Raw genomic sequence first — 115,343 nt, forward strand, 5'->3', positions numbered from 1 at the left:
AAGATGATCAAAGAAATATTTTGTTGAAAGATGGGCTTTATAGAGATGATATTTTTAAAAGTTATCTCAGAACGGTAAAAAATCCAAAAGTTTTCATTAGTTTAATATCATTTGTAAGAAATATTATAGATTACACCGATTCCAATCATTGTGAAGATTATAATATATTGACTTCGTGCCTGCACGTGAAGGAAAATTTTAATACAGTTTCAGTTGGTCGTATATTTGAAGTCTACAAGAATAGATTTAGTAAATTAAATGAAACGGATATCGAAATAGATCTAACCATGAGTATTCATGAATTCATTTTTAAAACCGCCGACGAAATACTATCAGAACAAAATATTGATGGAATAATTTTGGAGAATAAAATTATCTTAGCAATTGCTTCTAGACTCAAAGCCGAACAATATATGATTACTAAATTACCTAATTTGGATTTAAATAGTTTAGAATATAATCAAACAAGAGAGTTAACAAAAGAATATAAAAAAGAGCATCCAAATAGCACGAATCATGAGATAATTGGCAGAGTAAATTTAATGACACCAGAAAATATCCATGTCAATTCGTTTATGTATGAACCTCTTCTAGATATGTCTGTGCTTCATTTGATTGATACTTACAAAAAAGCATTGAGTTTAAATTAATTCTTCGAAATTTGAACAAATAAAAAAAAATAATTATTTTAGCAATGTACATTATTCGTATTGGTATTGGAGGATTAAGGTTTATCTAAAACTTTAATATTTAATACGATGAAAAATTGTACAACATGTTGTGCCCTTAGGCCAATTTTTGTGAGAGCTTATACTAGAATACGGTACGGCCGTCTAGAGAACGTAAGTCAGCATTGTAGGTCCTATCCGGGGCAGCTTACATTATTTTAAAAGCAAGGTTTTACCTTGCTTTTATCATTTCCATTTTTTAGTGTCATAGATAACCGAGACTGCAGCGTGAACTGTGTGAGAATCAACCGCTGTATGGAAGACCTGGCCAATCATTACGCTACTGTTATCATCCCTGCACGCGCTGGAAAGCTCAGGGACAAGAGTGCCGTAGAAAACCATGTAAAGATCATTTATACGCAGGTATTTGCCAAATTTCAAAAATCGGTAGAATGTATCAATAAAAATACAGGTGAATTTATCGCTAATCGGGCCTTGGGAAATTTGAACCGTTTGTGTTTAAAGCTACGATTGAGGATTATGGCATAGACTAACTTTCAAAAGATAGACTGGAAATGCTATTTCGCTATTTGATTGCTCAAATCAGTTGCTTAAAATATATAGGTTCATCAAATGGTTCTATTGTTCTAAAAGAAATCCAATGCCGTCATCGGCATACACCTCAGCATAACTTGATAATCTTGTTTTCTCTTTGATGGAATCTACTGGATAAAAAGTCTGTAACCTTAAGCATGGTGTATCAACACCATTAACCTTAATGCTACTTCCCTTAAACCATAGTGAGTAAAATGTTTTATTTAAAGTAAATGCTATTTCTCTCTGATTGAAATGCTGCGGATAGACATATGCTCCATACATTAGAATAATATTTTTCATAATTACAGGCATACATCTATAGTCAAAGTTTTCGATGTGATAAGACTTTTCTTGTTGATGTTCCTTGATAGAAGCGGCGTAATGTCTGAATAATATATGGATATAGAAATAACTATCAATTAAAATTGTATTACCGAAGAGCTCAAAGAAGAGAGAGTCACTGCCAAGCTCTTGAAAGAACTCCTTTACTCTTAAATAAATGAATTTACTGTGTAATATTATGTTCTTTATAATAAACTCCTTGTGAAAATGTCCAATCTGAGCATTTGCACAGTATTTTTTTACATTCTTAATTTGATGCTTTACTTCTTGCCTTAGATAAATGATAGTTTTATCACTGTTTTGCGATTCTATAAAACTTAACCATGAAATACTCTCCTTTTGCAGGAATAATCGATTCGCTGCACATTCTTCAACAGACACGGGCACACCGAGCCGATATATTTTATTATAACAATTGATATCTTTATAATGTGTAAGATAAATATAGACAAAGTTGCTGTTAGCGCATCCATCAACATCCATGACTGGATATGGATTCCTCTCCCTATAAGAACTTACCCTTAAATTGTCACAGGCAAAAAACTCCTCGGCTAAAGACGTTTCTCGATTACTTACAATTTTATGAACTAATTCCTCCTGTATTTTTACAAATTCTTTTGTGCCGAAAACTAAGTTAGAGAGGTAATCCTTTGAATACATATTTGACGATTTTCGTTCCCAAGTTAAAGGATTTTTTAAGGTTTAGAAAAAGAAATTTTACTTTTTTAACTCGGTGTAGTAAAAGTGTAATAACATAAGTTACTGGTAAAACCCTTTCTTTCCAGCAATTCCAAAATTATGCATTCAAATTCCTTATCTTTGCAAAATGTTTTACAGGAGAAAAGTTATATTGGCGATTATGCAATCATTCGGTGGGCGATTAGAGAAAATCAAGCTTCAAAAGCTACTTTTTTTGTTTACCGAAAAGCAAGCTAAACCTGACTACCATTTTATTCCTTACAAGTATGGGTGTTACTCATTCTCGGCAGGTGCTGATATTAAAACTATGGTCACAAAGCAACAATTGCAGGAGACCGAATTTTCCTACGTAAAACAAGATAAATCCGATTATATCAAAACTCTTAAAGAGGGTGACAGAAAGATATTGCTTTACATCAATAATATATATGGGCATATGGATAATAATGCTTTGATGAAGCATACCTATACTAATTACCCATATTATGCTATAAATAGTATTGTCGCTGAGACACTTTTGACAAATGATCAACTTGCCAAAGTCCAAGATTCTAGACCTGCAGCAGGGGATACTGTCCTCTTTACCATAGGCTACGAAGGTATCTCACTCGAAGAATATTTAAATCGTTTGGTTAAGAACGATGTGCATGTATTGGTCGATGTGCGTCGAAATCCGCTAAGTATGAAATTTGGATTTAGCAAGAAACAATTGACCACTTACTGTAACAGCTTAGGAATCGAATACATACATGTTCCAGAAGTAGGAATCCAGTCCGATTTACGACAAGAGCTACATACGCAAGCCGACTATGACAAACTTTTTGTACACTATAAACAAAAAGAGTTGACGGAGAATTTGGAAAGTCAACAAAAAATATTAAGTTTATTAATTGAAAATAAACGTATTGCTTTAACCTGTTTTGAAAAGGACATTTGCCAATGTCATCGTAAACATCTAGCCGAAGCGATATGTGCATTACCAGAATTCAATTATAAACTGAAGCATATCTAAACATGGCCAAGAAAAAGGTCCTTATTACAGTGAAAACCTATCCAACAATTTCAGGAAAATATGACGAACTTGTCTGTACTGCTGGCTTCCTTGAAGATGGTACTTGGATTAGAATTTATCCCGTGCCTTTTCGGAAAAAAGCATACGACCAGCAATACAAGAAATACGACTGGGTAGAGATAGATTTAGACAAAAATACGTCGGATTTTCGACCAGAAAGCTATCGTCCACACTCACACGATACTGAATTCGACATTTTAGGTCATATTAATACGGTAAATAGTTGGGAAGAGCGTAAAAAGTACGCATTAGGCAATGTTTATTACAACTTGACCGAATTGATTGCCGATGCCCATAATAAAGATATTTGCACATCTCTAGCTGTATTCAAAGCTTCAAGCATTCTAGATTTTACTGTCGAAGAAGTTGAAAGAGAATGGGATACTAAAAAGATTGCAGCTCTTGAGAAAGAGCGTAAGCAAATGAACTTGTTCAAACAACCCGAAGATCCTTTTGAGGTGGTAAATAAGCTTCCATATAAGTTTTCTTACGTGTTAGAGGATAATCAAGGTACACGCAGTAAGATGATGATTGAAGATTGGGAAATTGGGCAACTTTATTGGAATTGTCTTAGGCGACACGAAGGGAATGAAGCAAAGGCGGTTGAAGATGTAAGGAAGAAATATTTCGAAGATTTTGCTATGACAAAAGATTTGTATTTGTTTTTAGGTACTACACAGTTATTTCATTACAAATCCAAAAATCCCTTTATGATTATCGGTACGTTTCATCCTAAGTTTCAAAGTCAGTTAAGTTTGTTTTGATGAATATTCTATTAAACCTATTTTATGAAAATTAACCAAATTACATATCAAGAAATTGAACTTCTTGGCGATTTAGCTCTATCAAAGTTGTTATTATCTCTATTGAACAATGAGGCAAGAAAGTATAAATTTACGGGTATAACTGATGTTATTGTCCCCTTAAAGATAAATGTCGCTGATGGAGGAGATGATGGCAGGGTGAAATGTGCTAATACAGGAGAGTCTCAATATATATGTAATAACTTTTCTATATTTCAAAATAAGGCAACTGATTTATCGCCTTCTAGCATATATTCAGAATTTTTTCGGATAGACTCCCCCCCTCAAGGGGAAGTGGTGGCATCGGAAGGTGTGCTAGGTAAACCGGCCATTCCGCGCCAACTCGAGTTAAAGGACAAAATTAAAGAGGTTTTGGACGAAGGTGGACAATATATTTTTTTTATAGGACATGGTTACAACAGTAGTTTAAAGCAACGGAGGTTACAGGAAGCTCATCGAGCACTGAATGATTATAATGACCTTCATAGTACGAGATACACTCCTGATCAAGTTCGCATATTAGAAGCAAATGATATAGCAAATTGGACAAATGATTTTATTCAAAGTGTTATTTTTGTTCAAAGCGAAAATGGGATAGAGAGAATACAGGGATTAAAAACCTTATCTGAGCTAAAGGATTATTCAGAAATTTATGAGATAAAATTCCATAGCAATTCAGAGTTAGATCAGCATATTAAGCAGATACAAATTACAATTTCCCAAGATAGAGGGGTATTAAGGATAATCGGGCATTCTGGGCTTGGTAAGACACGTCTTGTTTATGAAGCGATTAAAGCATCAGGAGCGCTAAGTGAAGCCGTTTATTTTGATATAGTAAATCAAGCAGATTCTATTGTAAATTTTGTACGTACCTATGGAAAAAGTATGGCAGGTATTTTGGTAGTGGATAACTGTGATTATTATCATCACAAATTGCTTAAAGACGAAATAAAGAGGCAAGGAAGTTTACTTAAACTTATCACCGTCGATTATAATGTTTCAGAGGAGTCTGATAAAAGTAAGACGATGGTCGAAGAGTATGTTTTCTTAAGTAATAGAAATAGCCACGATGTCGTTAAAAAAATCCTAAATGATCAATTTAAGGAGTCATTAACAAGAGAGCAAATTGACCAAATTGCTGTATACTCAGAGGGGTATCCAGGCATGGCGGTTTTGTTCGCAAAGAACTTATTGTACAACGAAGTAAATTTCTCCGAACTATTAGGGGAAGAACTTATAAAAAAATTAGCTTTTGGTAGGCAAGTCGGTAGCGATGATAGATTTCAAATACTGAAAGCCTGTTCTATATTTTCCTCCTTTGGGAGACCGAATAGTCAGATAGCAGGCATTTTGAATACTGATGAGAAGACATTTTATAAAGAACAGATGGAGTTCATTATAAATAAAATATGTGACCGATCGTGTAGCAAGAATCAATTTTTAGAAGCAACAGAATATTTTGAGAATAATCGTGTATTAGAGAGACGTGGAGCTTATCTTTCTGCAAAACCTACGCCCTTGGCAGTTAAACTAGCAATGAGTTGGTGGAAATACGCCGATCCAGAAGAATTAAAGGAGCTGTTCCCAGAATTGGAAAGACTTCAGTTAGCGGTACCATTGGTAGATCGTTTATCAGAGCTTGACCAGCTGCGTGAGGCAAAAATTGTAGTTAATGACTTATGGGGACCAAACAGCCCTTTTGGAAAGGCGGAAGTACTTAATACAGGTTTGGGTTCACGACTCTTCCGCTCTGTTGTACCAGTGAATCCCGAAAGTACCCTTACAGCATTAGAAATAGAATTTGGAACCTTAGAGATTAACGAGTTAAAAGAAACGGTCGGTCCTGGTAGAAGGAATCTGATTTGGGCATTGGAAGCCTTGGTATTTAGAGAAGAACTTTTTCAAAGATCCGTTGCATTGATGTTTCGCTTTGCAGCTGCCGAAAATGAAAATATTAGTAATAATGCGACTGGGCAGCTTCTTCATCTTTTTCACATTGTATTGCCAGGAACCCAAGCTGATCTAAAAGAACGGATCAAGGCTATTGATCTACACTTGGAAGATTCTGATCCACGCATAAGACATTTAGCTGTCTTAGCGATGATACAAGGATTAAAAGGAGACTCGTTCAGAAGAGATATTGGTCCGGAAAAACAGGGGAGTAGTGTTCCTCTGAAAGATTTTGATCCAAGTTGGCCTCAAATTGCAGAATATTGGGCGAATCTTTTAGAACGTTTAGTTTATGTCGCTAACGTTAACGAAGAAGAAAGAGAGGTTATTAAAGGGGCAATTGCAACTGCTACGAGGAGTCTCATCAGGGAAAACTTAGCCTATTTATTAAAAAATGCAATAGAGAAGATTGTAATATTCGATGACTCATATTGGGAAGAAGCAATTAATCAACTTAGTTCTGCATTAAAATACGAGGTGATAAATAACGAAGAGGCCGATCTTGTTGAAAGAATTCAAATTTTACTAGAACCCAAGTCATTGCGAAATAAAGTTAGCTATTATGTAAGTGTGCCTCCATGGGATTTAGATTTTGACTATAAACTTGACGGAAGATATATTGACAGGGTTGGTGACAATGCGAAACAGTTTGCAGAGAAAATTGTAAATGAAAAAGAAGATATTCTAAGTATACTTCCTTACTTATTATCAGGAGAACAGCGTAAAGGATTTGTTTTTGGATATAGATTAGGAGAATTATTAAATGATGCTGAGTTAGCTTACGAAATGCTTAAAGTAATAAAGGAACTTCCTTTAGATGATCAAAACGCTGTTGTTCTAGCAGGTTATGTCTCCAGTTTGGAACAGTCGAAACGGAAAGCTATTACTGATTCTATAATCCAGGATAATGAGTTATCAAGGTATTCCGTATATATAACCAGTGTACAAGTCCCTGATATATCGGAAATAAATAAGTTATTCCAACTTTTAGATAGAGGAGCTATTGAACCATCCCAGTTTTATCAACTTTTAAATGGGAGAGGATTTGACGGATTAGAATTTAATGAAGTATTAGACGTGCTCAGTACGTTGTCAAGTTATCCTAATGCTGAGGCAGTTTCATTTGATATAGGCGCACAATATGTAAGAAGGAGAGAGGAGTCATGGCTAATTTTGAAACCTTTTCTTATGACCTTGATCCTAAACAATAATTTTCTCAAAGCTAGACCAAGTCATAATTTCCATTATTCGTGGAAGTCAGTTATCGATAGGTTATTTAAAGAAAATCAAGAAACTGAATTAATTGAAGTGCTATTGCGACAAATTGTCGAGGTGGCTAAAGATTACGGTATTTATTCGTTGGATCACTATTTGAAAGATATAATAAATCATGTTATTCTTACAGATTTTGACTTATTCTTATCGGTCATTGGAACAGCATTACTAGATGATGAAATATATATATCCTTGAAATACTTGTTGGGATCAAAAAATGGTGAGTATGGGGAGGTTGGAGTATTAGACCATGCTAATGTTGACAAATTGATTGGATGGGCTAGAGACAATTCGCCTAAAGCGGCAAAAAGATTAGCATATATGATGCCTGTAACTGTTTTTGGAGACGCTACTAAATGGCACCATTTAGCGTTAAAGATGATTGATGAGTTTGGCGAATTAGATGGTTTCATGAATGAACTGGCGGCCAATATTGGTAGCTATGGTTCTGTAGGTTCACAAGTTCCGTATCTAGAAAAACAGAAGGAACTTATTTCTAAGCTACTTAATCACTCTTCCTCTAAAGTTGTAGTTTGGGCTAAGTCTATGGTTCAGTACCTAAATACTGAAATAGAAAGAAGCAGATTAGATGATCAGAATGAAATTGTTTGGTACTAAAATCTTGGGAATTGCTATTGTAACAGTATGATTGTAAACCAACGTCTTTGGCAACACTGTTTAATTTTATACACTATTTTTCACCCATTCACTTTGATAAAGCAAATCTCTTATATCCACGTCTAGAAATCTAGCGATATCATTTAGAGTATTTAGGGTTGGCTGTTGTTTATTATTTACCCACCTAGATACTGTTTCCTTTTTTACCTTTAGATGTTCAACAAGATCGTTGTTTTTAACTCCTTTTTCCTCTAAAACTTCGGATATACGATTGATTTTATATATAGACATAAATTATTTTAATTTTATTGTTGATTTTTAAAGTCAACTTTCATATATTTGTATATGATTTAGTATTGCTATATCATACAGTTTGAGCAGTAATTGGACATTGTCTGATTAAATAACGAGTCTCTGACTTCTCAATTGGCACCTGGGATGGGACGGTAAGGTTATGCTCATTTCCTACAGATATTATTATATTTGTAAATAATAATAGCGTAGGGGTGGGCCTTACTGTGCAATCATTTTCAGGTGCCGCCTAAGAGTTTTCTTAGGTCTGACCTAGGGCTTTGCCTTAGTGAGAAGAATGATTAAACGTAAGGTTTCACCCTTCGTTATTATAGAGCTCGTTCACATAAAACCAAAACAATTATGAGAACGAAAAGAACAAACACCATCCATTACCCGCAATCGATCCAATTTGGATTGACTAGGTATTCCCGCAAATCACTTTTAAAGAACATATTCCGCGCGCCCGAATAGGTTGCGCTCCATCAAACACAGGCTGTAAAGAGCAATAAAAAGGGTAGGTGTTGACTTTCCTTAAAACGAAAAGACAGCTGAACCCAGTTCAGTCTAATTTCCCACTATTTACGCCTGTCACCGACCTATACAATAATATAATTGCATTAAAAGGGAATATTGGCCAATGATACAGCTTGATTTAATATTTGCACGTTAAAATTAAGCAATTTTTCATTGAGTCCAAACTTTTTATCCGTAGTTTTTATTGCAATACAATATTGTGTTAGGTCGGTATTTACTTCTTTCCGGCAGGGAGCGCCATAATTAACCCTATTTATGCTTTGAAAATGTATCAAGGCGCTTTTCGGACTTTTAATATTATTTGTCCATTTGGCATAGGTCACATTTGATCTGTGCAATGACAAGCCTTTTTAACGCGAAAAAATCGTGAAAGGGAAAGCTATGTCTTTATCTGAGCGAGCATCCAAAGGTTTGTCGTACTCGATGAAACTAAATTATGAACCAACAATCAAACAATCTGCTACCCTTTGAGCTAGCATGTTATGAAATATATGACAATGGATACGATCCATTAAATACCATTTGGGAGTTCTGGTCCCAACATACAATAACTGACTGTCTGGAAAGCCTGTGCGCACTCTTTGAAAACTATAGAAAGGGCATCGTTCAGGAAGATGCTGGCGACATAAAGCAGATGAGCACCTTTTTGATGGAAGTGTGCCGTGTGCTGATTGCATATTTCCTCGTGCACTTTCGTAAGATCGGTATCGATGCGTTGCCACTTGACTTTGCTGAACCTGTCGAAGTCATTACGGCCGATCTGGAAGCAAAGCAAAGGATCCACAATTTCTTTAACCGTATTACAGAATAATACCAAATCCATAAGCAGATGATAAAAAGATCAAAATCATTCACTGCCTTATTGGATAAGGTAGTACTTATAATGCTATTCGCATTGTTTTTCAATCTTGTTAATTGTTCTTTAAAGGTATTGAAGAACATAAGAGCTTTTATTGTATTAGCTCTTATGTTTCATATGTTTAGTTTATCGGCTCAGACGCCCCGCAAGGACAGCGGGGCCAATGGGCTTCTTGCGGTGTCCGGAACAGTCGTATCGGCAAGTGACGGTAAGCCAATAGCGGGTGTATCGGTCAGCATAGCCGATGAAAAGGGTAGAGCATCCACCAAAGGTGATGGCTCCTTTACCATCGAAGTGAAAGCTAAAAATGGCAAAATCTTATTCTCCCATCTGGGATATAACACACAGTCATTGAATTATACTGCCGGGGTATCAATCAATGTGCAATTGATACCCATGGATAATAGACTGGATGAAACGGTCGTAATCGGTTATGGTACCACTACCCGAAGGTTCTCCACGGGTTCTGTCACCAAAGTCACTAGCAAGGATATTCAGAATAAACCAATCTCTAACCCAATGTTGGCACTTCAAGGGCTTGTACCAGGTTTGGAAGTGACGCCTAGCAGTGGCATCAGCGGAGCCGGGGTAGACCTCAAGGTGCGCGGAATAAGCTCGCTTACGCAGGGTAGTGAACCGCTGGTACTGCTCAATGGCAATCCTATTGCGACTAATGGGCAGAATATCGCCGAACTTTCCAATGCGACAAAGACGGGCTTGAGCCTGTTTAATGCCATCAATCCGGCTGATATTGAAAGTATCGAGGTACTCAAAGATGCCGATGCCACAGCTATCTATGGTAGCCGTGGTGCCAATGGGGTCATCCTCATTACGACAAAGAAAGCTTTTGCGGAAAAGGGACAACTCAATTTTTCGTCCAATATCGGGGTGTCCCGTGCAGGAAATGTCATTCCACTGCTGGATACCAAAGGTTATCTGGCCATGCGCCGTGAAGCTTTTGCCAACAGTGGGCTGGCGCTGACGGAAGCAAATGCGCCTGATCTGCTACTGGCAGATACCACGCGGTACACGGATTTTTCAAAATACCTTGTCGGTACCAATAACTTGACACAGGATTATAACCTCGGTTATGTGACAGGTGGTGACCGCACATCTTTTCGCTTGAATGGAAATATGCGACGCGAAGCATTTCAGTTTGACCGTTCAAAGTCTTCGGATCGGTATAACATCGGATTCAACGTCAACCACCGATCTGCAGACCGTCGGTTTACGCTAGACATGGCCGGTAATTTTACACAAAACGGCTCCGACCTGACAGTGTATGATCCGGCCTCGTACCTTTACTTGATGCCTCACTTGCAACTCCGCAATGATGATGGATCGTTGAACTGGAAGATTGGCCCGTACTCATTTTCTAGCCTCGGTTTTACAAATCCGCTCGCCCAGCTGGAGAATAGCTTCTCCGGGAAGTTCAAAAATCTATTTGCCAATATCGGCCTGCAATATCAGCTTTATCCGGATTTAAATCTTAAGATTACGGGCGGCTATTCTTTTGGCAATAACAATGAAAAGGCTCGCTATCCCTCGACAGGGATAGATCCATCAACATCAAACTTGCCCTTTGCAAATTTTTCAAACGGGAGCAGATATAGCTGGATCGTAGAGCCGCAACTGGCCTATAATAAGCAGATTGGATTGCATAACCTCAGCTTTTTGTGGGGTAGTTCGATACAGCAGGACGGAAATGAAAACACCTTGCTTGCAGGAACGAATTATAGCGATGACAACCTATTGGGAACCATTGCCGCTGCCGGAAAAGTAGTGCCCAGCTATACGCAATCGCGGTACAAATATGCTGCCCTGTTTGCAAGGCTGGGATACCGGTACAATGCGCGCTATCTGATCAATATCGCAGCACGTAGGGACGGTTCCTCACGCTTTGGCCCCGGTAAACAATTCGCCAATTTTTATTCAATCGGAGCGGGCTGGATATTCTCCGAGGAAAAGTGGATGAAGGGGAACAGTGCCTGGCTATCCTACGGGAAACTGCGCGGCAGCTATGGCATCACCGGAAATGATCAGATCGGCAACTATAAATTTTTAGATACCTGGGCATCGAATGCGCTGCTCTATAACGGGGTGGTGGGAATGGATCCCAGCATGTTGTATAATCCTGATTATGCTTGGGAAGCCAATAGAAAGCTGGAACTGGCAATGGATATGGGCTTTTGGAAAGACCGCATACTCCTTTCATTCGCTTACTACCGCAATCTGAGTGACAACCAGTTGATTGCTTACTCGCTGCCTTTCCAAGCGGGATTTAGCAGCGTAAACCAAAACTTAGATGCCGAAATTGAAAATAAAGGACTAGAAATTACCTTGGATGCGAACCTGATACAGGGCAGGCATTTCGGCTGGTCCACCAAATTCAATATATCGCGCTCTAGAAACAAATTGCTCAGCTTTCCGGGGCTTGAAAACTCGTCTTACGCCAATAAATATGTGATCGGCCATTCCCTACGTACGCAAAAGTTTTACCGCTATACGGGCATCAATGCACAGACTGGCCTTTATGAAATTGAGGACAACAATGGGGATGGCAAATACACGATTCAGGATAGAACGGTGCTCGTCGATTATTCACCGGACTTTTTTGGCGGCTGGAACAATACCTTTTCCTATAAAAGGTTGCGTATGGGTTTTCTGGTAGACTTTAAAAAGCAGCGGGGAAATAATGCGCAAGCAGCAAATCCGAATGCGCCGGGACTTGGACTGGTCAATCATGCAACACTGGTGATGGATCGCTGGCGGCAAGAGGGCGATATGGCCGATTACCAGCGCTTTATCGTATCACGGACGGATAAGGGCTACAGCGCTTTTCAGAATTTTCTCAATTCGAATGGAAAAGTAACGGATGCCTCGTTCATTAAATTGCGCAATATATACCTCAGCTATAATCCCGATGTGGCTGCCCTGAAGTCAATAACGGCTTTGGAACTGTTCTGTCAGATTCAGAATCTATGGACCTACAGCCGGTATAAAGGCGGTGATCCGGAGATTCAGAATTACTTGACTACACCACCCATGCGCATCATGATGTTTGGCCTGAAAATCAGTTTATAAAATGAAATTAAATTTTAAAACGATGAGAAATAGCATACTACATATTTGTATCTCTAGCATTATAGCAGCTAACCTCCTGCTGTTGTCTGCATGCAACAAGCTGGTGCAGGTGGATACACCGGATCATCTGGTCGATTCGGAGGTACTCTTCCAGTCGAAAAAGGGTTATGAATCGGCGATGGCAGGTATCTTTATTCTGATGCGGGCACTCAACCTTTCAATGACCAATGGCGGGCTCTCTGTGTATATGGGGATGGCTTCCGATGAGCTGTCGCCGACACTCTTGGGTGGTAACTACGATGAATTCTCCCAAAACCAATTGTTAAGTTCCAATTCGGTGGTGAATAATTTTTGGGTATATGCCTATCGGAGCATATACCGCGCTAATCTGGTGATCGAAAATGCCGAGCGCAATCAGCTGCTTTCACCTACTGATCGGGATATTTTTTTGGGTCAGGCGCTCTTTGTGCGCGCATTTTTACATTTTTATCTGACTCAATTGTTTGGCGATGTTCCCTATATCTCTTCATCCGATTATAAGGTCAATGCTACTAAAGGAAGAGATAATAAGGACTTCGTTATGAAATCGCTGTTAGGTGATTTAGAAAGGTCCGTAAAATTGCTACCTAAAGAGGCCAGTACAGACCGAACAGCTCCGAATTATTATGCCGCACTTGCCTTGATGGCGAGGGTGAACCTTTACCTGGGAAATCATGAGCAAGCCATTGCAAATACGGATGAAATATTGAAGAATACCAGTTACATGTTAGAAGCGGATCTCAATCAGGTGTTTAAAATAAAATCCAGGGAGATCTTGTGGCAACTGGGCAACACAGTGAGCAATACGGCAGAGGGCGTAAGTTTTATTCCGTTCAACACCAGCACGAAACCCACGTATGTACTACGAGAAGATCTACTGCAAAGCTATATAGCTACTGACTTACGAAAACAGTCGTGGATCAATTCCAATACGATTTCAGGAACGACTTATCACTATCCGGTGAAATACAAGAGCCGGCTGATGACTCCTATTGAAGAATACAATGTGGTCTTTCGATTGGCCGAAATTTATCTGATCCGTGCCGAATCATTATATGGAATGAAGCAATATGAGGAGGCGACAGCGGCTTTAAATGTGGTCCGAAAGCGGGCTGGTTTATCGGAATATCAATTTGCAAACGCTTCTTTGCTTTGGGACGCAATCAAAGGGGAGCGCCAAAATGAGTTTTTTGCCGAATGGGGACACCGCTGGTTTGACCTGATTCGCTGGAATACCATTGACGCAGTACTCGGTAAAGCAAAACCGACATGGCAGCCTTATGCCATATATTTACCGATCCCCAGCAAAGAAATATTATTGAACACTTATCTAACACAAAATCCCGGCTATAATGAATAAACAGATTATTCTTCTCATGGCAATGGTCATCTTCATGAAGATGGCCGTTGCACAGACGCTACAAGTAGGCGATAAGCTGCCTGCATTGAAATTTAAAGAAGTATTGGCTCCAGATCAGGAAGTCGGCTTGGAGCCGCATAACTATAAGCTAACTATTCTTGATTTTTGGGGGCATGGCTGCTCTTCATGCATTGAATCTTTTCCTAAAGTTGAAAAGCTACAGGCAATGTTTGGCGATTCCATACAGATTATCATGGTCAATAAGGAGAGCAAAGATTCTACTGAAAGCCTCTTTGCCAAGCGCACTTGGATTAAAAAACCTCAGGTAAAAATGATCTCGGGCGACACCTTATTACACAAGATGTTTGATGTACGGGCATTTCCACGTATTGTATGGTTAGATGAAGAGCTCAATGTAAAGTATATAGCGCATGCGATCTCAATGAACGCTGCAAATATCCGTAAATTCCTGAGAGGCGAGCATTTGAATTCAAAACCCGTTATACAAACCGACGTTAGGACCTCCTTGTTTGATAAGACGTACGAATCTGACTTGCAGTCTTTCAGTTATCTAGCGTTAACTATTAACGGGCTTCGGTTTAGCGGCGGGGACTGGGGGACTGCCCGAAGTATCACAGCGCGGAATGTAACGGTACTTTATTTGATACAGTCCGCTTTTGGTGGCTCTGGCTCTGTGAACTGGCGGCTGCCCTGGAAGACTACCCTGAATGTGCGAAATCCCGATCTTTACCGTCGTCCCGAGCATCTCGAGAACCCCGAAGAATGGTATTACAAACATACGTATGTATATCATCTGCTGGTTCCCAAAGGAAGGGAGCGGGACAAATATGAATTTATGAAAAAAGACCTCGCCAACTACTTCTCCTTAAAATTCTCTTGGGATACCATTTCAATGGAAACCTTGGTGCTTAAACGCACTGGGAATAAAGATAAACTGAAATCGAAAGGCGGAAAGGGCTTTAGCACCTTTAGGCGCAGAAATGAATCTGCCAAAGGGAGCTTGTTTGCCGACGAAAAGAGAATCTTGAGAAATCAGCCCTTTGTCGCTTTTTTGAATACCGTAGGTGGAATGATAGAGGGTACCTTACAGAAACCTTTTGTAAATGACACGCGTTACGACGGAAATGTTGATATGGAGTTTGACGGCATGACGCTGGATTTCTTTACGCTAGAGGGGTTGAACGAAGAGCTGGAACGCTACGGGTTAAAAGTAGTGCCGGAGATACGTCCGATAGAAACATTGGTCATTAGTGATCAGTATTAAGTAGATGAAAAGGAAAGCCCAGCGTAATAATATTTACGGCTGGGCTTTTACTGGGTGATGAGATGATCTTTATATTAACGGCATGTATTATTGTGCAGTTTTTCTGATACTATGCTCTTCATCCGGATTTGTTGGAAGCGGCGTATTCGGACTTTGTGGTGCTTCAAATCCAACGAGACACAATTCAGCTGTTTGATCCTCGCAGTCAGTGATTTGATTTGATCCTCCGGGCATTGATTCTGACTTCGTTTGTGGTGAAGTGTTCACTTGATTTCCGATGGTATTGTTGACCAAATCGGCCTCATACCAATACAAGGCTGGTTCTGCTTTTTCAACTGGTGTTACAGCTTTACTGTTTTCGGTACCTTCGGATGTGAGCGACCAAGCTGACAATCCGATTATCATAGCCATACCTAGTACAGCTACGATATTTTTTTTGATGTTGTGAATTAGGTTCATAACCTTAATTTTTAAAATTGATTCATTTATTATTTTTTTGCTATCCGTTCTGACCGATTTTCTGTGCGTTGCCGTCGGTAGGGGGATCTAGCTTCATACCTGTCTTTTGGCAGACTCGCCCTTCCTTCTGACAACCTGGCATCAGAATTCCGCTGTTGTGTTTTGTGTTATTATTTAGCTAATGCTTATGCCGTATTACAGTAATTTTTAAATCTGTTTCTAAGGGCCGCTACTATTTCAATCAGCTGTTTTATTATTTTGCTTCGGCGTTTTATTATTTACTACCGGGCTTTTATTATTTCTTCGTTTTTATCCCGCTAACTTTTTCGTCGTTAACTTATACCAAAGTTCGCGAGTAAAACGCAGTCGGACTTGACCGAATCTGGAGTCGGGTATATACAGGTTTGAAATAATGATAGGGTGAGCAATAAAAAATCCCCTAGATAAGGGGATGATAGGGCTAAGCTTTCAGAGGAATTGTGGTTGCTTCCCGGATAATCTCATCGATGAATAAAAGACATTCCCTTTCGCTTCCAAAAGTTGGAGAAATTTTACGATCTACACGATAAAGAACATGATCACGTATCTTGGCTTCGTCAAAAGAGGAACAGATAATTACATACTTATTTGTCAGGTCAATCTTAGAAAGAAGATGATTCACTTCAAAATAATCACCTCCACTGGTCAAGATCAGTATCTCGGCTTTAGCCGCGGACAATTCCAACGTTTCTTCACGAATTTCTATTAAACGTGGGTGTTTGGGGAGGGTGGCCACAATATTCACTTTTGATAGATTAAAGATCTGCCATATCATATAGCTATAGCTCTTTTTAATTGGTAATGGCTGCCGTGGTGAATCTACCTTTTTCGCATTAGACAAAAGGTAATAAAGCATATGCAGTGGATGATAAATGTCATCGATAGCATTTGCTGCCTTGAGTAGATCTTCATCAAGCTGATAATTTTCAGGAAAATAGGATGCCGCTGTTTTGATAAAAATATTCAAGGGACCATATTTCCGAGCGTTATATTTAACACAGACTTTTCTCGAAATAATCGTTTTCTCGTCAAGTGGTTCCGTTTCAAAAAATTTTCTGAGAGCTTTAGCAAATCCCAGGGCTCTTTGAATTGATTCTTTCATGATTGTAGGTTACAATTGCTAATTTAATAATAAAGATTTATAAATAATTATTGGTTATTACGCTTAAAAAATTCCGTTGTGGTCATGCCCGTTTTCCTTTTAAAAAAGCGGACAAAACTGCTGGGGGCGGAGTAGCCCAGTTCATAGGCGACCGCATCGGTGTTCATACCATCAGCAATATACCGCTTGGCGAGATCCAGCATAAGATTTATTTTCAGCTCCTGGGGACTAAGGCCATAATAGCTGTGGATAAGAAGATGCAGGTAGTCCTTACTGATATTGAGCTGCACGGCAATGTCACTTAGTTTGAAACCCTGCCCATACTCAGCTACAGCTTGGTTAATGGATGCGTAGGCTTCTTTGGATTTTAAATGCGATTCAGAAATTTTGTCGTATTCCTCAAAGATCTTTTCCTTCGAAAGCTTGATCAGTTTCTTTATACCCCAAAGGATATTGACCTCACTGTCGAGGTCGCCTCTTTTAAGATTGCTTAAAATGGTTTTGATCAGTAAGCACGTGCGATTGCCAACTTTAAAGTCTATACTGCTGCTACTTTGATCGGATCCATTCCGAAAGTCGGCAATCAAGTCATATAAATAAGGAAATGGCTTCTCATTACCATCACGGAATATTGATCCGCGAAAATAAAAGTTAAATACAAAATGCAGTCCGGATGGCACCCACAGCTCATAGTCTCCTTCGGGCAGATAAAAAAAACGTCCCCGTTGTGGAGCAATGGCTTGACCGACATGCGTTTTCTTATCCGAAAGGACAATACCTTGTTCGCCCTCTGGGAGATAGAGCATATGAATATCGTTTCCTTTAATCTCGATAGGGATTCGCTCCGTAGCCTTAAGGTCAAAATCCAGACAGTTGATAAAACCCACAAGACCGTCAAACTGCTGGTGAAGTATATAGCCGACGTTACTGCGATAGGCTATTGGAGGTACAGCCGCAAGCTTTAAATGTGGAATAAAATCCGGGGGCATGTCATCGACTTTTTGGAAACGCTGGCTTAGTCTAAAATGTGTATTCTTTTTCATAATAAGGTGATTAAGGTAAATATTGGCGATTTTGGAAGGTAAAGGAAGAAGCAGGGTTATCGGAACTGCTTCATACCTTGAGCTACCTGTAACTATGTATCGTAACTGATCTTAATCATAAGCGGTATCCGTAAAGTTTTTCCATTAGCGCTATCGTTCAGGTCCTGCCAGTCTTCAAGACCAAATACTTGGGTTTCCTTGCGATCAGGAATATCTTCTCCTGGATCTTCCTTCGTAAAATTGACGATGTAGCCCGCTTGATAGGTGTTGGCTATTGCGATTGCAATTTTCAGCTTGAAATCTGGATCCATCGTCTCAATCTGCTGTTGTTGGCTCATGGTCAAGGCAAACCATTGATTCATCCAGGCATCAAAATCTGTTCTGATCATATTGATCACAGCGGATTGTTCTAGAGCTGTTAACGTCATGAATGCCGCCTGCGCGTTATCGACGCCAATTTGGGTAAAAGGTTGTTTAATCATAATTATTTTTCGTTTTGATAGTTCAAAATTGACTAATTAATTATGTTTAAACAGTACTATTCCAGCTCAAAAGGGCTAAGGAAGGGTATTTATGCGTTTAAAACGCATTTTTTGGGCTAAGGTAAAAAAATAGATGCGTTAGCATCGCTTTATCGATTGTCATTAAAAAATAACATCAGCTTAATAATTAAGAAAATTGTAAAAATAATATAGAAATTGAGGAGGATAATTACAAATTAATTAGATTTAACTTGCTTAACCGATTAGAATTTGACGAAAAGTAACATTTATGAAGTTATTGAAAGAGAAAATTGCGCTGTTCATTGCGCATCTAAGCCTTAATTGGCTCATCTATGTTTTTATAATCATTTTTCCTTTTTTGTACAATAGGATTTCGATCAAGGAATACTTTTGGATAAATGGGTCCATCTTTGATGAGAAATTTGGAATACGCTATTTCCTCACAGTCGCCTTGATGGTCTTTTTGGCAATACTTTTTTACAAGATCGAAAAAAATGGCCGTTACCGTGATCGAAACGCGCAATATACATGGAAACGTAGCTGGTGGAAAATTCTTTATTTCTTTGGTCCTTTATCTTTTGGTCTAACCATTTTTATTGCCTTCACGATAGGCCTTTATTTTGAATTTGATCACAAGAAGGTATTTTCCCTACATCTATCAAGGCATTATATGTTATTTATCTTTATGTCTATCGTATATGCCTTTTGGTTTGAACGGCTTGCGGACAAGCGTAGGAGAAAGGCAGATAGTGCCAAGGCACTTGTGTTACATGCTGATCAAGCAGACCCACAATTACACTGGATGCAGGGGATCAATACTGTCATCGATTTCTATGCACGTGACACCAAAGATTTTGTAAAAGCAGAGCTGGCCAATATATTCATGCGGCTCGAACAAAATATGCAGCAGCCTTCGGCCGACAGTGAGCGATTTGTGATTGTCGATACAGCTAATGCACCACTAGAATTGGCTTATTTCTTATTCTATCATAAGCGGTCGATTACGGCAGCCGCACAACGCAATGAACGTGGGCACTTTAAGCTACACGCCATCGTATTTATCCGCTCTCATGCCAAAGGTGAGGCTTTTGTCATATTGACTGATGGATCGGAGGTGCGGGCCAATGGCATTATTGAATACCTCAAAAAACATAATTTGCGGCATTATTTCCCCAAGATCAGTAAGACTATTTCGGTCAATCTACTACACGTTAACCTTTCTTACCCAAAAAATGGACAATTGGTGGAGCTGCAAGCACAGACAAAACTGGCCATGTATGCAAATATAAAAGATAACGAAATTGTAAAAATCGGGAGCATAGGCCCTCGGATGAAAGATTATGTAGGCGATTTTTGGAAAAATAAGGAACGTTTGCCACACGAGGTTTGGGATACTTATGTGGTAATAGACTGACAGATGTCCCGATTATAAACCAGACTTACTGAAATGGGTGACGCTAAATATAGCACGCCCATTTGGGATTTCGGCGGTATGTCGCCTCCTAAAGACCAATGTATGTTTTTTTCTAATGGCCATCCTTCATGCCAAGGGTCTAGCTACCGCTTTGCCTGTACGACAGTTAATTTTCCAAATACCCGATTTGTTTATTCTTTTAAGCAGCGTTCAACGGCGCTGTTTGACACTGATCTATATTATCAAAAGCTTGACCGTGTCCTTGAGCTCTTGCAGGATCAGCATTATTCCGAACTCAACAAGATCATGGGTACGATGACAATCACCGAAGTCGCATCTTATCTCAGCAAAAGTGTGCGTACCATCGAACGGCGTATCGCGAAAGGATTTCTCAAAGCTGCCTACAAGGAGGGCAATGCGGATCTGTTTCTAAAAAAAGACGTGGTACAGCTCTACATCAGTGAATATAAACGGTGGCCTAGGCAGATGCCTTAGCTTCGGATGATAACCTGACCTGCTTCGGAATGCCTGCGGGACTGACCGATGATAAGGGCCATGCTGACCAATAGTTGACCAAGCTTTCCCTGCTCAGATACTGGTCAAGGTCTGGTCGGAGTCTGTCTATGATCTATTGCTCATCCGAAGCAGGTAGGAACCTGATCCGGAACAAGGCCCGAGCCTTCACTTATCGGCTTATTGTTTTCACCCGTTCTCCGACAGCCCTCCGACAAAAATCAGGATGCCTCCGACAAGTCTCCGCCGACCTGCTTTCGGCTCTTGACAAAGGGGGATGGGATATAGTATGTTTGTCGAAGTAAAGCAATAAATACCGGTATAAATGAATGCTTTATGATAGTTTAACTTACTTAAAAACAAAACAAAATGGCAACAATCAAAAATGGTGTAATCGGCAAAGCAAGTGGTAAAGTGGGCGCGGTGATAGCCTCGTCATGGAAATCCATCAATTACCTTAAAGGTCTGCCTAAAAAGCGCACGAAAGGGATGTCCGAAGAGCAGCTGATCCAACAGGAGCGTTTCCTGACAATCTCCAAATTCCTGATGCCGATCACCCCAATCCTAAAGGTCGGCTTTGGGCTCTCCAAAACGGAAACGATGGCTCCGACCAATGTAGCGATGCGGCTCAATATCGCACAGGCAATAACCGGTGTTTATCCAAACTTCGCATTGGATTATAGTAAAATCGACATCAGTACAGGCTCATACCTGAACGGTGGGGCCATGGCTGCAACCGTAGCGGGAGGAATACTTTCCGTCGACTGGGATACGACGCTCAACAGCCTTTACAAGACCAAGGCCGATGATCAGGTCATCATCCTGATCTACCAGCCTGAAAAGGATGAGTTTATGACAGCGCCAACACCGCCGACGCGTGCTGATGGTACCATCGACATCGAGATTCCGTCACACCTGCTAGGAGGCAAAGGGCATGTCTGGATCTTCTTCACGGACCGCAAAGCGACCAAAGTGTCCAAGAGTAGTTATCTGGGCGAACTAGACCTGGCCTAACCACTAAGGGATTAATTGAACAGGAGGGGTTAGGCACTCCTCCTGATTTTGAATACATAACGATAAAAGATATGCGCGTGATTTCTGAGTTTAAAAAGCAGGAGAAAGATCCGACACGTCGGCAGGCTGTACAGGAACGTTTTAGGTTGGCGCGCAGATTTTTAAATCCGCTTTACCCGCTGATCCTGAAAGGTTACGGCAATAGTAAGTGTTCGGTGCAGGCGGCTTTTGGTCGAGCCATGTCGCATACCCTGACCAATGTGATCAAAGGTGAATTCCCGGACTTTAGGATAGAGCCCTCGCTTGCTAAGATCAGCAATGGCATGTTGTCTCCGCTGGCGGTGAATAACTGCACGCGGACAGTCAATAAAATCCAGTTGACCTGGGATGCCTCCGAATCAAATATCAAGGAATATAGCCAATGGGACGATCAAGTCATCCTCTGTGCTTATGATATCATCAGTGCGCATGCAGCCATCAATGAACAGCCGGTTCTCCGGCAGGATACCCAAATGGCAATCGATCTGCCATCCATCCTGCATGCAAAGCCAGTGCACCTCTACCTGTTCTTGCATGACCGTGAAGAAAAGCTGTATTCCAGGAGTCAATACCTCGGTCTTTTATAAAATAAAAAGATAGTATGAAATCAGTTGTAAACGTAAAACGTATCAAACAGGGAGTACATAGCACGGTGTCTGAAATCTTTGTCAACAACACATTCGTCTGCTATAGTCTCGAAAATATTCCGCGGCCAGTAAAAATAAGAGGCGAGACGGCTATCCCAGCAGGACGTTATTCCTTAGGTTTTAACCGTGAGGGCGGGATGAATGGCCGCTATTACGACGACTACCCAAAGCTACATCGTGGCATGCTTGAAATAATTGATATTCCAAACTTTAGCTACGTCTACTTCCACAAGGGGAATAGCTATAAACAGACCGCTGGCTGTATACTTGTAGGATCCCAGTATGTATTGGAGGATGGCGATTATCGTCTGTTGGCTTCAGGTGTAGCCTACAAAAAATTGTATTCCATCGTTGTTGCGCTCATGCTGCAGGGATTAGTGGATGTGGAGGTTCAGTGATGATGGCTCTTGTTGGAAATTAGGACAAAAAATAAAAATGAAAGAACAATGAAAAAAATCTTTAACAAAATAGGACAGGTGCTGCAGCTGGTGCTGGCGGCGCCTGTTAAACTGCCGGGTAAAGTCGGGAATGTATTAAAATACGTGGCCTTGGGCCTTGGGATTGTGGAGACAGTATTGGATCGGGAGGAGCCACCGCCAGAGGCTGACGACGTAACAGAGAAAGGCTCGAAGGAAGCGCTGGAAAGGAGTGGGGCCGATGAAGCTGAATGATATCCGTATCTCGGCTATAGGTGGTACGGTATGCTCGATATGGGCCAGTATCTCGCTGGGCGATGTACTGCAGACGATCCTTACGGCTGCTTTGGGTACACTGGTCAGTTTTGTAACCAGTCGTTTACTGGGACGCTATAGTAAGCGAAGACGTCCATAATGGAAGACAAGGCGCACCCAAACGGTGCGCCTTGCTCATTTAGATGAGGTCGGAGATGGATATATATAGGGATATCACGAATCGTGATTAAGAATTGAAACCTTAATGAAGGAAGGTGTAGTAAAGACATTTGCCCGAAGAACTGAGTTGGTTAACCTTTTGGCTGATGATTATTTGGATAAGAAAGAATAAAGTTAACACAATAGATATTTAGCTAATGAATGAACTTATATACTTATTTTAAAACGGCCTCCGTTTTGATTAAAAATTGATCAACGGCCTTCCTAATATCGATTCCAGATCTTTCCGCCAAGACAATCAGCCACCAAATGTTTTCACCAAGTTTATGTTCCAATTCTGCTTCAGAACCGGCTTTCGGCCAACGTTGTTGTTGCGACATAACGTTTCTGCCCACTAAACCAGCATCCGTTAAATAAGCCAGCGCATCCTCTTCCACAGTCCATTCACTTCCATGGTGGAGCAATTCCAGTTCGCGATATTTTTCTCTAATTTCCATACTGCGGCGAATGATTTCATCAAAATTTTCTATACTCATATCTTTACTATTGTTTAGTCCACATTGGATTTGTTTCTAATATAGCCATAATCCATAGATAATGCTAACCGTTAGTTTTGAAACTAATTCAAAAAGTACCGATGATATTATCGTGCGTGTTGCTGGGGTTTCGCTTGATTTTGTACAGAAAGTACGGGCTGATCTAGCCAGAGACAAAAAGTAAGTATTCCCAATATAGACGAAGACCCGATTCGTAGGCAATTGTATCTTTTGGACCTGCAGGAAGAACGCCTGAAACTAGGATAGGGGATCGACCAAACGACTTGGAGCCAATCCAAACTGCTTTTTGAAAGCAAATGAAAAATGGGAAAGATTTTCAAATCCTACCTCATAACAGACTTCCAAGGGCTTTTTTTTCTTTTCTGTAAGCTGATAATAGGCAAGTTCCAAACGTTTATGGGTCAACCAGCGTTGTGGAGTCATGGTGAAAGCCTTTTTGAAGTCCCGCTTAAAGGTTGTCAGACTTCTGCCGGTGAGGTAACCAAATTTTTCCAGTGGAAGATTGAACATAAAATTCTTTTCCATATAATCGACAAGGTTGATTTTTCCGGGCTCTTCAAAATTAGCAAGCACATGATCGATCTCTTGGTTCAGCGTTCGGAGAATACTGATGGCTTCGGTAATTTTAATGGAGGCAATATCTGCAGGAATGTCTTTCATGTCGAAATAGGGGATAAGTGATGCCAGGCAACTTTCCAGGAGCGGGTGATTATTGAAACAAAAAATCTTCGGTGAATTTTTGGGTTGGGGATTTATATTCTTGCCTGCATAGAAATTCTTTAAAGTTTCTAATGATAGATGCATGACAACAGTTTTATGAGGCTCACCGTCTTTAGGATAATTAATAATAGTCGCCAACTGATTTCTGGGAATTAGAAAAATATCCCCTTTTCCAAATATATAGGTAGCATCAGCCTGTACAATCTTGGTTTCTCCGGAAAGAAACCAGACCAGCATATGCTGGTCAAACATAATATCTGATTTGAAAAACTTGTCTTCGTAGCTTGAAAGCTTTATATCTTCGGTAATGTATCGGGCTTGGTATTCCATGATTTTTGCTTTTTTATGAAGGAAATTAATAACTTAAAGATAAGAAATAATAGCATTTACTTTGTTTAAAAGTTCATTGCGAAATTGGGGCAAAATGCAGATCCTGCCCCAGTAGTAAGCCGATTTACGGATTGAAGCGAATACCCGTCATCTCTTCTGTCAGTTTCCATAGTTTCTTCGCATTGGTTTCATCAAGTGAATAAGGGTGTACGCCTTTTTGGTCGGTCATATCTGATGATAGTACTGCAATGTCCCCATCCTCACAATAGACTCCTCCAATATGCTCCAATAAAGGGCTTGTAGCACACCATACTGTTGTAGCTGCTCCCTGTGGGATCGTTTTTAATGATGCCGCTACCTCAGGCAACATGTTGCCATTTACATCCACAAAACCCATTTTTTGAAATAGTTCCAGTGGAGCTTCTCTGCCCAATTCAGTCCCACCAATAGAACCTGGATGAACGGCATAGCTTCTGATATGGGAAGATTGTCCCCGCACATCCAGTTCCATTGAAAAAAGATTGACAGCGGTCTTGGATTGTCCGTACCCCTGTAACGTTTCATATGCGCTGTGAAGGAAATGAGGATCATCAAAATTAAAAGGCGCAAAATGATGACCGTGGGAGGAAACATTAATCACGCGTGCTCCATTGGCTTTTTTTAGTGACGGCCATAGTCTGGCGCTGAGCTGGAATAAGGCTAAATAGTTGGTCGCCAGCTGGGATTCTATACCCCGTGCATCTCTGCGAAGTGGTACCCACATAATACCTGCATTGTTGATCAGTAAATGTAAGGGTCTTCCTGACGCGATAAAGTTTTCCGCGAAAGCATCAATAGATGTGGGAGACATTAAATCCATTGCGACAATTTCGACATTTCTAATTCCTTCCAGATTCTTCTTTGCCTTTTCAATATCGCGCGCAGGTATGATTACTGTAGCTCCAGCTGCGGCGAGAACTTTGGTGGTTTCCAACCCAATTCCTGTGTTACCGCCAGTGACAATAGCGATTTTTCCGGTAAGATCGATGTTTTGAATGACATCATTGGCTGTTGATTTTGCATTGAAGCCCGAACCGATAGGCTGTTGTTGAACTCCCTGATAATTATTCTTTTCCATTTTGAATACTTTTAATTGTTATTACTGAGACAAAATTAGGACGGATTAACATGCGCTGTTTTGTTCAAAAGTCCTAATTAGCTTTGTTCAAAAGGGCAGGTGATTTTATAACAATACCAGTAGTTCGTTTTTCTTTGTTTTGGTTAGGATAATCCTCATTCTGGCAACGTAAGGTGTAGCTATTTGGGAGCAACTATGGTGTACCACACTTAATAGGAATTATTCTTGCTGGTAGACCAGGTCTTTGCTGATGCAATGTTCTTCCCAGGGCATTTCTATAAGCCGGCTATGCGCGTTTTGTGGAATGATACTTTTTGATGTCGGCAGGTAAAAATGGGTTTTATTTCCACTTCTTAACGTATCGCGTAAATCGGGGATCTTTTTGAGGGTGCGTTGCAAGGCCGCAAAAAATGCTTTTGAGGATTTGTCAGCTTGCTTCATGATCTGCCGCAGGTGGATGATTTCTCTCGTACGATCAGTTTCATAACCACCACTTCCTACGATTGTATATTCGGCTACAGGCGAATCGTAGAAGAGACCGGAACTTCTGATAGCCTCCTGATCTGAAAAGGGATAGGTGGACAGAAAAAATCCATAATAATCCGATGATGAAAAGCTTTCCAAAAACGCCGACTGATTTTCCTTGCTATATTTCACATAATTACGCTTGCCTGAACCGCGGTTTATCGTTTCAATATAGGCGTGCGCACGATGTTTTTCCATCGTTTCGCCGCAATACTGAAAAAATAGCTCTGCAGGTATGGCAATCCAAAAGTATTGACCCATTTTTTTCTTGTATTTAATTTAACTAATATAGGATATTTACTCTTCCGTATCATTATTGTAACCAATGGCCAAAGGCTTTTGACCATCCACAACATAAGCTTCGTAACAGGTAACGCCTAATTTTTTAATGCCCTGAATGTAGGCAGGCAAGTAAATATACTAAAAGAATCAGACCAAGTATGTTAAGGTTATATAACTTATTTTTTACTATCTTAATGGCACTAAAAATGATGAAAACAGATTTAAAATAATGCTTGAACAGTTCAAAAAACACCTGGATAAATTTATAAAGGTTTCCGATGATGAATTTGCCGACATTACTGGATATTTTGAGCCCCAGACGCTTAAAAAGAAAGAAAACTTATTGACCGAAGGGCAGATCTGCAAAGCAAGTTATTTTGTACTGGATGGAATTATAAGAAAATTTTTCATCAACGAAAAGGGTGTTCAGCAGACTACTGAATTCGCGATTGAAAACTGGTGGATGACGGAGACGTTCTCTTATATAAATCAGACACCCACAGAGTTTTATATTCAGGCTGTACAGCCAACGGAAATTCTGGTCATTCGCCAGAATGCCTTCAATGATCTAATGGAAAATCACCCGGTCATGGAAAAGTATTTTCGCATGGTGTACCAGAAAGCCTATGCTGCTGCACAGATGCGTGTCAAGATGCTTTACGAACATTCCAGGGAAGAGCTATATCGTCAATTTCTCAAGAATCAACCTGCATTTCTCCAACGTGTACCGCAATATCTCATTGCTTCCTATCTAGGCTTTACACCCGAGTATCTCAGCGAAATCCGCAAAAAAAATTTTTCTTAAACCCGTTTAAATTTTCCCGGCTCTCTATTATCCAATTTTGTAGTATCAAATTAAAAAATAAGAAAAATGGAAAAACGAATCAACATCAGCACAACAGAACCACAGGCATTCAAATCGGCTACCAAATTTTTCACCGAGGAGGAGCAGATCAATTTCAAACATTTTGTACTATTACCCATACTTATGAAATCAGTTCTTGGCTTCCTTAAATTGAGCAGGTGTAACACCTACCAATTTTTTAAACAAACGGGTAAAATATGAAGGGCTTTCAAATCCCAGATCATAGGCTATGCCAGAAATGTTGCTGTCCGATCCCAGCAATAGATTTTTCGCCTCTTTAATCAGGTAAATATGGACATGTTCCAGAGCGGTTTTCCCGGTTTCCTGTTTAAGAAGATCGCTCAGATACCTGCTTGATAGAAAAAGTTCTCCCGCAAGATAATTTACGGTGGGCAAACCTTCTTTAAGGTGCAGCTTCTTATCAAAATAGTTCTTTAATACTGTCTGAAACCTTTTTAGCGTGGTTCCCGAAACGTTATTACTTCGATCCACAAACTGTCTTTTATAAAAGCGGTCGGAATATTTTAGGATGGAATCAATATGTGACAGGATAATTTCACGGCTGAATTCATCTGAGTTTTCGTCATATTCCTTGCGTATTTTTTCATAGAGCTCCCACATGATAACCTCCTCAGCAGGAGATAGGTGCAAGGCTTCATTTATTTCATACTCAAAATAGCCATAGTTTTTGATCTGGTCATGCAGAATATGGCCGGCCAGATAATCCTCATGAAAAAATATAACAAAACCCTTTTCTGCAAACTGTACATTACTGACCTCAATAATTTGCCTTGGCTTCATAAAAACGGTAGATCCATTACTGTGGTCATATTTCGTTTTCCCATATAGCACATAGCCCGATTTGATCTTTTTCAAAGCAACCATATAAAAGTCTCCGGTGAACCTGTCTTCTCCGACCGAATACGTCATAAGTTCTTTACAGGTCATCAGGCTCAATAGTGGATGCTTCGGAGTTTCAAAGCCACTTTTTTCATGAAGTTCGGTTATGCTTTTATAATGATTGATCTTTTCCAATGTCTCTAATTTTAGGAATTTGCTTGTTGAAATGTTTCAAAATTACATTTTCGTAAATCTGTGCTATTCTTCCGCTGATATGGAGTAGAGCAGAGGCCAGTTCTGGATATAACTTTGTCTTATCAAAATAACAAATAATAATTTAAACAATAACAAAATGGCAAAGACAATTTTTATTACAGGAGCAACTTCAGGATTTGGAAAACTTTGGACAGAAGCACTATTGCAACGTGGGGACAACGTCGTGGCAACTTCGAGAAAAGCGAATGCTTTTACAGCATTATCAGAAAAGTATGGCGATCAGTTATTACCGTTACAGTTGGATATTACCGATAGAGAAGCAGTATTTGCTACCGTAAACAAAGCCAAGGAACATTTCGGTCAGCTTGATGTGGTGATCAACAATGCGGGGTACGGCGTTTTTGGTGCAGTGGAAGAAATCGGTGAAAAAGTAGCCCGGGATGTTTTCGATGCAAATCTGTTCGGAACACTATGGGTGACACAGGCAGCATTGCCAATCCTAAGAGCACAGGGACATGGTCATATCATCCAGCTTTCAAGTGTACTGGGCGTATGGAGCCTTCCGACTTTAGGCATTTACAACGCAACAAAATTTGCGGTGGAAGGCCTCAGTGAGGCGCTGGCCAGCGAGGTAAAAGATTTTGGCATCCATGTAACGCTTATCGAACCAAATGGCTATAAAACAGAATTTGGTGGAAGTTCGGCAGTTTTTGGCGATTCGCTCGATGTTTATAATCCGCTAAAGGAAAGCCTGAGCAAAATAGAGGGGCTTGGCCCAGACGATTACGGCACTCCGGAAGCGACTGTTCCAGCAATCTTAACACTGATCGACAGTGAAAATCCGCCGTTAAGATTATTCCTGGGCAAATTGGGATATGTCAAAACAGAAAGGGTGTATGGTGAAAAACTTCAACAGTGGAAGGAATGGAAAGATGTTTCAGAAGCAGCGCACGGGTAATTCCGTGCTTCTTTTCACATAGTTAAACATAGTTATGAAAGCCCAAAAAATAGAATATTTACACATCAGCACCCTGCTCGCCTTTATCCTCATTCCTCTTGGAGGACTTACCACCGATATTTATATTCCCTCGCTGCCGGCGATGGCAGGTGATCTGGGCGTTTCCATGCAGCAGGTGCAGCTTTCTTTATTGCTTTTCATGGTAAGCTCCGGACTCAGCCAGCTTTTTATCGGGAGTATATTGGATAGCTTTGGGAGATACAGGATCAACTTGTTTGCCCTTATTATATTTTCAATCGCCAGTTTTATTATTGCACTGGTTCCCCATATCGGTCTTATCTATGGAATGCGGATAATACAGGGAATAACAGTATCGCTGATTATCGTTGGAAAGAGGGCATTCTTTGTGGATATGTACAGTGGTGAAAAGCTGAAGCACTACACAAGCCTATTTTCAATTGTATGGGCAACGGCTCCTATTGTCGCACCATTTATTGGCGGATATCTACAGGTAACATTTGGCTGGCAGTCGAATTTTTATCTATTGGGCTTTTTGACAGCAGCTGTTCTGTTTTTCGAGTGGAGATATACCGGTGAATCGCTCCGGAAATTCCAGTCCTTTAACCGAAAGCAGATCCTAAATGTCTATTCAGGTATGCTTAAGACAGCGGATTTTAGTGTAGGGCTGCTTATTATCGGACTGAGCTATTCACTACTCGTTGTTTACGGTATCAGCAGTCCGTTTATTATTGAAAAAGTTTATGGTTATTCACCTGTTGTGACAGGCTACAGTTCGCTGGGTTCAGGAATTGCACTGATGCTGGGCGGAATCACCTCAAAGGTGTTGATAAACAAAAATCTCTTCTTAAAAATCAATACAGCCGTGATCCTACAATTGATTTTCGCAGGTCTGATGACCATTATATCATTTGGGGCGAATGGATTTTATGTACTGCTTATTTTTACGCTGCTTATTCATTTCCTTTCCGGCTTTATTTTTAATAATGTCTATGCATACTGTCTACAGCGTTTTAGCAAGAATGCAGGAGTAGCAAGCGGGCTGACCGGCGGCGGTATTTACGTCATTAGCTCCATTGCCGGTTACGGCCTGATCAATTTATTTGAGATAAAAAATGTTCAGAGCATTGCAATGGTCAATCTACTGATCGTGGTTTTGACTTTCCTTGGGATTGTTATTTTTAAAAGATCAGTCGTTAGACGGGGATGAAATTGAAAGATTCAAGTAAACAATAATAAATAATAAGAATATGAAAACTATTACAGTTCCAAACAAAGAACAATTGAGCGAAGAAGCTCAGGTCATTTTATCATCTGTAGAGAAAAAAATGGGCAAGACCCCGAACCTTTATGCTACTATCGGATATTCTTCATCAGCTTTAAAAGCGATGCTGGAAACAGAAGCAACCTTAGCGCATCATTCTTCTTACACCGCAAAGGAAAGGGAAGCGATCAACTTGGTGGTGTCCCAGGTAAATGATTGTGATTATTGTCTTGCTGCACATACCATGCTGGCTAAATTAAATGGTTTTAGTGAGGAGGACACTTTAGCAATCAGAAAGGGAAGTGTTGAGGATGTTAAATTGGATGCCATTATAAAACTGGCCCAATCGATCGCAAACAATAAAGGCAATGCCGGAAATGCTGCACTGGAAGACTTCTATAAAGCTGGTTTGGATGAGAAGGCGCTCGTAGAACTTACAGCCTTGGTTGCCCTTAGAAGTTTTACGAATTATGTTTTTGCAAATACCCAGATCCCGATTGATTTTCCGGCAGCAAAAAGTTTATCATAAGTGTTTTAATTGAAGTGTTGGTGAGGGCTTCTTTTAGAAATTGAAGGAGCTCTCTTTTTAACTAAGGTGTACAGCTAAAGCTATATCGTAATTATGTGCTATTCTTCAGCTGAAATGAGTTAGTGTATAAGTATGGATAAGGATAATTTTGGATTAACAAAAAAAGAAAAAACAATGAGCAAAATAATTTTTATAACAGGAGCTTCCAAAGGATTTGGAAAATTATGGGCTGAGGCCTTACTTAAAAGAGGCGAAAAAGTTGCAGCTTCAGCTAGAAATATCGAAGCGTTGCAGGATTTAAAAGAGAAGTACAGTGACAGCATTCTTCCTGTGAAACTGGATGTCAACAATCGTACAGAAGTTTTTGAAGTGGTGGAGAAGGTAGAAAAACACTTTGGAAGAATCGATGTTTTGATTAATAATGCTGGTTTTGGTTTATTCGGAACGACGGAAGAAACAACAGAACAGCAGGCGAGAGACCAAATGGAAACCAACTTTTTTGGTTCACTTTGGGTAGCACAAGCAATTTTACCGGTGATGAGAAAACAAAGAAGTGGGCATATCATTCAGATTTCCAGCTTTTTGGGACTAACGACGCTACCGCTTTTAGGATTGTACAATGCTTCAAAGTTTGCAGTCGAAGGACTAATTGAAACGATTGGTTCAGAAACAGCACATTTGGGAATCAAAACCACACTAATTGAACCTAATGGATTTGCAACGGATTGGGCAGGAGCTTCAGCGGTTCAGACTTCTTCGGATATTACCGATTACAATCCGGTACGAGAGGCATTTGCGGAAACAGGGGATAATCCTGATACTTGGGGAAAACCTGAATCGACAGTAGTGCCAGTTTTGAATCTTATTGACAATCAAAATCCTCCACAAAGATTATTGTTCGGTATAATTGCTTATCACGTAGTCAATGAGGTTTACACCAAAAGATTGAACGATATCCAAAATTGGAAAGAGGTCAGCATTGCCGCACATGGGCATTAGATTTATTAGGAATGATCCGCGCAAAGAAATTGTTTTCTACAGTTGTACTGGTTTGCTTTTTTAGCTTAACTTCAGAGAATCAGTTGTAATAGAAAGAGATTGTCGAACATTCGATAAAAAAAATAAAATGAAACATTATAAAACCCTTACAGAATTGCACACCGGAAATGGCTGGGACGCTCCGGAGCACCCGCTCTTTAGTATGATCGGCTGTCAGGCGGCCTGTCCGCTGGGAAATAGGGAATTTACCACAGATTGCTACATCATCGCTTTCAAAAAAATAACATCAGGGATGTTTATGTACGGACGTACAAAATACGACCACGATAATGGCTGTCTATTTTTTGCCAAACCACGGCAGATCATTGAAATGAAAGACCTTGAATTTGAAGAAAAAGGCTATATGTTGATGATTCACGAAGATTACCTGAACGGTCACGAGCTCTTTAAAAGTATTAACAATTATGGCTTCTTTGACTACGATGTAACGGAAGCGCTGCAACTTTCTCCAAAAGAAGAGCAGATTATTCTGGAGCTTCACGCGAAAATTCAGGGCGAATATTTTAATAATCCCGATGAATACAGCCGTGAGATTATCTTGAGTCATATATCATCGATTTTGAAATATGCACAGCGCTTTTACAAAAGACAGTTTATCGACAGAGAGCAGGTTATTGGAAAAACAGCATCTAGATTCAATGATATCCTTAAAAAATATATTGATGAAGGAGGTCTGAAAAAAAGCGGGTTGCCAAGCGTTACCGATATTGCCGACCAGCTGTATATTTCGCCACGTTATTTAAGTGACGTACTGAAACAGGAAACAGGGAAAACTGCTTTGGAACTCATTCATATATTTTTGATTTCAGAGGCTAAAAATCTATTGAGGTTGGGAGAGAAGGGAGTTGCGGAAATAGCCTATCACTTAGGATTCGAGAATGCTTCTTATTTTACAAAATTATTTAAGAAACAGACAGGTCTGAGACCTTTGGAATTCAGAAAATCACAACTGAACTAATTACTGCAATTCTGCTTGTTAAAGTCACAAGGAAACTTCATTAGTTTCCTTGTGACTTTTTTTAATGATCCGATCCCCGGATTATTAATAATATTATGACTTTTTCGTTGGCGGCGAACAAGCAACTTTTGCTTAGAGAAGCGCTAAGCTTTCCTGGATTATCCTCCGTTATTGGAGGATTTTACATTTCCGTACATCTGTGCTATTCTTTCCGTAAAATGGACTATTTATCCGCTGCAGTGCAATATAACTTTGCTATATCAAAAACAAAGCAAGTTATGAAGATAATAATTGGATTGATAACATTTATGGCAGCCGTTTCATCGGTAAAAGCACAGCTCATTCCCGTAGCAAGGAGTGCCAACACAATCTGGGCAGACGCTTGATGGAATGATGACAATGGATATCTATGGATTCCGACAGGCCAGCTGAACCGTTTGGCGGCGTTTGAGAACGGAAAAAGTAAAGTGACATTTCCGGTTGTGATATATAAACTGAAAATCAATGCGAAACCGCTAAGAAATTGAACTCATTTCAAGATTTAAATTAAAGTAATTCAAATAAATAACATTTAAAAAATATCAATATTATGAAAGCAATTGTATTAAAAGAAGCAGGAAATGTAGACAATTTAGCATACGTAGAATTGGCAAAACCAACCATTAACGAAGGCGAAGTATTAATTCAAGTAAAAGCCATCAGCATCAATCCGGTAGATGTAAAAAGCCGTGCCGGAAAAGGAGTTTACGGAAGAATTAAAACAGAAAATCCATTGATTTTGGGTTGGGATATTTCCGGAATAGTAGAAGAAACTAAAAGTTCAGCTTTTAAAGTTGGCGATGAAGTTTTCGGAATGGTCAATTTTCCAGGCCACGGAAAAGCGTATGCAGAATATGTCGCAGCTCCAGCCAATCAATTAGCCCTAAAGCCCAAAAATATCTCTTTTGAAGACGCCGCGGCTTCCACTTTGGTTGCGCTAACTGCGTATCAGGCTTTGGTTCACCATGCGAATATTCAGCAAGGGCAAAATGTTTTGGTCCACGCAGCTTCTGGTGGAGTAGGACATATCGCTATACAGATTGCCAAATATTTAGGGGCGAAAGTGACGGGAACTTCTTCCCCAAAAAATAAAGATTTTGTCTTGAGTTTAGGTGCAGATTCCCATATCGATTATCACGTCTTCGACTGGAAATCAGCAGGCAGAACTTTTGATTTTGTATTGGATACAATTGGCGGGGACAATATCGACCATTCGCTCGAAGTGACCAAAGAAGGCGGTTCCATCATCAGTATTCCGACAGGTCTGAATGAAGATGTAACTTCAAAAGCAGAATCCAAAGGTGTGAAAGGTTATTTTATTCTTGTACAGTCCAGCGGAGAGGATATGAAACAGATCGCTTCTTTATTGGAAAGTGGAGCCGTAAAACCTCATGTTTCCAAATCTTTTCCCTTTGAGCAAATGAGAGCAGCGCATCTGGAACAGGAAACGGGGAGAACGGTTGGTAAAATCGTGATTACTCTATAAATTGTTTCAGCATTAGAATTAGGCCTTTACTTTATTGTACCTGGGATCCTTTTTATATGCTCTTCGCGGTTGCAGCGCCACGCATGGCCTTCTATCTGCAGGTAAAATGCAAATGTTGGAAGGCTTAGCGTTGCTTCCTATCTGGGCTTTACACCCGAGTATCTCAGCGAAATCCGCAAAAAGAATTTTTCTTAAACCCGTTTAAGTTTTTCCGGCGCTCCATTCTCCAATTTTGTAGTATCAAAATAAAAAATAAGAAAAATGGAAAAACGAATCAACATCAGCACAACAGAACCACAGGCATTCAAGGCAATGTTAGGATTAGAGGGTTATCTGTCAAAAATTGAGATCTCGCAAACGCTTAAAGAACTCGCCAAAATCCGTGCATCACAGATCAACAACTGTGCTTACTGTATTAGCATGCACACCAAGGATGCCATCAAAAACGGTGAAAGACCAGAGCGTATCTTTTTGTTGAGTGCCTGGAGAGAGGCTATCAAATTTTTCACCGAAGAGGAGCAGACCATACTGGCAATGACGGAGGAAGTAACCCTTATACACCAAAACGGATTAAGTGAAGAAACCTACAGCAAGGCGTCCGAGATTTTCTCCGAAAACCAGATCGCTCAGATCATCATGCTCATCGTCACCATCAATGGCTGGAACCGTATTGCCTTGAGTACTCATCTGGAAATAGAAGATTAATACGTACGTTTATAGGGAGCTGTGGAAATGAACCAGAAGTATTTCATTAGCTCCCTTATTCTGATAAATTCTATAGCAAAGGCGATGTAACGCGGCCAGCAAAAACGAGCAGTGGCCATCAGATTATAATCAACAGAGTTGACCTTCACAACAAAGGAAATTTGAACTCCACAACAAAACGACATAACAGCAATTCGACGAACTTTGTAAAAAAAATAAAGGTTATGTGGACAAAAAATAACATCCCTGATTTAACAGGAAAAATAGCAATCGTTACCGGATCAAACACCGGTATAGGGTTTGAAACAGCAAAAGCGCTGTATGAAGCAGGTGCACATGTGACCCTTGCCGCAAGGGATATCCAGAAAGCAAAGAATGCCATTCAAAAAATCCAATCCGATACGGCTGGCAAAGGGACATTGGACTATGGAATGCTGGACCTCGCAAACATCGGCCTGATTCGGGAATTTGCAGATCACTTTATGCAAAAGCATACAAAACTGGATATGCTCATCAACAATGCCGGAGTGATGGTTCCTCCAGCTGCTAAAACGGATGACGGCTTTGAAATGCAGTTCGGCGTAAACTTTATGGGGCATTTTGCGCTGACAGGATATTTGCTGTCGCTCGTTAAGCAGACCGCCAATGCCCGAGTAGTGACACTTTCCAGTGGGGCGGCTACTTTGGTGGACAGCATTGACTTTGACAACCTCAGACTGGAAAAGAACTATGATGAATGGCGTGAATATGCCGTAAGCAAGCTGGCAGATATCTTGTTTAGCTACGAGCTGGACCGGAGATTCAAAAATGCCCGTATATCGGCCATTTCTGTGGCGGCGCATCCCGGCGTCACGCGAACCGATCTGCAGCGGAATATCCCGGGTGAAAATCTGGAAGGTATGTTTGCTGCATTTGATCAGGTGATGGAGCCCTGGCAGGGTGCCCTGCCAAGCCTATTTGCAGCAACAGATCCATCCGTTGAGGGTGGTAAATTCTACGGCCCGGACGGTCCGAAAGAATATGCGGGATATCCGGCCTTGTCCGGCCATCATACAGCAGCCATGAACGATGAAGCGCTTGCCAAAAGGCTCTGGGAATATGCCGAAAACGCCATACAATTGACTTACAAATTCTAATAATTGATCTGAAATGAACAATCAAACAGTTTTAGTAACCGGCGGTACCGGATTTTTGGGGGTAAATATTATTCTTGAATTACTCAAAAAAGGATTTACCGTAAGAACAACACTGCGCACGCTCTCCCGTAAAAACGAAATTTTGGATGCCCTTACAGCAGGTGGCATCAGCACTTTTGATCAGCTGTCTTTTTATGAGGCCGATCTGCTCTCCGATAATGGTTGGGATGAAGCAGCACAAGGTTGTGATTATGTCCTTCATGTTGCTTCCCCATTTGTGGCTGAGCAGCCCAAAGACGAAAATGAGCTGATTATCCCCGCAAAAGAAGGTACGTTGAGAGCGTTGAAAGCTGCGAAAAAGGCTGGGGTTAAGCGCGTGGTGCTCACATCCTCTTTTGCTGCAATCGGTTATAGCATCGATCCCAGAAATCATGTTTTTACAGAACTTGACTGGACCGATGAAAACGCACCGGTACAGGCTTATATAAAATCAAAAACAATTGCAGAAAAAGCCGCATGGCAATTTATGGAGGATGAAGCCCCTGCTATGGAGTTAACGGTCATCAATCCCGTCGGAATTTTTGGTCCTATACTTGGCGGTATTTCCTCGGCCTCCCTGGATACTGTCGTCAAGGGAATTGTGGAGGGACACATTAAGGAAAATGCACCATTTACATTTGGTGCGGTGGATGTGCGCGATGTTGCTGATATCCATATCAAAGCCATGTTACATCCCGAAGCTGCCGGACAGCGATTTCTAGCAACATCGGAAGGGGCGATGTCTTTTTATGATGTGGCGGAACTGATCAAAAAAGAACGGCCCAAATTGGCCGGAAAAATTGCTACTATGCAGCCCACTCCAGTCGAAGAGTATACGCAGATGTCCCATAAAAAAGCCGCTGAAACACTGGGCTGGAAGCCCCGCACCAGAGAGGAAGCGATACTTGCAAGTGTGGACAGTTACAATTTCAGTAATACGCAAAATTAATCTGTAGGGATCAGTATATTTGGTAAACCATGAAAGTTAACAACATCCAATCCTGTCACCTTGGCCCGGAGATCTCTCCCGAGAACTATATACCGGAAAACTATTTTCTATACTTATTGAAGGGCGATATGAAGGCTTATGACGGCGAGAAAAACTACACAATGAAACCGGGCGACTATTGTATCGCCCGGAAAAATCATTTGGTACGTTATACGAAATACAAGGACAATGATGCGTTTGAAAAAATCATCATCACCCTGGATGAAGCATTCCTGAAGCGCTTCCTTGAACGGCATGTTTATGACGTCCGGCCATCAACCATCAGTGACTCCTTTATTTTTATACCGGAAAACAAGCTCATCCAGAATTTTATAATATCACTGGAACCTTACTATACCGGTGATCTTGAGATCAGTGCGGATTTTGTTGACGTAAAGAGAGAGGAGTTATTGATTATTCTATTGAAATCGAATCCTGACCTGATTAACATATTGTTCAACTTCTCGTTACCTGATCGGATTAATTTAAAGGAATACATGAACAAAAATTTCAGGTTTAACATCAGCCTGGAAAAATTTGCATTTTTTACGGGGAGGAGCCTATCGACCTTCAAGCGGGATTTTCAACGCATATTCGGAACGACCCCGGGTATCTGGCTCAAGAAGAAAAGATTGCAGGAAGCTTATTTTCAAATCGCCGAGCAATCCAAGAAACCAAGTGATGTCTATCTCGAAGTAGGTTTTGAAGACCTGTCGCATTTTTCCTACGCGTTCAAGAAAGAATTTGGAAAGACGCCAAATGAGATAGCAAAGCCAATTTCAAATCGCATTTAATAACAATTAGCAAAAGTTCAACTAAAAATCCAGTTGACTGTGAGGTTAAACCAAAAAACCTCCCAAGGCCATTTCATCTATAATGCCGTTCTTGAAGCTGAAATAAACTTAAGGAAACCATCAGATTACATAAGGACATTAACTGACACTCTGAGCGCAAAAAACATATAGTGACTGCGCGTTTTGCAGCGGACTTTACCGACCATCCCCCCAACGATCAATATTCCCTTTTTAACGATACTTTATGCCCGTCCGATGGATAGTGAATTCAGCGGACGGTAAATAGGCATAGATTTACATCAGTAAATACAAATCAATCATTCAAAAATTTAGTATTATGGAAATTATTCAAACCTCAGAAAACGCATTGTCACATTCAGCAGTTACAGCAATCATCAATGCCCCAATTGAAAAGGTAAATATCGCAGACTGGTTATTGAACCTGCCTGATGCGGAATACCAAAGGTGTTCAACACAGCATATCGGTGCAGCAATCTCCACAACATTTGACGGAGAACCGGTTTCGCTTAATGTCGAAACAATAGGAGACGCATTAATGGTACAGCACTACGTAGCTGTTGTCCATGAACCTGCTTACTGTCGGATGCTTTCGATTTCAGATTCAATCACTAAAGGAGGCCATACAAAAGTACAGGTACTTTGGGAACTTAAGGCTACCAGAATTGACGATAACTCCTGTCTTTACACCAATGAGATCCACGCGACTGCTACTCCAGAGATGCTGGCTTATATTAAAGAAAATGGAATAAATCTTTCCGATGCAGCAGCAGCAAGACAGGCCGCTTCGGATGCGCACAATCATGAGGAGACACCCAACTTTGCTAAAAGTATAGAAAATAAAGCCCTTACAGGAAAATACAACCAACCTTTTTAAAAATTTCTTTAAAATGGAAAATACATTATTTGACAAATTGATCGGTACCTGGACATTGGTGGAGCTGGTAGAAGTAACACTTGAAAGTGGGGACATTTCCTACCCCATGGGTGAAACACCAAAAGGTCTGATTATATATAATTCTGATGGCTATATGTCCGCGCAGATCATGAATGCTGACCGGAAGAACTTTAGCGAGGAGCATTGGACCGGAGCTACAGCAGAAGAATACATACAGGAAGGCTCTACCTATTTAGCATATTCAGGGCCTTTTGCTGCTAATCATAACGAACAGACATTAAGCCATACAATGTATATTTCTCTTTTTCCGAATTGGACAGGTCAAACACAAAATAGGAATATACATTTTGAAAATGAATATCTGATCTTAGAAAGCGGCAAACCCTTCCTGTCTGAGGGAAAAGTAGTTATCCATAAACTGAAATGGAAAAGAGCAGAAAATTTAAATCTAAAAATTGATTAAAATGAAAGCGGTTGTAATGTCAAGCTATGGTGGTCCTGAGGTACTACAGCTTAAAGAATTTGAAACTCCAAAAGCTACAGGTGATGAAGTTTTGATCGAAGTAAAAGCAGCAGGACTTAATAGATCGGATATATTTCAGCGACAGGGCAATTATCCCGCTCCCGCAGGTGTCCCGGCAGATATATTGGGTCTTGAGATAAGTGGGGTTGTCGTGGAGTGTGGGCCAGAGGTGTTGAACTTTAAGGTGGGAGATAAAGTGTGTGCATTGCTTGCAGGCGGGGGATACGCCGAATTTGTTTGTGTACGTGAAGGGCAATGCCTTGAAATACCTGCTGATCTCAGTTATGCCGAGGCTGCAAGTCTACCCGAGACCGTGTTTACCGTATGGTCAAATGTCTTTCAGAGAGGAGCTTTAAAACCTCATGAAACCCTTCTGATACACGGCGGAAACAGTGGTATTGGTATTACTGGGATTCAATTGGCACATGCGCTCGGGTCACGCGTCATTGTCACCGTCGGATCTGATGAGAAAGGTCAGAACTGTATCGATTTGGGAGCAGATTTTTATATTAATTATAAAAAGCAGGATTTTGAAAGAGAACTCCAGCAGGAGGGCGTTGACGTTATCCTGGATATGATCGGAGGTGATTATTTGCAAAAAAATGTCAATATATTAAAACCCGAGGGGAGACTTGTTCATATCAACGCCGTTTCGGGCAGCCATGTCGATCTGGATCTCTGGAAGATGATGGTAATGCGTCTCACTATAACAGGCAGTACGTTAAGAAACAGAGCATATGAGTTCAAAAAATACTTGACAGCTGAAGTTAAGAAGAATGTTTGGCCATTGCTAGAATCAAAGAAGTTCAGACCCATCATTTACCAGACATTTCCCTTTAAAGAAGCTGCACAAGCGCATAAATTACTTGAAAATGGCGCACATACCGGTAAGATTGTTTTTGTCAGATAAACATTAGAAAAATATAATTATCAAACACTTAATTTATAAATACCATGAAAGCGAATATTGGAATTACCGAAACAGATACAAATGCTGTTGCTGAACAATTGGCAAAATTATTGGCCGATGAAAATATACTTTATATCAAAACTCGAAATGCCCATTGGAATGTGACCGGAGAAAACTTCCATGCAAACCATATTTTCTTTGAAGAACAGTACAAGCAGTTGGACGGGATAATCGATAGCGTTGCAGAACGCATTCGAAAAATTGGACATTATGCTCCGGCAACGATGAAGATCTATTTGGAACTAACACACCTTACGGAATACAGTGAAAGGACAAATGATGGCCTTGGGTATATGAAAGACCTACTGGCAGATCACGAAAGTATTATCGAATTTTTACGTGGAAATATTACACCTTTTGCCGAGGAATTTAAAGATTATGGAACCAGCGACTTCATTACGGGACTGATGGAAAGCCATGAGGAGATGGCATGGATGATCCGTTCATATTTTAGATAGGAGCTATTGGATAGCGATAAAAAAAGAAAGTAATAAGTATATTTGTCATATTAACATATATACTTATTACTATGAAAGCTCTGATTGTTGACGATAATGATATTGCAAGAACGACCTTGGCCCATTTGGCAAAGCAGGTTCCTGACCTTACCATCGTGCAGGAATTTTCAAACGCTATGGAGGCCTACCATTTTATTCAGAAGAACGAGGTTGACCTGCTCTTTCTGGATATTGAAATGCCCGAAATGACAGGTATTGAACTTACCAAAAGTTTATCGGGAAAAGATACAATCATCATTTTCACTTCCTCCAAAAGGGAATATGCGATCGAGGCTTTTGAGCTTAATATCGCGGATTATATTTTAAAGCCCATTTCTCCTGTCCGGTTTTTACAGTCAGTGGAGAAAGCCCAGTCAATCCTTGATAGCAGAAAAGAGAATGTGCATGTCACCAATGATGAATTTTTGTTTGTCAGAGACGCTAACGTGACAAGGCGCCTGAAGCTTGAAGATATCTTTTACGCTGAGGCGATGGGAGATTATGTGAAATTTTATACGAGAGAAAAGATGTTTGCCATTCATGGCAAGATGAAAACCGCAGAGGAGCGTTTACCAAAAAACGACTTTATCAGAGTACATCGGTCCTACATAATATCCGTCAGTAAAATAGATACATTACAGGATGGTGGTATTATTATAAATGGCCAGTTTATTCCTGTAGCAGATGCCTATCGAAAGGCTCTTAATACAAGAATGAATGTATTTTAGTCGTAAACTGCTGTTATTTTCGTCCTGATCCACGAAGCCGCCAAAACCTTCTTAGCTTTTATATATGACAAAAAACTCTGTAATGAACAGTAAACGGTTTAGCTATTTTATAATTCTGACATTTATTGCGGGAACAGTACTTCTGATCGCCGTTCAGGTTAATTCGGCCAGCAATACAAAGGCGCTGATACAGAATAATAACACACTTTTGGCTGAGCTCCGTGCGAGTAATCATCTGAGGGAGATCGATCGCGATATCCTTGGCGTGGAAAGTAGGATCAGGGCATCGATAGCAACAAATGATACGACCCATCTGGAAGGTATCGACAAAAAGATAAATGAGATCGAGAACTTTCTTGATTCTTTGTCCAAAGATAATGCAGACCCTGTGGAAGAAAAGCTGATACAGCGACTCGGGGTACTGGCTATGGACAAAAAAATAGTCCGGGATCAGCTTCTGGCACGTTATAGTTCCTTAGGAAACATGGATGACCAGACCTCTATTGCCAATCCAAGAGCCCGAATTATTTCTAATGAAATTACAGCAATCACGGCTAAGATCTATAAAAGCAGGCAGTTGCACATGAGTGACCTCAGTAGACAGAGTGAAGCAATGGGCAGAAAAGCAAGGATCTATGATATCTCTTTGTTAATTTTATTGATTTTGAGTGGATCCGTGGTGGGCTTTCATATCCTCCGCCAATTCCGCCGACAACGGGTGCTGATCGAGGAATTGGATGCTGCAGAAAAGAAAGCTTCTATTGCAGCTCAGACCAAGGAAAATTTTCTTGCTAATATGAGTCATGAGATAAGGACTCCGCTCAGTGGAATCCTTGGTTTTACCAATCTACTCCAAAAAAGAGCACTGGATGAGACTTCTTCCGAATTTGTGTCATCCATTCAGCGATCCGGCGAGAATTTGATGACGATCATAAATGACATACTTGATCTTTCTAAAATAGAGGCCGGAATGATGCGCATCACTGTTGGGACATTTAGTATCAGTGGGTTGTTAAATTCTGTAGAAACCTTCTTCACTGAAAGGGCAAAAGAAAAAGGACTATTGATTTCAAGTAAGATCGACAAGTCGATTCCGGATACGCTAATGGGGGATGCGACGAGGTTAACACAGATTTTGGTAAACTTGATCGGTAATGCCATTAAATTTACCAAACAGGGCAGTATCAATATCGAAATTTATAACAAAAGCATAAGTGAGGGTAAAGTTGTTGTTGGATTTATTATTGCCGATACTGGAATTGGAATTGACAAGGAAAAATTAGGCGATGTGTTTGAACGTTTTAATCAGGGAGAGGATTCTATTACGCGTAATTACGGAGGAACAGGACTTGGATTGTCTATTGTAAAAAATCTGATTCTACTGCAACATGGTGATATCGAGGTTCAGAGTGAGCAGGGAAGAGGGACGACTTTTAATTTTTTTATTCCTTATGGGATAGCACAGGAACAATTGTTAGCCGCTTCGGTGGTCGATACCGATTATTTCAAGGATTATTCAAATTTACCACTTCATATTTTAGTCGTTGATGATAATACGATGAACCAAAGTCTGATGAAGCATATGCTGGGGCAATGGAATGTTGATTTCGGAATTGTTTCCAATGGACTGGAAGCCATTGAATATCTGAAAACCAAACATTGCGACTTGGTATTGATGGATTTGCAGATGCCCCAAATGGACGGATATGCAGCGACACAACATATCCGGGAAGTATTAAAATTGGATATTCCGATCATCGCCATGACTGCGCATGCCCTGGCAGGTGAACGGGAAAAATGCCTCAGTAGGGGAATGGATGAATATATTTCTAAACCTATTAACGAAGAGGAGCTGTTCAAACTTATTTCACATTTTGGGCTAGGGATTGATGGCAAACAGCAGATCGAAGATAAAAATAGTGAAGATTTCAATTATTTAAATCTGGCTTACATGCACACAGTGAGCCGTGGAGACATAAGTTTCGAAAGAAAGGTGACCAGCCAGTTTATTGACAAAATTCCGGGCCAGCTTCAGGAGCTAAAGGCTGCTTACGCAAATCAAGATTTCTCCAGATTTAAATTAAGAGCACATGATTTTAAAACCAGCGTCGCCATTATGGGATTGCTTCCTATTCTTGATGATAAATTGGGAACACTTGAACTTACAACCGAACAGAACACATTATCGGAAGGTGTTTTAACGGAAGTCGAGCAGATCCTTACCATAGCCGTCGAGGAAGCTCAACGTTTATTAGCAAGTTATACGGACTAAGTTATACATTAACAATAAGTAATTGAAAAGATCATCAAGTCATGCTTGATGATCTTTTTTGTTGTTTCATAGTATGATGAAAATATGTTGAATTCAGTATTTTTCTGATAATCGGATTTTAACGATTCATTTTGCCCATTCGTCGAATGATTATTGAAATTGGCTAATTGTTCGTGTAGTTTTATGGTAGCAAAAAGAAAATACATATTCACATTTAAACCAAATAGCTATGAGCATTTTAAAACTAAAAGACGGAACAGAAATTTTTTACAAAGACCAAGGACAGGGTCCAGTATTGATGTTTCACCACGGCTGGCCATTATCTTCCGATGACTGGGATGCACAGGTGATTTTCTTCCTACAGAGAGGTTATCGCGTAGTCACTCATGATCGGAGAGGCCATGGCAGATCGAGTCAGGATATTTATGGACACACCATTGAGCAGTACGCTGCTGACGCTGCCGAGCTTGTTGAATTTCTCGACCTAAAGGATGTCATTCATATCGGTCACTCAACAGGCGGGGGTGAGGTAATTCGTTATGTGAACAAATATTCGAAAGGAAGAGCTAAAAAAGCTGTACTTATCAGTGCTGTTCCTCCGATCATGGTACAAAACGAAAGTAACCCAGATGGTGTGCCGATTGCGGTATTCGATAATATCAGGGATCAGACTTTGAACAATAGACAACAATTTTATATCGATCTAACACTTCCTTTTTACGGTTACAACAGAGCGGGAGCCGATATTAAAGAAGGAATTCGGAGAAACTGGTGGAGACAGGGTATGATGGGGGGAATTGTTGCCCATTATGAGGGTATCAAAGCTTTTTCTGAAACAGATTTCAACGAAGATTTGAAAGCAGTTGATATTCCTGTCCTGGTGCTGCACGGTGAGGATGATCAGATTGTTCCTTATGAAAATGCCGGCGTTAAATCAGCTAAACTCTTAAAGAACGGAACCTTGATTACTTACCCGGGGTTTCCCCACGGCATGCCTACGACTGAGGCTCCTACGATTAATAAAGATATCCTAGCTTTTATTGAATCCTAAAACAGTCGTACAAAAAGTATAAAAAAGTGAGCTCCATGGCTCACTTTTTTTGTTAACGTGTAATTAAGCATGCCCCACTCAATTTTATAAGCCTTTCAACTTAGCACATTTAGATTGTGCGTAGTACATGCCAGCTTATCGCTGAATACTTACATTCTAAAAAAGGTAAGTCTAGAAGCGACTCCCGATAAACGAATAATTTGACTGATCATTTGAAGGACGAATGTCTCGCTATAGCACTGTTTCAACGATCATATCTGCCTGTTCACCGAAAGTCAGCAACAACAGCGTCCTTTCTTCGGTAAATTTACGTTAGTAAAAAACAGGAATATCAATCGTTAAAAAAACAATATTATGAAAACGACATCTTTAAGCTTCAAGTACGAATTAGAAAAAAAAGAACCCCGTACAAACGATGGTGGGACCACCAGAGGGGCTTCTGTAACTGACTTCCCAGCATCGATCGGAATCGCAGGTGTGTCGATGCGATTACAGCCGGGCAGTATGAGAGAGCTTCATTGGCATGCAAATGCTGCTGAATGGGCTTATGTAATTTCAGGAACTGTTCGTACGACTATCATTCATCCGGACGGTCATAGTTATACTGACAATTTTGAGCCGGGTGATGTATGGTACTTTCCTAAAGGTTATGGACATTCGATACAGGCAACAGGAAATGAAGAGTGTCATTTCATCCTGATATTTGACAACGGTAATTTTTCCGAAGACCACACATTTAGCGTAACTGACTTCGTTGCCAGTATGCCTCCAGAAATTGTAGCACAGAATTTAGGGTTGACTTTGGAAGAAGTTGCTGCACTACCGAAAAGAGAAGCCTATTTCGCAGCTGGTATTGTCCCGGATGAATTGTCGTTTAATGCTAATGCTAGACCAGAAGAATCTGACATAGAACTTACTAATCTACATCGTTATCCGCTTCACGCACAACAGCCTAGAATCATTCCCGGGGGCGGTCTCCAGCGATTGGTTACGAGTAAGGAGTTTCCGATCAGTACGACCATGGCTGGTTCTATCCTTGAATTGCAGCCTGGGGCACTTCGGGAAATGCACTGGCATCCGAATGCCGACGAGTGGCAGTATTATATTTCGGGCCAGGCGGAGATGTCTGTTTTTCTTGCTGAGGGTACTGTAGTCACCGAACAGTTCAATGCAGGTGACGTAGGCTATGTACCCATGGGAGCCGGGCACTACATTAAAAATACAGGCGATACCCTGTGCCGTGTTCTTATCGGATTTAACAGCGGGAAATACGAGTCTATTGATCTGAGCGAATGGCTTTCAGGCAACCCTAAAGATGTCGTGGTGACAAATTTCGGGCTGACGGATGGTGAAATTGAAAAATTTCCAACAAAAAAGATTTTTATTCAACCTAAAATATAAAACTTATGTTGCCAGAAAAGAAAGCTTTTCTGTCCGCTGACAAAATAGGGGTACAAGAAAAATTAGCGATACTACTTGCTTTCATAGCTGGGTATATCGATGCAGTTGGGCTGATCAAATGGAAAACCTATGTTTCTTTTATGAGCGGGAATACCACGCAGCTTGGAACAGCGATAGACACAGGAACAGTAGAAGTCATCAGCTCATCGCTATGCGTAATTGGGAGCTTTGTAAGTGGTATCTACCTGGGCACATGTCTCTCGCAGTGTCAGAGACAGCGAAAATTTTCATCCAAATTCTTTATTGTGGCGGGCATTTTAATCACTTACAGTATCGTTGGTAGCTATTATCAGATACCGAACTATAGCTCGCTGGTCATTATCGGCTTTTCAATGGGGATGATGAACACGATCGTTACTTCGGTAGGAAAGCAAAATGTAAATACCGATTTTGTGACGGGGACGTTAAACAGTCTGGCAAAGAACTCGGCGATGTATACTATGAGCAATAGCAAAGAGGATAGGACTACCTATAGATCGAATACCATCCGTTTGTTGATTCTTTGGATAGGTTTTATCTTGGGTGCTTTTATCGCGCCGATGCTTCTTGATATGCTTACAAAGTGGACACTGCTTCTACCAGCGTTTTTTCTACTGGCATCTGCATTCTTATTCCCTATATCAATTATTAAAGATTAAAATTATGTTAGAAAAAAATACTGTTGCGCCTGATTTTACATTATTTGCAACACCAGACCAGAAAGTTACATTATCCGAATTTAAGGGTCGTAACGTGATCTTAGCATTCTATCCTGCCGACTGGAGTCCGGTCTGCAGTGATCAGATGGCACTGTACAATGAAATGCTCAAGTACTTTAAAAAGTATGACGCAGAACTGTTCGGAATTTCTGTGGACAGCAAATGGTGCCATCTGGCTTTTTCGCAGTCCCGTAACCTACACTTTCCGCTCCTTGCAGACTTTGAACCAAAGGGGGGAGTAGCAAAGAAATACGATGTCTATAATGAGAATGAAGGTCAGTGCAACCGCGCTCTTTTTGTAATCGATAAAGAAGGTATCATCCAATGGAGCTACAAATCACCGACGGCGGTAAATCCCGGTGCAGATGGAATATTGGACACTCTTGAAAATCTTAAAATAAAATAATTATGTCATTAAAAATACCTGTCAGTACTACTGACCACGCCCAAGGCAATCTAAATGCCGATTTAGTTATCGTAGAATATGGTGACTACCAATGTCCCTACTGTGGAGCCGCTTATCCGGTGCTAAAGAAGCTCTTGAAAAAATTTAGCGGAGAGGTGAAATTTGTATTTAGAAACTTCCCGCTTTCAGAAATGCATGAATATGCGCTTCCAGCCGCGATCGCTGCAGAAGCTGCTTCTTTGCAGGATAAGTTCTGGGAAATGCATGACGCTATTTACGAAAATCAGCAATACCTGGACGACCTGTATCTTTTTAAAATGGCAGAAGAAATAGGATTAGATATGGAAAAGTTTAAGTCCGATATACAAAAAGAGGAGCTGGCGAATAAAATAGATGCCGATTTTCAGGGCGGAGTTATCAGCGGAGTCAATGGGACACCATCCTTTTATGTTAATGGCAAGAAGTTTGACGCTGGGGCTGAAGACCTTTTCAAGCTTTTCATTAAATAAAAAAGGAGATTTATTGGAGCGGTACTACCATCAGCGACTTTTTAGCTGATGGTAGTACATAGAATACGATTCTAAACCTTATCCTCCACAATCATTTTTCGATGTTCTCTACCCCAAATAATCATTTCCGAAATAATATTCCCGAAAGTCCTGCAATATTCAGTGGGCTCATATTCAATTAAAACAGGAATATCGGGATAAACAGTTCGTTTAACCAACTTATTTAACTCCATATCTTTCAGTTCTTTTGAAAGCATTCTTGTCGTAATCCCGGGGATACTTCTTTCAATTTCGCGAAAACGCCGGTTGCCGTTGCAAAGCGAATTAATGACAGGAATTCGCCACTTTCCTCCAATGAAATAAAGAGTGTCCTGCAACGCTCTAAGTTCTTCTGTCTGATCTCTTTCCATGATTACAAAGTTAAATGATATAATTGATGATACTGATATACTCAGTTATACTGATAACAAAAGTATACCATTTCCCCTATAACTTTGTAAAAAAATCAAAGAAATGAATAAGTTCAATAACAAATTAGCCATCGTAACAGGTGGAAACAGCGGAATAGGATATGCAACCGCAAAAGAATTAATCGCAGAAGGAGCAGAAGTAATTATCACCGGAAGACGAAAAGAAGCCATTGAAAAGGCTGCTGCAGCGTTAGGGGCTATTTCTTTTGTGGCAGATCAAGGGAAATTGGAAGATATTGAAAATTTCAAAACCCAAGTTGAAAAGCAATTCGGAAAAGTTGACATCCTGTTTATTAATGCAGGCATCACTGGAAGTTTAGGTCCGATCGAAAATATGAGTGCCGAAAATTTTGACGATGTAATGGGTATTAATTTCAGAGGAGCTTATTTTACCTTGAGCAAATTTATTCCCCTGTTGAACGATGGTGCTTCAGTGGTATTTCTTTCATCCAACGTCGCGACCACATCTAAACCAAATAGCTCGATTTACCAGGCAAGCAAAGCAGCATTGAATTCCATTGCGAAGACCGCTGCTGCAGAACTGGCACCAAGAAAAATCAGAGTAAATTTAGTGAGCCCGGGGCCTACAAAAACGGAGATTATGACCAAAGCAGGACTGGATGAAAAAACATTGGAAGGTCTTGATGAATGGTTAATCAGCGGAATCCCTTTACAAAAAATGGGTACTGCGGAAGATGTAGCCAAAGCTGTTATTTACCTGTCAGATAACAATGTGGCAAGTTTCATGACCGGAACAGAAATCCTTATGGACGGTGGAATGGTTTTATAATTGGGGCTTCATTTTTTGGAATGTGGGTGCTGGAAGCTTGAAAAAATTCCAGCACTTTCTAATGATATACACCAACTACTTAACGTATCGATCTTTAGGAAATACAGCTCAGCAAAGGGCATCTGGAACATGAGGAAAAACTTACTTAAGTTCTGGAAGTTTAACCTCTCTATCATAAAGAACATTAACTACATTTTTTATGAAATCTTCCTTTTTGATCCGTTCACCGTTGGTATTATAAGCAATTGAAATATCGGCTTCTTTATTATAAATTAGAACCGCATGGGATCCCAGGGTATCCCCACCATGTCCATAAAATATGGTCCCTTCAAAATCCCAGACTGCGATTCCTCTTCCCCAATCTTCTTTTCCTATTAGAGGTTCCATTAACTGAAGCGTTTCCTTTTTAATAATATTGTTGTGGAACAAATTGTTCACGAAGACATTTAAATCATACGAGGTTGCGGCAATGTCGCCGACGCCTATAACATTAAGAAAGTCGAGATCTTTATCTAATAGATGCCAAGAATTATCATTATAGCGATAAGGTGGATAAACGTTTTTTTGATTGGGCCTGAAAGAATCTAAATTTTTTAATCCGAGCGGTTTTATAATTTCATTTCTAACAATTTTTTGATAGGACTTTCGGTATTTTTCTTCAAGGATTTTTGCAAGTAGATAATATGCGGAATTTGAATAAGCGACCTTTTCATCCGGTTCAAAATTTTTCCCCTGTTGGATGATCAGGTCCATGATTTGTTTATCAGTTGTCTTCTCAGTTACCCATACTTCGCCATCTTTAACAACATAACTGCCTAGTCCGCTGGTATGGCCAAGAAGATGTTTTATGGTTATTTTATCCGAATTGGGAATTTGAGGATAGAACTCAGCAAGTTTATCGGTCAAATGTAATTTGTTATCCTCGATTAACTTAAAAATTAGAACTGCTGTAATCATTTTGGTAACAGAGCCAACCTGATACTTTGTACTTTGATTGTAGATCAATCCAGGTATATTTTTTTGACCAAAATGTTTGGTATAGACTTCTTTCCCATTCTTAAATATAGATAGACTGCCGATCCCTAGATTTTTATTTTCAATTGAATTAAAATAAGTATCAAGTTTTTCGGAATTAATATTTTGTGCAAATAGAAAGGTTGGAAGGATAGCAATTAATAGAGCGGCTAGTTTATTTTTCATTTTAAATCTGTTTTTTCTAATATTCGTATGACAATCAGCTATTGACATATATTGCAATATCGTGTTATTTACTTTAGGAATGATAAGTTTTGGCAAATTGTTTATTAATTACGAAAAATGCTTTGTCATACCTTTATAATATTCACAGAGTGTGCATCACTCGGCCTAAATTAACGTATTGAGGCATTGGTGGGCTATTAAAAACCAGGAGCAAAAAATCACTCCCGGGCCACTAATCGAAATTCTAAAAAACGAAAGTTTTAATACTTCAATTTGTGCAACAGCACTTAAAACTATCTCATTATTTAGCAAACAACCTTTTGACCGACAACTACCTAAAGACCCGGGACATTGGAAAGTAGCAGATTTAAGAATAGACTTAAACCCGACAGCAGAGCGAGATGCCTACTTTGTGGTTTTCTAGTTCCTTCACATATTGTCACTTTTATAATGCTTTTTTCTGTATTGTATATGGTTTTCGGGAAACCGAAAAGTTAATTACATCGGATCTACAAAGTTAGAAATTAGTTTATAAGGCCGCTGGTTTAAATATCATTGGTGATACCAACTTAAAAAGTGATCCTCATAATGACTAATTTTGGAACTAAAATTCCAGTAATTGAAATATATTTTAAAACAAATGAAAACACTAGAAAATAAGACCGCATTTGTAACAGGCGGTACAAGAGGAATGGGAGAAGCAATTGTAAGACGTTTTGCTTCTGAAGGAGCCAATGTCGTATTCACCTACGCCAACTCAGCAGAAAAAGCAGAAAAGATTGTAGCGGAAATAGAAGCGCAGGGGGTAAAAGCGCTTGCCATCCATGCTGATGCCTCAGAGGCAGGACGTTTAGAAAGTGCACTGGGGCAGGCTAATGCCAAGTTCGGAAAGATTGATATCCTTGTAAATAATGCCGCTGTTGCCATTCCAGGAACAATTGACCAAGCTTCCCTTCAGGCTGAAGGCTACAATAAGATGATAGACGTGAATATCCGCGCTGTAGCTGAGGCGGTTAGAACAGTTATTAAATTCATGCCCGATGGCGGAAGAATCATCAACATAGGCTCCGTTGGTGGAAATAGAATTGGAGGCCCCGGCATGGCTGATTACGTTGCGACCAAAGCCGCGGTTTCGGCATACAGCAGAGGGCTTGCATGGGATCTTGGCCCAAGAAATATTACGGTGAATGCAATTCTGCCCGGCGCAACTGATACAGATATGATGCCCAAAGAAGAGGAGATCCGTCAGGCTTATACAAATGCTATTCCGCTTAAGCGTCTTGGAAAGGTTGAGGAAATTGCTGCACTTGCAAACTTCCTTGCCGGACCTGAATCTTCCTATATTACCGGTAGCAGTATCGTAATTGACGGCGGTATCAGCGCATAAAGTATAGCTATGAAAAATTTAAATCATGAAGATCTCATTGCAATTGTCGAGATCAAAAAAGTAATGGCCCGCTACACCAGGTTTGTCGATACAAAGCAGTGGAATTCCTTTAAAGAATTATTTGACGAAAATGCCCATATGCTCTTCGAAGGAGAAAAAGGCGAGCGGCTTTTTGAGTTTAACAGTCCCCAAGAAATGGTGAATGTAACCGCACCTGTGCTGGAAGGTGCCCGCTCTGCCCATCACGTGCATAGCCCAGAAATTGAACTGTTGCCCGAACATCGTGCCACAGCGATATGGGCAATGGAAGATCTGATCAACTTTGCGCAGAGGGAAGAGATTCCCTACAAAAAGCTGCATGGTTTTGGTCATTACCATCTGGAACTACTTAAAACAGAAAAAGGATGGAAGATCACCAGACTACAGCTTAAAAGAACCATATTGGATATTTTAGTTTAAACTACTATCAATTAATAAGGGGAACCGGGTTTCGGAAATGGAACCCGGTTTTTTATCATTTTAAAATGGAAAGTGTTTGCTCGATCATTTTGCGGCAGGCCTCTTCATCCATACCCGCTTTGGTGGATACGACCATTCCTGACATGGTATTGACCAGGTAATCGGTAATAGTCTCCATATCGATATCACTGTGCGAAGGAGAGGAGTTCTTTAGCATTTCCAGGAAATGAAAGATTGCATACCTGCTGTCATTGTAGCTTTGTTGGATGATCTGGAGTGCCTGCTCATCGTGCGGACCGAACTCAATGATGGAGTTCACAAGGAAACATCCATTGGGCATTCCGGGTTGGTAGCATCCTTTGACAGCGAGATCGAAGATCTTGCTGATACCCTCTCTGGGGTTTTTGGCACTGCGCTTGATCTGTTCAAGGGCGTCAGTGGTTAATTTTGAGTACCGATGGAGAGCCCTTATTAGAAGACCGCGTTTGTCACCAAATGTTGCATATAGGCTTGAGCGGCTGATCTTAAGATGGTTGACGAGTTCTTCAGGTGAGGTTGCGTGATAACCCAGCTGCTGAAAAAGAACAATCGATCTGTCCAGTATATCTTCTTCAATAAAATTTTTTTTTCGGCCCATCGTAATAAAAACTGTAATGCATACCACTTGATAGACAAATTTAAGGTTTTATTATTAACCGTTAGCCTAGCGGTATCACAGGTGGAACCACCTGTGATTTGAATTTAAGGGCAGAAAATCAGTGAGTTGACTGCCTGATCATTGAAAATATTTTAATAATTTTAATAAAAAAATATGAAAGATATTAATGTCATTCCTTTGACCGCAGAAAATACGCGGGCCCTGCAGGACACAATATATGTAATCGGAGGGAAGTGGAAGTTGCCTATTCTGTTTTCAATCTGCAGTGGCAATAAGCATTTTAAGGATATCCAACGCAGTATTCCGGGGATTACCACAAGAATGCTATCTAGGAGTTTAAAAGAGCTTCTGGATAATAAGATTATTACAAGAACAGCGTATTCTGACAGTCCTGTCATCATCGAATACGAATTTACCGAATATTCCAAAGAATACGCTATACTGATAAACCAGATGATCGAGTGGGGAAAAAGGCACCGTAAATTAATTATTGAAAGTGTATAGCGATCTCAACAAGTTTGTCTTCTGGCTTTTAAACAAAAAAATCTTATCAGAATTGATAAGATTTTTTGTTACCGGAACATCAAGCAGTATATCTGCCAAAAGTTATCATGCTGCAAACCTACTGCAAACTAACAACAATCTTACCGGTTGTATGGTTTGTCTCCATTTCCTGATGGGCTAGCGCCATTTCTTCAAGTTTAAATGTTTTTGAAACGTGCGGTCGAAGGATACCCTTGGACATTAAATGGGCCAAAGCTTTTATGTCCGTTCCACTTGATATTACTGCGTTGTAGAAAATGTTTACATTTTTTTCTTTTGCCAAAACTTCCCATTTTGTTCCCTCGATGTGGTTCCATAAACTCAGTAGGTTACCGCCCTGTTTTAGCACCTTGATGGTCTGCTCGATATGCTCATCACGCAAGGCCTCAATTACATAATCCACAGGCTGAAGGATATCCAGAAAATTTGTTGTCTGATAATCTATAAATTCATCCGCACCAAGTTCCATAAGAAGCTCTTTTTTTGAACCTGAGGCTATCGCAATAACATATGCTCCGAAGCTCTTTGCAATCTGTATGGCCAGATGCCCGACTCCGCCACCTGCTGCTGTAATCAGAACACGGTCTCCGGATTTAATTTTGACTTTATTTAGAGGTTGCCAAGTCGTTAAAGCTGCAAGAGGTGCGGCCGCAGCTTGCTGATAAGAGATACTCTCTGGTTTCAGCGCAATATCCTTGACACGGGCAACTACATATTCTGCATACCCTTTGGCATGTCCCGGGCTGCTGGAAGTCGGGAAATTGAGCAGACCAAAAACTGCGTTTCCTACTGCAAAGTCTGAGACACCTTCACCCAGCTCCACAATATCACCTGCGATATCCCAGCCCAGTATTTTTGGTGATTCACCGTTAAATATATAATCTAATGCTACATTTTCCCTAGCATAAATATCTGTTGGGTTAATCCCTATGGAATTTACTTTTACTAATACTTCATCTTTTCCAGGACTTGGAATGGGTAGATCTTTTAATTCCAATTGCGAAATATCGCCCTGTTTTTTTAAAATAATTGCTTTCATTTTTCTGTATTAAAAACTAATACAAAATTAGGAAGATTGCACTGTCAATTTATTGGCAATATCATCAATGATACTAAGCGCCGGGCGTTGTTTGTCAGTAAAACTTTTTAAAGAGGTCAAACCATGATGGAGCACCGAAAGCTCTTATCAATCAAAAATTCTTGATCAAGTAAGGCCAATTTAAATAGCTGTATGAGCCCAGCATGCTGTACAATAAAAAGATACAGGTCAGTAAATGCCTGCATCTTTTTATTTAGGAAGCAATTATAATATAATGGACACGTTAAGAACCGAATTTAATTTTCCAAAGTACTTAACGCCCAGTCCTCAAAATGAATCTTGCCTGCATTATATTTTTCAGCAGGGACGAGCAGTGATCTAGGAACAACAAGATGCATATATTTGCTGTCCTCGTCAGAAACAACCCTTATGGGCTTCCCGGATATCGCAATATATTTTGCCACAAAATCATCCATATTTGCCCTTGTAGGCCCAGCAATCTCTACCGTACCATTTTTAGGCTCTTCGAGTGCAAACTGTACAATGTAATCTGTGACATCTTCCAGGGCAATGGGCTGGTAGTCGATCTTCGAAACGAATACCTCGTCAGCCTGTCCCTGAACGGCAATGATGGCATCAGTATGCTCATAAAACTGTGTTGAACGAATGATTGTATAAGGTATTCCCGAGTTTTTGATGTTGTCTTCCTGATGTTTCTTTGCGCGAAGATATCCTATCTCCAGCGCATCGTCTGTTCCGACAATGGAAAGTACGAGGTGATGCCTGATGTTTGCAGCCAGCTCCGCTTTTACCAGATTCTTTCCTGCGGTCTGAAAAAAGCGGATTGCATTTTCTTCTTCAGGAGAGGAGGAATTGGATAGATCGATTACTATTTCCGTATTTTCCAATGCTTGCGAAAGACCTTCTCCGGTCATGAGATCTACTCCATGTGAAGGTGAACCAATGATTACCTGATGACCAAGGTTTGCCAGTTTTTTTGTGACCAGCCTTCCAGTAAGACCTGTACCACCGATTACTAAAATTTTCATATGTGAACTATTTAATTTTGTGAAATTGATTAAAATAAGCTGCGCACCTGTACGCCGAATGGATTTCCAAACCAGCACCGCCAATATCCGTCCCGTCCTTTCTTTACGTAATCGCTTGAAGTTCCGGCAATATTTACTTTTTCGCCGTTATTTCCTGTCCCAGTGATTCTCCAATGCAGGACCAATGAGGCCAGATTATCGGTCGAATAAATATTCCTGGCAACAATTTCTATCGGCAATCCAAAACCGAAGGACTGCTGCAGCTCATGGGCGATCGCTATTTTTCCGCGTTTGGGCTCACCGCTGGTACTGATAACGACTGCATCATCCTCATAGAAGCCGAGCATGGTTTCAATATCCCTGGAATTAAAATGATCCAAAAGAGAATCGACAATTCCTTCAGGGGTGGTTGATAATTTATAAGTCGGACTTTCTGCCAAATTATGACCTTCCATAACACCTAAGAATTAATATTATGCGATATACTATACCGTACAGTGTATCTATAGTGCAAAATTGATCAAAAAATGAATGCAGGAAAACTGACAAACAAAGGTAAAAGGTGGACAAAAAAAGAAGCAGGGTCTAAGTTCAATAGGATAGGATCGTCTAATCCAGGTCTGGATTGGAACGTAGTGTCTTTCTGTAATCACCCGGTGATCGGCCAGCTTTTTTTGTGAAAAGCCTGATAAAATACTTGGTATCTTTATAACCTAGCTGGACCGAAATTTCCTTAATACTCAATCGCGAATAATAGAGCAGGCGCTGTGCTTCGCTTAGTATTTCCTTCTGGATCAGTGCCGATGCAGATAAGCCCGTCACTTTTTTAACAACATCGTTTAGGTGGGCCACGGAGATATTTAACCTTTGGGCATATGCTGAGGGGCGTTTAAGACTGCGGTAATCACTCCTTACAAGATTTCTGAATTCGTTGGTTATACTTATAACCCGGGGGCTATGACTTATGGAACCAGCTGCTAATTTGCGCTGGTGACAAATTACTGCCTGGGCTATAAAAGCTGACAGCAAGGGCTGTTGCACTTCCTTACTTGCGGTATTGTTTATACGGTCCAAATTTTTCAGGGAGTCTAGGATTGCCGTAAACCATTGTTGCTCGGGCGCTGAGAGTGACAATATAATGGTTTCATTTAAAGATGCATCAAGTATGTCCTTGGCTGACCTGGTCATATGATGACCTTCAAAAGAAATGTAATAGCCAGATGCCCCTAAAGCCGTGGTGATCTGATGTACCTGGTGCGGTGGGCAGACAAAAAGTGTTCCTGCAGGCATGGTCAGCTGTTCAAAATCAAATAGGACTTCCAGCTGTCCCGCATCAACAAGCATGCAGGTATAATGGTCATGCCGATGCGGATTCAGCGCTTTTAGGATGCCCGGCGTTGAACCGTCCCATATTCCAACGGCAATGCTGCTGCTGGAATCCATGCTGTTCACTAAAATGGGATCTCTTTTTGGCATGTGGCGCAATTTTAAATTCAAATTTAGTTCATATACTTTAAGAATTCCTATCGATCGCATTTTATTACCCTGATTTTCTAATTATTTATATATAGACCATAAGATCTATAAACGAATTTCGGAAGGCCTTTGGTCACGGATGGTATTTTCGACCGGATTTCCGAGTATTCACACTGCCGCACAGGTGCTATCATCGCCACCGATATCAAGGGATACAGCAATGCTTCCAAGATCTTTCTTACCGGTTAAAGCATATTTAATGATATCAATACTTTCATTTTTAACTTTTTGAATGACTTGATGATCATGGGGATCAATTCCCGTGACGCTCGTGACGATGGTGTCAATCTTAAAATTCGTTTTTCGAGGTTTATTCACAACATGGGCTGTCTGCAACCTCATCAGTTCTATAGCAGGCTGAAGATCCGGTAGGCGGTGGTGAAAGAATGTTTGAGCGGATTGGTTTGTGCCGGTTCGTGTACTGGAGGTCCATATGACGTTCACTATTCTGGGGCTTAGGGATTTTCTTAGCAGTTCAGTTAATTTGTTGACAATGCCTTTGGTCCCGGCATCGTTAACCTCAAAAATTCCTTTTCCGGAATCAGGATGAGCTGATAGACCATACGTTGACATAAAGAACGTATCAATGGTGTTGTTGATCAGAACATCCAAAGAATTGATCAGTATGCCGATTTCTTGCCCCGCTGCGTCTATCGAGGATTCGCTGCTGATGTCTACATAAAAAATATCTACGGTGCCAATACCTTCAGCAGCGAGTTCTTTGACGACTTGTTCACCGATTGCAAGGTCAGAACATCCAATATAGACAAAATAATTCTCATCAGCTAGCTTTCTTGCCATTTCAAGGGAGATTATCTTATTTGCTCCGGTTATTAATGCTGTTCTCATATAAATAATGCTTGTTTATGATATCTTTTTAAAATGTGATTAACGCTATGACTTAAAATTTACACAGTATCATCATTATGTATCATGCAAATAAAGATAAATCAGGTTCGATCAGTACGGGAAATTAAGATGAAGCGGGCAAATTGCCGATTGAAGCAGGCGGGCAAAGCTATTATTTATTCCTACGAAAAGAGGAGAATTAGTACCTTTGACCAGATACTAAATGAATCTTTATTGAACAGATTTTATGACAGCGATCGGGTACTATCTGGGATTTTAATTCATGCATTTCTAAGTTTTCTTTGATGTTTTTTTGCTTTCTTCTATTTAAAAATAACGTATGTCAAAACAGTATCGAATATTGGGTGTGATAATTTCATTGGCAATAGGACTTGCCATATTGCCGATAAAATTGACCTCAGAAGATCTGCACTCAGGTAATTTGTTTTTAGCCGCTCGTACAATCAGATATACGTTTACTGCAGGGATACTGGCTTTTCTCCTTCACCTTTATCTTAACCGCAACATATTTGCGGCGAGATGGATTGTGGTAGAATATATTTTAAGAATTATAGTTATCGCTTTGATTATCTGTTTGACTTCTATCGTAGTCGATGTAATTTTCAACAAATTTGTTAAAGAATCTTCTTTTACTATTGCAAAAGAGGATCTAAATTGGTACCTGGTCATTCTACGGTGCTTATTGGTCAGCACTGTGCAGTTCTTTGTAGTTTTTTATCTGCAATTGGTAGAAGAAAGCCAAAGGCGTCGTCTGGAAATAGAGAAGCTCAATCGATCGCAGCTGGAAGCTAACTTATCCAATCTGAAAGAGCAAATGAATCCACATTTCTTGTTTAACACGTTGAACACCTTAAGTGCAATAACAAACGATGTAAAAGTGAAGGATTATGTCTCTGAAATTGCAAACGTTTACCGGTATATGCTCATTCATAATAAATTGAACCTTGTTCCTCTGGAAAGTGAATTGAGTTTTATAAATTCCTACTTATATATTATAAAAACTAGATTTGGCAATTCTTTAAATATAAACATTCGGATAGACGAATGTATCTTGCCGACGAAGATCCCGCCACTGAGCCTGCAGTTGCTGCTTGAAAATGCAATTAAACATAATGTAGCTTCCCTTGATAGTCCATTAGCTATAGATGTATATAATGATTCCGAAAATATTATTGTCAGCAATAGCCTGCTGCCAAAGAAAACTAACTACCATTCGACTGGCGTTGGTTTAAATAATTTATTAAACCGTTATCAGCTTTTATTTAAACAAGATATCATTATAGAGCAGAATACGGCTGTGTTCAGCGTAAAGTTACCCATTATAAAATCATGAAAATTCTGATCATAGAAGATGAAATAAATTCTGCCAAAGAGCTCGAAAGGATTTTGGTAAAGCTTGATATACAAAACGAAGTTACAGCTATTCTTGACTCTGTGAAAGCGAGTATTGAGTATTTGCAACAACATGATTCTCCTGATCTGATATTTTCAGATATTCAATTGGCGGATGGGATGTGTTTTGAGATCTATAGCGAAGTCACTGTAAATAGCCCGATCATTTTTTGTACGGCCTATGACGAATATATGCTTGATGCCTTTGAAACGAATGCCGTTAGTTATTTATTGAAACCAATCACTGAGGTGATGGTTGAGAAGGCCCTTGGAAAGCTCAAGCGTTTAAAATCTGCTTTTGAGCCGGCCATTTTAAAAAGATCTATTGACCGCTTGAGTGAAAAATTTAAGGCTTCTTACAAAAAGTCAATACTCGTGGAGCAGCGTGAGAAGATAATACCAATTTCAGTACATGATATTGCCTGCTTATTTTTGGAGAATACAGTGATCAGGATTATAACGCTAACGAGCCAGCAATACTTCATGGCTTCGACATTGGATGAGCTCGAGAGAATGCTCGATCCTGAATCTTTTTACCGGGCGAATCGACAGTATATTATTAATCGCCTTTCTATTGCAAATATAGAACGATTTTTTTCCCGAAAGCTTATTTGTAGACTTACAGTAGAAACACCAGAGACTATTGTTGTCAGCAAAGCGAATTCTTCAGATTTCTTGAGATGGTTGGAAGGGGGGACGACAAAAACCAGATAACACCAAAAAGTGAAACCATCTGGTGTTATTCTTTGGCAATGCAGGGTATTTTACTTCGCAAACAGTGCTTTTTTCAAAACAGTTGCTGCATCCAGCACGGATTCCTGTACAGCGTGGATGTGCGCCAGCGGATTCAGCATCCCGTAATCGTGGATAAAGCCTTTATACTCAGTAATAGTGGTTGGCACACCGGCGTCATCCAATTTTCTTCCATATGCGACACCTTCATCATGCAAAATATCATTCTCGGCCACCTGAACAAGTGCGGGAGGCAAACCTTTCAGTTCTTCCAGAGAAGCTTTCAGTGGTGAGGCGTATTTGTTGTCCCGCTCTTTCAAGTCAGGCAGATAATTGTCCCACATCCATTTCATCAATGGGGTTGTCAAAAATCTTTCCTGCGCAAATTTTGTATAAGAAGCTCTGCTGAAGTCTGAGTCTGTTACGGGCCATAGGAGCACCTGTTGTTTTAGTTTGGGACCATTGTTGTCTTTGGCCATTAAGGAAACCACTGCGGCCATGTTTCCACCGACACTGTTTCCGGCAACAGCAAGCTTACTTGCGTCAACTCCGATTTCTTTTCCATGTTCGGCGACCCATTTTGTCGCGGCATAAGCCTGATTGATGGCTACCGGAAATCTGGCTTCCGGAGATGGGGTGTAATCCGGGAAAACGGCTACCGCACCGCTGTTGACAACCAGGTCACGAACCAGTCTTCTATGGGTAGGGTAGTCTCCCAATACCCATCCACCGCCGTGGAAGAACATAAATACGGGTAGTCCGGCCTGTGCACCTTTGGGTTTTACGATGTGGATTTTTATGGTCTGTCCGTCCGCTATGATTGTTTTTTCGGACTCCTGGATATCGGAATAATCGAAGCTTACCGATTTTTGAGCTCCAACCAGAACCAGCCTGGCATCTTTCGGTGAGAGGGTTTCCAGCGGTTTTCCGCCGCCGCCGTTCAAAGCTTTTAAGAATGCTCTTGTTTCCCGGCCAATGTTGGGGTCCTGAGATGCTGGGTTTGATTGTGCCATGATATTGGAATTTAAGATGGCGAGTGCCGCCAATGTTAAAACTTTTGAATAGATTGTTTTCATTGTGATTATTTTTTAAGGTTGATGTTTAAAATGATTTTGAAGCTGAATGCTGCGCTTACTGGACAGGTTTTTTCTGCTTCTCTGGCAATTTTTTCAAATTCTTCGGCCGAGATGCCGTCCACTTCTGCATCGAGTAACAGTTCGGACTGTGTGATCTTTCCATTATCTAAGGTAATGATGGATTTTGTCTCCAGTCTTTCAGGAGTATAACCAGCCTGTGTGAGATCCAGGCTCAGCTTCATTGTAAAGCATCCTGCGTGGGCCGCAGCAAGCAGTTCTTCGGGATTTGTGCCTAGGCCTTCAGCGAAACGGCTGTTGAATGAATACTGGGTCTGGTTCAGAACGGAACTTTGTGTTGTCAGATGTCCGTTTCCTTCTTTGATGGTGCCGTTCCAAACGGCCGTTGCATTACGTTTCATACGCTTTATTTTTGATTGTTAATTTCTTATAGGACAAAGATATGTCATATAGGCAATCAAAATAAAGAGTAAAAAGTCGATATAAATTGTACTTTTTTCCTTTTGTGGTCTAATTTTTAATTTCTTTCCGAAAAGCCGCAGGAGTTTTTCCTGATTTCTGCGTAAAAATCCGGTTGAAGTAAGCCGGGTCTTCATAACCCAATTGATAAGCGATTTCCTTTATAGTGAGCTCGCTGTAAAGGAGCAGGCGTTTGGCCTCAAGGACGATCCTGTTTTTGATCATCTCGTTCGGATTTTCAAGATTCAGTTTATGGAATTTGTTGGAAAGCGTTTTCGGCGCCAGATTCAGCAGGTCTGCATAATCGGCCACACTGTGTTTTTCCTTGTAGTGGATATTTACCAACCGGCTGAAGTTCCTGAAAAAATCCTGATCCGTGCCGACGAGGTCAAGCTTTTCGTTTTGGAGGTTCTGCTTTTTCCACTGCCTCGTCGCACGGATGATAATCTGTTTGAGGTATGTTCTGATCATTTCTTCTGAAGAGCGATCCTGAACATGAAGCTCATCGCTGATCTGAGCGAATAGTTGGGAAATTGTTTGCAGTTCATCGCCCTGCAGATCCACTGTCGGGTTTTCAAAAATATTATTGAACAACAGCCCGTCACAAGCGACCTCCTCATCGTGGATCTGAATACAGTAGAAATCCCTGTTGTAATGGATTAAAAAGGCTTTATTTTCATTGGCCGACTGAACGTCAAGATATTGATTGGTATTAATGAAAAGCAATGTGGGATTTTGGGTTTCATAAGCAGTGAAGTCCACGGTCAGTGCATAACCCGCTGGAACGAGCAATACTTTGATATAATGCCGAAAAGTTTCGCCGTTAACAAGATCCAGGGAAGAGGAATCAAAAGAAATCAGGCCTAATTTCTTATATTTCGATTCGAAAATGGAGGTAGCACTGTTCATAAGGACGTTTGTTTATGTTCAAATGTATCTCTTTTGCCTATAAAACTAAAATAAACGATATAATTTGCAGCAGATTTCAGAAAAAATAATAAAGATATCACTCGTTCTTCCCATCAATTAGCTTTCATATATTGAAGAATGAATTTATTGCCTAACGCTACAGTCTTAAAGTTTGATTTTTGTAAAATAGCCATATCTATGCTTGATCCATTGTGTCTGTCATCATCTTATTTACGATTAGCCATTGGCCATTGATATGATGAAATGAAAGGAATTCATGGTAGTAATAATGGTACATTTTAACTTTCACTTCTGCTACAGCAATTGAGTTTATGACAGAAATTTTGATAATTTCGCCATGGAAAGGCTGACTAGAGTCCTTTGGGCTTTGGCGATGCGCCACCACGTCAAGATATTCTGCTAGTCTTTTGAAATAAGGCTGTCCCTTTACATCACCTAGAAGTAAAGCATCGGAGTAAAATGCCTGTTCCAAGCGTTGCACATCCCCTAAATATATTCCCTGGAAATAGTAATCCTCCAGGGTCGTTTTGATTGCTAAGCTGTTCATATTTGTATTATTCATCGCGGTGTTAATTTGTGCTTTGCTATCCGGGCGTAAACCGAAAAGCAAAGCTGTTAGTATAATTATTTTCATTATTTTAAATTGTGGCCGGCGCCCATACCGCCGTCGACATTAATGATCGCACCATTAATAAAGTTGCTTTTTGCAACTGTGTAAATCATTTCTGCGACATCATCTACTTCACCGATCCGGTTGACCAAATGTATACCGGCCATGCTATCACCATTTTCGCCGTGCATCGGAGTTCGGATCACGCCCGGAGCAATTGTATTGACCCGAATATTTCGGCAACCGAATTCAGCCGCTAATTGTATAGTGAGCGCATGGATGGCGCCTTTGCTTGCCACAGGTGCTGTGGCGGGAGCACCTCCCAAAGCATGGTTCACCAGTGGCGTCCCGATATTGATGACCACGCCGTGTCCCTGTTTTAACATTTCCGGCATTACAGCTTGTGTGGTAAAAAATGTTCCTTTCAAGTTGGTGTTTAAAAAAGTGTCAAGGTAATTCTCATCCACCTCTAGAAATGGTCTATTCCCAAAAATGCCGGCATTGTTAATCAATACATCCACTTTGCCAAATTGTTTTAGAGCCAGACCAACGAGCTGTTCTCCAGTTTCTTTATGACTGATATCGCCGGCAACCCGGGCCAGCCGTGGACCACCACCTAGCCTGTAAAACGTTTGTTCGAGCTTTTCGGGGGTTGCCGAATTGATGACAACATTGTCTCCTCGGTCAAGAAAATATTTGGCCGCTGCCTCGCCAATACCCGACGAAGCTCCTGTTATGATAATTGTTTGTGTGTTCATCGTTCTATTTTTTATCGGCAGTAATGCCGTTTTCACGTAATATTGATACTTGCTCACCGGCGTAGCCCCAGTCGTCCAATTCAACTTCCTGGATAACCACATGTGTTAAGTGGGGATCCTTGTTCAAGATCGTTGTGAACAGGTCGGTAATTCCTTTTATAAGCTGTTGCTTTTGTTCGCGGGTAATATGTTCTTTGGTTAATTCTATTTTTATAAATGGCATATCTTTGCTTATTATGCAACAGCGATACTTTCGCTCGCTATGGCGGTTAATGAAATAGTAAGTTCAAATTCGTTGTAGATCAACGTGTCCCCAAGGTTCTGAAAAAAGTTGCCCGAACGGAATTTCATGTCATATTTAGTCCGGTCTATTACAACGCTTGTTTTCGCCGCCAAAGTTTGGTCATTAACAATAACATCAATGTTAAATGTTACTTTCTGTGTAATTCCCTTAATTGTCAGATCAGCGGTGCAGCTATTATGATTTGAAGATGATATAATCAGGCTGGCTTCTGGATATTTTTCGGAATTAAAAAAGTCTTCAGAAGCCAGATGTCCGGCAAATTGTGCATTCGTGACAGGATCTGTTATATCCATTATCTTAATGGATCTGGTGTCTACTATAAATTCCCCAGCTGTAATTTCCCCGTCATTTAATGTGAGCTGACCGCTTTTTAAATTTATTGTACCATTGTGGCTGCCAGTTACTTTTTTGCCTACCCAGTTGATCCGGCTTTCTGTCGTTGAAATGATGATTTTTTGTGTTTTCATTACCTTGTATTTAATTTGTTGAAAAAATTATACTACAAAGTAACGCTACTGTGTTGAACTGATAACGTGACCTATGTCACATTCTGATTCTCTACTGTAAAGTAGGATGATTTGATGAAAGCAACTTGTGCGAGGGGAATCTGCTCTAGTGGGAATTGCTCTCCCTGCTGTTTATTTTTTGAATAAGTCAGCATGTTCCGTCGTTTCTCTTATTAGTGATTGCATCAGTTCAGATGCATTTCGGTGTTTCAGTATCGGTGCGATCTGACCGCTCCATAGGAAGAGAAATTCTGGCCACTGCTGTTCCAGTGCAGCTTTTCGGAGTGAAGACATGATCGATGTCTGTAGTGGAAAGGGGAGGGCTGCTATTTCGCCGTCCGGCAATTGTTTGGTTATAAGAGAACGAATCCCTCGTCCAAGTCTACCGGTATAGGCCCTGCTGAGGGTGGTGTATTTTGCATGGTCAGAAAAAAGCATATCACGATGTAGTGGAATAGCACCCGATTCCTCACAGGCCAGAAAGGCCGTTCCGATTTGGACAGCATCCGCGCCTAAGATCAGAGCTGCGGTTATTCCTTTTGCATTTGCTATTCCACCGGCAGCTATAACCGGGGTTTTCACTTTTTCGCGGATCAGTTGTAAAAGTGTGAATGTACCCATTAGGGACGATTCGGCTTTTTCAAGAAAGGAGGGACGGTGCCCCCCTGCTTCAAATCCAGATGCGATGATGGCGTCTACACCTGAATTCTCCAGAACAATTGCCTCATCCAACGTTGTCGCCGTCCCTATAGTTATGATCCCTTTGCTTTGGCATTCTTCCATTACGGATACGGGCAAAGTGCCAAATATAAAACTGAAAACCTTTGGACGGATATCCAATATCACATCGAGCTGATTTGCAAAACGAGATTGAAATGCCGCCGGTTTCGTAGGGAAATCAATGTTCAACGCATTAAAATAAGGTTCGAAGATTGCCTTGGCTCGCTCATATTGCTGATCAGAAATACCATCGTCGGCCATATCCGTATCAGACACCCACAGATTCAGGTTATAGGGACCAGCCGTTGCGGATTTTATCTTATCGTTGACATCGACAATTTCCTGGGGGCTGAGGGTATAAGCGCCAAATCCGCCCAGTCCGCCCGCATTGGACACGGCGGCCGCCAATTCGACCGAAGAGAGATTACCTCCAAAAGGTCCCTGCAAAATGGGGTAGTCGATACCCAATAACTGACTGATTTTTGTGTTGTTCCACATGTTAAACTGCATTAATTATTTCCAAAATAAGCTATTAACCAAGTCAATCCAAGGTGATCTAGATCACATTTTTTGGGCATTATAGAGACGGCTCAGGGTTTCTCTGGACACACCTAGATAAGCCGCTATCAAGTGTTTCGGGACTAAGTTATACAATTGGGGATACATTTGCAGTAACTCTTCATATCGGGTCTTGGCATTATTATTCATGAAGGATAGCAGACGTTTTTGGGAAGCCACGTAGCCACCATTTGTGCGCCAGCGAAAAAAATGTTCCAGTTGATGAATTTCACCACATAGTTTTTCCCGGTCTTCATTCGATAGGCACAATAGTTCGACATCCGTTATGCAGTCCAGGTTTACAGTCGCTTTGGACTGCGTATATAAGGCATTATAATCAGACGCCCACCAGGTAGGCATAGCAAATTGTAGGATGTGCATTTTTATATCTTCATTGATATAGAATGTCTTTAAGCAGCCCGTAATTACAAAATATTCATAATTTACCTGATCACCCTCCTGAATAATTACCTGTCCTTTTTTGAATGACAGCGGTTTAAAATGCTCAAATACATAATCATATTCAGGATCTGTGAGCATAGCATGTTTGGCGATGTGTGCCCGTAGCATTTCTTTGGCATCCATAATTGACTTAACTTAACATATTATATCGTTTTTTTGACATGAAATTAGACGATATAGATTTTTATAAATCCAAATTACTGAAAAAAACTCACTCCATTCACACGAAAGTTTTTTATGTTTTTGTTTGATCGTGCATGACCGCAGATTGCAATACTCCACAAAAGCAGATACAATGTATTCGCGTTGCTCATCTGTTCATTTGGCACGTCTGCGTAGGCCAAGGTATTTAAGCGTGTAAATAAAAGCGACCGTTTCAGTTGGAAGAAGAATTAAACATCTGCCTGAATGCTAAAGGTGAAACATTGGTTTTTTTCTTAAACAGTTTGTTGAACGATTGTGGATGTTCAAAACCGAGGTTATAGGCAATTTCTGCCACGGATAGGCTTGTTGTCGTGAGTTTTTCCTTGGCCTGTTCAATTAACTTATCGTGAATGTGCTGCTGTGTGTTTTTACCGGTAACTGAACGTAGTAAATCGCTTAAATAACGGGCCGAAACATGGAGGCCCTCTGCTAAATACTCTACGGTCGGAAGCCCCTGTTTTAGGGTTTCTTCGCTGTCGAAATAATTATCCAGCAATTTTTCTAATTGGGTCAGCAGCGCATGGTTAACCGCTTTTCGTGTGATAAATTGACGCTCATAGAAACGGTTGCTGTATTGCAAGAGCATTTCAATTTGCGACAAAATAATTCCTTGGGTATGCTTGTCGATATGCTGATATTCCTGTTCGATTTTAAGAAAAATTTCTATAATGTCTTTTTCTTCCCGTTCGGAAAGATGTAATGCTTCATTAAGCGCATACGAAAAGAAATTGTAGTTTTTTATTTTGGTAGCTAGGGGGTGGGTATACAAAAAATCAGGGTGAAATAGGAGCATGTAACCTTTTCCACATTCGACATTCATCTTTCTGATTTCGGCAATCGTTAACGATTGGATCTGCTTGGGCGCAATAAAATTCATTGTTCCTTTGTCGAAATCGTAATATTGTTGGCCGTACTTTAATTTTGCGGTTACATCTTTTTTTAAGGAAATGCTATAGAAATTTATGTAGAACTGCTCCCAGATGTCGCTTTCATCAGGTTTAATTCCAGCTACATCGATGACACTGATGAGTGGATGTAAAGGAGCCGGCAAGGACAATTGCCGATGAAATTCGGATATGGAATTGATACTATGCATCGTTTTTGTTATACAAATTTACAAAAAACAACTGCCTGTAGAGGCAGTTGCTGATTTAAAAAATTAGGCCTCAAATTGTGTTGCGATTTCTTGCCTGAATGCTTCTTTTCCGATTTGTAGTCGTCTTTCATAGAGCGCATGTGCATCTTCGCCAGCCAGATAACGTATTTGGTCTTTATTGTCCGTGGCGGCTTCATACACCACTTGGGCAATTTGCTCGGCCGTGGATGCATTTTGCATCATCAAACCCATTTGTTCGAACAGTTTGTCTTCAATGTCCTGATAGTCGGAAGTTCGGTTCATATCCAAAGAACGGCCAGCAAAATCTGTTGCTATTCCGCCCGGAGCAACTGTTTTGATTGCTATTCCAAACTTTTTCAATTCAAAGGACATGCTTTCGCTCCAGCCCTCCAAAGCGAATTTTGTCGCATGATACATGGAATGTAGCGGGAATCCCATAAATCCACCAATTGATGTGGTCGAAATAAATAAACCACTTTTCTGTGCTTTAAAATGGGGAATAAAGGCTTGTGTAACGCGCAATACCCCCAACAGATTCGTGTTGATCTGGCGAAGTATTTTTTCGTCACTCAATGTTTCAAACGCTCCCATTAACCCATAACCTGCATTATTGAAAACGACATCAATTTTGCTTAAAGAGATTGCTTTTGCTACAGTTTCTTTGATCTGGGCAGGATCGGTAACATCCAATTTTAATAGTGTAATGTTTTCGATCTCGGTAAGTTCGGTTTCATTTTCGGGATTTCGCATGGTTGCGATCACATTCCAACCCGCCTGTTGAAATAGTTTGGCAGTTGCTTTTCCCAGACCGGAAGAAGCTCCTGTAATGAAAATTGTCTTTTGCATCGTGTTATTGTTTGATTCCATACCACAAATGTCTAAAGAAGGCGTAGGGTATCTGTTTCCAAATTGAGCTTGATTGTAGCCAAAATGACGAAATCAAAATGTGTGAAAAAAATCATCGCCAATGGAGCGGAAAATTCATCGACTTTGGCACGATTATTTGTTGATATTCGTTATAAAAATAATGCAATGTTAAGCTGATTATTGCTCGGTTTTATATTTTTTGGCGTATTCGTATTGGCGTAATTGCTGTATGTTGAAAATTTTAGAAGATCTATATTTATGCAAGGGACAATTGACGGGATAAGCGGGGAACCACATCGTTCACAGGTGTTCCGTTTAACTTACAAAGGACAGGATTATCAGCTGGTGTTGCTGAAAAAGTCTTTATCAAAGCTCGATACGGAACTGCCAATTTTGCTCGACGGAATTGAGCAAAAATTAGTAAAAAGAGGTGACTGCTGGTTTTTTGAAAACAGGCATTCGGATCAGCACTTTGCGACAGAGATTTGGCGCAATTTATCGCTTCGATATCGCCTTTGAGGCCAAAATGACGATTGTACAGCTGCCCAAGGTTGCCTAAGGCTTCGCATATGGCAATCATTCAATCCGGCTAGTTGTATGGCAACTATCAAGACCGACACCTTTTGGATATTTTGCACTACATTGATGCGTCTCATGCACAAATTCGGGTGAGATGGCTAGATTTTCACTTCCGCCGCTGTTTTTGGTCCCAACCGATACCAAGCTTTTAAATCCGCCCGACGAGTTGATAAAATTAGCTCTGTATCTTCTCCCAAATGCAGCCATTGCGTTTTCATTATAAATCATGGTTTATAAATTCTTATTTTTAAGGTTTAGCTATTCTGTTTATCATGCCCCTGAATATGAATGCTGCATTCCGAAAGCGGAAGAAAGAATCGCATGTAAAGTAAGGGGGCGATCTTGACAGGTCTAAAATCGAGATATCGCTAGCGAATAGTAATTGTTACCTGCCAAATATTAAACAATACGAGGATACGATTGGCAAAAACTGTAATTTCCCTGAAGAAATAACGTTCAAGAGAACGCCATGACTTAATTTAAAACAATAAAGATGAGAAAACATTCGTATATAACACTTCTTTTTATCGCCGCGGTCGGTAGCCTCCGTGCGCAAACGGTGACAACAAAATTGGTTCCGATACATTTAGCTGCAAGTTTTGACCGTGTAAAAGAAGCTATTCCAGATATTTCCGACCAGTTGCTGGATAGTAAAATGCTGATCAGACCCTTAGCGAGTACAGATACTACGGCGAGTTTTGAAATTGAAGAACAGGGGATAAGCATTGAAACTCTTGTTGATAATGAAAAAGAATATAACAAATTGGTCTCAGCAGCAGCAAATGACGTTTCCAAACCAAGTATTCATATATTGTATCATTATACTTTAAAGGATAAAAAATCAAGAGTGAAGCCACCAAGAAAAATCTTTTTCTTTCCTGAGTATGGGGTAATCTGGACGTTGACCGTACGAAAAATAGCAGAAAAGGAAACGAAGATTGTACTTGAGTATAAATCGCTGGCGTCCGCATTTGCGGAAAAAATTGAAAGCGAATTTAAAGGCGATCATTATTACAACAACAAAATGGTGAAAATTGCGGTCAATGACAAGCGAATGCGTACCCTAATCGAGCAGATTTTGATTAATCAAATGCATGTCGACAGGGATTATCCCGCACCGACATATCCAGCGCGCAATTAGTTATCTGTTTGGTTTGAATTTCGGAAAGTAAACAGAGATTTTAGAGATTTTTTTCCTGCGCTCAGGGCCGCCCTGAAGCTCATATAGTGAGAGTCGGGCAAGCGAGCAGATGTTCGTCTATGTAGCATGGGACCATTTAAATAAAACATGATGAAAATATTTTGGAAGATCGTTCAATGTTTGGTGCTTGTCGGCTTCATGATTGTCTTTGTTTTTGTAATGAATAGCTACCGCTATTTGATCTATGCGCTAATGGGCGCTTTTGCGCTCTATTTTCCGTTGAGAAAAATAATTATTGGCAAATTAAGCAATCTGGATGGCAGCAGGAAAGCCCAATATGAAGTCAACGGTAGACCCGTTAATATGCAAATGAGTAAGCTTAGTGCCTTTGTCGTTTTGTTGGTCCTTATTTATGTTATTATCGTTACCGTCTTTTCCATGAGTCCGTATTTGGAGCGGAAAGAGTTTAGCGTGACGCATTCAAGCTGGGTAGCGGTAACACCGTCCATCCTGAAATTTGTGTGTGAATTTCAGGGCGGGCGGACCAAATACGCATATCTCGATCTGGAATACCAGTTTACCGCCGATGGACAGTCCTATGGAAAAAAGATTGTTAAGGCCGAAAAGCTGTATTCATTTTTCCCAATTTGGGGAAAGCGGGGCCCTGAACAAATGCAGATTGAACTGTTAAATAGGGTAACCCAAAAAAATATAGCGAAAGAGCCCGTCTTGTATTATAACCCAAATGATCCGACGCAGCACAAGTTTTTTTTGGCGAACGATCGCTTTTATCCGCAGGGAGTAATGCTATATAATTTATTGTTTGTGTTTTCCATTGTATTTTTAATCATTGTACTTACAGCTGTTTTGTTTAATATAAAACTATAGTATAAAAATCAAATCATCTAGCCATGAAAAAAAACTTGTTATTACTTGCAATTTTTCCGCTTATAATATGCAACGGGCAAAGTAAGTCCCCAGTAAATGGATTTGTAAACAGCGTAGACCTGAAGGGAAAGGTTTGGCATGTCGGCAAAAGCCATGGGATAGATGAGCCTGGCGGAATAATATTTTCCACTGACATCTATTTATATTTTCTGGATAAAGACCGTATTCAAATGACCTATTCCCAATATACGCCAAGCGTTGGTTTTCATAGCATAACGACAAATGGAATTTATTTTATTGAACGGAAAAACGAAGTTTCTATCATCATTTTAGAATCAAAAGAGGCATTGGACCGGAGTAAAGTTACAATAGGCGAGCACGAAGTGCAGCTTTTTTTATACGCAATGAATCGGCTCCGAAATCCCGATGAACCAGCAGTCGACATAATGACATTGCCAGAAATAAAAACGTATCGTTTTACCGTCACCAATTATTTGCCAAATGGAGATTTTAGGACTGAGCTTAACCTATTCGACGAAAGGCAGGTGACTTATCCTTTCGGAATTTACACTTTTGATGGCAATAAAACTGTAAAACAACCATAATAAGCTATTCCGTTATTTATCGTTCAAATTATCCATCCCTAATTAAAATCCTCCGATTCGCTCATCTACAAGCTTTATTCGCTCAGTTTTAGCTGAATATATCCTAAAAAAAGAGTAGATTTAATAGAATTAATTTAATGGGCCAATTATGATTCGAGCAATAATAATTGATGACGAAGTGAAAGGAAGCACGTTACTTCATCATAAGCTGAAAGATTTTGCCGAAGACCTGACCGTTACGCATATTTTTAACGATCCAGTCCTTGCGTTGCGGGAGCTTGTGGCGCTCCAACCTGATGTGGTTTTTTTGGATGTCGAAATGCCCGTAATGGATGGATTTCAGTTGTTGGAGAATATCGGACAATTTGAATTTGAGATTATTTTTGTCACAGCCTATCAGGTATATACGTTAGAGGCACTACGTGCTAATGCGTTGGATTTTTTATTAAAACCCGTTGACCCCGAGGAGTTAAGCTGCGCCGTCCGCAAACTCAAATATAAGATCCTAAATAAAAGAAAGCTCGCTTCAAGTTTGACCCATCGCGGTACCGATCACATGAAAATTTCACTGCCAACCATTGAAGGTATCTATTTTGTCAAAAAAAGCGATATCATCAAGGTCGAAGCCATGAGCAATTACTCTGTATTCTACCAAGTGAACGGAACCAAAATAATTGTCTCTAAAACGCTCAAAGAGTATGAACCATTGCTGGAAATGGACAGCTTTATACGAGTAAACCGAAGTGTTATAGTCAACCTGGACTATGTATTGCGTTACAAAAAAGGGGATGGTGGAACATTGGAGCTCGAAGATGGTTCTGAAATTGAGGTCTCCTCTTCTAAAAAAAGCCTGGTCATCGAAAGGTTGATAGGTCATTAAATTGATATTATGAGATTGAGGTTCTTTATATTTTGCTGGTCAATTGCCTTAATGCTGCTATCTACTTCCAGGGCGCAACATAGAACCTATAATCTCATTCATTTTTCAGCTGAATCGGGCCTCCCGAGCAACGAGGTACGTGGACTGGCAACTGACGCACAGGGGATCGTGTGGATATCGACCAATAAAGGGCTGGCTTTTTACGATGGCAAACAGATACATCATATCCCATTTAATCAATTAGGTTTGGGCTTTACCAATGACCTGGGGAAGATTGCTATCGACGCTCATGGACGTATATGGATGGCAACTGATAATCAGGGGCTATTGTGCTACGATAAACGTAAGCCCCTGGACAAATCAATTACATACTATCCGGTGCGGCTGGATCAATCCATTCTTAAAAATGAATTGTATGAGGTCTTTGCCAGTAAATCGGGCTTGATTTATTTTGGAGGGCAAGAGATGGACCTACAGGTTTTGGATCCCAATACCCAAAAGATAAAACGGGTTGTATTTCCCTTAAGTAAAAAAGATGGTGCTCTGAACATCTACTGCATTAGAGAAGATAGTCGTGGCATACTTTGGATCGGAACGCGCTACGAGGGGTTCTTTAGTTATGATCCCCGCAGTGGCAGTATAAAAAACTTCAATCTGAATCAGCCAGATGAAAATGCGGTCTCCAGCTTTGTCTTTCGAAAAAACGAAATCTATAGTATGTACTATGATCATGATCTGGTCAAGTATATGCCTAAGAACGGCTCGTTAAAGGCTAACTTGCTTGGCGAACAAAAATGCAAAGAATTTTATGATAATGCCTATCCAGCAATGATTTTTGACCCCAACCGGGATGAGATCATTGCCGGGCATGTGTCCAAAGGGATCACGGTGTATAAACCTGAGACGGGACAGCAGCAGCAGATAAAATGGAGCGAATTATGTCCCAAATGCGAATTGCCCATCAAAGTAAATGTCATGCTCAAGACGAACAATGGATACTGGTTGGGTACTACGAATGGTCTTTTTTGGTATGAAGAGTCGATGAACAAGGTCAATCAGCTGGTTCCAGCTGATAAGGAACCCATTATCGATGTTTTTAAAATAGGAAACAACCTTTGGTATAGGACGGCATATAATTTTGGTCTATTGAGTACCGATCTCAAGAAAAAGCTATCCACTTTCTCTTTAAACGGTATAAAAATGAGTCAAATCAATGTAATTGATGGGGTTATCTATTTTTCGAGCTTCTATAATGGATTATTTTATTTTGACACCGCACAAAAACAGGCGATTCGCCCACTAAAAATCATAGGTAATAAATTCGGTTTTGATTTTGGCGACTGCAATACTGTGTTAAAAGATACCATTGATAGCAAGCTGTTTTTATGGATCGGTACTTGGAATAATGGATTATATAGATATGATCTGTCCAATAAAACGATAGTACGTTACGACAAGAGCAAAGGTTTGCCGAGCAATAAAATTGTAAATATGGGGCGGGATAACGACCAATCCATTTGGCTGGGGATGGATGGACATGGACTCATCCAATTACTGGATAAGAAAAAATTTCGCTGGCGCCAGTTTGTCCAATTGAAAGAACATGGAGGCTTGCCTTCTAATAAGGTGATTGCTTTTTCACCGGGCCATCGGGATACGCTATGGTGCAGTACCGGCGCCAGTGGACTGAGTGCAATCACAAAAAAAAATAATACCGTATTTATTCAATATTATCCGGATAAAAATGACTTTCCACACAATTTTGTCAATGACATTAAACGGGATCAATTAGGACGACTGTGGTTACGTAGCAACGATGGATTGATGGTTTTTGATCCCAGTACAAAGTCTTTTGTTCAGTTGGCTCATGGAAAGGGGATAATCCCTCCATTACCAGTCAAGACTTACGCCGTCTCGCTGGTCGATAATGATTTGATCTTCTGTACCTCAAATGGCCTTTTGCGGACGGGTTTAAAAAACCTGAATTTTAAATCCGCAGTTTTGGAAAAACCGCTGTTCAGTAAATTTCACATTGCAAACAAGGATTATAGCCATTTGTTATTTCATGGTCCAACAGTAGAGCTTCGACCCGAGGAAAATAGTTTTGCTATAGATATTTCCCATCCTGACGCCGCCTTACGGGAATATATTTTTGCCTACCGTCTGAAAGATGTAGATCCGGACTGGGTGGTTGGCAAAGAAGATCCGCAAGCTGTATACAACAATTTGCCCGGCGGAAATTATATCTTCGAAGCTAAACTGGGAGATAAATATGGACAATGGTCCCCCGAAATCGCAAGGCTCAATATTCAGCTGCAGTCGAAATGGTTTGAGACAGTATGGTTTAAGACCTTGGTACTTTTGACAGGTATTGGTATCGTCATTGGTGTATTTTTGTTTCGACTGCGCCAACAGAAAAAGATCAATGAGATCCAATTGGCTTATACCGACCGATTACAAGATGAATTGGCTGCCAACGAAAGAAAAATCAAGGAACAGGCAAAGATCCTGGAAATTGAAAAGGAGGAGAAGCTGGAAGCTGATTTTAGAAAGAAATTAATCGAAAGTGAGCTGAAAGCGATCCGTTCACAGATGAACCCCCATTTTATTTTCAACGTATTTAATTCTATCGAAGCCTATGTCATTGAAAACGATTCAAAAAGTGCCAGCCACCTGATTCATAAATTTGCGACCCTGAGCAGGATTGTGTTGGAAAATTCCAGATCTTCTTTGGTGAAGATCAGCTCTGAGCTTCATCTGATCAAATTGTATCTGGAACTGGAGCAAGACCGTTTTGCGTATAGCTTTTCATTTGAGATACATGTCGATCCGCATTTGGATATTCATGACAAGAAAATACCCTCTATGCTGATTCAACCCCTGATAGAAAATGCCGTCCACCATGGTATCCGACACTTGGTGGACCGTCGGGGTAAAATCCGGATAAACTTGATGCAAACTCCAACATCTATACAGATCGAAGTTTTGGATAATGGTGTTGGCTTTGACCAGGCACAACAGACAAAACACCAAAACTTCAAAACCACTTCTTTTGGTTTAAAAGGGGTACACGACCGGCTGAGTCTACTTAATGATAAATCGTCAGATCGCACAGCGCTATTGACCGTAACTTCTTTACCCCAGGAGCATGAATTTAGTACCATGATCAGTATTTCCCTACCTGTCATTCGCTTGAACCAGGAAGATTGATATGCTACATAGCAATTCTGCGTAATTTTTGATGAATAATTTCTCAGCTTTTGCTCAAAAAGAAACCCTCTTCACTCATTTTAAAACGCTGTTCACTCATTCTCTAAAAATCTTGTGAATTAAATTATTCTATTTGTTTGGGTATTACAGTGGGATTAGCCCCAAGTCTACACCAATTAAGAACTATAATTTAATCAGATATGAAAACGCTATCAGTTCATCGTTTTTTTCTAGTCAATTTGATATTCGCCTTTTTGTTTGCCTGCACCAAAGAGGGCGATGTTGGTCCACAAGGCCTGGAAGGCTTAAGTGGCACAAAGATTTATACGGGTAATGCCGTTCCTGATGTAAAGCTCGGAATAGCCGGTGACTTTTATTTCCAACTGACGAATAGTGATTTTTACGGTCCGAAAACAACAACAGGATGGGGGGATCCTGTCAACCTTCGTGGCGCCACAGGTGCTGTTGGTGCTACAGGTGCTACTGGATCAACAGGTGCTCCCGGAACCCCGGGTTCTAAAATACTAAATGGCAGCACCGCCCCGGCCAGTACGCTTGGGCAGATCGGTGATTATTACCTCAATCGGAGCACGACCGATTTATATGGTCCCAAAACTGCGTCAGGTTGGGGGATAGCCCTTAATCTTAAGGGGGCCAATGGCACCAAAATCTATAATGGATCCATAGCCCCAGCGGCGAGTTTGGGCCTCAATGGCGATTATTATTTCCGCACCACCACAGGGCAGCTATACGGCCCCAAAACGGATGCTGGATGGGGTATGCCAATTAGTCTGATCGGCGCCAAAGGTGCAGATGGTACTGATGGAACAAATGGAGCTACAATCCTTGCGGGTACATCTGTCCCAGATGCGGGAATCGGCAAGCTGGGCGATTTTTACTTTCGCAACAATACAGGTGATTTCTACGGTCCAAAAACGGCTAATGGCTGGGGCAATGCCACCAGTCTCAAAGGGACAAATGGCCTAAATGGCGCGCCAGGATCGCAGATCTTGAGTGGTATTGCTGTGCCAGCAATGTCATTGGGCCGAATCGGCGATTTTTACTTCCGCACCAGTACCAGTGATTTCTATGGACCAAAGACAGCGACAACCTGGGGTATGCCTGTTAATTTAAAGGGTGCCACGGGTGCTGCGGGATCGAATGGAACAAATGGTTCGCCAGGATCCAAAATTCATAATGGTTATGGCAGCCCACAGGATACGCTCGGAAGGGCAGGTGATTATTACATCAGTATTGCTACTGGAAACTTGTATGGTCCCAAAACCACCAGCGGCTGGGGCGGTCCCATCCTAAATTTAAGAGGTCCGGCAGGGGCACAGACGGATGTCATCTACAGTGAATGGCGAAAGCTCAATAATGTGTACCAATCACCAAGTTCAGGAAATATCAGCGGCGACCTTTTTGTCGCAGAATTTAAGGACAATCCCAAGCTCCTTGACGAAGCTGCGATACTGGTCTATGTACGGGAGGATGCCGGCGAGAAAGGATCATTTATCAGCCAGCTCAATTGCACGGGCCGTCTTTACAATTGGGTTGATTACGGTTTTTCTCTGGATCAAGTCAACGCATTGATCAGAATCTTTATGACAAATACGGCATTCGATATCAGCGAAAAGGAGGTGGAGAGCAATCTACAATTCCGTTTTGTGATCATTCCGGGTAACAAAAATGCGTACGGACTGGCCAAAGCATTGCCCAAGGATTATAATCAACTCAAAGTCATGTATAAGATCGCTGATTAGCATGAAAACTATTGTCCATTTCGCAGTCGTTGTGTGTTGCTTGGGGATTCTCGGGAGCTTAAAGAGCCAGGAGCTAAGCACCATCGCCAAACAGAAACCTTTTCGGTTTGATGGAAATCTGGAATTTCGAAGCATGTTTTACCATGCATCAGGTATTGCCAACCGTATGGAGCCGCTGAACTATCTGATCAGTGGCAGTCCGACGATTTCGTTATATGGATGGAGTATTCCATTTAGCTTCACCTTGAGCAAAAAGCAGAGTTCCTTCCAACAGCCTTTTAACCAATTCGGTCTCAGTCCGACCTATAAATGGGTGACGCTACATGCCGGCTACCGCAACGTCACTTTTTCGCCCTACACCTTAGCCGGACATACCATTTTGGGGGGCGGTGTGGAACTGAACCCGGGCAAATTGCGTTTTGGCTTGATGTACGGGCGCTTAAACCGGGCTACGGTCATTGATACAGCATCCATGTCTCTGGTACCTTATTCCTTCACCCGTAAAGGATTGGCCGTAAAGCTAGGCTATGGTACCAGTGCAAATTTCTTTGACCTAAACCTGCTCCACGCCAAAGATGATAGCAGTTCGGTAGCGGATCTGATTCCCAATGCTGTTCGGAAAGTGACACCAGCAGCCAATACTGTCCTGGGCTATGGAACACGCTTTACACTTTTTAAACAGCTTTATATTGAAAGTGACGGTGCGGTAAGTTTGCTCACCCGTGACATCAACTCGACCCTGTCCTTAGACTCCATAAGCGATAAGACACTCCGAAAGCTCGGTAGACTATTGGACATCAATGGGACTTCTGAATGGTTTTTGGCATTTAACGCAGGTATTGGCTATCAGGCCAAAAACTATGGGCTGAAAGTAAACTATCGTCGTGTGGAGCCCGGATTTACCTCGATGGGCGCCTATTACTTTACCAACGATGTTGAAAATCTGACTATCATGCCCAACTATAGTCACCCTTCGGGCAGATTTCGCTTGAATGGAAGCCTAGGAATAGAGCAGGACAATGTACGCTTGCAAAAAGAAGCAACCTCCAAACGTGTCATCGGTACAGCGATGGTAACAGCCGAACTGACAAAACAGCTCGGCATTGATCTTAACTTTAGTAATTTTTCCAATAATCAGAAACCCAATACGTTGCGCTTTGCGGATTCTCTTAAAATTGTGCAGACCACCAGAACCCTGGGGATCATGCCTCGATTCACCATCTCGAGCCCGAAAAGGGTGCAGATGATCTTGCTGTCGATTAATTTCAATAGCATGAATGACTACAACAGCTATTTTGACGCAAATAATTCTCCCAGTAGGGATATCAACTCGGGTCAATACCTGCTCAACTATACTTTGTCCTTGCCACTGGAGAAATTAAGTTTCAATGCCAGCCTGAGCTATACTAATCTAAAATCGACGGGCAATAAAAATAGTTATAGGGGAGTATCGGGCGGAGCTACCTACTTGATGGCCAACAATAAACTCAGCGCAGGCACTAACCTAAGTTACCTCAAGGGAAACAGCAATGGCGCAAAAAGCGATATCTTCAACGGCTCGCTCAATTTATCTTATGCCATTAACAAACTGCAAAGTATCCGGGCAATGGTCTACTTTACCAATAACAATCCCGGTTCGGCCGTGACGGGCGTAAACCCTTCATTCTCGGAGACCCGGGGCGAAATTGCTTACCAATTGAATTTTGGATTATGAAATCGATCGCATCTATCAGACGAAATGTGTTGATCCTATTGGGATGTTTGCTGCTATGTGGTATGGCCCAGGCGCAGATACAGATCACATCGCACGTGTTGCCTCCTTATCTGAACCGTATTGCAGACTATTCCTCGCGGCCCGAACTGATGGTGGTGACCGTGACCAATACGTCTACAGTGGAGCTGTCCATACAGCTCACCGCAAGGGTAACTGGAGATAATGGGATTTCGGCCTGGGTAAAACCGGGCTATCGTAGCCCACGCCCAATTATTATCGGCGCGGGACAGACCGTCAATCTAAATGGAAATGACATTGCTGCCCTATTTGATATTAACAAAATTGACTATACGGGTATCAGCCGTGCAGATATGAATCGCGGGGTCGGCCTGTTAGAAGGTAACTATACGCTCTGTATCCGTGCTTTACAGTATAATACACTGGAACCGATCAGCCCAGAGCAACCATTGGGTTGTACGAGCTTCCGAATTTCGGATCTGGAGCCACCACGTATTATTAGCCCGTTTAACGAACAACGGGTCGACGTCAAAGGGGTACAGGCGCTTCCTATTACCTGGACTACGCCGCCGGGATCTTCGCCGTTTATCCAATACAAGCTACGCATTGTCGAGGTTATCGTCCCACGTAACGCAAATGATGCCTTTTTGTCCAGCAGACCTTTATTTGAGGAAACATTAACGTCAAATATGCTGTTGTATGGTCCTGCGCACCCTGCTCTTATCCCAGGAAGGCAATATGTCATGGGCGTGCAGGCCAGTGATCCAACGGGAAAATCAACGTTTCGAAACCGGGGCTGGTCTGAAGTGACCTCCTTTATGTATACGGGAAATATGATTGCCGCGCCCCAGATCGTGAGTCCGGAAAATCAAAGTGTTTTTAAGGGCGAAGGACAGTTTAAAGTGGTCTGGAACCCCATCGTCAACGCTGCGCCAACAACATCGTATACCGTTAATTTTTATACCACCGCCCCAAATAAATACACTAAGCAAAACGATGCCGCACGGCCGATGTATACGACCAAGATCGTCGGAAAAAATGAGCTACTCTACGATTTTGTGAAGATGCCAGTCCTTAAAAAAGGAGAACGCTATCAGGTACAAGTCATTGCCAGTGATCCCACAGGGCAACAAATATTTGAAAACCAAGGCAAGAGTATCCCCGTAGATTTTGTCTTTGATGCCAAAATACACCGCGATACAACCATGATCAAAGGAAGATTGGCCTACCAATTTAAGGATGATCCTAAAGGACATGTTTTCCCGGTTGCCAATCAAAAAGTTTATCTCTCAAAAGTATATGCCCGGGTTGCTCAAGATAGCAGTGGTGTGGTGCAAAAAACAGAACTTACAGGTAATATTGCCAACTTCTTCAATCAGGAAGATGTTTTCGGAGGACAGTATGTGACGACTGATAAAGATGGAAATTTTGAAATACCTTGTTTCTTTTCGTCCCAAGATAGCAGTGGTCTGATACCTGAGGACAAATGGTCTGCCAATATAGGGAATCAGACTGCTGTGATGCCTGCCAGTATACGTTACTATCTGGAAAACATGAAAGGCAAAGTAGGCCTGTATTATAAAGTCGCGGTGCTCAATCCGCATTTTAAAGCGAGCAATGAATTGTTTTCTTTCAAATCGGGTGGCGAACAAAATGTCAACCAGATCACATTAGATGCCAATGCATATAGCCTAAAAGTCAATGTGCGAGAGATCTTCAATAACCTCAAGGGTGATTATGTTGAAAATGCCAAGATCAAAATCTATCGGCAAAAGGCGAATAAAGAAAATCCAAGCTATGGAATTCCTCGCTATGAAGGTGATCTCTTGAGCGACAAGGACTACGAGGAGGCAATCCAGGGGGATAAGATCTTGATTGCCGAACGTACAACTCCACAATTGAGCGATAAGAAAAACGGCAATGACGCATATGTGACCATCAATTCGCTGTTCAGAAATTTGCCTTCAGACAGTTATAATTATAAGATTGTCTTACTGGATGGAAGCACTGTATTGCGGGAAGTCTCTTACGGTACGATTGCAGAAGGACTTCATGTCAGCCAAAATCAGCTCAATAACAATCTTAAGCTGAATAATATAGATATGGTCAGTTATAGCAATGGAAAGTCTTTTACAAATGCTTTAAATTCAGATGAAGTAGCGACAGCAAAGGTAAAAACTGCGGCCGGAAACAGCCTCAAAGGATCCAGCAAACAAGGCAGTGCGATGGCCACCATGCCCGGAAATATCGCGGCGGCTAAGCCGGGAATTAATCTTGGAAGCAATACAGCCAAAGGCGGTTCACTTTATGGAAATGGAATCACAAAAAATATCCTCAGCAAGGACAAATGGGCAGATTATCGGTACAACGACCGTTCGGACGAGGCTTTGCTGACACTGGAAAAGGAATTAGCTGTGGCCCCGCGCACCAAATTGACCGGCAATTTAAAATATGCATATAAGAATCGCTCAGGCTTACCAAAACAGCCTTATGCAAATATGCCGTTAAAACTGGTGGTCACCTATGATTTTGTAGAATCGAAATCTACTGTTAACAATTCAACGACCACCGCTGGCGTACAAGGGCTATTATCTCCAATAGGAAACTATTACAGCAGTGTGAATACACAGTTGGCCAGCTTTGGGTATGGAAATTTTGCCAAAACCGAAGTCGTCGATAAGGGAACATCCATTTATGGTGGCGGCAATAGTGTACAGGACAACTATAAAGTATTACAAACGGTCATGACGGATCAAGATGGAAACTTTGAGTTTGATTTTCCAAATGCGGATATGGCCGGACAATTTGTTGAGGGCACGCTCACAAGGGGCAATGGAGACCTGTTAAGTAGCCGGGAGGGCAAATTTAGACGAGTCTTCCGGTTAGTGCCTGATGTCGCTTACTATTGCGCGCCAGATGAAGCCATTGTGATACAGCCTTGGGAAAGCAAAGATATAGGATCCTATACTTCTTTTGTAAAAACCCAAAATATTCGAGTGTTGGTTGAACGTGTCGATCGGGCAGAGCAACCGCAAACTGCAACTGCTTTTGCCCAGGTGCCAGTCAATCTTTATTTTGACCTGAGCAATAAAGACCATCGTTATATGCCAAGTATTCCGGGGCTGGACAGAAACACCAAAAAGAATATCAATACTGCGACACCCAATTCGGGCTACAATAACTCTGCGGCGCCACTGGCTTCGGCAGCCTCGGTGATAGCTATCAATCAGCTCGCCACGAGCTACACGGCTAATATCGGCGCCAACTATTCAGGGCAGTCGCTCAATAATGGTGTTGTGGCTGCCTCAAGCAACCCATCCCTAGATAATCGCTATCAGCATGTACTGATGCGCGAGGGTGATCTCAGTAACAATGATGGTTACATTGAGTTTAAAGATGTGCTTCGCCCGGCTACCAGGGATGCCGCTGGCACATTGAGCTACATTTTGGAAGCAGATGATCGGGGCCGCGAAAATAATGCCGCCTTTTATAAGGACTATTTCCTGGGTAAAACACATGTATGGACCAACCGTAGGGTAGCCGCTGATGGACCTCAGGGTATTGAAGGTTTTATACCCGGGTCTGAGATTTTGTTTAACAAGGATTTTAACCCGGATGATGTGGTTAACTATAAATTCAGGCTGGTTCCTAAGTCAACATTGATCCGGGGCCGGGTAACCGACGACTTTACCACCTTGGGGGTTAAGGGTGTACAGGTCAAAGCAAGCGTGATTTTAAATGGAAAATCGTATAATAACCAGCGTTATAATTTCCTTTTTGAGGAAGTGACCAGCACCGACGATAATGGTTACTATTCATTCCCCACATTAGAAAAACGGATCGAATCTTTCAACCCGGAAACCATCAATTCAGGAACGGTCTCAACTCAGACAGCCAATCTGGTCAAAATACTGTATGCGCCGGGATACGAAAAACAGCAGGTGGACATCGGCGCTCTTGAGCCAGGATTGTCGGGGCGCCAGATTGTGCGCAACTTTGCCATTAAACCGCTGGGAAGAGGCTCTTATGGTTATGTCATGGATGCCGAGAATAACGCTCCTGTTACCGCAAGGGTCAAGCTGAAAATGAATGGAAGATGGGTGGATACGGAAGGTGCCGCAAGCAGGAAATCCGTTGGGGCAACGTTGAATCAGGCCTCAAGTCAATTTGCCCTGAACAATTTTCAAACCTTGGTCAATCAGGCTGTACGCGATAAAAAAGAAATATCGTTTGGGACCAGCGGCAGCAAGATCCAATCATCCCAAAATGGAAAAGGCGAAGTCACCACCACGCTATTTATCACAAGTAAGGCAGATCTGAATGCCGGAATTGTGGCTGCGGCCACACAGTCCAAATCAAAATTTGGAAACCGGGTCAATTTTATTTACTCGGGAACAGCAAAGGGCGGCAATACACTGATCGCTCCGGATGTCAGCAAAGAAATTCAGTCTCTTGGTTCTGTTGGGCCACAATTGGTTATGCCATATCAGCGTTTTGAAATAGATCTTCCAACGCGACCTGACTCCATCATGATCTTGCCTTATGATCCTGCTTATATGCCGAGAACTGTGGCTGTATTCGCTCAGGAACCTCATACGGATCTAGGGGATTTCAAGCTGACCCGCAGAAAACACCGCATCAACATTGTCGTCAAGACCAGCGATGGTGCGCGGGTGACTAATGCCAAGGTGTTTATTGAAGGTGCCGGTGATGATTTCAAACGAACGAATATCCAGGGCGAGGCGCGGTTTGAATTTGTCAATAATTCGAAGACTAATTTCAACGTATTTGTAACCAATGACATTGCAAAATATAGCCCTAAGGGCAAGGACAATAATCCAGATGAACTTGGTGGAATCGGTCCACAGGGGACCATTGCTTTTATGCCTACCAGTCTCAACAATGTCAATAGTGAAGATGATCAGGTCCTTCGTACAGTGGTCGTCGAAGTGGAGCGGGCCAATCTTCTCCACGGTAAAGTCAGCTTAGCAGCAGATGGAACGGCGCTTCAAGGAGCACGTGTCTATCTGGAACAGGGGGCAGGTGCGAACTCCGAAAGTGAGACCGAGACCGATGTTAATGGTAAATATTCCATGTTGGTTCCGCAGCTAAAATCGGTAAGTCGATCGATAACAGGTAATTCGCTGAAAATCAAGGTGACGGCCAGTTACCATGCGCAAAGCCGCACTTTTGTTGGCGAGAGCAAATCGATCAGCATTCCAAAAGATAGCAAGGAGCAACAGCTGGATTTTCAAATAGATGAACTCCGCGATATTGACATCAGTCAGTTATATGGATTTAACGTTCGAATCAATAAGTTGGAGCAACAGAACGATGGGGGATATCTCGTTTCTGGTAACCTGGTCGACCTGCCGTTAAACTCAGACTTCAGAGGCGATAAGTTTGCCGGTCAGGAGCCGAACCTAACGTTTAAAAATATCGTCCTTAAGAAATCAGGCTTTGTCAATAATCGCCAGATAGCGAAAGCGGTGCCGGTAGCAGAAAGCATTGACCTGTTGGAAAAAAATATCCGGGTGGCTGCATTTTCGTCATTCAAAGCACAACTACTGGGTACCGACCAATTTATCCGCCTACGACGTGGTGAAAATGATACGACAGGTTCGATCATGGGGAAAGTTCGCATTATCGACAACTCGTTCAATTTTCCTAGCAGTTATATGACAATTAGCAATCAGGATTTTTACCTGGGTAATTATGCTGCGGAAAGTGCATCTAAAATGAATATTGAGGTCTTCAAATCAACTACAAATATCAAAGGACGGCGGTATGCGATCAGCAAAGACCTGGGTAGGGCGATCGAGTTCAAGTATCTGGGTTTTGAAGGCGAAAGTGGCATCCAGGGAGCTAGGGAATCCTATATGCAAAATGATAGCATTCATCTTTTCCTTACTTTGAAAACGACGATACAGGGCAATATTCCTTTGCGTATAAATGCGGGACAGGCCATTATTACCAAAGATATGCTGTTACCGATGCGGAGTCAAGAGCCTCTGGAATTTCAGCTGGAAAAATGGAAGGTGCAAAGCAAGTCATGGGTGTTGGCCCCTAACTCTGGTGGCATCGTGCTGAATGATGGTAAGATATTTACCAATAAGGCGGACCTGAATATGCGGAAAATGAGCATAATCCCAGGCGAGCTTATTTTTGACAAAAGCGATAATATCTCACAGCAATTGACTGTGGGTGGCAAGGCGAATATACCGCTGCACCTCAATCCGGGTACAGAACTTGTATTCTCCTATGACGCGGACGTAGGCAATATTCCCGGAAAAGGGCATTTTAAATTTACCCTACGTAATGACAACGGGGAAGCTGCATTTTTGGAAAAACTTCCAGGAATGACGCATCGGGGGGATCGCATTCAAATTGGATATATGGCGGTATTGAGTAATGATGAGGAAGTCTTTGGCTTTAGTCAATCTGCCAAAGCGATTACTTTGCAAAGTCAATTATCCTTTACTCCAGGTTCCTTCTTCAGTAGACCGGATGGACTTACGATGAATGGTACTGTCAACTTGCACTTGCCCAAGTTGTTGGACAATATCAATGGCACCATTAGTTATACAGCAGGCGAATCCGGTACACCTCAATTATCCATTGCGCCATTGAGCTTCTCTTTTACCGGCGATGGAGGAACGCGCTTTAAAACTGTTGCGGCAGCAGGAGGACAGCTGTTTGGTGGTCGTGGATTAGGGATTGCGGGGATGATACAGATGCCGGGAACGGATATCGGCATCAAAGCGAATCTCATCAGCATGGTCACATCTTCAGTTCAAGGAACCGGAAACACTGGCGGAGTCGCTGGGGATGCAAAAGTTTTCGCAGAACAGGTTGCTTCACAGGCAGCGGACGAGGCCAAGAAGCAAGCGGAAATCGTAATTGGAGCGTATCGGAAACAGGGAGAGGAATATGCTGCACAGCTCCTGGATGAAGTCATGCAGGATGAAAATGTGCGTGAAAGCCGGGAATTTATTGAGAATCAACTCAAGAGTGCCAACAACACCTACAACGAGCTGATGAAGCTGGGTGAAGACGGAAAACAATATTACGATCAGATCGCTGCTAAAATGCGACTGGCAGGTGCTGGTATGAATGCTGTCAATTCTATGATCGACGGTAATCCTATTGGCGGATTTCTGCAGCTTAATGGGGTTTTGCGTGGCGCTTTAGGTATAGATATTGTCGATGTGGCCAAGCAGAAAACCAAACAGGTTGCCATGCAGGCTGTTAAAGCAATTCAAGAGGAATTACCCGTTGATAATCTGGCTGATGGTATGGCACAGAATGGCGGTGGTTTCTCAGGAGCCAAATTTGATTATGACTTTAAAACCGGACGTATGTTTGGGGCACTGAGCATGCCAAGATTGGTGGCAGGAGCTGTTATCCTGAGCAAGGTAGAACTTGAAATGCTCTTTGAAAAAGAAGGCTGGTATTTCTTTGCCGGTGCAGATGTCCTGGCGCCGGTACCGCTGATCTTCCCCTTGGCTGTGGGCATTGGCATTGGAGATCATAATGTAGTCACGCCACAGATGGAAGCGAAGTTTACGAGCCAGTCTTACGTCAAAAAACTGCCGCGTATATTTAAGGAAAATGGCTTCCATGGATTTTTATTCACTGGAAGGAAGGACATTATTCCAGAGACGCATTTTGCGGTCAATTTTGTTGTAGCCGATTTTGAGGTGGGTTTTGGTGCAGGCTTTGATGCGCGGATCTATGGCAGCTTTAACAAGGCAAATCAGGAGATCGGAGTCGGAGCGATGCTATTTGCTCATGCTTACGCGAGAATGGCTGTCTTGGGCGGTGTCTGTGGCGTGAGCGGTTCGGTGGATGCGGAGGTGGGCGTAAAGGCTAAATTTGCCAATACTGGTGGAAATCCGAGCTTTCAAGTCATGGGCTGTTTCTCGGCCAATATTGGAGCGCGAGTCTGGTGTGCCTTTGTGGATGAAAGCGTCAACATCGGTGTCATGGGCAAACTGACCCTGTGTGCTGGCTCCAGTTGCAATAAAGGTGTTGAATTTGAATTTACCAGAAATAGTGGATCTTGTAGCAAAGATCCGGACTTCGATTACTAGAAAACGGAATTATGAAACGTATTGTATGGCTTCTTTGGTTATTGCTTTTAAGCATTCCGCTGTATCCGCAGCAGGCAAAAGTGACAATGATTGGCACACCAAAGGGAATTTATATTGATGTCAATGACCTGGAAATGGCCAAGAAGGGCTATGTTGTGCTCCGTAAAGGATCCGGGGAGGACGAGTTTGCGCTGATCAGGCACATTGTCGCCCTCCAATCCATAGCCACTGTACAGCAACGGATAAAAGAGCTGCTGTTTATTTTTCCAGAATCGGGGAGCCTATCCGATAGTTTGGCGCAAAGTTTATGGCAAGCCTGGGAGGATCCCCTGAAACAACAGCAATACCTGAGCTTGCAAATTCCCCAGATCCGAATCGGATTTGGTCTGGGACTTATCGATACCACTGCAGTATTGGGTAAAGATTATAGTTATAAAATTGTCGCTGTAGATGGCAGTGAATATAATGCCAATATGACCTATCGTCTACCCAAAGTGGATTTCTCAGCGATCAAAAGTATTGAGGTTGATCCAGGTGAGGCGTTTCCGATTCTCCGTTTTAGATCTGCAATTGGCCAGGCCGCACCACTGTTTGACGTGTTTAGGCGAGTGCGGGGCTCGGGTTCTGAGTTTAGACCGGTGTACAGCACGCGGGGTATCAGTGGCAATAGCCAAAATGATTCGATTATTTACTACCTGCAGGATACGACTGCATTGCAATCTGTGCGATATGAGTATTGTCTGATCGGCAAGGATCTTTTTGGCAATCTGGGCACAAGTTCGGATACCGTTAGTTTGCAGGTCGGTGGCTTCCGAAACATCAATAGAGGGTTCAATGTCCGAACGGCAGCGATCGATGGTGGGATTAAGATCTATTGGGAGCCTCTGGAGCAACGCTATGCCTTACAGAATATTCTCTTGTACCGGAGCGATAATTACGATACAAACTATCAACTGCTGGCTACTGTTCCTGTGACAGATACAAGCTATATTGACCAGTCCGTTCGCGCTGGAAAAAGTTATTATTATCAATTGGTCATGCAGGGCGAATCTGGTGTTTCCTTTCCGACGGCACGGGTTTCGGGGATTGCGACAGGCATCGTCAATATCTTGCCGCCGACCCGTGTTCATGCCTATATGAAGGAAAATTTGCCAGCGCTGGACTGGCAGCATATGGACAGTATTAATGTGGCCGGCTTTTATATTTACCGAAGTTTTGATGCAAACGGAAAACTGAGCCAAATCAGCAATTTTATTCCCTATCATGCGGAGCAACAATCTTATCACTATCAAGATAGCTCGGCCACGATCGGCGATGTGATCAGCTACTATGCGATTGCGGCCGTCTCGCATACGCAATCACTGAGCCCTTTGTCTGAAGTCGTAAAACTGTCCATCCCCAAAGGAGCTAAAATGGAGATCGCCGCCCCAAGACAATTGCGTTATCTCTGGTTGGACAGGGAAAGGATTTCCATCACCTGGTACGATATGGAAAAAATCTTAAACGGCGTCAATTATTATCAGGTCTATCGGAAGTCAAAAGACGAAATTTCATTCCCCACAAGCGTATTTGCAAAGGTGGAAACCAATGAATTTGTGGATACTTTAAGCCAAGCCGGTTCTTATGATTATGCGATACAAGTGGTGATTGATTCGGCCAGAACAAGTGCGCTGAGTAGTGCGATCCAGGTTGAAAAAGTAGTTGATAAGCCCTTAGCTCCTTTAAAAATTCGGTTATATATGGCCGATGATTCCAAGTTGCTTATTCAGTGGGATCGAAGTGCAACAGCGATGAAGGCTTACAATATCTACCGGAGTGCCGGCAAAGCTGATCCGGAATTGGTGAAGACAATACCAGGAAGTCAATTTGAATATCTGGATGCGGAGATTAAAAAAGATAATATGTATTACTATTTTGTCACCTCAGTCGACAGCAATAGTATAGAAAGTGAGCGCAGTCAGTTAGTTTTTTACGGGGAATAATCTGGCGAATTTACATTGGGCCAACGTATATGGACACACTATTGCGCTCCGGGGAGCGGGGATGTTATCATAGCCGTCTTTGCTGGATGTCTTTGCCAATGTCGTCGCTAGAACGTCTTAAATCCCACCCGGATCGCTTTCAGGCCGATCAGCCCCTGTAGATCTTCGACGTCAAATTTCTCGATATCATCCTGCAATAAGCCTTTGTGCTGAAGTAAATTGATATAACCCAAGTACTCTGTCTCTTCGTGTAGATGCGAATAGACAACCACCAATTTCCCCTTTTGGGTAATGCGTTCTGTTGATCCTTTGATCTTCGCTTTGTCGATACGTTTTTTTGCGATCTCATAGCGTACATTGTAGGACCCGTCGATATCAAACTGTTTTTCGTCCATTTTGAAACGGATGGAGATCGGAGTTGCAAAGACTAGAATTAGCGAGGTAACCTCCAGCTGATGTGGTAGTTCAGGCTGGAGCACTCTAAACTGACTTTCCATTTCACACATGACCTGCAGTTGCCATAAGCGTAAATTTTTGAGGTAATAGAGTTCAAAGTTTTTGTCCGGTGCAATGGACGCTCCTATGTACATGTTATGCTCGATACCATCTGTTTTGTAGCGCTCGTAATAATGAGGAAAGTATTCTTGTGCTTCCAGTTGTTTTTCATCAAGAATAGTCACCAGCTTTTTATTGATCAGAGTGATGGAGTCGTCATAATCACGACGGGCCTCGTAGAAACCACCTATACCGAGATTTATGCGGTCGAAATAGGCATTGATATCAGCAAGAACCAGGCTATCTTTATTGTTTTTTCTAAAATTCTCGAGAATAGGATGCATATCCATATTCATCTGATCCAGCATGGTCTGTTCGGTATCGGTTGACAATGAGAGGTTAAGTGCCGCAAGATTACGTTGGAGATCAAAGACTTTTTGTTCAAACAAAGGCAGTTTGTGCGTCTGATTTATCTTGGTGAAAAGTGCAATAAGATCAGTTGTCTGATGGATCAAATCCTCCTTTATCGCGTGATTCCGGGATTCGGAGGAACCTTGAACATCAATCTGCCCATAAAGCGGATAGACGTTTTCAAATACTATTTCCTGAAGACTATAATCTTTTCCAAAAGCCCTGTTATTGAGATAATGTATAGCCTCCTCCTGAAACCGCCATTTGACACTCGGATGAATAGAGGTATATTCTCTTTGGATAACTGCCTCAATCTGGTTTTCGGTTTCGGAAAATGCTTTAGAGACCTTGTCTTTGATAAAGGGTAAGATGAAGTTGAGCTTATTGGCATTGACCGAATTCAGCGCACGGATTTTGGACGAAGACATTTCCAGGATACCTAGAACCTTGTCCTCCTGGATAAGTGGGGCAAATATAAAACTCTTCACCTGCTGCTGTTTGAGCTTGTTGATAAAGAATGATTTTTTGGGGTCTGCAACGGATAACTTATCGATATCAGGTACCACCAACAGTTCTTCCTTAGTCAGCATGCTTTCTAGGGTTTCATTGCACAGCATTTCTTGGCATTCAGCTATGGTCGAATCATATAAAAGGTGGCTGTATAGCTGTTTTTCTACAATCCGAAGATTGTACTCTTCCCGTACTTTTTCAAAAGAGGTCAATCCAATGCGCAGGTCAGCTATTTTGTAGATAGACCGGAATATTTCCTGAATTTCATCCAATTGCACTTTGGCATCATCGCGCAACAGGTTACTCTTGAAGCTGGATACAGCATTTTCAGTTGTTGCATCAAAGAGGGTCATGATCGAAAAACCTTTCAAGATCCAACTGTTTTCGGGGAATTTGGATTTCCACAGGGCAATATCCGAAAAATTATCAATCAGTTCGATGATATCTTCCTGCGAAAGGGGGACTGCCCGCTCAGTGGGAATAATATCCATAAAGTCTGCGTTGAACAGTACCCGATAATGGTGCATGATATTATTTTTGTCGGGGATGTCCAGGAAGATGGGCGCATCCATCGCATCAACGGGAATACCATAGTACATACTGATGATGACGCAACAATTTAATATATAATAGCTGTCTTCGGAGACATCCCGGAAGCTGAAGGTGTAATGGTCGCCGGCATCGCTGAGGATCTTTGCCAACCGCTCAGTATGATTAAAGGTGTGCAGATGAAAGGGGATCGTAATGGCCTTAATTTCGTTTTTTGTCAATGAATACGGGAATAGATCCGCCAACAAAACCTTAATCACAGACTCATAGCGTTGTAAATCGGCTACTTTTTCAATACCTTCGGTAAGTTCCGGATATTTTTTGATCTCTTCCAGCAACGAGCGCGCATAACTAGCCTGAAAATCGACTTCAGACAATGCTGTCTCTTCCAAAGTGGGGATAATCTTGTGGAATGCGATCAGGGTCTTAAAAGGACTGGTACTAAAGCTGAAATTAAATTGCATAGCGCTTTTTCTGACTAAATTAGATTATTGTTGGAAGACAGACAAAAGTATAAAATTATCGTGTATTGAGCAGTTATTTTTTAACAAATGGCATTGCTTTTACATCTGGAACAATGTCCTGGCTCCGTAGCTATTGAGATATGTGAGCATTCATTTATTGCATTTCGTCAATAAAAAAGGTAAATTTGGGTCTGTTGACGAAATTATATCCATAATGTGCAGTTAGCTGCATTGTTATCCATTGTAGCTGGAGTAGTAAATGTTTGCCCTGCTCAGCATACTCTATGTAATTTCCTTTTTGTTAGGGGCATTTGTCGCCAACACGGCAATGGAACTCACATCAAGGGGAAGAGCACATTTTTCATATAGTGTACCCATCAGTATTGAAATTATGCTGCTTACATTTGTTTCGTTTTTTAATTTCCCCGGTGCCAATAGTTCTGTCTGGCTGTCCTGCACGCTTTTGCTCGCTATGGGATTGCAAAATGCGCTAGTAACAAAGATATCTGGCTCCGTCGTTCGCACAACACATTTAACTGGCTTGTTTACGGATTTAGGAATTGAATTGTCGCAGGTAATTTTCTATAAGAAAACAAATGAACGCAAGCGTTTACGACGAGGCATTCTCCTTAAAATTATCATCATTGGAGGCTTTTTCTTTGGTGGTATTATAGGTGCATTTATATACGGTTGGCTGGGGAGAAAGACCTTACTGTTGCCTGTAACCGCTTTGCTGATTGCGCTTTGTTATGATCGTTTACTGCTCGGACTTTATAGGCTAAAGCGAAGGCAACAAGATCATACTGGTAAACCAAGCGGAAGTTCTAAGTGAAAAATACCCTAATACGCTGAACTATTTTGTTTGGCTTTGGACTGGCATTGACAATTCCAAAGCAGGCGGGACTTGATACGTAACCGATAAAAAAGACCGAACGTACAAAAGTCATGACGGTAGCCCAGTATATTAATGCCTTTGCTTTACTGCTCCAATTGGTATTATCTCATTTGGGAGTGTAACTCGAACTATGTCATGGGATTAAAACGGTGTTTTTTCACAAAAGCAGGCATACATCATTCCCCCATAAGCAGATTTTAGTTCAGCCATTTTTGTAATATTGTTATAACCTAATTTAATAAATAATCTCTTTAATTCTAAAAAGGCTATCGGATTGGGTACCCATCGGTTAGCAATGCTTTGTTCATATTCAACTATTATAAATCGTGGTGTAGATGCAAAATACTTTTCTAGTTTAGTGATAAGATTTCCTTTATCCTTTACGAAATGTAAGGTGTTTGCCATAAGTATGCCGTCTAAAGTTGTAATTGGTAAATCATCCGAAACAAAATCGGCTTTTTTGAAAATCACGTTGATTTGATTGCCCATTTTCTCATTAAGCGTATACAGTGTTTTGTCGATACCAATAATACTGCTTTGCGAAGGCAACATGTTTGCCAAAGCTTCTGTAAAAACACCACTGCCACAACCCAAATCAGCCCAATGCTGTGGTACAGATTGGGCTGAGAATTGTGAAAATGATTGTAATAATTTCGTATATTTATCCATTAATAAATTGCCTGTCCAATATCCAATCGTTCAAATTTTCCTTCTGTATTTTGATGAAATTTAAAGTAGGTTTTGAAATCGCCCCAGCTTTCTGTATGAAAATTTCCATAGATATCCAACCCATTATTTTCAACCTTATCAATGCTTGTAAAACGTTCGTGTCCGCAAGCCTCTTTTACGAAATTTGAAAAATCACGAGAACTGCCATCATCAGTCAACTTGGGATTAGCAATGAAGAAAGATATAAATGTTTTGCTATCTCCATCTTGCCACATTTCCAAAGCCTGTTTAACTTTTTCGTTTGTAATTTTTGATAAATCCATATTTTCTGATTGAGCATCGTTAATTAACAGTACAAACAATTTGCCTTTGTCATTGTTTTAGGATTACTATCTTGTCGTATAGCCACCATTTGCAAAAATGGTTTGACCTGTAATCCACCAACCATCGGTTACTAAAAACTCAACTAATGGTGCAATGTCTTTAATATCTGTTAAACCACCTAAAGCTGAAGCCGATTTGTGATAAGCAACCGCTTCTTCGCTTTCTTGCCCATAGAAAAACGGAGTATCCATTGGTCCGGGAGCAACCGCAGTTACAGAAATTCCACGATCTCCAAATTCTTTGGAAGCTGCCCTGGTAAAATGTTCTACAGGCGCTTTCATTCCTTCATAGGTAGAATAAAAACCTGTGTATGCTGCCAACAATGAAGTTACTATAGTACAAATTTTCCCGTTATCATTCAGTTTTTTACCTGCTTCCTGAATAAAGAAATAAGCTACTTTCGAATTGATGTCACTCATACTGTCGTATTCTTCTTCTGTAGTATCTACAAAAGGTTTTTTCAAAACCTTTCCAACGGTATTGATAGCAATATCAATTCTTCCGAATTTTGCCAAAGCTTCATCAAACAGCTTGGTTATGTTTGTTACATCGGTAAGGTCGCCTTGCACCAAAATGGCTTCGGCTCCTGCAGCGTGCACGTCTGCCAATGTTTTTTCGGCATCGGTTTTTGTACTCTCGCTGTTATAATGAATAACTAATTTTGCCCCTTTAGCTGCAAAATCGCGGCTCAATAAGCCACCTAAGTTTTTTGCACCACCTGCAATTAATACTACTTTTCCGTTTACATCGTTTCTTGCCATAATTTAATTTTTTTGTTTCAACAAAGTTCTGAAATGCAAATAGGTATATTATGGTGAACTTTACGGAACTTTTACTTTTTCTTTATTCTTTTTCTAAAACTACCTGGTGTTTCACTTGTCCATTTTTTAAAAAACTTGGAAAAATTTGAAGCATCGTATGTTAATGTCATCGCAATTTTAGCGATAGAAACATCGCTATTGGCCAATAGTTCTTTTGCTTTGTCTATAATTTTAGCATCATAAAAATGACAAGGGTGATTGCCTTTTTCTTTGTGAATGGTATCTGTAAGATGATTATGTGATACAGCAAGCTCACGAGCTATCTGGTTCAACTCCATAAATTCTGATGCGTTACCATTAATCACGTCATCAATGTGTTTGTCTAAAAAGTCGAAATATTGCTTGGTAATTTCTACACTGCGTTTTTCTTCTTTATTTAATTTCTCTTCCATTACACTTTTTAGATTGATATCAACAAATAAAATTCAGCAAACAAAAATAAATAAACACGGTGAGCTTTACGGATTTTTATTCGATGTGACTTGAGCATATATTCTGTAGTGATATCAATACCTGAATGATCTAATAATTTCGAAAATTGTTCTATCTGCATACCGTTGTTTAATGCAATTGGTAATAGTTCCTGTCTTTACTTGTCTTGTCTTAAACTTCTAGCTGGTTTTTAATCTGCAAAATTATATAGAATGACTACTTTTTGAGTGGGTTATACTTTAATAATACCACGCCATTTGATAATACTTTATGATCAGCTAGTTCTAAATGGAAAAGATTAAAATCTTCCGGGAAAAGAGAATCCCCTTTTCCAATAGACACAGGAACAATCACCAGCTGAATTTCATCAATGAGACCGGCACTTAATAGTGACTTTACAAGTGAAATACTGCCCCATATAATTATGTTTTTTTCTTCGTTCAGCTTAAAAGATTTAACGAAGTTGACGGCGTCTTCTGCAACCAGGGAAATATTTTCGCAGTTACCCCAATGTACTTCTTTTAATGAGCTGGAAAAAACTATTTTTGGAATCCTGTTCATAGCGGAGGCAACCTTGCTATTCTCGCCGCCAGCATCTGGCCAATAGTTCGTAAACATTTTGTATGTTTCCTTGCCAAGAAGAATAAAATCAATACTTTCTATAAGTTTCTCCTGATAAGGTATTAATTCATCTCCGACCATATTATAGGTGCCATCAAAAAAACCTGTGGTTTTTTGTCTATCGGCACAAAAACCATCTACAGATATAAATTCCTGAACAATAAGTCTTTTCATAATCCACATTTTTAGAACATTACTAACGGTATCTAGGAGCGATCTTCAAAAGGTCAATCGTCCATATTATTGACAGAAGCAAATTAGAGACATTTCTTGCCATCAGAGTTTTCTTATGGCAAGAAATGTTATGCAATGCAAAATTTACGAATCTGACTAAAATTTACAGCAATCCCAACGCATAATTAAGGGTTGGGATTTGTATTAAAATTATTGATTGGAAATCAGCTTTTGTCTGAATTTAACCAAATGACTTTTTGGGTTGATTCATGTTGCATGCCAATAATATCTCGATAGAGATCAGGTCGTCTGGCATTGATATAGCGATGTCCACCTGCTTGTATCAATTTCTCGGGTGTTATTGTTGCTGTGACAAAACTATTTTCAAATGTTCGGCATTCGGCCAAAATATCCCCGAATGGATCTAAAACCATGGAACAGCCATTTTTTAACTGATCATCATCCATACCAATAGGGTTTGAGAAGACTACATATACGGCATTGTCATAAGCGCGTGCCGGCAGCCATTTCATTAGCCAGCTTCGTCCTTTCATTCCGTCAAATTCTAAGCGCAAATTGGTTGGATCGTTTTCTCGGTTTAGCCAGAGCTGGGGATCAACAAAACCTGCTCCGGGTCTGGATGAAGGTGTACACATGGTGACGTGGGGCATAAAGATAATATCGGCACCCAACAATTTTGTTGCTCGCACATTTTCAATGACATTGTTGTCATAACAAATCAAAATACCGCATTTCCAACCCTTAATTTCAAAAACCGTATACTTTTGACCTGGGTTCAAATGCGGATTAATAAAGGGATGTAACTTGCGATGTTTTGCGATAAGACCATTTTTGTCAACACAGATATAAGGTTTAAATAAATTGTCGTTTTCATCCTTTTCAAACAATCCGGCAAAAATGATAATGTTATATTTAGCTGCTATTGCGATCAGTTTTTGGGTACTATCGCCATCAGGAACGAGTTCGGCAATAGCCAGCATCTGCTGCTTATCCAAATTTCTTGCAAAGGTATAACCGGTGACCGAGCATTCGTGAAAGGCAATTACTTCGGCTCCCTGGCTCGCAGCCTCCCTTGCAAGTTGTTCAATAATAGCCAGGTTATAAGCTTTGTCCGCACTTTTATGCTCAAATTGTGCAGTTGCAATTTTTAATTTGTCCATAGTACTGTGAATTATATATAGACAAAGTTATTTGGCGGGCTTTAAATAAAATTGTACAAACCCGACATAGGCTCAGGCCTATCTTTAAATTCCATAAAATTTATGGCCAGTTTTGTTGTGTTGTTCAAATATTCAGAAGGTGTTATACCCGTATATTTTTTAAAGGCTCTAATGAGATGAGACTGATCGAAATATCCACCTTCATAACAGATTGAAGTCAAATCCTTTTCAGCTGGTTTATTGCGAAGCAATTTCAAAAAGGAGTGAAGTTGTATGATATTAACAAATTTTTTTGGACTCATTCCAACCTGTTGGGAAAATATCCTTTCCATATGCCGTTCTGTATAACCACTATAATTGGCCATCTGCTCAACAGTTACCAACCCTTTTTGACGGTTTATGTATTGTAAAACAGCAGAGAGTACCTGCTGGCTTGAGCTTTTGTTTTGAACGACCAAATTATAAAAAAATGTATTTAACGCGTGGACTTTCTCATCTGTCTTTTTTAAATAACCAAGGCTTTCATATAAAGTTACAGCTGGTTTTCCAAACACATCTTGAGTAAGAACAATCTGGTCTTTTAATTCATGAGCCGAAATCCCAAGTAGCTTATGAAGGCCATCGGGCTGGAATACAATAATAATAAAGGAAGTTTGCTTGTTGAGAGCTAGGTCTCGAAAATGACTTATCTGGCCATATAAAAATGAATGGGGTAGATGTTGGCTTTGATTCACGGAAAGAAAACCTTGATCTAAAAGAAATACCATCCCAGTATTGCCGTCTGAAAATAAACGTAGTTTTTTATGTTGATCAACGCTACTTTCTAAAAAAAGATAGTGTTTGATGTAAGGAAATAAAATCTTAGGGGGAAGTATCTGCATAATCAAACTTATGAACTGACTAAGCTCAAATGTACAAAATTCTTATATCTTGATAAATAGCCACCCCATCTTTTCTGCGTGTTCTGCTGCCGAAGAGCTTCATGAACTGGATGATATGCACAATGAATTGGAGGTAACTATACGATCGAATATCAATCCTCGTAGTGGCTCGTTTTTCTGTTGGTAATTAAGTATATTTTTGAAAGACAGTATGATGCTTAAATCAGTTAGGTGACAATTAAATTTATTTGATTCTTTATTAGGTAGTTAATTGGCACAGGATTGTTACATGTGAAAAAAAATCATAAGTTTGTCGCTTTAAAATTTATAATTTCTTCAATTTATGCTTTTCATTTATACGCGTTACGAATATGTTTTAGGAAGCAAAGATATCATTGCGACTTTAAAAAATGACCCGAAACCGCAGCGTTTCAATCTTCATATCATTACACCTGCGACCAAATTTTTAGGGTTTCCAGTAGGAGGTGGCCTAGTAAAAATGTCTCGGTTAGTGAATCAGCAAGGACAGGTTATTCACGCTAGAAACTATTCACCTGAAATAAAAGAAGAGGTAAAAGCATTTAAGAAGACACTAAAAATTCCATATTTCAAACTCTGGAAGGGATATTTGATTATTGCTTCAATAGCAATTGTTGGATCTATCGTCTACGGTATTAAACTCAATTCAGATGGAAAAAAATACCGCAACGAAAAAGAAAATCTTGTTAAAGCAGCACAACAATTGCAAACAGGACAACTTTACGGCGCCAGTTTTTTTACTGATGCAGAAGGAAATAACATCCAAGGATTGCCAGCTGGTTGGGTCAAAATTATAAAAATAGAAGGCGATACTATTTTTGTACAACGTTCTAAAAAAATGTCAGATCGCGCTATGTTTGAAATGAAAGATTTAGAACCCATTAAGCCCATATCCGATGCAGGCTGGAATGACCAGATCGAAAAAATGAATTATCCTTTGTTTAAAGAAGCTGCCAGCAATAAAAACTTAACAGGCATAGATTTATCATATATTGGTGAAGGCCACGATAAATATTCTGGAGTTATTATGTCGTTTAAGGGGGTTGAGTAATTGATTTTGAGAGATCAACAAAAGAAAGAATAAGAAAGAAGAGATCGGAATGACCTTCTTTTGGTGGCCAAAAGTATTTGTGTCCCATAGTTATATTGTTGGAATAGAATCAAACGGTAGCGTTTATGAACTGGACAATGGAGATATTTTTACGATCCGTTCAAGCTCTTAAATCAACCTCTCACAGTATTCAGGAGATCGTGCGGATATCCTAGGCTAATTGCGCTTACTGCATCTAGTTCGCTCAATTCATCAGTTGTCAGATTGATTTCAGCAGCTTTAATATTTTGCTCAAATTGATTGATATTTCGGGTTCCCAGTAGTGGGAACCCCTCCTTTGATAGATTCCACGCAAACGCAATTTGCCCAGGAGTAGCATTGTATCTTTTCGCAATTGATAACAGTACATTAATAATAAGTTTGGTTTTTTCGTCTTCTGTATAGTTAGCAGCAGTCGTATGCGTGATGCGCCCCGCTTCTCCGTTTCTATATTTAGCGGTTAGCAATCCGCCAGCCAGCGGAGAATACATCATCACGCCAAGGCCAAATTCCTTTGCCATCGGGATCAGTTCCCGGTCTGCTGTACGCTGCAATAAATTATACTCAATTTGTAATGCAGTAAGTTTTGTTGAAGCTGTGATAGCCGCTGCTTTCCATGCTGGAAAATTCGTCAGACCTGCATACAATATTTTTCCTTCTCTGATCAGGTCCTGTAGCCCCATGGCTATTTCTTCCAAAGGAGTCACTCCGTCATCGTAATGAGGCATATAAATATCAATGTAGTCTGTCTTCAACCTTTTCAGGCTCTGTTCAACAGCCTGGCGCATGGATTTGCGGTTATTTCCAAAATTGCTGATGGCAGGTTTGGGTTCGCTGCTTCGGGTATATTTTGAACAGATAATAAAATTCGTTCGCTGTCCCTTTATGAAGCTGCCGACTATTTCTTCTGCCTCTCCGAATTGATAAACATCTGATATATCAATAAAATTACCGCCGGCTTTTGCGTAAGCTTTTAATATTTTTTCTGATTCCTGCGGATCTGCACCATAGCCTTTTCTTGTTCCAAAATTGGCGGCTCCCAATATTATTTCACTTGCATAGAGTCCCGTTTCTGATCCAAATAACTTGTATTTCATATTTTTATATTTACTTTGCAACAAAGTTAATGGCCAAAATTGGCTATATCAATTACGGATAAATTTATCTATACACAAGTTAAAGCTTGTTAATATGTATCAGCTATGTACGAAAAAAAGCTTCCAGTTAATTTAGATTGTGGTTTACATCTTTTCCTACTGGTGGTTCAGGGAAAGTGGAAAATAAATCTACTCTGGGCAATACATTCAGGGATTAGACGTCCCGGTGAACTTCAGCGGAAAATCGTCGGTGCTTCAAGACGAGTACTGGATGTACAGCTCAATCAATTGATAGAACATAAGTTAATTAGCAAAAAGGTTTACGACGAGCTTCCGCAAAAAGTAGAATATGAACTTACCCAGTTAGGTGAAAGCCTTATACCCGTCATTGAGGTAACGGCGAGATGGGGTGAGGACCACAGAAATGAACTGGAACAGTTTTTTTAAGGTTTAGCCATCAACGTAATTTGCCATGCCGTTATTATTCAAATAGTATAGTCCAATAGATTTTGTTTTACCGGAATCATCTTGGAATATTGATCAGCTAGTTCCGTGATTACCTCATTTCAGTTTCGGCTACAACAAATTCATTTCTGGCTACATTTATCAGCTCGTCAAGCCAGAACTTTGCTTCATAAATAAAACTCGACATGAAAGTATTTGTTACAGGTGCTACAGGTTTCGTAGGAACAGCTGTGGTGCAGGAATTATTGGAAGCCGGACACGAGGTTCTGGGACTGGCAAGATCAGAAGAATCAGTAAAGAAATTGGTTGAGGTAGGAGCGAAAGCCCACCGTGGCGACCTGACAGATTTTGAAAGCTTAAAGTCAGGAGCCAGACTCTCCGATGCTGTTATCCATCTGGGTTTTGTCCACGATTTTGGGCGTTTTAATGAGATGTGTATGTTAGATGGTGAAGTAATCCGAGCAATTGGAGATGCTCTGATTGGCACCGAAAAGCCTTTTCTTATCACTTCTGGTACTGCATTGTTTTCAAAAGATGGAATTACTACGGAGAAAGACCGCAGCGTAAATCATCCACATCCAAGGATTGCTACCGAAAATGCAGCGGACGATCAAGTTGCTAGAGGCGTAAATGTTGCGGTTATCAGATTATCTCCTGCTGTACATGGTGAAGGCGATAAGATAGGTTTTGTTCCATTGTTTATCAAAATAGCAAAGGAAAAGGGGGTGTCAGCCGTCATCAACGATGGAATTAACCACTGGCCGGCTGTTCACCGTTTGGATGCCGCAAAGCTTTACCGTTTGGCGCTAGAAAAATCTTTTGAAAAAGGAACCAGATATCATGCTGTGGCTGAAGAGGGCATTCAGCTTAAAAAGGTGGCCGCCGAACTTGCTGAACGTCTCCGTATACCTTTAGCTTCCTTAAGCCCTCAAGATGCTGAACAGCACTTCTCCTGGTTTACACATTTTGCAAAGCTGGACAATCTAAGCTCCAGTGTGCAGACGAGGAAAGCGTTGGGCTGGAGCCCGGTTCATCCAACTTTACTGGAAGATTTAAAAGGTTCGTATTACTTTTCTGAGCATCAATAATTTGTATTTTTGTACTTGTATAAATTAAAATTCGTAAAATCATGTCAGATAACAAACCGATAAGGTTGAAGACCATTTCCGAATTTCATAAGCTGCGTGGATTGCCGGCACCGAAGCACCCACTGATTAGCGTGATCAATTTTGACGATATGACCGAGCACACTAAGGTAGGAAAACAAAGTCTGTTGTTTGATTTTTATATGATTTCGGTAAAACGGAATATGGACCACAAGTACAGGTATGGGCAGAAAGATTATGATTTTGACGAAGGTGTGATGTTTTTTATGGCACCACATCAGGTATTAAGTGTTATACGTGAAGAACAAGGAAAGAATCCTTCCGGATGGATGTTAATGATCCATCCGGACTTTCTTTGGAACACATCGCTTTCCACTTCGATCAAAAGATATGAATTTTTTGATTATTCGGTTAATGAAGCGCTATTCCTATCAGAAGACGAGGAAATAAAAATACTGCATATCATCGAAAATATCAAGCAGGAATATCAGAGCAATATTGACCCGTTCAGCCAAAATATTATCATTTCTCAATTGGAGACCCTATTTAATTATTCCCAACGTTTCTATCAACGTCAGTTTATCACGCGTAAAAAAGCTAGCCATCAGTTTTTGGAAAAGCTGGAGATCTTTCTTAATGAGTATTTTGAAGGAAAACTGACTATGGAGAATGGATTGCCCACGGTACGGCTGCTATCTGAGAAACTAAACATGTCAACACAATATATGCGGGGGCTGCTCAAGTCGGTGACAGGACAAACCACCCAGCAGATCATCCACGAGAAAGTGATCGAAAAAGCTAAAGAGCGGCTTTCCACAACTGACCTTACCATAGGTGAGATCGCTTATGAACTGGGCTTTGAACATTCACAGTCATTCAATAAACTGTTTAAAGCCAAGACCAATATTTCTCCTAGGGAATTTCGTAAATCATTTAACTGATAATTTGGGTCTAATCTTATGACCCTTAAATCAGTCCCTGGCTTCCTTAAGTTGAACCGGACGCTAATTCCGCCATGCTTCTCTCTTGAATTCTCGATACTTTTCATCAATGAAAGAATATGGCTATTTCACTACATATTAAGTATTACTTTTGGCACTATCCATGAAGTTAGAGCTGTTAGTCCCTGTTAAAGCCTCTTTGCCAAAAACTTTTTTGAATTCGTAATCGGTAGTGATACCAATAATTCTTCCTGTTTCCCAATTTTGATTAAGTCAATAAAAGATTTACTGTTTATATCCCAAATGGAAAGTAGTTGAGCGATCGATTCTTGCTGAAAAATATGGGAATTACTATAGTAATGACGATGTAAAGACGTAAATTTGTGTAGCATCAATAAAATTTAAGTTATGATATTTTTAGGAGTTTTAGTCTTTTTTGGACTTGTCACATTATTTGCATCTTTTTTTACTGTAAAACAAGAAACAGCCGCTGTGGTCGAACGATTAGGCAAGTTTTTGAAAGTAAGCCACGCCGGTTTGCATTTGAAAATTCCTTTTTTGGATCAGATTGCCAAACGTCTGAATCTCAGAATACAGCAATTGGACGTCATCATCGATACCAAAACGTTGGATAATGTTTTCATAAAGATAAAAGTTTCTGTTCAGTATCAAGTAATCAGAGAAAATGTAAAAGACGCCTATTATCGGCTGGAAAATCCTGAAAACCAGATTACATCTTATGTTTTTGATGTTGTGCGTGCGGAAGTCCCGAAAACAAAATTAGATGATGTCTTTGTACGAAAAGATGATATTGCAAACGCTGTAAAAAGTGAATTACAGGAGGCCATGCAAAGTTATGGTTATAATATTATCAAAGCTTTAGTGACAGATATTGATCCCGATGAACAGGTAAAACACGCCATGAACAGGATTAACGCTGCAGAACGTGAAAAAACGGCTGCGGAGTATGAATCTGAAGCGCAAAGAATACGAATTGTTGCTGTGGCGAAGGCCGAGGCAGAATCCAAAAAACTTCAGGGGCAGGGGATAGCAGACCAACGGAGAGAGATTGCCAAAGGATTGGAGGAATCGGTAAAAATGCTGAATGCTGCTAATATCAACGCTCAGGAAGCCTCTGCTCTAATCGTGGTTACTCAACATTATGACACGTTGAATGCCATTGGAGCCAATAGCCGGAGCAATTTGGTGTTGTTGCCCAACTCACCAACGGCGGCAAGCTCCATGTTGAATGATTTGGTTGTTTCTATGGCAGCAGCACAAAAAATCAATGAAGACAGCAACGCCCAATCGTTCGACCCCTCAAAGAATAGAGGAGGTCAGGAATAAATAACTGCTAAACTTAGGCTCCGGATCAGGTGGTAAACCATGGGCAGGAAAGGTAAATAAAAAGAGCCCAAAGTACGCCTGATTGAGATCAGCTGTAGGGTGGATATATGATTTTGAAAACGATAAAATTAAGATTAAGCAGATATTACTTATTTTAGCCTGGTGCTTACCTATGGCTTGTAATTCGCAGATGCAGCAAGATGCTAAGCTCATCGGCAAGTGGAAAGGCTTGCTGAAGGAAACAGGAACAGGCGACCCTGTCGAAAAGATTATTCTTGAATTTACAGAAGATGGAAAATTTATTCAGTATCTAGGAGAAAATAAAATGCAGAATAAGATAGAATTCACTTATCGAGTTCGCAATAATAAATTAGTCACCGTGGAAAATGAAACCAAAGACGAGACAGAGGGGACATATTCTGTGAAGAATGATACATTAACGATTCTGTATGAAGGTGTAGAGAATAGGTATGTAAAATTCAAATAAGGGCTCTACTTACTTTCCACTTTGTTTGCATAAGTAACTTTGGATAAGTACCAACGATTACAAACCGTTCGTTGTTTTGCAAAAAATTATCGATCTTCCTATTCGCAAAGCAGAGGGAGCCCTTGGCAAATATCTCGATGGGTGTTATTCTCTCTACAGGGAAGAACCGTGGTACGATTCACATTTAAGGGACTGGGGCTATATTGATTATTACCAAAGTAAAAGAGTTTGCAATTAATTAAACGTCCCAAATCACTATCAGGTGTTACGTTTCAGTAGTGGTTATACCAAACTTTTGTTTGTAAGTATAATAAAAGTGTGATAAGTTTTCAAAACCTAAATCCAGATAGAAATCTGTTGGTTTCTGTTTTTTGTACTTGATCAAATAATAAGCTTCATCTAAACGCTTCGCTAGTAACCACTGTTTCGGTGTCGTTTCAAAGGTTTTAGTAAAATCTCTCTTAAATCCTGAAAGGCTTCTCCCCGTAAGTTTTGCGAAAGATGCTACCGATACATTGAACATATAATTTTGATTCATAAATTCTTCTAAATCCATTTTGTATGGTTCTGAAAAATCGAATAAAATTTGTTTGAAATCAGGGTTGCATTGAAGTAATAATTCGATCGCTTCCCTGATTTTTAAATTTGACAAACTGGGTGTTGCTTCTTTTTCCCTATTGATATATGGAGCTAATGAAATGAAATAATTATACAGAAAATCATCAGGTTCAAAAAATAATTTTGGTTTGCCCATGTATTTTTTGTCAACTACAATTTTGTTCTCTAAGGCATATTGTCGCAATGTTTCCTTGTCCAACGCAATCGACAAAAATTGATATTTCCCAGATTTAGAAGGATATTTTATCGTTCTTATTAATTGGTTTTTCCGGACCAATACAATTGAATTTTCAGGAATTATTGTATTTCCATCAGCGTGAAAAGCGTGTGTTTCTCCTGATAATTGATATCCTAAAAAATGTTCGGGAATAAACTCTTCATTGCCTCTGTGCTTTTCAAAAACACAGGAGTAGACCAACTTATCAAAAATGATTTCACGCTTTGCTTCCATACTACAATTATATTAAATTTTAATTGAGCTTAGAAGCTCCCGCAAGTGCAATTTCTTTATCCTGTTCTGGCGAACCACCTGAAGATGCAATTGCTCCAATGATATTTCCATCTTTATTTTTTATCACGACGCCTCCTGCGATGGTTAGAAGCCCGCCATTGGAATTCAACATTCCGTTTCCATGGATATCGGCTCCAGAGACGATTGTTCCCATAATGTCACTATCGACACCAAACATGACAGCGGTTTTGGCTTTTCTTACAGCAAATTCTATTACACCAAAAACACTATCCAGTCTTGCAAAAGTAACCAGATGTCCACCAGTATCTACTACTGCAATGCTTACCGGAACCTTTAGTGCCCTCGCTTGTTCTACGGAAGCATTTAATGCTTCTATTGCTTCGTTATAGGTAATATTCATTTTTCTAGCTTTTTGCTGTCCATGCCTCTACTTGCAATTGTTTTACAAAATCCTCTGTTTCTTTCGGATGTACATTTCTGAAGTTTGAATTTTCATCCAAAGCTACATCAACTATACATTCTGCCATTGATTGCGGGTCTAACTGATTTGCCAAGGCTTCCGCAGTACCATCGAATGCGGATAAAGGAGTAAAATTGGTTTCAGGACTGTACCAACGAGAAATGGTATCTACACCCCGGTCGTTGAAACCAGTTCCAAAAATACCGGGGTTACACGTTGCTATTTTGATGTTGAAAGCAGCTAATTCTGTTCTCAAACCTTCCGCTATCGAACCCATCGCATGTTTGGAAGCACAATAAGCGGCGACGTAAGGTACAGTCCATAATTCGCCCATCGAGGTTGTGAATACAATTTTACCAGCTCTTTTCTCGTTAATAAATTTCTTGATGAAACCTTGTGCCAATTGCAATCCACCAAAAACATTTACGTCGAACATCGAACGAATTAATTCTATGGGTTGCTCTGCAATTGGGCCTCCTTCCATAATTCCAGCATTGCTGATCAAAATATCGATGTCGTATTTTTGAGTAATGTAAGCGATGTCTGTCGCGTTTGTTACATCCAACTTATCTACAATCATTTCCACTTTTTGCTCTTTAGCTTCTCTTATCAAGTCGCTCATCTGCGGATAAATTTGCGTCGTAGCAATTATCTGATGTCCTTTTTTTGCTAAATCAAAAGCGACGATTTTTCCAAAACCGCTAGCAGCTCCCGTAATCAAAATTCTTTTGCTCATATTTTAAATATTAAAAGTTATAGTGCAAAATTGAGCCAATTAACTTTATTATTAATTCGTGAGAAGTTCAAAAATATATTGTTGAAAAGTTCAAATGCAAAATATGCAACGGGTTCATATTCGTTTAACACAAAAGTTCCGGTGTAAACAGTTCGTTTAATCAACTGATTTTATCCATATCTTTCAGTTCTTTGAAAGCACCAATATTGACTGGGGCTTTTTATCCAATGGCTTCCTAAATTTATGGATACATATAATAAAAACATTTATAAAGAAGTGGCTGGTTAACATGCATCAGTTTAACGCTCATTTTTTTAAAACTGGAATGAGTCATGTAAAACAGTCGTAATTAATTAATATGCAAGATAATATATTAATATTGTGTGCTAAAATGTTCTGTCAGAACTCTGCCAAAAGTCGTATATTTAATCAAGATTTATACAAAATGAAAAAGAGAAAAGTGCCTTCAAATGCAAAAGAGCAGCTTTTTACAGTTGTCTTCGTTCGGCGGAAAGGGAGGGATTCGAATTGATGCAAGAACTGGATTCCTGTTGGACAGAGGTAAATTTGAGGATATTAAATTTCTGTAATTTCTACATGTACAAACCAAAAAATGCCGATGTAAAGTAAAAGAATAGATAATGAGTGAAGTAGTAATAAGAACGATAGTTGAAGAAGAATGCCTTCCACATTCACCAAAAATCAATGCCAAAGTCAGGGCATATATTTGGCAGTATATATACGAGGAAATATTGGTTCCAAAGAAAATAATGGCTGATAATAAGTATAATTACAGGCTAACCTTGGATTTAGTGAAATTTGATCCGGAGCAGCATAAATTTTTCACAGATTCTCCTTTTAATACAGAAGTAAACAAATTTAGGCCAGAGCCGAAATTTAATACACAAGGTAACCTTAAATTTTCCTCGATTGGTGTCGTTTCCAAGCTAATAGATAATGATACATCACCCGAAGATTATGCGAAGATCATTTATGATGCATTCGGTTCTTTTCTCGTATTGATCTCGAAAAAAATAACTAAAGAGGAATTAGATAGGATAAAGCCCGGATTAGATTATGATTATATAAATAGCTTTAGTTATCCGGCAACTAAAGATGATTGTGATTTTTTTATTGTATAATGTATTAAAAACCTAACCACGGTACAAATTTGTAACATTAATTAATTTCACCGCTAAAAATGATACTAACTTTCGTTCTATTATGTTGCAGAGGAAGGGATTCTGACCTTTTGGGGTAAACCTGCTCCCAGAGTGTATTTTATAGGACTAAAAACAAAAACGCCACGAATAGTGATTATTCGTGGCGTTTGTATCATTTAGCGGAAAGGGAGGGATTCGAACCCTCGATACAGTCATCCCGTATACAGTCTTTCCAGGACTGCTCATTCGACCACTCTGACACCTTTCCGTGTTTCAGTGCACAAATGTAGTAATTTTTTGCTTTATTGCAATACCATATAGCTTTTTTTAAGAACGATTTTTCCTATGCTATTGATCATAAGTGTATTGTTTTTATATTTTTTTGAATAAAACATATTTCTTATTTTTCAGTATGACAAATACTTATTTAAACATAAAAAAGAATATTTTGGACGTTGCCCTCGAACGAACAAATGACCGGATCGCAATGATCGAATCCGCATTGGAAACAGCCAGGGATTCGAGCAATGACGATACGAAAAGTAGCGCTGGAGATAAGTATGAAACCTCAAGAGAAATGATCCAGCAAGATATCAATCGGTATCAAGGGCAGCTTATTGAAGCAAATAAAGATTTACTACAGCTCACGAATATTACATCAGTGGTGGGGGATAAAACTGATTTTGTTAAATTGGGAAGCCTTGTCAAAACAAATGTGGGACTTTATTTTATCGCCACAAGTATTGGGGCAATAAAAATCGGGGACAATAATGTTTTTGTCATTTCAGCGGCATCACCTATAGGTCAGTTGCTCCTTGGTAGAAGAGTAGGAGAGAGTTTTCTGTTTAACAGGTTAAATCAGTCCATACTGGAGCTCTATTAATTGCCAAAAAAGAAGAAAGTTAAACAATATGTCCTCCTAATTGTTTTCACTATGAACGAAAATAAAACGATACGCATGAGATTAAACAGATTACTTTTGATATTTTCATTCGGTGTTTTACCTTTTGTTCACTCTTGCCGCTCACCAGAATCCGATGATAAGCTAAAGTCAAAAATTGAAGAAGCTTTAATAGATAACGAGGGCATAGCAGTGGATGTAGAAGAGGGTAATGTTACATTGAACGGGCAATTAGGATCGGATTCATTAAAGCAAGTGGTTGAAGATAAAACAAAGACTGCGGGTGGTGAAAATATTAAATCCATCCACAACAATATCATGGTCAACCTTCCTGAACCTGAAGATGCGCGTGAAAAATATCATGAAATAGTTGAGGGAGCTGTCGATTCCACGATTACTAGAGATGTCAATCGGGTACTGGAAGATTTTCCGACCATTACAGCACAGGTAAAGGACGGAATTATTATTGTAACAGGTAACATTGAAAAAACACGAATGGATTCCCTAAAGAAAAGATTGGACCATATTAAGCCTAAAGGTATTGATATGAAAGGAGTGACCAGTCGATAGTTTTCGTAGTGCAATGGAAATATAAATAGTAAAAGCTACGCATCAACAGATGGGTAGCTTTTACTATTTATGCATATGTTTATTTACCCCTAATTTAAACATTTTCCATCAAATCCCGAATAGCTACTGAGGCAATAGCACCTCCAAATGCTGCGGGTAGATAGGACATTGTTCCATAGGCTGACTTTTTAAAATTACTCCCATCGGTATATAGTAAGGAGCTTTTATCCGGAAGCTCAGTTGAAAAGGCAACTTTAACACCTTCACGGATACCATGTTTACGCAACTTCTTACGAATATGTTGAGCCAGTTTGCAATTATAGGACTTGCTAATATCTGCGATCTCAATTTTTGTCGGATCAACCTTACCACCTGCGCCCATTGAACTTACAAATGGCATTTTTGCATCCAGTGCCAGTCTGATGAAGAATAACTTCGGTGTAATACTGTCGATGGCTTCTACACAATAGTCGGGCGCCATCTCCAATAAAGCCGGAATTTTTTCAGGGATAATAAAGTCTTGGATCACGGTCAATTCCAATTCTGGATTAATAGCTAAAAGACGCTGTCTCATAATTTCAGCTTTTGCTTCACCATGGTTCGTTGCAAGAGCCGGCAGCTGTCTATTTCTGTTGGAGGGGTCTACGGTATCACCATCTATTATGGTCATTTTACCGACCCCCGCACGGCAGATAAATTCAGCCGCAAAGGAACCCACACCGCCTAGGCCCAGAACCATCACGTGTGAATTCGCTAATTTTTCCAAAGCTGTCCTACCGACCAGTGCCTCGGTGCGTGACAGCCAACTTAAATCTTTCATTTTTTTAATACAAACTTATAATTATGATATAATGCCTGCTTTAGCATCTCTACTGGAATAGATCGGGCTTGGGCGACATATTGATATAGGGTAGCAACTTCTGTTGCTGTATAGGTATCTGTTTCCAAAAATAAATGTGTAAGGGGAATATTTCTTACGACTTCGTCCTGGCTGCCATCCAAACAATGGACACCGATCGAAAGGTAATACCCTTTATGCATAAGCTGTTTGGCCAAAGTCCAATTCTTGCGATAGCCATGGAAGATAACCGGTAAATGAAATTTAGCTTTTACCAAAGATGCTAAGACTTCCTGAAAGGCACGGACACAGTGAATAATCAGCGGCTTTTGAAAAGTAATGGCCAATAGAATCTGTTGCTCAAAAACCCGTTGCTGTTTCTCAAAAGGAATAGCGCTATTTTTGTCCAGACCACATTCGCCTAATGCCACAACATTCGTCCTTTGTATCATTGTTCGCATCAATTCTAATGCTTTTTCGGTATTTTTGTTGATGTACCATGGATGCAAGCCGATAGAGCAGTCTCCCTCAACGGTAGTCTCATTATTGTTCAATGCTATATTTATAATAGATCGGTTGAAACCGTCCTGTATAATATCAAGCCGATGCGTATGTATGTCGATATAAGGAACCTGCATTGTCAAAGGACAAAGGTCGAAAAAATAGTTGAAGCAAAAAATATTCTCTACAAATTTAGTATAGTTTTATTGCTCCAACTTGCTGTTGAGTGCCTGCAAGATTGCGGAAGCCTTTAAAAGACATTCCTGATATTCTTGCTCCGCCAATGCTTGATTGGTAAGGGCCCCGCCGGTATGAAAGGATAGGTATTTTTTGCGTTGATTGTACAGAATGGAACGGATTACGACATTAAAATCAAATTCATCACGAATAGTATCAAAATAGCCTACCGAACCTGCGTAAATCCCTCTTTTGGAGCCTTCAATCTGATCACAAATGCGCATGGCAGCAATTTTGGGCGCACCCGTCATCGAGCCAGCGGGAAATGTATGTCTAAAGACGTCCATATTGGACACGTTGGGATCCTGTATGCAGCTGATTGTCGATATCATTTGATGTACTTGTTTAAAAGACTGGATTTCAAACAGACGTGTGGCTTCAACTGTTCCGGGAAGGGCACTTCGCGTTAAATCATTACGGACAAGATCCACAATCATTACATTTTCGGCGATCTCCTTTTGTGATTGGAGCATACGACTGACAATCTCTTGATCCTCGTATGCTGTAACACCTCTTTTAGCAGTGCCTTTAATGGGCTGAGAAATCAGTTTACCTTGTCTTTTCGCCAAAAAACGTTCTGGAGAAGCGCTCATAATAAAATGATGGCCAACTTTAAAAAAGTTGCTGAATGGAGTAGGTGAAACGGTATTCAATTTTAGATAGACCGCAATAGGGTTAATGTCTACATTTTCGGCGAAGAACTCCTGACAGAGATTTACCTCGTATATATCACCACGTTGGATGTGTTGCTGCACTTTATTAAAGGCATCAAAGTATTCTGCTTTTGTCCACCTTGAGTGTATCTTTATCTCTGGGTTGGTATTTATCTGTGGGATTACTGTGTCGCAGATAGACTGATACACCGCAACTGGATTATCGGCTTGGATGTGAACCTGATTAGCGGCCCATCTGACCGTAATGGTTGGAACAAAAAAATAGGCAGCTGGAAATCCGAGCTTATCAGTAGCGCTCGTATGTAAATTTTCGATCTCATTCTTAAGATCATAGGATAGAAATCCCGGAATAAACTCGCATTGATGTTTGACTAGGAATTGCTGCAATTGATCCAATACATCATCATCTGCACAAAATGAATGCAAGGCCTTCACCGCCAATACACTCTCAAATCTTCCCCATTCGTCAGGCGCTCCGTTGCTATTAAAGAAAGAAATTTCATCAAATTGCCCCGACCAATGCAGGGCTTTTTGATGAAATTTATCTTTAGAATCGAGAAGATCAAAACTTTCGATCCGCATATTTTACTTTGATAAAGCTAGTGTTTGTTTACGATCCGGACCTACCGATAGAATCGTGATAGGAACTTCGAGAGCTTTCTCCAAATAAGAAATATAGTTACTTAATGCCTCAGGAATCTCAGCCTCAGATGTGATACCTGTCAAATCTTGTTTCCACCCTTGGATTTCTTCCAAGATTGGTTCTGCCTGATGTGTGATAATCTCGTACGGCATATAATCAATCACTTCGCCATTATAGTTATAATGTGTACATGCGTAGATCTTGTCAAAAGTATCCAACACATCAGCTTTCATCATGATAAGGTCCGTTACACCATTGAGCATAATTGCATATTTCAGTGCTGGAATATCAATCCATCCTGTACGGCGTGCACGTCCCGTTGTAGCGCCGAATTCATGACCCAATTGACGTAGTTTTTCTCCTGTTTCATCATGAAGTTCGGTAGGGAAGGGACCTCCACCCACACGTGTTGCATAGGCTTTAAAAATGCCGTATACTTTACCGATTTTGTTTGGTGCGATACCAAGACCTGTACAAGCTCCAGCAGTTGTCGTGTTGGATGAAGTCACAAAAGGGTAAGAACCGAAATCCACATCCAAAAGAGTCCCTTGGGCACCTTCAGCCAATACACGTTTGCCTTCTTTCAGATATTGATTGACCAAATGCTCTGAATCAACATGCGGAATGGTTTTAATGAATTCAATCGCAGCCAGGAATGCTTGCTCTTTTTCACTGAAATCAGGAATTTCACCATAGTGAGAAAGAATGTTCAAGTGCTTTTCTTTCAACTTCTGGTAACGCTCCTGAAAGTCGGGAAGTGTCGTATCACCTACACGTAAGCCATTTCTACCCGTTTTGTCCATATAGGTCGGACCGATACCCTTCAATGTAGATCCGATCTTGCCGGCGCCCATTTTCGATTCCGAAGCAGCGTCCAATAATTGGTGTGTCGGCAAAATAAGGTGTGCTTTGCGTGCTAATACCAAATTGCCTTTACCCACCGGATCAAAACCAGCTGTTTTAAGATTGTCTAATTCTCTTTTTAGGATAATCGGATCGATAACGACACCATTACCAATAAGATTTAGTGTACCTTCATTGAAGATACCAGACGGAATTGTGTTGAGCACGAATTTTTTGTTATCAAATTCCAACGTGTGTCCGGCGTTAGGGCCGCCTTGGAAACGAGCGATTAAATCGTATTTTGGACAAAATACGTCTACGATTTTACCTTTACCCTCGTCACCCCATTGTAAGCCCAAAAGCACATCAACTTGCATAGCTTTTAAAGTATAGTAATTAAAATGTTATTAATAAAAATAGACTCATTAAAAAAATAAAAATGTTCAGGAATTTTTCTCCTGAACATTCCTGAACAAATGTACTATTATATTTAACAAAAATATAAGATTAATTTGAAATAGCTTCCTGAGCTACGGTTTCTTCTTTTTTATTTTTTTCTTGACAATCTTGACATACACCGTATAAATTTAAAGAATGGTGCTTGATGTCAAACTTCAATAAATCCCCCATGAGGCTTTGAATCTGGTTGATACGTGGGTCGCAAAATTCAACAACCTTATTGCATTCTATACAAATCACGTGGTCGTGCTGCTTGAAGCCATAGGATTTTTCAAATTGAGCCATATTACGGCCAAACTGGTGTTTGGTAACCAAGTCACAAGAAACCAAAAGTTCGAGGGTATTATAAACTGTCGCACGGCTGACACGGTATTTTTTGTTCTTCATATGGATATACAAAGACTCAACATCAAAGTGATCAGTACGTGAATAAATCTCTTCCAAGATAGCATAACGCTCCGGAGTTTTTCTTAGATTTTTATTTTCTAAGTATGCTTCAAAGATTTTTTTTACAGTTGCAAAATTTTCAGCTTGATTCATAGTAAAAATATTCTTGTACAAATTTACCAATTTAGATTGACATTTGATAGTATTTCTAAATTGTGATATTCATTTGATTAATTTTCGGACTCATACCGATTGACTCCTGTTATTCCCCGCACTTGTTTAAGGTTTTTCATCAAACTCTCCAATTGTTCGGTATCATTGACATACACCATAATATTTCCATCAAAAATACCATCGTTACTCGATATGGCTAGGGAACGTATGTTGACCGCAAATTCTTGGGAAATAACCGTAGTAAGCTTATTGACCAACCCGACGTCATCGATACCGACAATATGGAGGCCGGTCAGAAATGCAGAGTCTTTCGTCGATGCCCAACGGGCCTTCAAAATACGGTACCCGTAATTCGCCATCAATTTGGATGCATTGGGGCAACTGGTGCGGTGAATCTTGATGCCATCATTGACCGTCAGAAAACCGAAGATGTCGTCGCCGGGAATTGGATTGCAACAAGGC

Annotated in this window: 113 protein-coding genes and 1 tRNA gene (2 of these 114 cut by a window edge); 64 read left to right on the forward strand and 50 right to left on the reverse strand. The window is 40.6% G+C overall.

What is annotated here, in order from left to right; translation table 11 throughout:
* Nucleotides 1–650, forward strand: the end of a protein-coding gene (locus tag D7322_RS08515; RefSeq protein WP_121123191.1) for a hypothetical protein. Its footprint begins 1,534 nt before the window's first position; the window shows 650 of its 2,184 coding nt (coding positions 1,535–2,184); its start codon lies off the left edge, out of view; its stop codon occupies nt 648–650.
* A 306-nt stretch (nt 651–956) separates the two neighbouring features.
* On the forward strand, nt 957–1,217 hold the full coding sequence (locus D7322_RS08520) for a hypothetical protein (RefSeq protein WP_183078648.1): 261 nt from the start codon (nt 957–959) through the stop codon (nt 1,215–1,217).
* A gap of 90 nt (nt 1,218–1,307) precedes the next feature.
* Here D7322_RS08520 and D7322_RS08525 read toward each other — a convergent pair whose 3' ends face one another.
* Nucleotides 1,308–2,267, reverse strand: a complete 960-nt coding sequence (locus D7322_RS08525) for a hypothetical protein (RefSeq protein WP_121123195.1) — start codon at nt 2,265–2,267, stop codon at nt 1,308–1,310.
* A gap of 199 nt (nt 2,268–2,466) precedes the next feature.
* On the opposite strand from D7322_RS08525, the gene D7322_RS08530 reads away from it, so the two are divergent.
* The 3 genes from D7322_RS08530 to D7322_RS08540 are packed head-to-tail and all read left to right on the forward strand — an operon-like array spanning nt 2,467 to nt 8,024.
* On the forward strand, nt 2,467–3,318 hold the full coding sequence (locus D7322_RS08530; protein ID WP_220700044.1) for a DUF488 domain-containing protein: 852 nt from the start codon (nt 2,467–2,469) through the stop codon (nt 3,316–3,318).
* A 2-nt stretch (nt 3,319–3,320) separates the two neighbouring features.
* Entirely contained in the window at nt 3,321–4,142 is an 822-nt protein-coding gene (locus D7322_RS08535) for a hypothetical protein (protein ID WP_121123199.1), read from the forward strand.
* 24 nt (nt 4,143–4,166) lie between these two features.
* Complete coding sequence (locus tag D7322_RS08540) at nt 4,167–8,024, forward strand: hypothetical protein (protein ID WP_121123201.1); 3,858 nt, start codon at nt 4,167–4,169, stop codon at nt 8,022–8,024.
* A 66-nt stretch (nt 8,025–8,090) separates the two neighbouring features.
* Here D7322_RS08540 and D7322_RS08545 read toward each other — a convergent pair whose 3' ends face one another.
* Entirely contained in the window at nt 8,091–8,315 is a 225-nt protein-coding gene (locus D7322_RS08545) for a helix-turn-helix transcriptional regulator (RefSeq protein WP_121123203.1), read from the reverse strand.
* 973 nt (nt 8,316–9,288) lie between these two features.
* On the opposite strand from D7322_RS08545, the gene D7322_RS08555 reads away from it, so the two are divergent.
* The 4 genes from D7322_RS08555 to D7322_RS08570 all read left to right on the forward strand — a co-directional run bounded on the left by D7322_RS08555 (nt 9,289) and on the right by D7322_RS08570 (nt 15,479).
* A complete protein-coding gene (locus D7322_RS08555) occupies nt 9,289–9,663 on the forward strand; it encodes a hypothetical protein (RefSeq protein ID WP_121123207.1) in 375 nt (124 codons plus the stop codon).
* A gap of 165 nt (nt 9,664–9,828) precedes the next feature.
* A complete protein-coding gene (locus D7322_RS08560; protein ID WP_183078649.1) occupies nt 9,829–12,795 on the forward strand; it encodes a SusC/RagA family TonB-linked outer membrane protein in 2,967 nt (988 codons plus the stop codon).
* 22 nt (nt 12,796–12,817) lie between these two features.
* Nucleotides 12,818–14,194, forward strand: a complete 1,377-nt coding sequence (locus D7322_RS08565; protein ID WP_183078650.1) for a RagB/SusD family nutrient uptake outer membrane protein — start codon at nt 12,818–12,820, stop codon at nt 14,192–14,194.
* Nucleotides 14,187–15,479, forward strand: a complete 1,293-nt coding sequence (locus D7322_RS08570) for a redoxin family protein (protein WP_121123213.1) — start codon at nt 14,187–14,189, stop codon at nt 15,477–15,479. The genes D7322_RS08565 and D7322_RS08570 overlap by 8 nt, the downstream gene beginning before the upstream one ends.
* Before the next feature lie 87 nt (nt 15,480–15,566).
* Here the strand turns inward: D7322_RS08570 and D7322_RS08575 are convergent, their stop codons facing one another.
* The 4 genes from D7322_RS08575 to D7322_RS08590 all read right to left on the reverse strand — a co-directional run bounded on the left by D7322_RS08575 (nt 15,567) and on the right by D7322_RS08590 (nt 18,604).
* The gene (locus D7322_RS08575; protein ID WP_121123215.1) at nt 15,567–15,938 is read right to left on the reverse strand and encodes a hypothetical protein; all 372 of its coding nucleotides are present in this window, start codon (nt 15,936–15,938) and stop codon (nt 15,567–15,569) included.
* A gap of 460 nt (nt 15,939–16,398) precedes the next feature.
* Nucleotides 16,399–17,079: a hypothetical protein gene (locus D7322_RS08580; protein ID WP_121123217.1), complete on the reverse strand. Its 681-nt coding sequence runs from the start codon at nt 17,077–17,079 to the stop codon at nt 16,399–16,401.
* Between the two features lie 47 nt (nt 17,080–17,126).
* Nucleotides 17,127–18,122 (reverse strand): helix-turn-helix domain-containing protein, encoded by a 996-nt coding sequence (locus tag D7322_RS08585; RefSeq protein ID WP_121123219.1) that lies wholly within the window; start codon nt 18,120–18,122, stop codon nt 17,127–17,129.
* Between the two features lie 92 nt (nt 18,123–18,214).
* On the reverse strand, nt 18,215–18,604 hold the full coding sequence (locus D7322_RS08590; RefSeq protein WP_121123221.1) for a hypothetical protein: 390 nt from the start codon (nt 18,602–18,604) through the stop codon (nt 18,215–18,217).
* Between the two features lie 289 nt (nt 18,605–18,893).
* Here D7322_RS08590 and D7322_RS08595 point away from each other — a divergent pair, with 289 nt between their 5' ends.
* From D7322_RS08595 to D7322_RS28435, 7 genes are all read left to right on the forward strand, one after another.
* Nucleotides 18,894–20,039: a hypothetical protein gene (locus D7322_RS08595; RefSeq protein ID WP_121123222.1), complete on the forward strand. Its 1,146-nt coding sequence runs from the start codon at nt 18,894–18,896 to the stop codon at nt 20,037–20,039.
* A gap of 33 nt (nt 20,040–20,072) precedes the next feature.
* Nucleotides 20,073–20,534, forward strand: a complete 462-nt coding sequence (locus D7322_RS08600; protein ID WP_121123225.1) for a helix-turn-helix domain-containing protein — start codon at nt 20,073–20,075, stop codon at nt 20,532–20,534.
* 387 nt (nt 20,535–20,921) lie between these two features.
* The gene (locus tag D7322_RS08605; protein ID WP_121123227.1) at nt 20,922–21,566 is read left to right on the forward strand and encodes a DUF6266 family protein; all 645 of its coding nucleotides are present in this window, start codon (nt 20,922–20,924) and stop codon (nt 21,564–21,566) included.
* 71 nt (nt 21,567–21,637) lie between these two features.
* On the forward strand, nt 21,638–22,192 hold the full coding sequence (locus D7322_RS08610; RefSeq protein ID WP_121123229.1) for a DUF6266 family protein: 555 nt from the start codon (nt 21,638–21,640) through the stop codon (nt 22,190–22,192).
* A 14-nt stretch (nt 22,193–22,206) separates the two neighbouring features.
* Nucleotides 22,207–22,650 carry a DUF5675 family protein gene (locus tag D7322_RS08615; RefSeq protein ID WP_121123231.1) on the forward strand — a complete coding sequence of 148 codons (444 nt, stop codon included), beginning with the start codon at nt 22,207–22,209 and terminating at the stop codon, nt 22,648–22,650.
* A 12-nt stretch (nt 22,651–22,662) separates the two neighbouring features.
* Nucleotides 22,663–22,923 carry a hypothetical protein gene (locus D7322_RS08620; protein ID WP_147430341.1) on the forward strand — a complete coding sequence of 87 codons (261 nt, stop codon included), beginning with the start codon at nt 22,663–22,665 and terminating at the stop codon, nt 22,921–22,923.
* The gene (locus D7322_RS28435; RefSeq protein WP_183078651.1) at nt 22,910–23,083 is read left to right on the forward strand and encodes a hypothetical protein; all 174 of its coding nucleotides are present in this window, start codon (nt 22,910–22,912) and stop codon (nt 23,081–23,083) included. Before D7322_RS08620 ends, D7322_RS28435 begins: the two co-directional genes overlap by 14 nt.
* Nucleotides 23,084–23,318: 235 nt before the next feature.
* On the opposite strand, the gene D7322_RS08625 is transcribed toward D7322_RS28435, so the two are convergent.
* From D7322_RS08625 to D7322_RS08640, 4 genes are all read right to left on the reverse strand, one after another.
* Nucleotides 23,319–23,639 carry a nucleoside triphosphate pyrophosphohydrolase family protein gene (locus tag D7322_RS08625; protein ID WP_108634110.1) on the reverse strand — a complete coding sequence of 107 codons (321 nt, stop codon included), beginning with the start codon at nt 23,637–23,639 and terminating at the stop codon, nt 23,319–23,321.
* Nucleotides 23,640–23,897: 258 nt separating this feature from the next.
* Entirely contained in the window at nt 23,898–24,710 is an 813-nt protein-coding gene (locus tag D7322_RS08630) for a helix-turn-helix domain-containing protein (protein ID WP_121123235.1), read from the reverse strand.
* A 124-nt stretch (nt 24,711–24,834) separates the two neighbouring features.
* Nucleotides 24,835–25,827, reverse strand: coding sequence for an SDR family NAD(P)-dependent oxidoreductase (locus tag D7322_RS08635; protein WP_121123237.1), 993 nt, complete (start codon nt 25,825–25,827; stop codon nt 24,835–24,837).
* A gap of 219 nt (nt 25,828–26,046) precedes the next feature.
* The gene (locus D7322_RS08640; RefSeq protein WP_121123239.1) at nt 26,047–26,613 is read right to left on the reverse strand and encodes a hypothetical protein; all 567 of its coding nucleotides are present in this window, start codon (nt 26,611–26,613) and stop codon (nt 26,047–26,049) included.
* Nucleotides 26,614–26,863: 250 nt separating this feature from the next.
* Here D7322_RS08640 and D7322_RS08645 point away from each other — a divergent pair, with 250 nt between their 5' ends.
* Nucleotides 26,864–27,439: a Crp/Fnr family transcriptional regulator gene (locus D7322_RS08645; RefSeq protein ID WP_121123241.1), complete on the forward strand. Its 576-nt coding sequence runs from the start codon at nt 26,864–26,866 to the stop codon at nt 27,437–27,439.
* Between the two features lie 189 nt (nt 27,440–27,628).
* Here the strand turns inward: D7322_RS08645 and D7322_RS08650 are convergent, their stop codons facing one another.
* Nucleotides 27,629–28,534 (reverse strand): helix-turn-helix domain-containing protein, encoded by a 906-nt coding sequence (locus D7322_RS08650; RefSeq protein ID WP_121123243.1) that lies wholly within the window; start codon nt 28,532–28,534, stop codon nt 27,629–27,631.
* Between the two features lie 157 nt (nt 28,535–28,691).
* On the opposite strand from D7322_RS08650, the gene D7322_RS08655 reads away from it, so the two are divergent.
* From D7322_RS08655 to D7322_RS08765, 21 genes are all read left to right on the forward strand, one after another.
* The gene (locus D7322_RS08655; RefSeq protein ID WP_121123244.1) at nt 28,692–29,513 is read left to right on the forward strand and encodes an SDR family NAD(P)-dependent oxidoreductase; all 822 of its coding nucleotides are present in this window, start codon (nt 28,692–28,694) and stop codon (nt 29,511–29,513) included.
* A 34-nt stretch (nt 29,514–29,547) separates the two neighbouring features.
* On the forward strand, nt 29,548–30,741 hold the full coding sequence (locus D7322_RS08660) for an MFS transporter (protein ID WP_121123246.1): 1,194 nt from the start codon (nt 29,548–29,550) through the stop codon (nt 30,739–30,741).
* A 40-nt stretch (nt 30,742–30,781) separates the two neighbouring features.
* Complete coding sequence (locus D7322_RS08665) at nt 30,782–31,324, forward strand: carboxymuconolactone decarboxylase family protein (protein WP_121123247.1); 543 nt, start codon at nt 30,782–30,784, stop codon at nt 31,322–31,324.
* 132 nt (nt 31,325–31,456) lie between these two features.
* Entirely contained in the window at nt 31,457–32,323 is an 867-nt protein-coding gene (locus D7322_RS08670) for an SDR family NAD(P)-dependent oxidoreductase (protein WP_245971294.1), read from the forward strand.
* Nucleotides 32,324–32,450: 127 nt separating this feature from the next.
* Nucleotides 32,451–33,341, forward strand: a complete 891-nt coding sequence (locus tag D7322_RS08675; RefSeq protein WP_121123249.1) for a helix-turn-helix domain-containing protein — start codon at nt 32,451–32,453, stop codon at nt 33,339–33,341.
* Nucleotides 33,342–33,930: 589 nt separating this feature from the next.
* Nucleotides 33,931–34,866, forward strand: a complete 936-nt coding sequence (locus tag D7322_RS08685) for an NADP-dependent oxidoreductase (RefSeq protein WP_120334008.1) — start codon at nt 33,931–33,933, stop codon at nt 34,864–34,866.
* Between the two features lie 261 nt (nt 34,867–35,127).
* Complete coding sequence (locus D7322_RS08690; RefSeq protein WP_121123253.1) at nt 35,128–35,571, forward strand: carboxymuconolactone decarboxylase family protein; 444 nt, start codon at nt 35,128–35,130, stop codon at nt 35,569–35,571.
* Nucleotides 35,572–35,795: 224 nt separating this feature from the next.
* Nucleotides 35,796–36,707 carry an oxidoreductase gene (locus D7322_RS08695; RefSeq protein WP_121123255.1) on the forward strand — a complete coding sequence of 304 codons (912 nt, stop codon included), beginning with the start codon at nt 35,796–35,798 and terminating at the stop codon, nt 36,705–36,707.
* Between the two features lie 13 nt (nt 36,708–36,720).
* Nucleotides 36,721–37,695: an SDR family oxidoreductase gene (locus tag D7322_RS08700; protein WP_121123257.1), complete on the forward strand. Its 975-nt coding sequence runs from the start codon at nt 36,721–36,723 to the stop codon at nt 37,693–37,695.
* A 29-nt stretch (nt 37,696–37,724) separates the two neighbouring features.
* On the forward strand, nt 37,725–38,528 hold the full coding sequence (locus tag D7322_RS08705) for a helix-turn-helix domain-containing protein (RefSeq protein WP_121123259.1): 804 nt from the start codon (nt 37,725–37,727) through the stop codon (nt 38,526–38,528).
* 337 nt (nt 38,529–38,865) lie between these two features.
* Complete coding sequence (locus tag D7322_RS08710; protein WP_121123261.1) at nt 38,866–39,423, forward strand: hypothetical protein; 558 nt, start codon at nt 38,866–38,868, stop codon at nt 39,421–39,423.
* Nucleotides 39,424–39,436: 13 nt separating this feature from the next.
* Nucleotides 39,437–39,907, forward strand: a complete 471-nt coding sequence (locus D7322_RS08715; protein WP_121123263.1) for a lipocalin-like domain-containing protein — start codon at nt 39,437–39,439, stop codon at nt 39,905–39,907.
* Between the two features lies 1 nt (nt 39,908).
* The gene (locus tag D7322_RS08720; protein WP_121123265.1) at nt 39,909–40,877 is read left to right on the forward strand and encodes an NAD(P)H-quinone oxidoreductase; all 969 of its coding nucleotides are present in this window, start codon (nt 39,909–39,911) and stop codon (nt 40,875–40,877) included.
* A 44-nt stretch (nt 40,878–40,921) separates the two neighbouring features.
* The gene (locus tag D7322_RS08725; RefSeq protein WP_121123267.1) at nt 40,922–41,395 is read left to right on the forward strand and encodes a Dps family protein; all 474 of its coding nucleotides are present in this window, start codon (nt 40,922–40,924) and stop codon (nt 41,393–41,395) included.
* 71 nt (nt 41,396–41,466) lie between these two features.
* A complete protein-coding gene (locus D7322_RS08730) occupies nt 41,467–42,162 on the forward strand; it encodes a LytR/AlgR family response regulator transcription factor (RefSeq protein WP_121123269.1) in 696 nt (231 codons plus the stop codon).
* 82 nt (nt 42,163–42,244) lie between these two features.
* Nucleotides 42,245–44,434, forward strand: coding sequence for a response regulator (locus D7322_RS08735; RefSeq protein ID WP_121123510.1), 2,190 nt, complete (start codon nt 42,245–42,247; stop codon nt 44,432–44,434).
* A gap of 229 nt (nt 44,435–44,663) precedes the next feature.
* On the forward strand, nt 44,664–45,485 hold the full coding sequence (locus tag D7322_RS08745; protein ID WP_121123273.1) for an alpha/beta fold hydrolase: 822 nt from the start codon (nt 44,664–44,666) through the stop codon (nt 45,483–45,485).
* Nucleotides 45,486–45,839: 354 nt separating this feature from the next.
* Nucleotides 45,840–46,886 carry a cupin domain-containing protein gene (locus D7322_RS08750; RefSeq protein ID WP_121123275.1) on the forward strand — a complete coding sequence of 349 codons (1,047 nt, stop codon included), beginning with the start codon at nt 45,840–45,842 and terminating at the stop codon, nt 46,884–46,886.
* Between the two features lie 5 nt (nt 46,887–46,891).
* Nucleotides 46,892–47,584, forward strand: a complete 693-nt coding sequence (locus tag D7322_RS08755) for a YoaK family protein (RefSeq protein WP_121123277.1) — start codon at nt 46,892–46,894, stop codon at nt 47,582–47,584.
* A gap of 4 nt (nt 47,585–47,588) precedes the next feature.
* The gene (locus tag D7322_RS08760; protein ID WP_121123279.1) at nt 47,589–48,050 is read left to right on the forward strand and encodes a redoxin domain-containing protein; all 462 of its coding nucleotides are present in this window, start codon (nt 47,589–47,591) and stop codon (nt 48,048–48,050) included.
* Nucleotides 48,051–48,052: 2 nt separating this feature from the next.
* Nucleotides 48,053–48,559, forward strand: a complete 507-nt coding sequence (locus D7322_RS08765) for a DsbA family protein (RefSeq protein WP_121123281.1) — start codon at nt 48,053–48,055, stop codon at nt 48,557–48,559.
* Nucleotides 48,560–48,630: 71 nt separating this feature from the next.
* Here the strand turns inward: D7322_RS08765 and D7322_RS08770 are convergent, their stop codons facing one another.
* Complete coding sequence (locus D7322_RS08770; protein ID WP_121123283.1) at nt 48,631–48,969, reverse strand: winged helix-turn-helix transcriptional regulator; 339 nt, start codon at nt 48,967–48,969, stop codon at nt 48,631–48,633.
* A 103-nt stretch (nt 48,970–49,072) separates the two neighbouring features.
* Here D7322_RS08770 and D7322_RS08775 point away from each other — a divergent pair, with 103 nt between their 5' ends.
* A complete protein-coding gene (locus D7322_RS08775) occupies nt 49,073–49,819 on the forward strand; it encodes an SDR family oxidoreductase (protein WP_121123285.1) in 747 nt (248 codons plus the stop codon).
* A gap of 141 nt (nt 49,820–49,960) precedes the next feature.
* Here D7322_RS08775 and D7322_RS08780 read toward each other — a convergent pair whose 3' ends face one another.
* Nucleotides 49,961–51,019 carry a serine hydrolase domain-containing protein gene (locus tag D7322_RS08780; RefSeq protein WP_121123290.1) on the reverse strand — a complete coding sequence of 353 codons (1,059 nt, stop codon included), beginning with the start codon at nt 51,017–51,019 and terminating at the stop codon, nt 49,961–49,963.
* A gap of 640 nt (nt 51,020–51,659) precedes the next feature.
* On the opposite strand from D7322_RS08780, the gene D7322_RS08790 reads away from it, so the two are divergent.
* Nucleotides 51,660–52,406: an SDR family NAD(P)-dependent oxidoreductase gene (locus tag D7322_RS08790; RefSeq protein ID WP_121123294.1), complete on the forward strand. Its 747-nt coding sequence runs from the start codon at nt 51,660–51,662 to the stop codon at nt 52,404–52,406.
* A gap of 9 nt (nt 52,407–52,415) precedes the next feature.
* Nucleotides 52,416–52,865: a nuclear transport factor 2 family protein gene (locus D7322_RS08795; RefSeq protein WP_121123296.1), complete on the forward strand. Its 450-nt coding sequence runs from the start codon at nt 52,416–52,418 to the stop codon at nt 52,863–52,865.
* 55 nt (nt 52,866–52,920) lie between these two features.
* On the opposite strand, the gene D7322_RS08800 is transcribed toward D7322_RS08795, so the two are convergent.
* Nucleotides 52,921–53,502: a TetR/AcrR family transcriptional regulator gene (locus tag D7322_RS08800; protein ID WP_121123298.1), complete on the reverse strand. Its 582-nt coding sequence runs from the start codon at nt 53,500–53,502 to the stop codon at nt 52,921–52,923.
* Nucleotides 53,503–53,676: 174 nt separating this feature from the next.
* On the opposite strand from D7322_RS08800, the gene D7322_RS08805 reads away from it, so the two are divergent.
* Nucleotides 53,677–54,027 carry a winged helix-turn-helix transcriptional regulator gene (locus tag D7322_RS08805; protein WP_121123300.1) on the forward strand — a complete coding sequence of 117 codons (351 nt, stop codon included), beginning with the start codon at nt 53,677–53,679 and terminating at the stop codon, nt 54,025–54,027.
* Nucleotides 54,028–54,145: 118 nt separating this feature from the next.
* Here D7322_RS08805 and D7322_RS08810 read toward each other — a convergent pair whose 3' ends face one another.
* From D7322_RS08810 to D7322_RS08830, 5 genes are all read right to left on the reverse strand, one after another.
* Entirely contained in the window at nt 54,146–55,105 is a 960-nt protein-coding gene (locus D7322_RS08810; protein WP_121123302.1) for an NADP-dependent oxidoreductase, read from the reverse strand.
* Between the two features lie 296 nt (nt 55,106–55,401).
* Nucleotides 55,402–56,154, reverse strand: coding sequence for an SDR family oxidoreductase (locus D7322_RS08815; protein WP_121123304.1), 753 nt, complete (start codon nt 56,152–56,154; stop codon nt 55,402–55,404).
* Between the two features lie 29 nt (nt 56,155–56,183).
* Nucleotides 56,184–56,609, reverse strand: coding sequence for a YybH family protein (locus D7322_RS08820; RefSeq protein ID WP_121123306.1), 426 nt, complete (start codon nt 56,607–56,609; stop codon nt 56,184–56,186).
* 154 nt (nt 56,610–56,763) lie between these two features.
* Nucleotides 56,764–57,630 (reverse strand): AraC family transcriptional regulator, encoded by an 867-nt coding sequence (locus D7322_RS08825; RefSeq protein ID WP_183078652.1) that lies wholly within the window; start codon nt 57,628–57,630, stop codon nt 56,764–56,766.
* Nucleotides 57,631–57,798: 168 nt separating this feature from the next.
* On the reverse strand, nt 57,799–58,539 hold the full coding sequence (locus tag D7322_RS08830; RefSeq protein WP_121123310.1) for an SDR family NAD(P)-dependent oxidoreductase: 741 nt from the start codon (nt 58,537–58,539) through the stop codon (nt 57,799–57,801).
* Nucleotides 58,540–58,879: 340 nt separating this feature from the next.
* Between D7322_RS08830 and D7322_RS08840 the strand changes: the two genes are divergently transcribed.
* The gene (locus D7322_RS08840; protein ID WP_121123314.1) at nt 58,880–59,893 is read left to right on the forward strand and encodes a sensor histidine kinase; all 1,014 of its coding nucleotides are present in this window, start codon (nt 58,880–58,882) and stop codon (nt 59,891–59,893) included.
* Nucleotides 59,890–60,666, forward strand: a complete 777-nt coding sequence (locus D7322_RS08845; RefSeq protein ID WP_121123316.1) for a LytR/AlgR family response regulator transcription factor — start codon at nt 59,890–59,892, stop codon at nt 60,664–60,666. The genes D7322_RS08840 and D7322_RS08845 overlap by 4 nt, the downstream gene beginning before the upstream one ends.
* 50 nt (nt 60,667–60,716) lie before the next feature.
* Here D7322_RS08845 and D7322_RS08850 read toward each other — a convergent pair whose 3' ends face one another.
* The 11 genes from D7322_RS08850 to D7322_RS08900 all read right to left on the reverse strand — a co-directional run bounded on the left by D7322_RS08850 (nt 60,717) and on the right by D7322_RS08900 (nt 69,252).
* Nucleotides 60,717–61,760: an alpha/beta hydrolase gene (locus D7322_RS08850; RefSeq protein ID WP_121123318.1), complete on the reverse strand. Its 1,044-nt coding sequence runs from the start codon at nt 61,758–61,760 to the stop codon at nt 60,717–60,719.
* Between the two features lie 5 nt (nt 61,761–61,765).
* On the reverse strand, nt 61,766–62,179 hold the full coding sequence (locus D7322_RS08855; protein WP_121123320.1) for an OsmC family protein: 414 nt from the start codon (nt 62,177–62,179) through the stop codon (nt 61,766–61,768).
* Nucleotides 62,180–62,288: 109 nt separating this feature from the next.
* Complete coding sequence (locus D7322_RS08860; protein WP_121123322.1) at nt 62,289–63,146, reverse strand: helix-turn-helix domain-containing protein; 858 nt, start codon at nt 63,144–63,146, stop codon at nt 62,289–62,291.
* Nucleotides 63,147–63,342: 196 nt separating this feature from the next.
* Nucleotides 63,343–63,801 carry a nuclear transport factor 2 family protein gene (locus D7322_RS08865; RefSeq protein ID WP_121123324.1) on the reverse strand — a complete coding sequence of 153 codons (459 nt, stop codon included), beginning with the start codon at nt 63,799–63,801 and terminating at the stop codon, nt 63,343–63,345.
* A complete protein-coding gene (locus D7322_RS08870) occupies nt 63,801–64,535 on the reverse strand; it encodes an SDR family NAD(P)-dependent oxidoreductase (protein ID WP_121123326.1) in 735 nt (244 codons plus the stop codon). The genes D7322_RS08865 and D7322_RS08870 overlap by 1 nt, the downstream gene beginning before the upstream one ends.
* A gap of 4 nt (nt 64,536–64,539) precedes the next feature.
* Nucleotides 64,540–64,758 carry a tautomerase family protein gene (locus D7322_RS08875; RefSeq protein ID WP_121123328.1) on the reverse strand — a complete coding sequence of 73 codons (219 nt, stop codon included), beginning with the start codon at nt 64,756–64,758 and terminating at the stop codon, nt 64,540–64,542.
* An 11-nt stretch (nt 64,759–64,769) separates the two neighbouring features.
* Entirely contained in the window at nt 64,770–65,306 is a 537-nt protein-coding gene (locus tag D7322_RS08880) for a YceI family protein (protein ID WP_121123330.1), read from the reverse strand.
* A gap of 171 nt (nt 65,307–65,477) precedes the next feature.
* The gene (locus tag D7322_RS08885; RefSeq protein WP_121123332.1) at nt 65,478–66,563 is read right to left on the reverse strand and encodes an NAD(P)H-dependent flavin oxidoreductase; all 1,086 of its coding nucleotides are present in this window, start codon (nt 66,561–66,563) and stop codon (nt 65,478–65,480) included.
* Nucleotides 66,564–66,626: 63 nt separating this feature from the next.
* Entirely contained in the window at nt 66,627–67,208 is a 582-nt protein-coding gene (locus D7322_RS08890) for a Crp/Fnr family transcriptional regulator (RefSeq protein WP_121123334.1), read from the reverse strand.
* Nucleotides 67,209–67,461: 253 nt separating this feature from the next.
* Nucleotides 67,462–68,385 (reverse strand): helix-turn-helix domain-containing protein, encoded by a 924-nt coding sequence (locus D7322_RS08895; protein ID WP_121123336.1) that lies wholly within the window; start codon nt 68,383–68,385, stop codon nt 67,462–67,464.
* A 63-nt stretch (nt 68,386–68,448) separates the two neighbouring features.
* Entirely contained in the window at nt 68,449–69,252 is an 804-nt protein-coding gene (locus D7322_RS08900; protein WP_121123512.1) for an SDR family oxidoreductase, read from the reverse strand.
* 279 nt (nt 69,253–69,531) lie between these two features.
* On the opposite strand from D7322_RS08900, the gene D7322_RS08905 reads away from it, so the two are divergent.
* Nucleotides 69,532–69,792 carry a hypothetical protein gene (locus D7322_RS08905; protein WP_121123338.1) on the forward strand — a complete coding sequence of 87 codons (261 nt, stop codon included), beginning with the start codon at nt 69,532–69,534 and terminating at the stop codon, nt 69,790–69,792.
* Between the two features lie 57 nt (nt 69,793–69,849).
* On the opposite strand, the gene D7322_RS08910 is transcribed toward D7322_RS08905, so the two are convergent.
* Nucleotides 69,850–70,080: a hypothetical protein gene (locus D7322_RS08910; protein ID WP_121123341.1), complete on the reverse strand. Its 231-nt coding sequence runs from the start codon at nt 70,078–70,080 to the stop codon at nt 69,850–69,852.
* Nucleotides 70,081–70,345: 265 nt separating this feature from the next.
* Here D7322_RS08910 and D7322_RS08915 point away from each other — a divergent pair, with 265 nt between their 5' ends.
* The 9 genes from D7322_RS08915 (at nt 70,346) to D7322_RS08955 (ending at nt 90,146) form a co-directional block, all read left to right on the forward strand.
* Complete coding sequence (locus D7322_RS08915; RefSeq protein ID WP_121123343.1) at nt 70,346–70,993, forward strand: transcriptional regulator; 648 nt, start codon at nt 70,346–70,348, stop codon at nt 70,991–70,993.
* Nucleotides 70,994–71,140: 147 nt separating this feature from the next.
* Nucleotides 71,141–71,881, forward strand: a complete 741-nt coding sequence (locus tag D7322_RS08920) for a hypothetical protein (protein ID WP_147430343.1) — start codon at nt 71,141–71,143, stop codon at nt 71,879–71,881.
* A gap of 23 nt (nt 71,882–71,904) precedes the next feature.
* Nucleotides 71,905–72,486 carry a hypothetical protein gene (locus tag D7322_RS08925; RefSeq protein ID WP_121123347.1) on the forward strand — a complete coding sequence of 194 codons (582 nt, stop codon included), beginning with the start codon at nt 71,905–71,907 and terminating at the stop codon, nt 72,484–72,486.
* Nucleotides 72,487–72,634: 148 nt separating this feature from the next.
* On the forward strand, nt 72,635–73,366 hold the full coding sequence (locus tag D7322_RS08930) for a LytR/AlgR family response regulator transcription factor (protein WP_121123349.1): 732 nt from the start codon (nt 72,635–72,637) through the stop codon (nt 73,364–73,366).
* Between the two features lie 9 nt (nt 73,367–73,375).
* Nucleotides 73,376–76,576 carry a ligand-binding sensor domain-containing protein gene (locus D7322_RS08935; protein ID WP_121123351.1) on the forward strand — a complete coding sequence of 1,067 codons (3,201 nt, stop codon included), beginning with the start codon at nt 73,376–73,378 and terminating at the stop codon, nt 76,574–76,576.
* Nucleotides 76,577–76,776: 200 nt separating this feature from the next.
* A complete protein-coding gene (locus tag D7322_RS08940; RefSeq protein ID WP_121123353.1) occupies nt 76,777–78,339 on the forward strand; it encodes a hypothetical protein in 1,563 nt (520 codons plus the stop codon).
* 1 nt (nt 78,340) lies between these two features.
* A complete protein-coding gene (locus tag D7322_RS08945) occupies nt 78,341–80,053 on the forward strand; it encodes a hypothetical protein (RefSeq protein WP_147430344.1) in 1,713 nt (570 codons plus the stop codon).
* Entirely contained in the window at nt 80,050–88,164 is an 8,115-nt protein-coding gene (locus tag D7322_RS08950; RefSeq protein ID WP_121123358.1) for a hypothetical protein, read from the forward strand. Before D7322_RS08945 ends, D7322_RS08950 begins: the two co-directional genes overlap by 4 nt.
* Before the next feature lie 11 nt (nt 88,165–88,175).
* The gene (locus D7322_RS08955) at nt 88,176–90,146 is read left to right on the forward strand and encodes a fibronectin type III domain-containing protein (protein ID WP_121123360.1); all 1,971 of its coding nucleotides are present in this window, start codon (nt 88,176–88,178) and stop codon (nt 90,144–90,146) included.
* A 107-nt stretch (nt 90,147–90,253) separates the two neighbouring features.
* Here D7322_RS08955 and D7322_RS08960 read toward each other — a convergent pair whose 3' ends face one another.
* The gene (locus tag D7322_RS08960) at nt 90,254–92,575 is read right to left on the reverse strand and encodes a GAF domain-containing protein (RefSeq protein ID WP_121123362.1); all 2,322 of its coding nucleotides are present in this window, start codon (nt 92,573–92,575) and stop codon (nt 90,254–90,256) included.
* A gap of 259 nt (nt 92,576–92,834) precedes the next feature.
* Between D7322_RS08960 and D7322_RS08965 the strand changes: the two genes are divergently transcribed.
* Nucleotides 92,835–93,407, forward strand: a complete 573-nt coding sequence (locus tag D7322_RS08965) for a YoaK family protein (protein ID WP_121123364.1) — start codon at nt 92,835–92,837, stop codon at nt 93,405–93,407.
* Nucleotides 93,408–93,611: 204 nt separating this feature from the next.
* Here D7322_RS08965 and D7322_RS08970 read toward each other — a convergent pair whose 3' ends face one another.
* The 7 genes from D7322_RS08970 to D7322_RS09000 form a co-directional block, all read right to left on the reverse strand.
* Nucleotides 93,612–94,139 (reverse strand): class I SAM-dependent methyltransferase, encoded by a 528-nt coding sequence (locus D7322_RS08970; RefSeq protein WP_121123366.1) that lies wholly within the window; start codon nt 94,137–94,139, stop codon nt 93,612–93,614.
* On the reverse strand, nt 94,139–94,462 hold the full coding sequence (locus D7322_RS08975; RefSeq protein ID WP_121123368.1) for a hypothetical protein: 324 nt from the start codon (nt 94,460–94,462) through the stop codon (nt 94,139–94,141). Before D7322_RS08975 ends, D7322_RS08970 begins: the two co-directional genes overlap by 1 nt.
* A gap of 66 nt (nt 94,463–94,528) precedes the next feature.
* Nucleotides 94,529–95,284 carry an SDR family oxidoreductase gene (locus D7322_RS08980; RefSeq protein ID WP_121123370.1) on the reverse strand — a complete coding sequence of 252 codons (756 nt, stop codon included), beginning with the start codon at nt 95,282–95,284 and terminating at the stop codon, nt 94,529–94,531.
* Nucleotides 95,285–95,355: 71 nt separating this feature from the next.
* On the reverse strand, nt 95,356–95,736 hold the full coding sequence (locus D7322_RS08985) for a helix-turn-helix domain-containing protein (RefSeq protein WP_121123372.1): 381 nt from the start codon (nt 95,734–95,736) through the stop codon (nt 95,356–95,358).
* A gap of 256 nt (nt 95,737–95,992) precedes the next feature.
* Nucleotides 95,993–96,571, reverse strand: a complete 579-nt coding sequence (locus tag D7322_RS08990; RefSeq protein ID WP_183078653.1) for a dihydrofolate reductase family protein — start codon at nt 96,569–96,571, stop codon at nt 95,993–95,995.
* A 224-nt stretch (nt 96,572–96,795) separates the two neighbouring features.
* Nucleotides 96,796–97,752, reverse strand: a complete 957-nt coding sequence (locus D7322_RS08995; RefSeq protein WP_121123376.1) for a nitrilase family protein — start codon at nt 97,750–97,752, stop codon at nt 96,796–96,798.
* Nucleotides 97,753–97,793: 41 nt separating this feature from the next.
* A complete protein-coding gene (locus D7322_RS09000; RefSeq protein ID WP_121123378.1) occupies nt 97,794–98,633 on the reverse strand; it encodes a helix-turn-helix transcriptional regulator in 840 nt (279 codons plus the stop codon).
* Nucleotides 98,634–98,976: 343 nt separating this feature from the next.
* On the opposite strand from D7322_RS09000, the gene D7322_RS09005 reads away from it, so the two are divergent.
* The gene (locus D7322_RS09005; RefSeq protein ID WP_121123380.1) at nt 98,977–99,723 is read left to right on the forward strand and encodes a hypothetical protein; all 747 of its coding nucleotides are present in this window, start codon (nt 98,977–98,979) and stop codon (nt 99,721–99,723) included.
* Nucleotides 99,724–99,896: 173 nt separating this feature from the next.
* On the opposite strand, the gene D7322_RS09010 is transcribed toward D7322_RS09005, so the two are convergent.
* Entirely contained in the window at nt 99,897–100,859 is a 963-nt protein-coding gene (locus D7322_RS09010) for an aldo/keto reductase (RefSeq protein ID WP_121123382.1), read from the reverse strand.
* Nucleotides 100,860–100,964: 105 nt separating this feature from the next.
* Here D7322_RS09010 and D7322_RS09015 point away from each other — a divergent pair, with 105 nt between their 5' ends.
* The 5 genes from D7322_RS09015 to D7322_RS09040 all read left to right on the forward strand — a co-directional run bounded on the left by D7322_RS09015 (nt 100,965) and on the right by D7322_RS09040 (nt 105,205).
* Nucleotides 100,965–101,306 (forward strand): winged helix-turn-helix transcriptional regulator, encoded by a 342-nt coding sequence (locus tag D7322_RS09015; RefSeq protein WP_121123384.1) that lies wholly within the window; start codon nt 100,965–100,967, stop codon nt 101,304–101,306.
* Between the two features lie 203 nt (nt 101,307–101,509).
* Nucleotides 101,510–102,412: an SDR family oxidoreductase gene (locus D7322_RS09020; protein ID WP_121123385.1), complete on the forward strand. Its 903-nt coding sequence runs from the start codon at nt 101,510–101,512 to the stop codon at nt 102,410–102,412.
* A 41-nt stretch (nt 102,413–102,453) separates the two neighbouring features.
* The gene (locus D7322_RS09025) at nt 102,454–103,371 is read left to right on the forward strand and encodes a helix-turn-helix domain-containing protein (RefSeq protein WP_121123387.1); all 918 of its coding nucleotides are present in this window, start codon (nt 102,454–102,456) and stop codon (nt 103,369–103,371) included.
* Nucleotides 103,372–103,779: 408 nt separating this feature from the next.
* The gene (locus tag D7322_RS09035; protein WP_121123391.1) at nt 103,780–104,718 is read left to right on the forward strand and encodes an SPFH domain-containing protein; all 939 of its coding nucleotides are present in this window, start codon (nt 103,780–103,782) and stop codon (nt 104,716–104,718) included.
* An 82-nt stretch (nt 104,719–104,800) separates the two neighbouring features.
* The gene (locus tag D7322_RS09040; RefSeq protein WP_147430345.1) at nt 104,801–105,205 is read left to right on the forward strand and encodes a hypothetical protein; all 405 of its coding nucleotides are present in this window, start codon (nt 104,801–104,803) and stop codon (nt 105,203–105,205) included.
* 265 nt (nt 105,206–105,470) lie between these two features.
* Here the strand turns inward: D7322_RS09040 and D7322_RS09045 are convergent, their stop codons facing one another.
* From D7322_RS09045 to D7322_RS09055, 3 genes are read right to left on the reverse strand one after another with little or no spacing between them, the layout of a single operon-like run.
* A complete protein-coding gene (locus D7322_RS09045; RefSeq protein WP_121123395.1) occupies nt 105,471–106,274 on the reverse strand; it encodes a helix-turn-helix domain-containing protein in 804 nt (267 codons plus the stop codon).
* A 19-nt stretch (nt 106,275–106,293) separates the two neighbouring features.
* Nucleotides 106,294–106,695, reverse strand: a complete 402-nt coding sequence (locus tag D7322_RS09050; protein ID WP_121123397.1) for a GlcG/HbpS family heme-binding protein — start codon at nt 106,693–106,695, stop codon at nt 106,294–106,296.
* Between the two features lie 4 nt (nt 106,696–106,699).
* Complete coding sequence (locus D7322_RS09055; RefSeq protein WP_121123399.1) at nt 106,700–107,491, reverse strand: SDR family oxidoreductase; 792 nt, start codon at nt 107,489–107,491, stop codon at nt 106,700–106,702.
* A 641-nt stretch (nt 107,492–108,132) separates the two neighbouring features.
* On the opposite strand from D7322_RS09055, the gene D7322_RS09060 reads away from it, so the two are divergent.
* Nucleotides 108,133–108,633 carry a hypothetical protein gene (locus tag D7322_RS09060; RefSeq protein WP_147430346.1) on the forward strand — a complete coding sequence of 167 codons (501 nt, stop codon included), beginning with the start codon at nt 108,133–108,135 and terminating at the stop codon, nt 108,631–108,633.
* Between the two features lie 201 nt (nt 108,634–108,834).
* On the opposite strand, the gene D7322_RS28440 is transcribed toward D7322_RS09060, so the two are convergent.
* Nucleotides 108,835–108,922 (reverse strand) — tRNA-Ser (locus tag D7322_RS28440).
* Nucleotides 108,923–109,066: 144 nt separating this feature from the next.
* Here D7322_RS28440 and D7322_RS09065 point away from each other — a divergent pair.
* Together D7322_RS09065 and D7322_RS09070 are read left to right on the forward strand one after the other, a co-directional pair.
* Nucleotides 109,067–109,537 (forward strand): GreA/GreB family elongation factor, encoded by a 471-nt coding sequence (locus D7322_RS09065; protein WP_121123403.1) that lies wholly within the window; start codon nt 109,067–109,069, stop codon nt 109,535–109,537.
* A gap of 75 nt (nt 109,538–109,612) precedes the next feature.
* Entirely contained in the window at nt 109,613–110,125 is a 513-nt protein-coding gene (locus tag D7322_RS09070; protein WP_183078654.1) for a BON domain-containing protein, read from the forward strand.
* Nucleotides 110,126–110,219: 94 nt separating this feature from the next.
* Here the strand turns inward: D7322_RS09070 and D7322_RS09075 are convergent, their stop codons facing one another.
* The 6 genes from D7322_RS09075 to D7322_RS09100 all read right to left on the reverse strand — a co-directional run.
* A complete protein-coding gene (locus D7322_RS09075) occupies nt 110,220–110,945 on the reverse strand; it encodes a tRNA threonylcarbamoyladenosine dehydratase (protein WP_108634298.1) in 726 nt (241 codons plus the stop codon).
* Nucleotides 110,942–111,601: a TatD family hydrolase gene (locus D7322_RS09080; protein ID WP_121123407.1), complete on the reverse strand. Its 660-nt coding sequence runs from the start codon at nt 111,599–111,601 to the stop codon at nt 110,942–110,944. The genes D7322_RS09075 and D7322_RS09080 overlap by 4 nt, the downstream gene beginning before the upstream one ends.
* 66 nt (nt 111,602–111,667) lie before the next feature.
* On the reverse strand, nt 111,668–112,957 hold the full coding sequence (locus tag D7322_RS09085; protein ID WP_121123409.1) for an anthranilate synthase component I family protein: 1,290 nt from the start codon (nt 112,955–112,957) through the stop codon (nt 111,668–111,670).
* A gap of 3 nt (nt 112,958–112,960) precedes the next feature.
* Complete coding sequence (locus D7322_RS09090; RefSeq protein WP_104381933.1) at nt 112,961–114,238, reverse strand: adenylosuccinate synthase; 1,278 nt, start codon at nt 114,236–114,238, stop codon at nt 112,961–112,963.
* A 130-nt stretch (nt 114,239–114,368) separates the two neighbouring features.
* Entirely contained in the window at nt 114,369–114,860 is a 492-nt protein-coding gene (locus tag D7322_RS09095) for a Fur family transcriptional regulator (protein ID WP_104381932.1), read from the reverse strand.
* Nucleotides 114,861–114,937: 77 nt separating this feature from the next.
* Nucleotides 114,938–115,343, reverse strand: the 3' end of a protein-coding gene (locus tag D7322_RS09100; protein ID WP_121123411.1) for a RelA/SpoT family protein. 1,814 nt of this gene lie beyond the right edge of the window; only the last 406 of its 2,220 coding nucleotides appear in the window; its start codon lies beyond the right edge, outside the window; the stop codon is at nt 114,938–114,940.

This window comes from Sphingobacterium puteale, from assembly GCF_003627955.1.
Classification (GTDB): Bacteria; Bacteroidota; Bacteroidia; order Sphingobacteriales; family Sphingobacteriaceae; genus Sphingobacterium; species Sphingobacterium puteale.

What these genes read in the sequence shown, in the direction of transcription:
- D7322_RS08760 (WP_121123279.1), top strand. Translation starts at nt 47,589, where the DNA reads ATGTTAGAAAAAAATACTGTTGCGCCTGATTTTACATTATTTGCAACA.
- D7322_RS08875 (WP_121123328.1), bottom strand. Translation starts at nt 64,758, where the DNA reads ATGCCATTTATAAAAATAGAATTAACCAAAGAACATATTACCCGCGAA.
- D7322_RS08730 (WP_121123269.1), top strand. Translation starts at nt 41,467, where the DNA reads ATGAAAGCTCTGATTGTTGACGATAATGATATTGCAAGAACGACCTTG.
- D7322_RS08975 (WP_121123368.1), bottom strand. Translation starts at nt 94,462, where the DNA reads ATGGATTTATCAAAAATTACAAACGAAAAAGTTAAACAGGCTTTGGAA.
- D7322_RS08865 (WP_121123324.1), bottom strand. Translation starts at nt 63,801, where the DNA reads ATGAAAATAATTATACTAACAGCTTTGCTTTTCGGTTTACGCCCGGAT.
- D7322_RS08755 (WP_121123277.1), top strand. Translation starts at nt 46,892, where the DNA reads ATGTTGCCAGAAAAGAAAGCTTTTCTGTCCGCTGACAAAATAGGGGTA.
- D7322_RS08625 (WP_108634110.1), bottom strand. Translation starts at nt 23,639, where the DNA reads ATGAGTATAGAAAATTTTGATGAAATCATTCGCCGCAGTATGGAAATT.
- D7322_RS08805 (WP_121123300.1), top strand. Translation starts at nt 53,677, where the DNA reads ATGAAAGATATTAATGTCATTCCTTTGACCGCAGAAAATACGCGGGCC.
- D7322_RS08825 (WP_183078652.1), bottom strand. Translation starts at nt 57,630, where the DNA reads ATGCCAAAAAGAGATCCCATTTTAGTGAACAGCATGGATTCCAGCAGC.
- D7322_RS08750 (WP_121123275.1), top strand. Translation starts at nt 45,840, where the DNA reads ATGAAAACGACATCTTTAAGCTTCAAGTACGAATTAGAAAAAAAAGAA.
- D7322_RS08965 (WP_121123364.1), top strand. Translation starts at nt 92,835, where the DNA reads ATGTTTGCCCTGCTCAGCATACTCTATGTAATTTCCTTTTTGTTAGGG.
- D7322_RS08885 (WP_121123332.1), bottom strand. Translation starts at nt 66,563, where the DNA reads ATGTGGAACAACACAAAAATCAGTCAGTTATTGGGTATCGACTACCCC.
- D7322_RS08890 (WP_121123334.1), bottom strand. Translation starts at nt 67,208, where the DNA reads ATGGATGCCAAAGAAATGCTACGGGCACACATCGCCAAACATGCTATG.
- D7322_RS08795 (WP_121123296.1), top strand. Translation starts at nt 52,416, where the DNA reads ATGAAAAATTTAAATCATGAAGATCTCATTGCAATTGTCGAGATCAAA.
- D7322_RS09005 (WP_121123380.1), top strand. Translation starts at nt 98,977, where the DNA reads ATGCTTTTCATTTATACGCGTTACGAATATGTTTTAGGAAGCAAAGAT.
- D7322_RS08900 (WP_121123512.1), bottom strand. Translation starts at nt 69,252, where the DNA reads ATGCAAAAGACAATTTTCATTACAGGAGCTTCTTCCGGTCTGGGAAAA.
- D7322_RS08525 (WP_121123195.1), bottom strand. Translation starts at nt 2,267, where the DNA reads ATGTATTCAAAGGATTACCTCTCTAACTTAGTTTTCGGCACAAAAGAA.
- D7322_RS09085 (WP_121123409.1), bottom strand. Translation starts at nt 112,957, where the DNA reads ATGCGGATCGAAAGTTTTGATCTTCTCGATTCTAAAGATAAATTTCAT.
- D7322_RS08615 (WP_121123231.1), top strand. Translation starts at nt 22,207, where the DNA reads ATGAAATCAGTTGTAAACGTAAAACGTATCAAACAGGGAGTACATAGC.
- D7322_RS08765 (WP_121123281.1), top strand. Translation starts at nt 48,053, where the DNA reads ATGTCATTAAAAATACCTGTCAGTACTACTGACCACGCCCAAGGCAAT.
- D7322_RS08645 (WP_121123241.1), top strand. Translation starts at nt 26,864, where the DNA reads ATGCTTGAACAGTTCAAAAAACACCTGGATAAATTTATAAAGGTTTCC.
- D7322_RS09080 (WP_121123407.1), bottom strand. Translation starts at nt 111,601, where the DNA reads ATGCAGGTTCCTTATATCGACATACATACGCATCGGCTTGATATTATA.
- D7322_RS08775 (WP_121123285.1), top strand. Translation starts at nt 49,073, where the DNA reads ATGAATAAGTTCAATAACAAATTAGCCATCGTAACAGGTGGAAACAGC.
- D7322_RS08720 (WP_121123265.1), top strand. Translation starts at nt 39,909, where the DNA reads ATGAAAGCGGTTGTAATGTCAAGCTATGGTGGTCCTGAGGTACTACAG.
- D7322_RS09060 (WP_147430346.1), top strand. Translation starts at nt 108,133, where the DNA reads ATGAGTGAAGTAGTAATAAGAACGATAGTTGAAGAAGAATGCCTTCCA.
- D7322_RS09000 (WP_121123378.1), bottom strand. Translation starts at nt 98,633, where the DNA reads ATGCAGATACTTCCCCCTAAGATTTTATTTCCTTACATCAAACACTAT.
- D7322_RS08715 (WP_121123263.1), top strand. Translation starts at nt 39,437, where the DNA reads ATGGAAAATACATTATTTGACAAATTGATCGGTACCTGGACATTGGTG.
- D7322_RS08855 (WP_121123320.1), bottom strand. Translation starts at nt 62,179, where the DNA reads ATGAAACGTAATGCAACGGCCGTTTGGAACGGCACCATCAAAGAAGGA.
- D7322_RS08570 (WP_121123213.1), top strand. Translation starts at nt 14,187, where the DNA reads ATGAATAAACAGATTATTCTTCTCATGGCAATGGTCATCTTCATGAAG.
- D7322_RS08920 (WP_147430343.1), top strand. Translation starts at nt 71,141, where the DNA reads ATGATGAAAATATTTTGGAAGATCGTTCAATGTTTGGTGCTTGTCGGC.
- D7322_RS08685 (WP_120334008.1), top strand. Translation starts at nt 33,931, where the DNA reads ATGAAAGCAATTGTATTAAAAGAAGCAGGAAATGTAGACAATTTAGCA.
- D7322_RS08745 (WP_121123273.1), top strand. Translation starts at nt 44,664, where the DNA reads ATGAGCATTTTAAAACTAAAAGACGGAACAGAAATTTTTTACAAAGAC.
- D7322_RS08940 (WP_121123353.1), top strand. Translation starts at nt 76,777, where the DNA reads ATGAAAACGCTATCAGTTCATCGTTTTTTTCTAGTCAATTTGATATTC.
- D7322_RS08915 (WP_121123343.1), top strand. Translation starts at nt 70,346, where the DNA reads ATGAGAAAACATTCGTATATAACACTTCTTTTTATCGCCGCGGTCGGT.
- D7322_RS08985 (WP_121123372.1), bottom strand. Translation starts at nt 95,736, where the DNA reads ATGGAAGAGAAATTAAATAAAGAAGAAAAACGCAGTGTAGAAATTACC.
- D7322_RS09050 (WP_121123397.1), bottom strand. Translation starts at nt 106,695, where the DNA reads ATGAATATTACCTATAACGAAGCAATAGAAGCATTAAATGCTTCCGTA.
- D7322_RS28435 (WP_183078651.1), top strand. Translation starts at nt 22,910, where the DNA reads ATGAAGCTGAATGATATCCGTATCTCGGCTATAGGTGGTACGGTATGC.
- D7322_RS09055 (WP_121123399.1), bottom strand. Translation starts at nt 107,491, where the DNA reads ATGAGCAAAAGAATTTTGATTACGGGAGCTGCTAGCGGTTTTGGAAAA.
- D7322_RS08930 (WP_121123349.1), top strand. Translation starts at nt 72,635, where the DNA reads ATGATTCGAGCAATAATAATTGATGACGAAGTGAAAGGAAGCACGTTA.
- D7322_RS08540 (WP_121123201.1), top strand. Translation starts at nt 4,167, where the DNA reads ATGAAAATTAACCAAATTACATATCAAGAAATTGAACTTCTTGGCGAT.
- D7322_RS08545 (WP_121123203.1), bottom strand. Translation starts at nt 8,315, where the DNA reads ATGTCTATATATAAAATCAATCGTATATCCGAAGTTTTAGAGGAAAAA.
- D7322_RS08700 (WP_121123257.1), top strand. Translation starts at nt 36,721, where the DNA reads ATGAACAATCAAACAGTTTTAGTAACCGGCGGTACCGGATTTTTGGGG.
- D7322_RS08600 (WP_121123225.1), top strand. Translation starts at nt 20,073, where the DNA reads ATGGGTGACGCTAAATATAGCACGCCCATTTGGGATTTCGGCGGTATG.
- D7322_RS09015 (WP_121123384.1), top strand. Translation starts at nt 100,965, where the DNA reads ATGTACGAAAAAAAGCTTCCAGTTAATTTAGATTGTGGTTTACATCTT.
- D7322_RS08840 (WP_121123314.1), top strand. Translation starts at nt 58,880, where the DNA reads ATGTCAAAACAGTATCGAATATTGGGTGTGATAATTTCATTGGCAATA.
- D7322_RS09090 (WP_104381933.1), bottom strand. Translation starts at nt 114,238, where the DNA reads ATGCAAGTTGATGTGCTTTTGGGCTTACAATGGGGTGACGAGGGTAAA.
- D7322_RS08780 (WP_121123290.1), bottom strand. Translation starts at nt 51,019, where the DNA reads ATGAAAAATAAACTAGCCGCTCTATTAATTGCTATCCTTCCAACCTTT.
- D7322_RS08575 (WP_121123215.1), bottom strand. Translation starts at nt 15,938, where the DNA reads ATGAACCTAATTCACAACATCAAAAAAAATATCGTAGCTGTACTAGGT.
- D7322_RS08925 (WP_121123347.1), top strand. Translation starts at nt 71,905, where the DNA reads ATGAAAAAAAACTTGTTATTACTTGCAATTTTTCCGCTTATAATATGC.
- D7322_RS08695 (WP_121123255.1), top strand. Translation starts at nt 35,796, where the DNA reads ATGTGGACAAAAAATAACATCCCTGATTTAACAGGAAAAATAGCAATC.
- D7322_RS08535 (WP_121123199.1), top strand. Translation starts at nt 3,321, where the DNA reads ATGGCCAAGAAAAAGGTCCTTATTACAGTGAAAACCTATCCAACAATT.
- D7322_RS08845 (WP_121123316.1), top strand. Translation starts at nt 59,890, where the DNA reads ATGAAAATTCTGATCATAGAAGATGAAATAAATTCTGCCAAAGAGCTC.
- D7322_RS08905 (WP_121123338.1), top strand. Translation starts at nt 69,532, where the DNA reads ATGCAAGGGACAATTGACGGGATAAGCGGGGAACCACATCGTTCACAG.
- D7322_RS08830 (WP_121123310.1), bottom strand. Translation starts at nt 58,539, where the DNA reads ATGAGAACAGCATTAATAACCGGAGCAAATAAGATAATCTCCCTTGAA.
- D7322_RS08610 (WP_121123229.1), top strand. Translation starts at nt 21,638, where the DNA reads ATGCGCGTGATTTCTGAGTTTAAAAAGCAGGAGAAAGATCCGACACGT.
- D7322_RS08565 (WP_183078650.1), top strand. Translation starts at nt 12,818, where the DNA reads ATGAGAAATAGCATACTACATATTTGTATCTCTAGCATTATAGCAGCT.
- D7322_RS08660 (WP_121123246.1), top strand. Translation starts at nt 29,548, where the DNA reads ATGAAAGCCCAAAAAATAGAATATTTACACATCAGCACCCTGCTCGCC.
- D7322_RS08735 (WP_121123510.1), top strand. Translation starts at nt 42,245, where the DNA reads ATGAACAGTAAACGGTTTAGCTATTTTATAATTCTGACATTTATTGCG.
- D7322_RS08640 (WP_121123239.1), bottom strand. Translation starts at nt 26,613, where the DNA reads ATGGGTCAATACTTTTGGATTGCCATACCTGCAGAGCTATTTTTTCAG.
- D7322_RS08580 (WP_121123217.1), bottom strand. Translation starts at nt 17,079, where the DNA reads ATGAAAGAATCAATTCAAAGAGCCCTGGGATTTGCTAAAGCTCTCAGA.
- D7322_RS08895 (WP_121123336.1), bottom strand. Translation starts at nt 68,385, where the DNA reads ATGCATAGTATCAATTCCATATCCGAATTTCATCGGCAATTGTCCTTG.
- D7322_RS09075 (WP_108634298.1), bottom strand. Translation starts at nt 110,945, where the DNA reads ATGAAAGATTTAAGTTGGCTGTCACGCACCGAGGCACTGGTCGGTAGG.
- D7322_RS08675 (WP_121123249.1), top strand. Translation starts at nt 32,451, where the DNA reads ATGAAACATTATAAAACCCTTACAGAATTGCACACCGGAAATGGCTGG.
- D7322_RS08960 (WP_121123362.1), bottom strand. Translation starts at nt 92,575, where the DNA reads ATGCAATTTAATTTCAGCTTTAGTACCAGTCCTTTTAAGACCCTGATC.
- D7322_RS08595 (WP_121123222.1), top strand. Translation starts at nt 18,894, where the DNA reads ATGAAGTTATTGAAAGAGAAAATTGCGCTGTTCATTGCGCATCTAAGC.
- D7322_RS08555 (WP_121123207.1), top strand. Translation starts at nt 9,289, where the DNA reads ATGAACCAACAATCAAACAATCTGCTACCCTTTGAGCTAGCATGTTAT.
- D7322_RS08665 (WP_121123247.1), top strand. Translation starts at nt 30,782, where the DNA reads ATGAAAACTATTACAGTTCCAAACAAAGAACAATTGAGCGAAGAAGCT.
- D7322_RS08560 (WP_183078649.1), top strand. Translation starts at nt 9,829, where the DNA reads ATGTTTAGTTTATCGGCTCAGACGCCCCGCAAGGACAGCGGGGCCAAT.
- D7322_RS08970 (WP_121123366.1), bottom strand. Translation starts at nt 94,139, where the DNA reads ATGGATAAATATACGAAATTATTACAATCATTTTCACAATTCTCAGCC.
- D7322_RS08705 (WP_121123259.1), top strand. Translation starts at nt 37,725, where the DNA reads ATGAAAGTTAACAACATCCAATCCTGTCACCTTGGCCCGGAGATCTCT.
- D7322_RS09025 (WP_121123387.1), top strand. Translation starts at nt 102,454, where the DNA reads ATGTCAGATAACAAACCGATAAGGTTGAAGACCATTTCCGAATTTCAT.
- D7322_RS08990 (WP_183078653.1), bottom strand. Translation starts at nt 96,571, where the DNA reads ATGAAAAGACTTATTGTTCAGGAATTTATATCTGTAGATGGTTTTTGT.
- D7322_RS08810 (WP_121123302.1), bottom strand. Translation starts at nt 55,105, where the DNA reads ATGAAAGCAATTATTTTAAAAAAACAGGGCGATATTTCGCAATTGGAA.
- D7322_RS08815 (WP_121123304.1), bottom strand. Translation starts at nt 56,154, where the DNA reads ATGAAAATTTTAGTAATCGGTGGTACAGGTCTTACTGGAAGGCTGGTC.
- D7322_RS08770 (WP_121123283.1), bottom strand. Translation starts at nt 48,969, where the DNA reads ATGGAAAGAGATCAGACAGAAGAACTTAGAGCGTTGCAGGACACTCTT.
- D7322_RS08635 (WP_121123237.1), bottom strand. Translation starts at nt 25,827, where the DNA reads ATGGAAAAGAATAATTATCAGGGAGTTCAACAACAGCCTATCGGTTCG.
- D7322_RS09065 (WP_121123403.1), top strand. Translation starts at nt 109,067, where the DNA reads ATGACAAATACTTATTTAAACATAAAAAAGAATATTTTGGACGTTGCC.
- D7322_RS08995 (WP_121123376.1), bottom strand. Translation starts at nt 97,752, where the DNA reads ATGGACAAATTAAAAATTGCAACTGCACAATTTGAGCATAAAAGTGCG.
- D7322_RS08710 (WP_121123261.1), top strand. Translation starts at nt 38,866, where the DNA reads ATGGAAATTATTCAAACCTCAGAAAACGCATTGTCACATTCAGCAGTT.
- D7322_RS09070 (WP_183078654.1), top strand. Translation starts at nt 109,613, where the DNA reads ATGAGATTAAACAGATTACTTTTGATATTTTCATTCGGTGTTTTACCT.
- D7322_RS08880 (WP_121123330.1), bottom strand. Translation starts at nt 65,306, where the DNA reads ATGAAAACACAAAAAATCATCATTTCAACGACAGAAAGCCGGATCAAC.
- D7322_RS08800 (WP_121123298.1), bottom strand. Translation starts at nt 53,502, where the DNA reads ATGGGCCGAAAAAAAAATTTTATTGAAGAAGATATACTGGACAGATCG.
- D7322_RS08870 (WP_121123326.1), bottom strand. Translation starts at nt 64,535, where the DNA reads ATGAACACACAAACAATTATCATAACAGGAGCTTCGTCGGGTATTGGC.
- D7322_RS08725 (WP_121123267.1), top strand. Translation starts at nt 40,922, where the DNA reads ATGAAAGCGAATATTGGAATTACCGAAACAGATACAAATGCTGTTGCT.
- D7322_RS08850 (WP_121123318.1), bottom strand. Translation starts at nt 61,760, where the DNA reads ATGAAAACAATCTATTCAAAAGTTTTAACATTGGCGGCACTCGCCATC.
- D7322_RS08670 (WP_245971294.1), top strand. Translation starts at nt 31,457, where the DNA reads ATGGATAAGGATAATTTTGGATTAACAAAAAAAGAAAAAACAATGAGC.
- D7322_RS09035 (WP_121123391.1), top strand. Translation starts at nt 103,780, where the DNA reads ATGATATTTTTAGGAGTTTTAGTCTTTTTTGGACTTGTCACATTATTT.
- D7322_RS08910 (WP_121123341.1), bottom strand. Translation starts at nt 70,080, where the DNA reads ATGATTTATAATGAAAACGCAATGGCTGCATTTGGGAGAAGATACAGA.
- D7322_RS08590 (WP_121123221.1), bottom strand. Translation starts at nt 18,604, where the DNA reads ATGATTAAACAACCTTTTACCCAAATTGGCGTCGATAACGCGCAGGCG.
- D7322_RS08860 (WP_121123322.1), bottom strand. Translation starts at nt 63,146, where the DNA reads ATGAACAGTGCTACCTCCATTTTCGAATCGAAATATAAGAAATTAGGC.
- D7322_RS08945 (WP_147430344.1), top strand. Translation starts at nt 78,341, where the DNA reads ATGAAAACTATTGTCCATTTCGCAGTCGTTGTGTGTTGCTTGGGGATT.
- D7322_RS08605 (WP_121123227.1), top strand. Translation starts at nt 20,922, where the DNA reads ATGGCAACAATCAAAAATGGTGTAATCGGCAAAGCAAGTGGTAAAGTG.
- D7322_RS08630 (WP_121123235.1), bottom strand. Translation starts at nt 24,710, where the DNA reads ATGGAATACCAAGCCCGATACATTACCGAAGATATAAAGCTTTCAAGC.
- D7322_RS09020 (WP_121123385.1), top strand. Translation starts at nt 101,510, where the DNA reads ATGAAAGTATTTGTTACAGGTGCTACAGGTTTCGTAGGAACAGCTGTG.
- D7322_RS08950 (WP_121123358.1), top strand. Translation starts at nt 80,050, where the DNA reads ATGAAATCGATCGCATCTATCAGACGAAATGTGTTGATCCTATTGGGA.
- D7322_RS08980 (WP_121123370.1), bottom strand. Translation starts at nt 95,284, where the DNA reads ATGGCAAGAAACGATGTAAACGGAAAAGTAGTATTAATTGCAGGTGGT.
- D7322_RS09045 (WP_121123395.1), bottom strand. Translation starts at nt 106,274, where the DNA reads ATGGAAGCAAAGCGTGAAATCATTTTTGATAAGTTGGTCTACTCCTGT.
- D7322_RS09010 (WP_121123382.1), bottom strand. Translation starts at nt 100,859, where the DNA reads ATGAAATACAAGTTATTTGGATCAGAAACGGGACTCTATGCAAGTGAA.
- D7322_RS08935 (WP_121123351.1), top strand. Translation starts at nt 73,376, where the DNA reads ATGAGATTGAGGTTCTTTATATTTTGCTGGTCAATTGCCTTAATGCTG.
- D7322_RS08655 (WP_121123244.1), top strand. Translation starts at nt 28,692, where the DNA reads ATGGCAAAGACAATTTTTATTACAGGAGCAACTTCAGGATTTGGAAAA.
- D7322_RS08585 (WP_121123219.1), bottom strand. Translation starts at nt 18,122, where the DNA reads ATGAAAAAGAATACACATTTTAGACTAAGCCAGCGTTTCCAAAAAGTC.
- D7322_RS08530 (WP_220700044.1), top strand. Translation starts at nt 2,467, where the DNA reads ATGCAATCATTCGGTGGGCGATTAGAGAAAATCAAGCTTCAAAAGCTA.
- D7322_RS08690 (WP_121123253.1), top strand. Translation starts at nt 35,128, where the DNA reads ATGGAAAAACGAATCAACATCAGCACAACAGAACCACAGGCATTCAAG.
- D7322_RS08790 (WP_121123294.1), top strand. Translation starts at nt 51,660, where the DNA reads ATGAAAACACTAGAAAATAAGACCGCATTTGTAACAGGCGGTACAAGA.
- D7322_RS08955 (WP_121123360.1), top strand. Translation starts at nt 88,176, where the DNA reads ATGAAACGTATTGTATGGCTTCTTTGGTTATTGCTTTTAAGCATTCCG.
- D7322_RS08820 (WP_121123306.1), bottom strand. Translation starts at nt 56,609, where the DNA reads ATGGAAGGTCATAATTTGGCAGAAAGTCCGACTTATAAATTATCAACC.
- D7322_RS09095 (WP_104381932.1), bottom strand. Translation starts at nt 114,860, where the DNA reads ATGAATCAAGCTGAAAATTTTGCAACTGTAAAAAAAATCTTTGAAGCA.